We start from the raw sequence: 115,343 nt of genomic DNA, 5'->3' as shown, positions 1-115,343 counted from the left end.
CGGCATCAATCAGGTGGAGATTGAGCGCGGGCAGACCACTTCCAGCACAGCGGTTTTCGTGCCGTTCACCACGCAGGAGCTTTTTCAGGGCGGCGAAGCTCTCTACTACGGACTGAATGCGCTGTCCAACAACATGATCATGGTTGATCGCAAGCAGCTCAAGAACCCCAACGGGCTGATCTTGGGTACGCCCGGTTCCGGTAAGTCCTTCTCCGCCAAGCGCGAAATGACGAACGCCTTCCTTATCACCGAGGATGACATCATCGTCTGCGACCCCGAAGCCGAGTATTTCCCCCTCGTGCAGAAGCTCGGCGGTCAGGTCATCCGCATCTCGCCGGTCAGCACGAATTACATCAATCCGCTGGACATCAACACGAACTACTCCGAAGAGGAAAACCCGCTGACGCTGAAATCCGACTTCATCCTCTCCATGTGTGAGCTGATTGTCGGCGGCAAGGACGGCTTGCAGCCGGTTGAGAAGACCATCATTGACCGCAGTGTCCGCATGGTTTATCAGGAGTTCCTTGCAGACCCCAAGCCGGAGAAAATGCCGATCCTCGAAGACCTCTACAACATTCTGAGAAATCAGAAGGAACCGGAGGCACAGCGCATCGCAACTGCCCTTGAAATCTATGTTCACGGCTCTCTGAATGTCTTCAATCACAGAACGAATGTGGATGTCAACAACCGCTTCGTCTGCTATGACATCCGCGAACTCGGCAAGCAGCTCAAAAAGCTCGGCATGCTGATTGTACAGGATCAGGTTTGGAACAGGGTCACAATCAACCGCGCCCAGCACAAGGCTACCCGCTACTACATGGACGAGTTTCACCTTTTGCTGAAAGAAGAACAGACCGCCGCATACAGCGTGGAAATCTGGAAGCGTTTCAGAAAATGGGGCGGCATTCCGACCGGCATCACGCAGAACGTCAAGGATCTGCTTGCGTCCCGCGAGGTAGAGAACATCTTTGAAAACTCGGATTTCGTCTATCTTCTGAATCAGGCGTCCGGCGACCGGCAGATTCTCTCGAAGGCGCTGAACATCTCGCCCAGCCAGCAGAACTACATCACCAATTCCAATGCCGGTGAGGGGCTGATCTTCTACGGCTCGACCATCGTTCCCTTCAAGGACGATTTCCCGAAGGACACTCAACTCTACCGCATCATGACCACCCGCTTAGAAGAAACCACACAGAACTGATAGGAGGATTTTGAATATGGATAAGAACTTCAACCTTGAGAACGCCAAGAACATCATCGCAGAAGTCAGCGGTGTTCCCGTGAATACCACGTTCGGCAGCATCACCAAGCCGATTGACCTTCTGCTTGAGGTCATCGACATGAGCGCCGATCTCATCGCGCTCATCCGCGAGGAAACCGAACTGAAAAAGCATCACCGCGCCTACCTCCACGTTCATGAGGAACTGGAGGGCTGCGCCGACGAGATGGCAGCGCGTATGCAGGAGATTTTCGACGAGACCGCCGACTGCGTGATCGGACTGATGAAGGATGTTCACGAGACCTTCCGTGTCCGCAAGCAGGAAGCGGCGGAGGACGATGCCGATACCGTCACCATCGCCAAGGAAGACTACGAGGCCATGATCGACGATCTGCTCACGATGTCCGAAATCATTCAGTGCGTCGCAGATATGCGCACGCAGGATGTGAAGGCAATCCGCGAGTTCGGCAAGTTCGTCCCCGCCTTTGCCGCCTTTGAGAAGAACCGCCTGAGCCTCTATCGTGAGGCGGCGAAGGAAGCCGCGGAAATCTTCGACCGTTGGGCAGACGAGATTGACGATCTCGACGAGGACTTCATGGAAGACGAGGACTACGAGCCGGACGAGTATTACTCCGACTGACGCCCATTGAAATGTTGTCGGGTTTTACAGCCAACATTTCAATGGAAACACAAATCCAATAGAACAGGAGGTACACCACCATACAACTTGACATCATTCATACCGGCGATTGCCTTGAAATCCTGAAAACTCTGCCCGATGACAGCGTTCATTGCTGTGTGACATCCCCGCCGTACTACGCGCTCCGCGATTACGGCATGGAAGCTCAGATCGGCAGAGAGACAACGCCGAAGGAATATATCTCGCGCCTGACGGAAGTGTTTACCGAAGTCAGGCGCGTTTTGCGTCCGGACGGTACGCTCTGGCTGAACATCTCGGACACCTACGCCGGAAAGGGCAATCAAGGCGATTTCATTGACCCGAAGAACCCCAACGGCAGAAATGGTCAGGCTGTGGCTCTCAACAACAAGGTTGAGGGCTGCAAGCCAAAGGACATGATCGGCATCCCGTGGATGCTGGCTTTTGCCCTCCGCGATACCGGTTGGTATCTGCGCAACGACATCATCTGGATGAAGGATAACCCCATGCCGGAGAGCGTCAAAGACAGATGCGCCCGCTGCTATGAGCATATTTTCCTGTTCTCAAAGTCCAAAAAGTATTTCTTTGACTACAAGGCGATCTCCGAGCCGATTGCCCCTGCAACGGCGGAACGCCTCAAGCGCGGCATGAAGGGCGGCAACAAATACGGAAAACCCGTTCCCGGTCAGTCTCAGCCGCAGTCCATCAACCGCCCCCGTGAGCATGGCGAGATCAAGGACGCAGACATCAATCCGCTTCGCAATAAGCGCGACGTCTGGAAGATCAACACCGTTCCCTTCAAGGGCGGTCACTATGCCGCCTACCCTCCGAAGCTGGTTGAAACCTGTCTTCTCGCCGGTTGTCCCGAAGGCGGTATTGTGCTTGATCCCTTCATGGGGAGCGGCACAACCGGCATGGTTGCCTCACAGATGGGGCGTCATTTCGTCGGCATCGAGCTGAATCCGGCGTACACCGAGCTTGCCTACAAGCGGATTGGAGGTGAAATCTGATGTCCAAGGAACCGGAACTCAAAGCCCGCGACATGGTAGTCATGCGGATGACACGGGAGGGCGCGGCCGAGGAAAACCTGACGGCTGGCACCGAGCAGCGCGTGTCAAATCGGCTGGAAGATGCAGAGCTGATCAAGCCCGCTGAGACAGCCGAGCCTTCTGAGACTCTTTCTGCGGAGGAACAGAAAAAGGTGCAGATGCGCCGTCAACAGCGTCAGTTTCAGGCGGAACACGCCGAGGATAACGACACACAGCCGCCATCGGAAACGTCCGTCACAGAAGAGAAAAGGGCAGAAAATCCACCCCAGAATGTACCTGAACCGCTGCCCTCGTCAGAAACGCCGTTCAAGCCTCCTGCTTTGGAGCAGCACGGCGTTTCTTCTCATACCGGCACGGTGATTGCCGAAACGGTTGTCACGCACAAGCTGCGCAAGACCTCTGCGGTTGAAGCAGTAGATGCAGATGCCGTTCTCTCCCAAGCGGCGGAGACTTCCTCTTCAAAGCCGGTCTCGGACGATGCCGTCCCGCCCACGAAGCGGATGCAGAAGCTCGAAAGGATGTCCGAGAAGGCGCATGAGCGTCTGGATGCCGCCCGCGAGAAGCTGCCCACGCACAAGGTTCTCAAGAAAGAGCGTGTCTTTGATGAAGAGACCGGAAAGGGCAAAACCCGCCTTCATTTTGAGGATGAGCTGAAAAAGCCCAAGAGCAAAGGCAAGCTGCAATTTGAGGCAGATAAAACCGTCCGCAAGGTCGGTGACACCCTTGCTTCCGGCATTCACGGCAAAATCCATGAGGTCGAGCAGGAAAACTCGGCGGTTGAGGCGGCGCATAAAACAGAGATTGCCGCTGAGACCGCTGCGAGGCATTTCCGTCATCATCGGGAAAGCAGCGTCAACAAGCCTTATGAGAAGGTTTCCAAGCTGGAACACAAGGCGGATGTAGCTGACGCCAAGCTCCAATATGAGAGAAATCAGCAGGAGCATCCTGAGATGAAGAAGCAGAACATGAACAAGCACTACCAGAAGCAGAACATCAAGAAGGAATATGCCGCTGCACGGAATGCCGGTTCTCAGACTGCCGGGACTGCCACGAAGAATACCGGCAAGAAGCTCGGCGAAAAGGTGTCCGACAAGCTCAAGGAGTTCTTTGAGAATAACAAGAAGGTCTTCATCTGGATCGGCGTCGGAGTTGCCCTTCTCGTTTTGCTCGGTGCCGGTATCAGCTCGTGTTCGATGCTCACCTCTACCGGTTCGTCGGTTATCGCTTCCTCCTATCTCAGCGAGGATGATGCGATGCTGGGCGCGGAGGCGCAGTATTGCCAAATGGAGCAAGAGCTGCAACGCTATCTCGACACCTACGAAAGCACTCACAACTATGATGAATACCACTTCGATCTGGACGATATTGAGCATGACCCGTATGTGCTGATCTCCATTCTCTCGGCTCTCCACGAGGGCGAGTTCACGCTGGATGAGGTGCAGGGTACGCTCCAAATGCTGTTTGAAAAGCAGTACATCCTCACCGAAGAGGTTATCGTCGAAACCAGATACCGCACGGAGACCGACACATGGACGGACGCAGACGGCAACACGCACACGGAAACCTATCGCGTCCCGTATGACTACTACATCTGCAACGTGAAGCTCGAAAACTTCAATCTCTCCCATGTCCCGGTCTACATCATGTCTCAGGAACAGCTTTCCATGTACGCAACGTATATGTCGGTGCTGGGCAACCGCGAGGATCTGTTCGGTGACTCACCCTATGTGGACAAGTACATCACCAATCCTCCCGCTGACTACGATGTCAACCCGGAATACCTGAACGACGAGAAGTTTGCAGCGCTGATTACCGAAGCGGAAAAGTATCTCGGCTATCCGTATGTGTGGGGCGGCTCCAATCCCGACACGTCCTTTGACTGCTCCGGCTTTGTCAGCTATGTTCTCACGAACAGCGGTCTTGTGAATACCGGACGGCTGGGCGCACAGGGGCTTTACAATGTCTGTACGCCGGTTTCAAAGGCGAATGCACAGCCCGGTGATCTCATCTTTTTTGTCGGAACGTATGACACCCCCGGCGTGTCTCACGTCGGCATTTACGTCGGTGATGGGGTCATGATCCACTGCGGCGATCCCATTCAGTACACATCCATCAACTCTTCCTACTGGCAGCAGCATTTCTACGCCTTCGGAAGACCCGCCTATTAAAAGAAAGGAGTTTTGCATGAATCCCAAGTATCAGAAAGTCCTCTCCGACATTGAGAAGGCTGAAAAGAAGAAGTCCGAAATCGAAGGACAGCTCAAGGAGCTGTACGACAAGAAGACGGAGCTGGAAAACCTTGAAATCATCAACACCGTGCGCTCTATGGTGATGGACAAGGATCAGATCATGGCGTTCCTGTCTTCCATGAAGGGCGGCACCAAGCCCGCTGAAAATACGGAGGTAATCGACAATGCGTAAGAAGTTTCGTTTTCTGACCGTCCTTGCGGTCTGCGTCATGGTTCTGTCCTGCTTCTCTGTCACGGCGTTTGCCTATGCCGATGACACCGATCAGAACCTTCCGGTCACAGAGGCAACCCAGCCGGAACAGCAGCCTGAGACTACTCCCGCGCCGGAAAAGTCGAAGGGTGAGCCGATTGACGATGAGGGCAATGCCTACACCCGCGACTTGCTCTATGACAAGGCAACCAACAAACAGTTCATCACTGTCCAGACGAAAAGCGGCAACACCTTCTTCATTGTCATCGACTACGATGCACCCATCAATGAGGACGAGGAACAGTATCAGACATACTTCCTCAACATGGTCGATGAAAGCGATCTGCTTGCGCTGCTGGATGATGATACTGCGGCGGCTCTGACTACCTGTAACTGCAAGGAAAAATGCGCTGCCGGTCAGGTCAACACCGACTGCCCGGTCTGCAAGACCAACATGAGCGAATGCACCGGCACAGCCCCCGCTACACCTGAGCCGGATAAGGATGCAGAAACCGATGCTCCCGCCCCTAAACCCGAAAAGAAGTCCAACGTCGGCATGATCCTCGTCATCTTTGCCCTTGCCGGTGCTGCGGGTGCAGCTTATTACTACATCAAGTTCGTCAAGGGCAGAAAGCCCAAGGATGAGGATATGGACTTCTTTGATGATGAAGGCTACGAGGAAGAGCCGTACATCAACGAGGATGAAGAGCCGCAGATCGCGGAGGATGCTGAAACGGAAGGTGATGAAGATTGATCTTAGTCATTGCTGAAAAGCCCAGCGTCGCCCAGTCCATCGCAAAGGTGTTGGGCGCGACGTCCCGCAAGGACGGCTACATGGAGGGCGGCAATTACATCATTTCGTGGTGTTTCGGTCATTTGGTGGAGCTGGCAGACGCCAGCTCCTACGATGAGCGGTATGCCAAGTGGCGGTATGACGATCTGCCCATTGTTCCGGAAAGCTGGCTGTTTGAGGTCACGAAGGACAAAGCACAGCAGTTCAAGGTGCTGTCCGCTCTTATGAAGGACAAGCGCGTCACCGAGCTGGTCTGCGCAACCGATGCAGGGCGCGAGGGTGAGCTGATCTTCCGGCTGGTCTACAACAAAGCCGGATGCACCAAGCCCTTCAAGCGTCTGTGGATCAGCTCGTTGGAGGACTCCGCCATCCGCGAAGGCTTCAACCATCTCCGGGACGGCAAGGAATATGACCGTCTCTATGAAGCGGCACTCAGCCGCTCGAAGGCAGACTGGATTGTCGGCATCAACGGCACCCGCCTTTTCACCACGCTCTATCATAAGAAGCTGGTGGTCGGGCGCGTCCAGACGCCGACCCTTGCAATGCTGGTGGAGCGTGACGGGAAAATCTCAACCTTCCAGAAGGAGAAGTATTTCAACGTCCACGTCGGCAAGGGTGATCTGACCGCCGATCTGGAAAAGGTCAAAACCGAAGAGGAAGCAAAAAGAATTGCGGCGGCTTGCGAGAAAAAGCAAGCCGTCGTTTCTTCTCTCAAGCGGGAGACGAAAACCGTCAATCCTCCGAAGCTCTATGATCTGACTACCTTGCAGCGCGAGGCTAACCGCTACTACGGCTTCACCGCCCAGCAGACGCTCGATCTCGTACAAACACTCTACGAAAAGAAGCTCCTGACCTATCCGCGCACGGACAGCCAGTTTATTACGGATGATATGGAGGACACCGCCCGTCAGGTCATTTCTATCATCTGCCGCCAGCTTCCGCTTTTCTCCGGCGTTTCAATCACTCCGGACATTGCCCGCGTAACCGACAACAGTAAGGTCACAGATCACCACGCCATTCTCCCGACCGTCCAGCTTGAAAAGCAGGATGTTTCCGTTCTCCCTCAGTCAGAGCAGAAAATCCTCAATCTTGTCGGGATGCGCCTTCTATGTGCGACCGGCGAGAAGCACACCTACGCAGAAACGCAGATCTCGCTCTCCTGCGAGGGCTACGAGTTCAAAACCAAGGGCAAGACCGTCATTCAAAACGGCTGGAAAGCCATCGAAGAGCTGTTCAAGGCTTCCCTCAAGACGAAGGAAAAAGACGATCCCGTGAAGTCCCTGCCCGAAGTCCATGAGGGCGATGCTCTGGATGGTGTATCTGCCAGCGTCACCGAACACTTCACAACGCCTCCGAAGCAGTACACGGAAGACACGCTCCTGTCTGCAATGGAGACTGCCGGAAACGATCAGTTTGACGATGACACCGAGAAGAAAGGTCTCGGAACACCCGCGACCCGCGCCGGTATCATTGAAAAGCTGGTGAAATCCGGCTTTGCAGAGCGCAAAGGCAAATCCCTCATTCCCACAAAGGACGGCTGCAACCTCGTCTGTGTTCTGCCGGAACAGATCACGTCTCCCGCAATGACTGCGGAATGGGAAAACACGCTCATGGAGATTGAGCGCGGCAATGCGGATGCAGACGCCTTCCTCAGCGGCATTGTCCGGATGACCGGCGATCTCGTGAAAGCCTGCCCGTTTCTCTCCGATGCCGAAGCCCAGCGTTTCGGCACGGGGAAAGAGGAAATCGGCAAATGTCCCCGCTGCGGCTCTCCGGTCTACGTCGGCAAGGGCAATTTCTACTGCTCGAACAAGGAATGCTCCTTCTGCCTGTGGGAAGACAACAAGTTCTTTTCCAGCAAGAAAAAGAAGCTGACCAAGAGGATTGCAAAGGAGCTGCTGGACAAGGGCTGGTGCCGCGTGACCGGGCTTTACACGCCGAAGAAGCCTCAGCTCTACGATGCGGTGATCCGACTGGATGACAGCGGCGGCAAATACGTCAGCTTCAAGATGGAGTTTGACCGATGAGCCACCCAAAGTATGTTGCCTCTTGCAGTGGAGGCAAAGACAGCGTAGCGACGCTCCTGTTGGCGGCACAGCACAAGGAACCGCTGGACGAGGCGGTTTTCAGCGAGGTCATGTTCGACAAGGACACAAGCGGCGAAGTCCCGGAACACCGGGACTTCATCTATGATCGGCTCAAGCCCTTCTGCGAAAAGGAGCTGGGTATCAAGTTCACCATTCTCCATGCGGACAAGACCTACGATGATGTGTTCCATCACGTCATCACCCGCGGACCGCATAAGGGCGAGGTTCGCGGCTTCGCATGGGCTGGTATGTGCGCGGTCAATCGGGACTGCAAAATCCCGCCCGTCCGAAAGTACAATGCCGCGCTTTCTCCGGACACCGTGAGCTATGTCGGCATCGCGGAGGATGAACCCAAACGCCTTGCGCGTCTGGACGGCGTGAAGAAGGTCAGTCTGCTTGCCAAGTACGGCATGACCGAGGTTGACGCCTACAAGCTCTGTCAGGAACACGGGCTGCTTTCCCCAATCTACACTCACTGCCGGAGAAACGGCTGCTGGTTCTGTCCCAACGCAAGCGACGAAGAGCTGTTGCACATGATTACAAAACACCCGGAGCTGTTTGACCGGCTGATTGAATGGGAGAAGGAGGATAACATCTTTCATCGTCGGCTGACACGCAGAGAAACCCCGTCTGAGGTAAAGGCTCGTTTATTGAGCAAATCTCAGACGGGGGTTTCTTCTTCCCGAAACAAATCCGAAATGGAGGTTTGAAATGGCTGAAAACAAAAATGCACAGCAAGTCCGCGAAATTACGGACAAGCTGGAACAGGGCATCAAGGAGCTGTTTGAATCCGAGCGGTTCAAGGAATATCTCCGCACGATGTCCAAGTTCTACAACTATTCCTTCAACAACACGCTGCTCATTGCGATGCAGAAGCCGGAGGCAACCTATGTTGCCGGTTATACCTCGTGGCAGCGCAACTTTGACCGTCAGGTCATGAAGGGCGAAAAGGGCATCAAGATTCTTGCACCCGCACCGTACAAAGCACAGGAAGAGCGTGAGAAGATTGATCCTTTGACGCAAAAACCGGTAATCGGCGCAGATGGAAAGGCTGTCACGGAGACGGTCGAGGTTCTGCGTCCTGCCTTCAAGGTGGTAAGCGTCTTTGATGTTTCCCAGACGGACGGAAAGGAGCTTCCGGACATCATCGTCGATGAACTGAAAGGCACCGTCGAAAACTACGAGGCGTTCTTCGACGCGCTCAGGCAGGAATCTCCCGTCCCTATTTCCTTTGAGGACATTCCGGGCGGTGCAAAGGGATTCTTCTCGCCGGTTGAAAGCCGCATTGCCATTCAGGAAGGCATGAGTGAAATCCAGACGGTCAAAACCGCCATTCATGAGATCGCTCACGCAAAGCTCCACGCCGTTAATCCGGACGAGAAAACCGCCCCCGAAGACAAGAAGGATCGTCACACCAAGGAGGTTGAGGCAGAAAGCGTAGCCTACACTGTCTGTCAGCGGTACGGCATTGAAACCTCGGACTACTCCTTCGGTTATATCGCCGGTTGGTCTTCCGGCAAGGAAACCAAGGAGCTGAAAAGCTCTCTGGACACCATCCGCAAGACGGCGGCTGAAATGATTGAGGGCATTGACGCCAAGCTCAAGGTGCTGCTGGCAGAGAAAGCGCAGTCCGCAGAGAAGAAAGCCGAAGCTCCCGTAAAGGAAACCGTTCCGGAGGAAAAGCCGGAAGTCCCCATTTACCACGAGACGGCGAATTACGCCTATGAAGCCGGTGAGCTGGAGTCATATCGTGCTTCTCTCGCTGCAAACGTGGAATGCCGCCGTGCGATTGAAGCGGCGATCAGCTCCAACTACGGAGATAACCGGCTGGATGCGGATGCTGCCGTGAAAAGTGTCCTTGAGCAGTTCTCTCCGGAGCGTGTCCGGTATGTCCTCGCAAACACGATTCAGCAGAAAGACTTTGACGGGCGCATTCCCCAGCCCCTCAAGGAATGGGCGAAGAGCGTTGATGTCTGCCCGGAGAACGCCTCGCGCTTCCTTGTGGATAAACCCAATCCCGGACTGACCGCACTTTTCGTGGATGCGTTCCGTCAGCAGACCGAACCCCAGAAGGAAGCCACTTCTGAGAAAATAGCGGAAAGAGACCCGGAGGTCGTTGCATGGGAAAGCGATGAGATTACCTCTATTGAGGTAAAAACCGTGGAGGTCAAGTCTCCCGTTGCCTCCATGCCGGAGGAAGCAGCGCAAGCACCGAAGGCGCACCGCCTGACTGCCGAAGAGAAGGAAATCAAAGCCGCCGTCATGGACACGCTCAAGGGGCAGATTGCCTATAACAACGACGGAATGCGGGCGTCCTATCGCGCCTCCAATCATTCCTTCAATCTGCTGGCGCGGAACGGTGTCAGGATCGAGGGCAACACGGTCACGCAGAACGGTGAGCCGCTGTTCAAAATCCATCGCCGTCATGCGGCGCGGAAAACACAGGGCTGTTACCGTGAGCTGATGCCGACGCTGGAATACGTCAAGCAGGAGCTGAAGCAGGAAAAGCCCTCTATCCGCGATCAGCTCAGGACTGCCGCAAAACAGCAGCCGGAGAAGAAATCTCCGGTCAAATCCAAAACGCACGACATGGAGTTGTGAGAAAGGAGAAGCATGAAGAAATACACAGATGTTGACATCGTTGCGGAGCTGCAGAAGCTCGTGGACAGTCATGTAGACAGCTACAAGGAAGACTTCGACATCGACAAGCGCATCATCCGCCGCGCCGCCAAAAGCCAGAATCCCGAAGACAGGACGCTGATGTGGTTCTGCCGTCCGCATGGGACGCACTGCCTCAACGAAAATCAGGTCTTCATTCAGGGAACGCGGGATCACAACACCTTCCGTTTCTATGCGGAACAGACCTACGATGAGTGCGTTGCCCGCGTCATTGTCCCGAAAGCCGTTAAGCGCGGCAAGGTGTTCGGGGATGTCTTTGAGATCAACTACCGGGAACAGGCGGCAAATGTGGCGCAGAACTCGGTTGCGCCGGACCATGACCGGCTGACCTTCGCAGACGGCTTTGTACTGGAAGCCCCCTGCCGCAGCAGCTTCGATGAGGCAATGGCTTTGGTTAGTGAGCATGGCGGCGTACAAGCCCACCGGACGCTCCCGAAGGATGCTGAGGCTCTGGCAGAAGTGTTGACCAAACAGAAAAGCCACCGCGACAGACTGCCGGAGGCAGAAAGGACAGAGGCGCTTTCACCTCTGCCCGTTGCAGAACTCCGCAAATATGAGGCAGTCAAAAAGGCTCATCCGGACGCGCTGGTCTGCTTTGCTCAGAACGGCTATTTTGAGCTGTACGGCAAGGACGCAAAGAAAGCCGCGCCACTTCTCGGCACAAAACTCCTTGAAAAGAAGGTGCGCGGCAAGCCATCCATGCCGGTGACTGGCTTCCGTGAAGCTGCGTGGGTAGCTGCATCAAAGAAGCTCTGGCAGTCCGGCGCGGATGTCTTTCTCAGCAAGGACGGCGAGACCTTCAAGGAACTCAAAGCCGCAGATTACATTCCTGTCGGCGCGACACTGAATGTGGACGGAATCAGGTGCAGAATCGACGCGGTTGATTTTGCCGCTGATGAGGTCCGGCTGACCAACATTGAGGACAAGAACCGCCCCATCCGCTTTTCTGAGAGCATCCAGTATGTCCGCTCCTATGTGGAGGATGCCGGAACTGCTATCTACGACACCATCTCCAAGAAACCCGCTGCCCGTGAATCCATCCGTGACAAGCTGAAATCCGCGCAGAAAGCCCAGCTGTCCCACACACCGAAGCCGCAGAAAAACAAAGGAAAGGATATGGAACTCTGATATGAAGAATTTTACCGTGGAAGAAATCAACCTGATGTGCTGCTTCAATACGTCCAGCCGGAAGCGGCTGATCGACGATATGAAGGGCGTCACCCTGAACGACATGGACGGCGAGATCGCAGAGCTGATGTATAAGACCATCCGGAAGCTCGAAGCCATGACGGACACGGAGTTTGAGGAACTGTATGTCATGCCGGACGGCATGGTGGATGACTGAAAGGAGGATGCCTATGCCCGTATTAGACGGTAATTTTGAAGCCTTCGTCACAAACCTCGGCAAGTACAACGAGGGTATGCTGGTCGGTGAGTGGGTGAAGCTCCCCACCACCGAAGAAGAGATGCAGAAGGTCTTTGAGCGCATCGGGATCGGCAAGCAGGATGAGTTCGGTCAGCCCTACGAAGAGTGGTTTATCACCGACTACGAATGCCCGATCTATGGCGTTCAGAAGATGCTTGGCGAGTACGAGAGCCTTGATAAGCTCAACTACCTTGCCGCTTTGATTGACGAGCTTTCCCTGAGCGATCAGGAAAAGCTCGTTGCTATTATGGAGGCTGGCTGCGATGAGGTCAGCGACATCGACGATCTCATCAACCTGACGTTCAATCTGGACTGCTACGACATCATGCCCGGTATCAACGACGAATCCGATCTCGGCTACTATTACGCCCACGAAGCCGGTATCTACTCTGAAAAGGATCTCGGACCTCTGGCAAATTACATCGACTATGAACGCTATGGGCGCGACATTGCGATGGATGAGCAGGGACGTTTCACCGATGAGGGCTATGTCCGCGTTGCAAGCGAGAGGTGGGACAGGCAGTTTGACGGGGAGCTTGATGATATTCCCGACGAATACCGGATCACCGGCTCAGGGGAAGCCGCCGAGCGTGACAGCACCATTGCCGTTCTCATCGTTGAGCCGGGTAAGGAGCCTTATGTGAAGGAGATTGACTCCGGTCTGGAGTCCTTGCAGCATGAGGTCGGCGGCTGCATCGAGGCGATTTACCCCTACGAAGACCCGGTTGCCTTAGTCTGTAATGAGGAAGGCAAGCTGGAAGGTCTGCCCCTGAACCGCGCTCTGCGTGATGAGGACGGTGACATCTACGACGTTGTTGCCGGAACATTCATGGTAGTTGGCTTGACGGATGACAGCTTCGGTTCTCTGACCGTAGAGCAGATGCAGAAGTTCTCTGACCATTTCAAAGTCCCTGAGCAGTTTGCAAAGCTGGGCGATAAGATTGTTGCGATCCCCATGATCTCGAAGGAACAGCAGAAGCAGGAGAGCATTGAGCAGAAGGACTTTGAGATGAACGCCGATACCTCCGGTCTGACGGTTGCTGGTCACATCGGGACGTGGCACACCATTGACCAGCACGAGGTCGGCGGTCACAGCTTTTACCTGATGGAGCATGACGCCTACGGCGATGAGGCGGCTTGCATCATCGTCGATGAGCGCGGCAAGCTCGTCCTTGATGATGTCTACAACGGCTTCGACGATGACACGCTCCGCCTTCTCGACCTTGAGGTCAAGGAAGTGCCGGAAATGCCCGATTCCGCGCTCTCCGTTCAGGATATGAAGGACTACGGCTACGCATGGGCTGGCGTTCTTCCCGTCGGTCAGGAGGCGGCTGAGAAGGCTTTGGAGAAGGGCTGCGAGGTTTACCGCCTCTATTCCGATAACACCGAGGGCTTGTGCGTGGATGCCAAGGAGATTGCCGATCATGCGGCAAAGGGCGGAATGCTCGGTATCAGCAAAGAGAGCTGGATGGCAGCTCTTGAGAAGGAAAACTATCTCAAGGCAGCGGAGATGTCGATGGAGGATGACTACGGCATGATTGATGGGATCATCAACAACGGTCCGAAGGAAGACAAGACCCTTGATGTCAAAGCCCCCGAAACCGGCGAAAAGTCCTCCATCATGGACAGACTCAAGTCCGCAAAGGCTGAAAAGCAGAAGGAATGCTGCCCTCCCAAAAAACACAAAGGAGAGATTGAGCTGTGAGCAGAAGTCAGAAGTGGCGGCAGGAGTGGTCGTTCTTCATCGGGGACAGCGGACGCCGGAAGTATAACCGCTTCTGCGTCCGCTGCGTCCATAGCTGCAAGCAGAGTTTCCGTGCGGATCTCATCGCCTGTCCGCACTTCTCCCGCAAGGCATCGAGGTGTAGACAGTTAGGGGTCGAAAAAGCCTGTGATTGCAAGCCTCAGAGCGACACAAATTGACCAGCCTAAGTGATTGTACTCCCTGCGCAGTTTCTTCTTTAGCGCGGAAATAAGTGTCGATTTCGGCACTTGTTTGAATGCCCGGAAAACGAATCAAGAGCCTCTGTCGATGCCCGTTTCGGGTGTCGGCAGAGGCTCTTTTTTTATGGCATATTCAAAATAGCGGACAGCAGCTCTTGAACCTGTTGCCGGTATTCCGGCTTTATATCCGAAATACGTCTGGCAAGCGCAAGGGCTTCCACTTCTGGCTCGTCAGTCCCAAAGATAATTCGGTCCGCACTGACGCCGAGCAAACGGCAAAGGCGCTGCAAGGCTTCAAGAGAGATACCGGAAGCACCACGCTCAATAGCACTCAGGTGATTCGGCGTCATGCCAAGCATTTCTGAGAGCGTATCCTGCGTATAGCCCGCCTGTTCTCTTGCCACTTGAATATTGCCGCCGATTTCAATATTGATGTCCTTCTTCTCTCGCATAGCCTCACCACCTTTGCATTTAGTGTACCTAACGGCGGTGTCATTATCCACGGTACGTTGTCGTTGATTTTACTAACGACAATGCGTTGACTGTCCGTGATGAGGGTGATAGAATGGAGTTACCTACCAAAAGAGTGAAAGAAGGGGTGTCATGTTGCGCATTATTGAGTTTAGAAAGTCTGCTCAAAAAGCTGCAAAGCAATCCGTTCAAGGCAAGACTTGTGCGTTTACCGGTCACAGACCGCAGAGTCTTCCGTTCGGCTTTGATGAATCTGATAAGCGTTGTGCTTCTTTGAAGTCTGTTATGCGGGATCAGATTGTAGCACTCATCGAGGACAAGGGCGTCACGCATTTTATTACCGGCATGGCTCTTGGCGTCGATATGTATGCTGCGGAAATTGTACTCGATTTGAAATCAAAATACCCTCACATTACTCTGGAAAGCGCAATCCCTTGTGAGACACAAGCGATCAAATGGTCTGTGGCTTCACGGGAACGGTATTACAATATCGCGGCAAAGTGTGACAAGGAGACCATGCTGCAACGGGAGTACACGCCGGACTGCATGGACAAGAGAAATCGGTACATGGTAGATCATGCCGATTATATTCTCGCAGTATGGAATGGATGCCCCAGCGGAACCGGAAATACCGTGAGGTATGCCCACAAAATGAGCAAGTCCATCATCGTCATCAATCCGGCTTCCCTTGAAGTCACGCAGGAATAAGGCAAAAATCCCCCTTCTAAATCAAGCGTTGTGAAAACCGTGAAGTATTTCCCGATAGCGAATACACATTGCACCGTTCAGTGATTATTGGAAACGTGTACAGCGTATGCTGCCCAGTGAACATCTCCACGGAACACATCGAATTTTCACGGCTTCGCAAAACGGAAAGTGTCACCTTATGAACAGTACCTTGCCGAGGGAAAAATAAATCGCTGGAAACGGGAACGCCCCCGGCACTGTGCGTCTGGCACAGTGTCGGGGGCGTTTTTCCGTGTGTTAGTTATGAGCCAGTTCATTTAGGAGCTGCTTTCGATAGTCCACATCCAAGACGCAGCGATGAAAGTCCATCAGACGGTGTTCGTCGAACAGCTTTTCACAGAGCTTGGTCAGCGGATGATTCATCAGCTTTGCAGAAATCCCGATCTCGTTGAAAAACCTTGCCCAAGATAGCCAAAGGACTTGCCAATGCCCACGCCAGCTTCAATCGCAAAATGCAGATCGTTTATGAGGGCGTCCACAATCTCAAAAGACATATCCTGCTGCCCCTCACGCATTTCCAATCCATGCTGCGGGGCTTCATCCCAAAAGAAGGTGCTGACTTGCTCACTCATGGAGTACAGCTCTGCTTTTCTGCGCTTTTTCCGTTCCTCCGATGTATTGAATCCAAAATAAAATCTATTGTCCATTCTCGCTGCGTTCGTTCCACGAATCATTTTGTGTTTCTTTTTTGGTTGTATTGGACACATCCGGCTGCTTTTTATATGCAACGCAGATTCCGAGCAATTCATAAAAAGCCACACATAAAAAAATTGCCAGTATAACAAGAAGGATTTTACATATTTTATACTTTTTCATTGTACATCACCTGATTCCTTTTTAATTCATACTTATACAATACAAAGTCAATCTCAATTTAACCTCAACAAGGTTTGTTTTTTTCATCCATGCAAAATCTTCTTTGTACAACAGACTGTTAGATATAGCAAAAACGGCCTTTCAAAAACAGTTAACTTCTAAATCAACTGTTTTTTGAAAGGTCGTTTCATCAGATTCTTATAGCAATCCAGCAAATAATCTCATAAATAATTGTCCCAGTCGCAAATATGCACTTCGTCCGGTTTGATATTGGTCTGTCACATCACGACATTCTCCCATCGTTCTTATCAGATCATTTTTTATTTCCACAACTGCCTGACAATCTGCCATAAAACAGCCGTTTTCAAAATGGTGATATAAACTTCGATAATCCAGATTAATTGTTCCACAAGTTGCCATACAGTCATCTGCCACACTCATTTTTGCATGACAGAAGCCAGGAGTCCACTCATAAACACGAACACCATGTTTAACTAATCCATGATAAAAAGAACGAGTTATATTATAAATGAATTTTTTATCAGGGATACCAGGTGTGATAATTCTTACGTCTACCCCTCGCTTAGCAGCCAGACATAACGCATGCGTCATTTCATCTGTTATGATTAGATATGGAGTCATAAACCAACAATATTTTTCAGCTTTATTTATCATACTGATATAAACTTCTTCTCCTACTTGCTCATTATCCATAGGACTGTCTGCATAAGGCTGAACAAAACCTGTTTGCTGTGCTTTATAATCGTAATGAATAATGTATTTACTAAAATCAGTATCATTCGTAGCTTTTTCACTAACAGCATTCCACATTTCTAAAAATGTCACTGTAAGCGACTGAACAGCATCTCCTTCTAAACGAATACCGGTATCTTTCCACTGCCCATACGGATGCGTATAATTAAAGTATTCATTTGCAAGATTATATCCACCTGTAAATCCAACTTTTCCATCAATTACTGTTATTTTTCTGTGATCACGATTGTTCAAAAACAGATTTAAGCCTGGCATAAACGGATTGAATACACGGCAATGAATTCCTATTGTCTCCATCTTTTTCACAAAATCTGTGTTAATAAAGCCTATAGAACCCATATCATCGTAGAATACTCTAACTTCCACACCTGCTTTTACTCGCTCTTCCAGAACATCTTGAATCTTATGCCATGCTTCAGCGTCTTCTATCGCATGATATTCCATAAAGATAAACTTCTGTGCTTTCTCCAAATCCTTAAGCTGTGCCTCTAATCCTTTCACTGCTTCATCAAAATACACAATATCCGTATTCTGATAGATTGGATACTGCGAATTTCTTTGTATGTAACTTGCTATATTTCCTGCTTTCGGAATTGTTTCTTTTATTCTGCTCAAACACTCCTGACTGTCCGGAAGCATTGGTAACAATTTGCTATCAATTTCTGCATATCGCTCACGCATTTTATGTGTGCCGCCATTCAAACCAATCAATAAATATAGGCCTACACCCATAATTGGGAAAATTAAAATTAATATAACCCAAGGCATTTTCATGGAAGATGTCTTATCTGATGCATACAATTCCAAAACTAAAATTCCACTTAAAATCCTTGTAAATAGATTTATGATTTCTGCATATTCATTTAAGCGTGTTACAATAGTAATAATAAAAACTACTTCTAGAAGAATGCAGATTATGGAAAAACACAATCGTTTTACTCCGTTTTTTGTTTTCGCTTTTCCTTCTAAGGTATCTTGCTTCATATGTATTCCACCTCTTCTTTCTACGTCAGCTCTATATTCAAAATACTATTTATTTTGATAATTGATTCGTTCCCCTTGAATTACTGGATAACAAATCAATTTATTACTTTCCAGATCCTCTGCATGCATATCTACCGCACTGATCTGATGATTTTCATAAGTATTATAATAATAGATACCTTTAATAACATTACAACAGGATGTATACAATGTGATTTCATATTTTCCATCAGTCACTTCGCAACATCCACGTTGCTGATCCAAAGATCCAAGAATGTGAAAGAACTGACTAACACTTTCTTCCTCAGATTCACCTGAAATTGCATTTACCTTTGTAAAAGCCACACGCACAAAACGAGAAGAAGATGAAAGATCTCCCGGAAGACCTAAACCTCCCATACCTCTACTATATGCATTAAGAGCCAAATTTCCTCCAAAAGTGTTTTTGGGTTGCTTTGGGGATAAATACATATAATTATTTAATTGAAACATCTGCTGTGGAAATGGCGGATTATTCGTAAGCACTCCTACAGGATTATCGTAAATATGTAGACCATCTGACATAGACTCTACAGTAATTGATTCATTTTCATCAGCGATAATCCAATGTAATTGTGCTAATGGCAATTGCTCACTGAAAGGAGTATTAACAATATTAATTCGATTAAGAAGCTTACGAACTTCTGCTAAAGAAGCACACTGACTTAAAATCCATGGAATAAATTCAAACTGTGCAATATTTTCCACATCTGGTTGAACCTCGGAATAAACAGCATTTCCGACAAAATTCAGACCTGCCATTGCCACTCCTTTTTCATTCATCGCATCATAATATAAAGGATAATCCTCTGCAACATGAGCCATTCCAATAATTGCATAATGATTTTTCATATCGCCAACATGACGGAAATGGAATGAATAGTTACGTGGTGCAATTACTATCTGATCACCGTAAGAGAATTCATAATCGAGGGTTCGTCCAAAGTAAAAATCTTTTGTCTTATAGGTTGCTGCTGTACACATGATTGTTTATCCTCCTAAATAATATGAACTATATCAATAAGTTTTTTGTTGAACAATAGTATATAAGGGTGTGTCTGATCTATCACATTTGCTCCAATCTACCTACTCTATCATAGCATAGTGCCTGTCCCATATTTAGGACTGTGTGTTGTCAGGGACAAACTCCACGATATCGCCAATATTGCAGCCAAGGCAAATGCAGATTTTTCTCAGAGCTTCCATTGACACGTCCTCGCCCTTTCGGAGTTTTGTCATGGTACTAGAAGACAGCCCGGACGCTTTGTGTAGATCTCCTTTGCTCATTTCCTTATCGACGAGCAGTTTCCACAATTTTTTGTAGCTTGCTTTCATGACTTTCACCTCAGCAAAGTATGTGAAATAATCCTAACTTACATTATAGCACAAGAAGGTCTGCTATTCAATAGAGTTTCGTAAACTTTGGGTGAATACGACCGATTTGCACGAGACGTTCAATTTTTTCGAGTTGGATGATATACAGCTAAAGGGAAAGACTGTGCCGGTCAAAAAGCCAGCACAGCCTTTTTGTTATTCTCTCTGGTTATCTCGAATTTGTTCAGGCTCTTGAACTACACTCGGCTTGAGAAAAATATCTACATTTGCCTTCATGGTGTCGATCAGCCGTGCTTCCTTTTTGAGCTTCGCACGTTCATCATAGAGCCGCTGTTGCTCTTCAAGAAGTCGCTGCTGTTCCGCTTGCAGTGTCTTCAAGCTCGGCAGTTTTTCATCGCCCTGCATGGCAAGCAGCGTACTCCGTGCCGCCTCGAAGATCACAAGTTTGGCTTCATGCTTTGCCTTGAACCCCGGCTTGTCTTTTGTCTTCTGGAAGGCATCATATACAGGCTTGAGCCGCTGGTAGTTGGAGATATTTTTGATGAGCGGCTGGACTTCCCGCAGACGTGCTTCAACGCCTTTCAGTTCCTTGCCGGTACGGTCATAGGAACCGTGAACATCCTCAACCTTCTTCTCAAGATCGGCGTATTGAAGCAGATTGTTTTCCGTGAGATAGTTGAGTGTCCGTGCCGCTTCCTTGAGGATAGTGAGCTTTGCTTTATGCTCGTAACCCTTGCTGTCGATAAGCCTGATCCGCTCCTGAATATCTCCGATGAGAGAGATGCCCTTCGGCGTGGTCTGTCTCTGACTTCTTCGGGGCGTCCGTCCGGCAATCCGCTCCTTGATGCGTTCCTCGGTGTAGTTTTCACCGATAGTTTTAGACCTTGTAAACCGCTCCTGACCTTCAGCGCGGAAGGAGATGTATTTGCCGGTCTTGATTTCATAACCGGCTTCCTGCATAAGCCGTAGAAAGTCATCATAGTCCTTCGCCGTGATGACAAGTCGGTCGATGGTCTGCTTGAGTTTCTGTTTCCAGCTCGTGCCGCGTTTGGCTTCGGTGTACTCCTTGTAGCCCATGCCCTTGTTCTGCGACGGGGGGATCACAGACAGCCCGTGTTCCTTGCATATCTCATCGCTGAGTTGACGCAGTTCCCGATAGGTTCTCCTGTTGCTCCGGTAGGCATGGAAGTCCACATAGTTCACGGCATTGAAGATGATGTGATTATGGCAATGCCCCTTGTCGATGTGGGTTGCAATCACATATTCGTACTTGCCCTTGAGCCATTCGTCCGCAAGCTGCTTTCCAACTTCATGAGCCTCTTCCGGTGTCACTTCACCGATGTCAAAGGACTGGATCAGATGACGGGCAAGCACCTTCGGCATCTGCATTCCTTGCTGTACTGCGAGGTTTCTTGTCCATTCAAATTCTTTTGCCGCCGCATCGCTTGCAGCACACCCGTAGGACGAAACATAGAAGGCATCGTCTGTCTTCTGCGGGTCAAGAATATAGGTGAGAGCTTTGTTTACAGTTCCTCGGATTGGCTTGATTTTAGTAACTGCCATATCTCACCCTGCCTTTCTTTCAGCTCTGCAACATCATCCGCATAGAAGTGTCCGGTGGAGTTGATGCGGCGGCAAATCTGATTGATGTTCGAAGCAACACGGCTGACTGCGGCGGCAAGTTTCTTCTGCTGCGTATAGTCCACCTTGATGATATAGCCGTCAATCGCCATCTTCCGGAGATATGCTCCCATGTTCCTTGTTCCGAGTTGCGCCATCTTTGCCTTGATGATTCTTTTTTCATCGTCGGAGACGAAGAAGAGTATCTGATTTGGTCGCGTTCTGTTTGCCATAGGCGTTCCGTCCTTTCGTAAAGGAAGAGGGTTTGGGAGGCATCCCAACAAGCATTTTTCAGATTAAGGGGAGGGTTTCCTTAATCGAAAATCGCCGTGTGTATATACACCGGCTGTGCTTGCTATTCTCTAAAATCGTATTCCCTCGCAGAGACTCCCCGTAAAATCCCCCTTCACTCTATACGGACAAATAAAGCAAAAATGTCAGGTATCCGAAAAAGAAAAAGACGCTCAATAGCGTCTTTTTCAAACCGTTTTCAATATTACTCAAGCACTGAGAATAGCTCTCCCTCAATAGACAGCACATCATCCATCGGAATCTTTGCGCCGTCCTGCATGGTGATCCGCCGCTCAAAATCATCGATCTTTTTGACTGCGCCGACTGCTGATACATATTTTCCGCCAGCCTTCCGCTCATCAGGCCGGAAGTAGGTAATGGTAACTTCCGGTGCTTCATCAAGGGCTTCCATAAGAAGCTGATACTTCATATCCAATGCACTTAGAGCTTCCACGTCAAGCTCGATCCTTTCGTCAGTCAGACGTCCGGTTTCTTTGATTGCAGCATCGTAGCCGGTGAGGGCAGCGAAGGGAGCAAACTGCGCTGCACGATCTGACATTGGCATCTGCGGTCGGGTCTTGGAGACGTGGTGAGGATGCCCCATGATCTCGTTGTATTTTCTGTTCACGCCTTGTGCCCTCCGATCTGCGCATTACGGTCTTTGGCAGTTGCGCCTTCTTCAAGATTCATCGCCTTGAGGATGGCATTCTTGCCGTACTTCTTTTTGATCGCAAGCGTGGCGGCTTGTATTTTCCGCTCACGCTCCAAAGCGGCGTCCTCGGCTTTCTGCTTTTCCTCTTCGGCGGCGTAGTCAGTGAAGAGGTCAAGCTGAACAGCACCGTCGTTTTTCTTCGGCGCGTCCGCTTCCGGCAGAACATGGTTTGCAACAACGTACATACGGCGGACAAGCAGATTCTTGTCCACGATCCGGTCAAACAGCTCTGACACAGCACACATTATTTTGCGGGTAGAGGATGTGTGACCGTCGAGGTTAATAGAGCCGTGCGCCTGTTTCGGAATCTGCCTCCCATAATGATCTGTCTCCACCGCGCCGTGATACTTTGCCCGTCGTGCCGGATCGGTCAGGTTCTCGATGTCGTAGCCAACTGTGAGAACCATCTGGTCAGTGACAAGCCCCTTGTCCACCAAGTCCAACACGAGCAAGTCCGTCATTTCCCGGACAACCAGCTTCGCCTTCTGCGGCTCATAGGGACAGTGCAATACCTGACCGGAGCTGAGGCTGTTGGAGCTGGGACGGTATGCCTTGATTGCCTCAATGGTGGTCGGTTCCCATCCCCACGCATGGTCAATGAGCAATTCCGCGTTCTTGCCGAACAGCTTGTAAAGCAAGTCTTCATTCCGCTCTGAACAGAGGGCAACATCGCCCATCGTAAACATCCCATTTTGCTCAAGTTTCTTGGCAATGCCCCGACCCACGCGCCAGAAGTCCGTGAGCGGCTGATGAGACCAAAGCTCACGTCGGAACTTCATCTCATCCAGCTCCGCAATACGGACGCCGTTCTTGTCGGCGGGGATGTGCTTCGCCACAATGTCCATTGCCACTTTGCAGAGGAAAAGATTCGTGCCGATTCCTGCTGTTGCTGTGATGCCGGTTGTTTCAAGCACATCGAGGATGATCTTCATGGCAAGGTCATGTGCCGAGAGCTTGTAGGTGTTCAGGTAGTCCGTCACATCCATGAACACCTCGTCGATGGAGTAGACAACGATGTCCTCCGGGGCAATATACTTGAGATAAACCTGATAGATGCGGGTGCTGTACTCCATGTAATACGCCATCCGGGGCGGCGCGATGATGAAGTCGATCGCCAGAGACGGGTTTGCTTGCAGCTCCGAGAAGAAGTGTGATGTGCCGTCCAGCCTGTGTCCCGGTGCGTCGTGCTGCCGTCCGGCGTTCGCTTCCTTCACTCGCTGCTTGACTTCAAATAGCCGTCCGCGTCCGGAGATACCGTAGCTTTTGAGGGAGGGTGTAACGGCAAGGCAGATAGTCTTGTCCGTCCGGCTTTCGTCTGCTACCACGAGGTTTGTGTCCAGAGGATCTAAGTCGCGCTCCCGGCATTCCACGGAGGCATAGAAGGATTTCAGGTCGATTGCAATGTAGGTTCTGTCTTTCATTTTCGGCTGTCCTCCTTCCTGCGATGTATAAAGGCAGGGGCTTATGCGCTGCCCATCAAGTTCTCCGTCCTATCAAAGCGGCATCGGTGTCCGGGCGATCAGAATGACCGCCAGAATCGCGCCCACAAATGCCGCTGCCCCTACGACCGCCAACACCTTTTTGTCGAGCTTCTTCTTCGCTGCCTTGCCAATCAGCGCAGCGCAAGCCATGCAGACAGCCGCAGCAACAAGCGCAATGCCCAGCGTTTCCCATAGCCAAGAAAGTTCATGTAGGATTTTCATGCGATCATCATCTCCTGTTCGTTAAACTGGAATTTATAGTCCTCTCAAAACCAATTTGCTTTTTCTTCTCGAAATACGGGAATATCACTATCTCGATATGGATTGTAATTATGAAGATTGCAACCAAACTCTTTTAATGATTTTATTTTGTTATCCTGTGTCCATACAATTAAAGATATTCCGTCAAATTCTTCAACATTTCCATTATTCATTTTGCTTTTAAAATACCACTCCACGATTGTTTGATTGCCTTGATGAAAAAATTGCTTAATCTCCCAGACAAGAACACTTCCGCGTGTATTCCATTCGTCAAACCAGTGCTTTACCGTTTTGCGGTTTTCATATTTAGGACTCCAACTCTCAGTATATACAACATCATCTGTAAAAATATTGTCAATTCCTAAATCTGCTTTCTTAATCCACATATCAAACCATAATCGGATAATTTTTTCTCTCTCGTTCATAAAGTACCTCCATAACTTCCGAGTTGTCTGTCCCTTAAAGTCCAAGTCCTTCAACCCACGCCGCAAGCTCCTGATGCCCGACGTTGCCCTTGAAAACTTTGCCGTCCATCAGCTTTGCGCCTTTACAGCTCGGCGCAAGGCGTTCGTTCGTCTTGCCAATGCCGCTTCCGCCGGAGGTTGCAAACGGGATGATCGTTTTGCCGCTCAGGTCATAACTCTCAAGGAACGTATTGATAATCGTCGGCGCAACGTACCACCAGATTGGGAAGCCCACAAAGATTGTATCGTAGTCCTTCATGTTGTCCCGCTTCACGGCAATTTCCGGTCGTGAAGCGGGATCGTTCATTTCAATCGTGCTGCGGGCGTTCTTTTCCATCCAGTTCAGATCAGCTTCCGTGTAAGGCACCTTCGGCTCAATCTCAAAGATGTCCGCGCCGATTGCCTCAGCCAGCGTCTCGGCTACCTTTGCAGTCACGCCGGACGCAGAAAAATATGCTACAAGTTTCTTACTCATGTTTTAACCTCTTTTCTCAAGTCACAAGTCTGTATATGGTCAAGGGCAGATACCAGAGGGCAACTGCCAGCTTCCAGATCAGAATTACGCCGCCGATCAGACCGCCAAGGACAAGGTTGAGTGCAACAACACCTACTGTCCCGGAAATACCAAAGCCAATCGGAATCAGCGTGAACATCTTCCCAATGCCAAAAGGTACTCCGCAAGCAAGCCAGATCAGGAAATAATCGGGCGCTCCGTTTTCGATGAAAATACGGCTGAACATCGAAAACAAAAACAGCGCAACCACAACTGGAATGACGGTCTTCTTTAGGAACTCTTTCATGACATCGCTTTTCGTCATACTGACCTCCTTCACTTCAAAAAGCTGCTACGGTACTCCATCCGACGAAGTTTATGTCCGGTTTCTGCCAGATGCGCGATTTTCAAAGCAACCAAGTTGATGTCTGTGTGCATTGCCCGCGCAATCTGCTCCGAGGTGTACCCGTAGTCGTAGATGTATTCGAGGATTTCATCGGAATCAAGAAGGATCTCTGCCGCAACGATGTTTGCCTCGTACTCCGGCTTCGTTGCCATATCATACAGCACAAACTCCTGCAAGCCATGTTTTTTGGCAAGCGCACGGTGCAGCCGGTCGTGACCGATCTCATGGGCACAGACAATCCGCTTCATTTGTGGACTCAAATCCTTATTAAGAAAGATGAAGCGGTTCCTTTTGACGATGCAGTACATACCCTTGAGTGATCCGAGATTTTCGCAATTGTCCATGACATTGATACCCAGCGCGTTTGCAATCTGGAAAGGATCTCTTGTGCCGCAGCGTCGGACGAGATCGCTGCCGACTTTTGATAGTTGTTCGGCGTTCATCGCGCCACCTCCCTTCGGGGATAACCATTATATCAAACAGCCTGTACCAAAAACCGGACTTACTCTTCCGTCTGTTCTTTCCGGTACTTTTTCGGCGTGTACTTCTTGTTCTTTTCTTTTGCAATCCAGTAGGCTCTGGTGAGAGCCTGCATCGCGCCGTCCAGCGCATCTTCACTGAGACTGCCTCCTGCAAACATACCGGAAACCTCGCTCACCAGCTCGTCAATTTCCCGTGCTGCCTTTGCGCCGCCCTGTTCCTGTGCGGCAAGGACGAGCATTCCGCTGTTGCCGAGAAGATATTCCGGCGTTGTATTCAGAGCCTCAGCGATTTTCTTCACGACTTCATATTTTGTTGGCTTTCGACTGCCCAGCTCGTAATTTTGAATTGTCCTCGCAGTAACAGAGACTTTTTCTGCAAGAGCGGCTTGTGTCAGGTTGGCTTCCACTCTCTTTTCTCTTAGCCTGTCTTTGAATCCCATAAGGCACCTCTTTCTAAAATTTTCTGCGAACACGAACAGAACTTTCGTTAATTCCATTGACGTGAACATTATGTTCGTGCTATACTGTGCCTACACGAACATTTCGTTCGTGAGCATGATACCACACGAACAGAGCGTGTGTCAACATTCTTGGCGAAATTCGTGTCGGAAACAGGCAACTTTTTTAGGAACGGAGGACGCTTATGAACAATTTACAATGCAGAAAAGCCTACGTCAGAGTCAATTTGGATGTCGATGAAGAGGGAACAATCATACCGATGCTGATCCGATGGAAGGACGGAAGGGTTTTTCAGATCGAACAGCTCAAGTACAAATGCCGCGCCAGCTCCAACAAGGTTGGGGGTGGCGGCATCCGCTACACGGTCATAATCAGAGGAAAGGAGTCGTTCCTCTTTCATGAAGGTGATAAGTGGTTTGTCGAAGCAAAGGAGGACAACTGCTCATGATTTTATCCCAGCGCCAACTTGAAGAAATTGCAGCCTCAACAACGAAGGACTTCAACCGGTTCTTTTTCGGGGATGAGGTTGACAAGCCCGACCGATCAGCTTTGCCAACGCCCATTGATCAGTTTGCAAAGAATTATCTCGGTCTTCGCGTATCATTCGCCCGTCTCTCGCCGGACGGAAGCATCTGCGGTGTCACTGCCTATGCCGACACTGAGTACAAGATCACGGAGCTTGGCATTACGCGCACACTGGCTTTGAAGCGTAATCAGATTATCTTGGACGAGAGCTTCATTCGATCCGGCAATGTGCAGCGGCTCTGTGCCAAGCGTAGATTTACCCTTGCCCACGAGTGCGCTCATCAGATTCTCTTCCAACTGGAATCGGAAGAGGTAAAGACATCCTGCGAAATGAAATACTCCGCACGGACAGCCTATACGCCGCGAGAGCTGAAAACCCGCGAGGACTGGAACGAGTGGCAAGCAAATGTCTTGGGCGCGGCAATCCTGCTTCCTCAGAAGGAGGTTGATCTGGCGATGCGTCGGTTTGCAGAAACGCCGCTGATCAATTACGAGGGGAGGTATTCGTATGGTGATCACTTAACGCTGCGCCTTTTCTGCCGGTTGTTCGGTGTCTCCAAAACAACGGCGTCTATCCGCCTTCGTCAGCTCGGCTACATGGTAGATCGTCCATTCAGTGAGTATGTTGACCCATTGGAGGTGTGGTAATGAAGAGAGCATCCATTCGGGTTCAGGAACCGACGCCGGAGCTGATCGAAAAAATCCGCAGGGCAAGAGTTGCCATTTCCCAGCAGAAGCCCCGATACCTGAAATGTCCCTATTGTCAGCATAATGCCATTGCTGTCTACGAAGACACGAGAGGTCATGTAGAATCCAAGTGCAAGAAATGCGGGCGGATCACAGTCTTTGATGTGCTGAATATGAGAAGACTGCGACCGCGTACCAAGTAAGAACCAGAGGACAAGCCTCTGTTCTAAAATAAAATATATGTCATAGCTGAGCTGTGGAGCCGCCTGATAGGTGAAGTCATCCTAATGCCGCATGAGACAGAGTGTAATTACTCTGTTTTATCGGCATGGGATTCAAACCTCACCGTCATGCGGCTCTTTTTCTGTCTTCACCCTTCCCGCTGCTCCCGCGCAGCGGAAAGGATGAACAATGAAAACACCTAAGACCCCTATCGAGTTCGACTACGACCTCTGGACTACGGAGGACGGAAAGTGCATGGTGCGCGTGAAAATCACCGGTGAAGTAACAGAGGTTGACCGTAAGGTCATGCGAATCCTCCGCGCAGAGGAAAAAAGACTGCGCCGCTCAAAGCAAGGAGTTCCCATTTCCGGAACTGAAGGCAAAACAGCCGAAGAACGGGCAAGTGTACTGTCCTTAAGCTATGTCAGCTATGAGGGTTGTGAGGATTTAGAACCATACTGGTTGATTGATTCTTCCAGCATGGAGGAAAGCGTTATGTTCTGGATGTCAGAAAAGGAGTTTCGTGCAACGCTTACGCCGAAGCAACTTGACATCTACCTGAATTGCATCATCGGTGGACAGTCAAAAATTGATTATGCTGCTGCTAACAATATGCAGCGGCAAAGTGTTTACAATGCTGCGACACTAATCATGAAGAAAGCAAAATACTTTTTCAAAAAATTTTGATGATATACCTTACATTAGCTGCTTTTTTGTCCGTGGGATGGTGAAGAGAGGCAAATCACTCTTCACTGCTCCTTGAAAACTGAATAGTTCAGTGCTGCGGATCTTTCCGCTTCTGCGAAGCAACACAGCTTCCGACGCCAGGACCTCCCGCAAGGGAGTGAGCGACCTCCGGAGAGCTATAACAGCCGTGTGGTGCGGCTGCTTGCGACGATGCAGATGCCGGGTATAATGATACTTCCGTCTTTTCTCTGAAAGGGCGGCTCGGAGCGATCCTCGGAGGGGTGAGAGTCCCATGATACCGATTGACCATTGGTAGTCCGCAGCATTCCCTATTCGGCAGGGGCGCGAGCTGCAAATATGCCGGAAGGATAAACAATATGAAAACGCCCGAAAGGGCTTTATCATCAAAAACTATGGGCAGCAGTCTACTCAAAAAGGACTGCTGCCTATCCTTTTGCTGATAAGGCAAAAACAAATCTTGTGGAGGTGAGACGGGTGAATACCGCATCAACCATTTCTCAGCGCGATGCCTACAAGCTCATGCTGAAAGACTATCCCGATGTGATGAGCATTGAGCAGATGTGCGAAATACTCAGCATCAGCACAAAGACCGGCTACCGCATCCTGCGGGAAGGCAAAATCTGTTGTCTCAAAGTCGGCAGAGCCTATCGTATTCCGAAGGCTCATCTTTTCACGTTTCTCTGCATCGGTTGCGGAGAAGCAGTCACGGCGTAATGCTTGGACTCAATTTGTTTACAAAAAATGTTCGGCAGAGGTCCTCCAATTCGAACCCGGTTCTGGTATAATAGAAGCACGGTATCAGGTAGGTGTCTCTGCTACAAAGAAGGAGGATAATTATGGTAGCAGGACATCTCCGCGAAAAAAGCGGATATTACTACGCCGTGTTGAACTACACCGATTCTCTCGGAAAAAGAAAGACCAAGTGGATTTCCACCGGGCTTACTGTGAAGGGAAACAAAAAACGCGCCGAAGCAATCCTGATGGACGCACGACGTAATTTCAATCCCGAAGAGCCGAAGGTCATGAACGGAGACATTCTGTTCGCGGACTATATGGAAAAGTGGCTCGACATCATCAAAAGCTCGGTTGCAGTCCCGACATTCGCTTCATACTCGACTACGGTTAAAAAGATTGTAGCACCGTACTTCCGCGAAAAGGAAGTGACGCTCAAGAACCTGACCGCAAAAGACATTCAGGAGTTTTACCTGAGTGAGCTTGAGCGTGTCAGCCCGTCCTCGGTCATTCATTATCACGCCAACATTCACAAGGCACTCAAGTATGCCGTGAAGATTGACCTGATTGATGTAAACCCGGCGGATAAGGTTGAGCGTCCGAAAAAAGACCGCTACGTCGGCAGCTTCTATGATGCCGATGAGGTCAACGCTCTTTTCGAGGCTGCAAAAGGAAGCAAACTTGAACTACCAATTCTGTTCGGTGCGTTCTACGGTCTGCGCCGGAGTGAAGCAATCGGTCTGAAATGGGATGCCATCGACTTTGACCAGAACACCATCACCATCCGTCACACGGTTACTTCCTGTGATCTTGACGGCAAGCGCGTTCTGGTTGCGTCGGACACCACAAAGACCAAATCGAGTATGAGGACACTGCCTCTTGTTCCGTTCATGCGGGAAAGACTTCTTACGCTGAAAGAAGAACAGCAGGAAAACCGCCGCTTGTGCGGACGCAGCTACATCAAGGAATATCTTGAGTATGTATGTGTCAATGAGATTGGCGATCTGATCAAGCCCCACTACGTCACAGAGAGTTTTCCGAAACTGCTCAAGGCAAAGGGAATGAGACAGATCAGGTATCACGATCTCCGGCATAGCTGTGCCTCGCTTCTTCTGGCAAACGGTGTTCCCATGAAGCAGATTCAGGAATGGCTTGGTCACAGCGACTTTTCAACTACGGCAAACATCTACGCACATCTGGATTACAGCTCGAAGCTGACCTCTGCGGATGCAATGCTCAATGGCTTGGGCTTCGCGCAAAATTGAAAAAGAAAAGCCAGCAGCCGGAAAAACCGACTACTGGCGAGGTTTCTGGCGGAGCGGGTGGGATTCGAACCCACGGAACCTTGCGGTTCAACTGATTTCGAGTCAGTCCCGTTATGACCACTTCGATACCGCTCCGTATTTATCTCAACATCAGCACCTCGGAAAACGGGGAGAACTGATGGGGAGAACAAGCAAAAATATTAAGTTAAGAATACCCGAAAAACTCCATAAAATCAAGGGATTCCGGTCAGGGAGCTACCGAGTAGCGACCACGATTTCGAGTCAGGCTCGTTATGACCACTTCGATACACCTCCATGTTCTAGTATACAAAAAAATACGAATTAAATCAACCTTAATAATGATTAAGAAAAATACAATAATTACATTTTATATAGAAGAAACTCACATTTAGATAAATATTTTATTGTCATATAACAATAAAATAGATTGAAAAACAATACAATTTATGTTAAGGTATTGGCAACAATAAAATATCTCGGGAGGGTTAGGCATGCAGTGTAAAAAATGTGGTTCTATGAACATCGACGGAGCAAAGGTTTGTGAGAGTTGTGGAGTTACCATGGAGGACGTGAACATGAAGCAGAATCAAAATGATACCGGAACAAAGACATCTAATACCGGTAGTACCCCCTGCAGTCAAAAAAAGTTACCGAAAAATCTTATCTTCGGTATAGCAGGTGCTATGGCTGCATTTCTTATTATTCTGATAGCAGTTTTGGCTATGAATTCAAGTAAAGTTATTGATTTGAACAAATATATCAGCTTTGAATCAAGCGGATATGACGGTTATGGACAGGCAAGTATAAATATTGACTGGGAAAAGCTTGAAAAGGATTATGGCAAAAAGATAAAGTACAGCAGTAAGGGTAAAAAGGAGTATGGTGTTTTGACCTATGCTTTTGAACCTGTATATGTACTTCATGATGCCGTATCGGGAGTAGAACTTGAAAAGACTGAAAAGTTAAGCAATGGCGAAAAGGTTAAGTATACCTGGACGGTAGATGATGAAAAAGCCAAGAGTATTAATTATAAGTTAAAGTATAAGAATGGAGAATATTCAATCTCAAACTTATATGAACTTGGGAAGTTTGATCCTTTTAAAGATATAAAGGTGGAATTTTCAGGGATTGCACCGGAGGGAGAAGCTAAGTTTACTTATAGCGGTGACGATATAATACATAAAGGCAAGTTTAAAATTGATAAGCATGATAACCTAAAAAACGATGATGTTGTGACAATAAGTCTTGATCTTAATGAAGATGAAATCAGCTTCTTGGCAACAAGATATGGAAGAGTACCTGAGAAAATGAGCGAAAGTTACACAGTATCGGGACTTGAAACTTATGTAACAAAATACAGTGAGTTTCCGGAAGATTTCATAAAAGAAGCAAATGATAAAGCAACAGAGGTTATAAAAGAATATACAGACAATGCATACGGTGAGGGTACTACACTTTCAGATTTAAAGTATGAAGGCTATCTTTTCAAAACAAATGTGGACGGATACAATGTGTTATACATTATTTACAGCAGAGTACTTACAAGTGTGGAACATAAGTATGTGACTACTAAGATGTACTATCCTGTGGCATTTAGGACCTTAATGCTTAGTGATAAAATAAGCTATAAGACAGGTCCGGAGTTGGTAGGCAAATCATATGGAGTCGGAGATAACAGTGATACAAAGGGATTTAAGTTCCCAAGTGAGCTTTATAACAGCAACTATAAGAATACAGTCATAGAAGCCGGAGACGGTTTTGAAAATTTCAAGGAGCAGTCGTATGTACACAAACTTGAAGATATGACCGATGAATACAGAAAAGCATTGCAGGATGAAGCAAGAGTAACTTTAGATACATATATTGCAAAAGATTATAAGCCGAATATGCAGGTAAGCGATATCGAGTTTGCCGGGGAGTATTTACAGTATACCTCAGATGACAAGCGTCAGTTTAACGGTACAAATGTATACTTTGTAGTGTTTAAGGCTAATTTGTCTGACGCAAACGGTAATTTTCCTACTACCACAATTTATTATCCGGTAGAATATACCTATATAATGAAATTAAGTGATAATGATTTTACAGCAGCCAATAATACAAGTGTTTTCCTTAACTACACAACTCTTCCAAATACCTATGATACTACAAGAGGTTTTATAGACGGCAATGATATGTACAATAAAATAATAAGCAACCGTACAAAGTTATACGAGTACCAAGTAAGCGACAGTTTAAAACAGTTTGGAGAGTAATAATAAGTATATTGTGCTTATACAAGCAAATATGTAGAATAGTAAAAAAAGGGGGGCTGACAGTCAGCCCCTCTTTTATAACGTAATCGTTTGAATATTGGACAAATCTAAAGTAACAGTAGCTGTTTTAAAGTGTATTTCATATAATAACAATAAATTTCCTGCATGTTCTATCGTGTTCTTGTAATCGGGTATCTTGTCACAAAAGCAATCTGCCAAATCAAAAACGGTTTGCTTGCTTCTTACGGCAATTCCTCTTGCCTTTATATGTTCATTGCCGTTTGTGGGGATTGTTGTAAAGGCTACATTTCTATTTTGATCTATTTCCTGTACTTTTTTATTATCTTTAAAGGTTGCAAAGTATATGATATTATTTTTAGGATTAAAATAATAGTTGACTATTCTGACATTTGGATTGCCGTCTGTTCCGACGGTTGACAAAGCAAGGTCAGTCTGTGTAGTCATAATTCTTTGGAATTCTTTTAGTGTATCCATGAAAACCTCCGTTTATTTATGATAAATGAATAATACAATACCGAAAAAGGTTTATCAAGCCGATATTGAGTGCAACTCGATACCAACTTGGAATAGACATAAAAGCTCATTTGATGTATACTTTTCTCTATGTAAGATATCAAAAGATATCGTCTAAATATTTAGATATAGAGAAAAAGGGGAAGCCATGATTGATATTAAATTTTTAAGAGAAAATCCGGATATTGTAAGACAGAATATAAAAAACAAATTTCAGGATTTTAAACTTCCAATGGTTGATGAAGTTATAGAACTTGACGAGAAGCTTAGAAAGACAAAGGCCGAGGCTGATGAGCTCAGATCAAAGAGAAACAAGATTTCAAAAGAGATCGGTGCTTTGATGGCACAGGGCAAAAAGGAAGAAGCAGAACAGGTAAAGGCATCTGTAGCAAGTATCGGTGAGACATTGGCAGGTTTGGAGCCGCTTGAGGCTGAGCTTGAAGAAAAAGTAAAGAAAATCATGATGACCATTCCAAATATCATTGATCCGAGTGTACCTATAGGTAAGGATGACAGTGAGAACGTGGAAATTGAGAAATTCGGTGAGCCTTTCGTACCTGAGTTTGAAATACCTTATCATACAGATATCATGGAAAAACTTAACGGTATCGATCTTGACAGTGCAAGAAAGGTAGCAGGAAACGGATTCTACTATCTTATGGGGGATATTGCAAGACTTCATTCAGCTGTAATATCTTATGCAAGAGATTTTATGATTGAGAGAGGATTTACATACTGTGTACCTCCTTTCATGATCAGATCCGAAGTGGTTACAGGTGTAATGAGCTTTGCCGAGATGGATGCAATGATGTACAAGATTGAGGGAGAAGACCTTTATCTTATCGGTACAAGTGAGCATTCTATGATCGGAAAGTTTATTGATACATTAAATGATGAGGCTAAGTTGCCATATACACTTACATCTTATTCACCATGTTTCAGAAAAGAAAAGGGAGCACATGGTATTGAGGAGAGAGGTGTTTATCGTATCCACCAGTTTGAGAAACAGGAAATGATAGTTGTCTGCAAGCCTGAAGAGTCAAAAATGTGGTATGAGAAATTATGGCAGAATACCGTTGATCTTTTCAGATCTCTTGATGTACCTGTAAGAACACTTGAGTGTTGTTCGGGAGATCTTGCGGATCTTAAGGTGAAATCATGTGACGTAGAGGCATGGTCACCAAGACAGAAGAAGTACTTTGAGGTAGGAAGCTGCTCAAATCTTGGAGATGCACAGAGTAGAAGACTTAGAATCAGAGTAAAAGACGAAAACGGAAATAAATATTTTGCACATACACTCAATAATACAGTGGTTGCACCACCTCGTATGCTTATAGCATTCCTTGAGAACAATCTCAATGAAGACGGAAGCATAAGAATACCGGTAGCACTCAGACCTTATATGGGTGGAAAAGAAGTTATAAAAGGTTAAAAATATTACACCCTGTAGAATATACAGGGTGTATATTGTAATGAAAGGGATAAAAATGAAATTTTCATTTGCACATTTTAATTTTAATGTACTTGATTTAGAGAGAAGTTTGAAGTTTTATAAGGAAGCGCTTGGTCTTGAGCCTGTAAGAACAAAGGAAGCAGCAGACGGATCATTCACTTTGGTTTATCTTGGAGATAAGGAAACAGGATTTCAGCTTGAACTTACATATTTGAGAGACAGAAAAGAGCCATATAATTTAGGAGAGCTTGAATATCATCTTGCACTTGAAACAGAGGATATGGAAGCGGCTCATGCATTACATGAAAAGCTTGGCGTAATATGCTATGAGAATCCGGGCATGGGAATATATTTTATAAGTGATCCGGACGGATATTGGATAGAGATAGTACCTAAAAAATAAAACTTTACAGAATCAGAGGTAAATATGGCAAAGATACAGATGATTACTCCACTTGTTGAGATGGATGGAGACGAGATGACAAGGATCCTGTGGAAGATGATTAAGGACGAGCTTATTCTTCCATTTGTAGATTTGAAGAGTGAATATTATGATTTGGGATTAAAGCACAGAGACGAAACGGATGACAAAGTAACTGTGGAGTCAGCAAATGCTACAAAAAGGCTTGGAGTGGCTGTAAAATGTGCCACCATCACTCCGAATGCCGCCAGAGTTAAGGAATATGATTTAAAGGAGATGTGGAAATCTCCAAACGGTACCATCAGAGCTATTTTAGATGGAACGGTATTTAGAAAGCCTATATTGGTAAAGGGTATTGAGCCTAATGTCAGAACTTGGAAAAAGCCAATTACTATTGCTCGTCATGCCTATGGTGATGTATATAAAAATACGGAGATGATTATAGACGGACCGGGTAAGGTGGAGCTGGTATATACAGACAGCAAAGGAAATGAAAAGAGAAGTCTTGTACATGAATTTAAAGCTGCAGGTATTGCACAGGGAGTTCACAATCTGGATGCTTCTATTGAAAGCTTTGCAAGAGCCTGCTTTGAATATGCTTTGAGTCAGAAAGAGGATCTTTGGTTTGCTACAAAGGATACTATATCAAAGCAGTATGATCATACCTTTAAGGATATCTTTGAGGAGATATATGAAAAGGAATATAAGCAGAAATTTGAAGAGTCAAATATCACATACTTCTACACTCTTATAGATGATGCGGTTGCCAGAGTTATGAAATCCGAGGGCGGATTTATCTGGGCATGTAAAAACTATGACGGAGATGTAATGAGCGATATGCTCTCATCCGCATTCGGATCTCTTGCAATGATGACCTCTGTACTTGTTTCACCTGACGGATGTTATGAGTATGAGGCGGCACATGGTACGGTTCAAAGACATTATTATAAATATTTGAAGGGTGAGAGTACATCATCAAATTCGGTGGCTACCATCTTTGCTTGGAGCGGTGCGCTAAGAAAGAGGGGAGAGCTTGATAATCTTCCTGATTTGGTGGATTTTGCAAACAGACTTGAAAAGGCAACACTTGATACCATAGAGTCAGGTAAGATGACAGGTGATCTCGGTGCGATTTCAAGCTTAGAGAATATACAAGTTTTAAACAGTGAAGAATTTATACATGAGATTGCAAAGAAGTTGCAATAATGTGGTATTGACTGAGGGTTTACCTCATACATAACAATGGATGGCAGTTTCCTATGGAAGCTGCCATTTTTAGGAGAAATATGGGATACAGATTTTATTTTGGAGCATCGGGTGCCGGAAAAACCTATAGAGCTTTTAGCGATATTATAAATGAGTCTATAAAGAACAGGGAAAAAAGATATTTTATTATTGTACCTGAGCAGTTCACCATGCAGACTCAAAAAGATATAGTGCAGATGCATCCAAGTCATGCAAGCAATAATATAGATGTACTAAGTTTTAACAGACTTGCATACAGAATTTTTGAAGAACTGGATATAGAAAATCCTAAGCTTTTAGATGAGCTTGATAAGGCACTTATACTTAGAAAGATAGCAAATCAGGTAGAGTTAAAGGCATGGAAGAAGCAGTTTCAAAAAGCAGGCTTTATAGACAATATCAAATCACTTATATCTGAGTTTATGCAATATGATATAAGCGATGAATTTATAAAAGAGCAGCAGGAAAATAATGAAGTAAACTCCTTATTAAAAATAAAACTTGAAGATATTTACAAGCTGAAAAAGGGTTTTGGAGAATATATTGCAGGGAAATATTTTACCAATGAACAGGTACTTGATATACTAAATCAAAATATTGAAAACAGTGAGTTGCTAAAGGATGCGGTTATACTATTTGACGGTTATACGGGATTTACTCCGATACAAAACCACATAGTTGAAAATCTGATGAAAGTAGCAATAGAAGTGAGATTTTCAATAACATTGGGAAAGAACATAAATCCTGATATAAAGTCATCTGAAAGTGATTTGTTTTTTATAAGTACAAAGATGATTTCTCAAATCAATGATATGGCTAAAAGATGTGATATCAAAAGATTGACTGATATAAATTTAAATACAGGTGAAGTACACAGGTTTAAAAATTCAAAGGATCTTTACTTTTTTGAAGAGCATTTTTTAAGATATGACGGTAAGAGAGCAAAAGAGGTTTCAGATATCGAGATAAATCACCTGCTGAATCCGCTTGATGAGATAGATTATGTGGCAAATAAGATATTAAAACTCGTAAAGGATGAGGGCTACAGATACAGAGATATTGCGATAATATATGGAGATTTGGAGGGTGTATCAAACTCACTTGCCAACAGATTCCATCAGCTTGAAATCCCGTACTATCTTGATGAAAAGATGGATATAAACAATAATGAACTGGTTGAACTTATAAATGCTTTTATTGCTCTGATAAGCGATAACTTTTCATATGATGCGGTCAACAGGTTTTTAAGACTTGGTCTTTTGGACTTTGACTACAGAATGGTATCATTACTTGATAATTATCTGCTGGAAACCGGGATAAGAGGATATAAAAGACTGCATACAGATTTTACATATTTGCCGAAGAGTTTTTCAGAGACTGAACTTGAAGAGATAAATGAGTTTAAAAATACGGCGCTTGAAAAGATTTCTCCTCTTTATAAGGCGATGAGTAAGAGTAAAATTAATATAAAGGATGTATGTGATGCCTTCAGAAAAATATTTGATGAGCTGGGGATAGAGGAAAAGCTCGAGAATGTAAAAAATGAGCTTGAACTTTGTAATGATATAAAAAGAGCCAGAGAATATGAGGGTGTACTTGATGAGGTACTGAGTCTTTTTGAAAGGCTTGAGCTGATACTTGAAGGTGAGAGTATAACCAAAAAGGAGCTTTCAGATCTTTTGCATACAGGCTTTGAGGAGATAAAGCTCGGTATGATACCTGACAGGGTTGACAGAGTGGTCATAGGTGATTTAAAAAGAACAAGACTTGGCAGTATAAAGGCATTATTTGTATGTGGAGCAAATGACGGTTCCCTGCCCACAGTAAAGGATGCGGGCGGACTGATAAATGACAGGGAAAAAAGAGAACTTAAGTCTATCGGATTTAATCTTTCGGATACTGTCAGAGAAGATTTGTATACAGGAAGATTTTATTTGTATCAGGTGCTTACAAAGCCTTCAAATAAGCTCTTTGTAAGTCTTACAGGTATGGATTTTGACGGTAAGAGTTGCAGGCCGTCAATACTTATAAATATGATCAAGAATATTTTCCCGAATATTGAAATAAAGAATCAAAAAGAGACAGAAATATACTCAAGATTTGAAGCCGAGGAATATTTGACCGACAATCTCAGAAAACTGAGAGCGAAGGAGAATGTTGACGAGGACTTTTTAAGGTATGTAGCTACATTTTTTGATAAGAAATTTATCAGAAAGCTTACAACTTTCGCTATGTACATATACCGTGACTCGGGTATCGGAGAAAGTGCCGCAAGGGAATTGTTCGGTGAGGAGCTTCGTGTAAGTGTAACAAGACTTGAAAACTATAACGGCTGTCCTTTTGAGCATTTTATCAGCTACGGTTTGGGAGTGGAAGAAAGACATGTACATTCATTTAAGGCTTCCGATATAGGTACTTTGGTACATGAGATGCTTGAAAGATGCTTCAGATATGCCAAAGCAAGAAAGAAAACTGTTGCAAATATGGATGAGCCGGAACTTTACTCTCTTGTGGATGAAGCTGTAAAGGAAAGCATGGCATCAGAGAAAAGTAATATCTTTGAAGAGAGCAAAAAGTCAAAGTTTCAGCTTGAAAAGATAGTAAGAATGACAAAGCTTACAATGCTTGTACTGGCAAAGCAACTTGCTGCCGGAAACTTTAAGCCGTTTGATTTTGAAAGAATCTTTGGAGAAAAGGACAATCTTGAAGCCTTAAATATCGATTTAAAAAACGGAGCTAAAATGTATCTCAGAGGAAAGATTGACAGAGTGGATACCTGTGATACGGATGGAAAAACCCTTGTAAAAATAATAGATTATAAGACCGGAAATACAAAATGGGAAACAGATATGCCATATTATGGTAGAGCACTGCAGCTGGTGATATACCTTGATGCTGTAATGGAGCAACTCTCAAAGTCGGGTAAAGAGATATTACCTGCGGCATTTTTCTATTATCATATAGATATGCCTTTCCTTACCAGAGATGAAGCAAAAAATGAGAATGCCGTTTTAAATAAGCTAAAACCAAGCGGTATAGTAAATACGGATCTTGATATAATAAAAAATCTGGACAGAAGTTTTGAAACAGAGAGTGATGTAATACCTGTTTCAACTAAAAAAGACGGAAGTTTTGCAAAATCTGCAAGTGTTGCAAGTACAAAAAGAATAAATTTTCTTAGGGGGTATGTAAGACAAAAGGCAAAGGATACGGCTGAGAATATTTTAAGCGGTGAGATAAGTATAAAACCTTCATTAAGAAAAGGCTCGGCAAAATGTGATTACTGCCCGTATACTGCCATATGCGGTTTTGATGAGGGAATAGAAGGATTCTCATACAATAGCTTGACACCGATAAAAGATGATGAAATTTGGGAAAAGATGGAGAGTGAAAAAAATGTGGACTGAGGCACAACAGGCGGCAATAGATATAAAAAAGGGCAGTATATTGGTATCTGCAGCGGCTGGAAGCGGAAAGACCGCAGTACTGGTCGAGAGAATAATAAAAAAGATTACAGACAGTAAAAATCCTATAGATGTGGACTCTCTTTTGGTTATGACATTTACCAGAGCCGCAGCCGCTTCCATGAAGGAGAAAATCTATAATGCTCTTTTAAAGGAAATGGAAAAGCATGACAATATTTCCAAAGAATTTAAAAGACTTAAGGAGCAGTCAATACTTCTTTCATCAGCGAAGATAATGACCACTGACAGCTTTTGTCTTTCAATATTAAAGGAAAATATAGATAAAATAGATATAGATCCGGCATTCAGTGTGGCTGATGAGAGCGAAATATCACTTTTAAGAGCCGACACGATGGAGGAGCTTTTGGAAAGTGAGTATGAAGTAGGAAGTGAAGACTTTATTGAACTTTCAGATGCCTTTGCAAATACCAAAGGAGATAAAAGTATATCTGAGTTTATCGAAAAGCTGTATCGCTTTGCAATCAGCAAGCCATGGCCCATTGAATGGCTGGATTCATTGAATGAAAAGGGAGATGAGTGGCAGAAATATATTTTTGATGAAATAGGAAGAAGTATTGACTCTATTTTGGATGATATAGAGGAAATAATAGAGATTTGTAATGAGGATGAAGGTCCTGTGCAATATCTGGATAATGTCTTGGAAGAGCAATCAAGTATCAGCAATATAAAAAATGCTAAAGATATATTTGAATTGTCTGAAAAGTTGAATAATGTAAGCTTCGGCAGATTAAAGTCCGTAAAGGGTGGAAATGAGGAATTAAAGGAAAAGGCCAAGGGACTCAGAGATTCATATAAGAAAGCTATATCAAAGCTTTCGGAGGAGTATTGCTTTGATAAAAAAAGACTTTTAGAAGAGGAAGAAAAAGAAAAACCGAAGATCAGAGCAATTGTAGATCTGACAAAGAAATATATTGCACTTTTCAATGAAAAGAAGAGGGATAAAAATATTGTAGACTTTTCGGATATAGAGCATATGGCACTGGGAATACTTCTGGATGAGAATAAAAATCCTACAGATATTGCGCTTCGTTATAGAAAAGAATTCAGTGAAATATATATTGATGAGTATCAGGATTCAAACTACTTGCAGGAAGCCATTGTGGCGGCTATAGAAAAGAACAATGTATTTATGGTAGGTGATGTAAAGCAGTCAATATACGGTTTTCGTCAGGCTTCGCCCGGGCTTTTTATGGACAAGTATAAGAGGTTTTCACACTTTGAGAAGGCTGATTTTGATGATGAAACACAAAAGAAGGTAATTCTAAGTAAAAATTTCAGAAGCCGCAGTAATGTGCTTAGTTCCGCCAATGTTATTTTCAAAAAGATTATGAAAGAAAATACAGGCGGAATTGAGTATGATGATGATGCGGCACTCTATCTCGGTGCGGATTTTAAAGAGGGAAAAGAATATATCAGTGAGATAATGCTGACACAGACCTCGGATATTGAGGATGATACCAATGCTATAGAACTTGAGGCAAGAGCCATTGCAAATCGTATTAAGGAGCTTAAGACGGAGCTTAAAGTGGGTGAAGGCAGAGATTTAAAGTACAGTGATATTGTTATCCTTGTTCGCAATAATATTGGTGAGAGCATTGCAAAGGTGTTAAATGATGAAAATATTCCGGCATATGCCGAAAGTAATAAAGGATATTTTAAGACCTTTGAGGTAAGAAAGATACTTGCTATACTTGCTGCAATTGACAATCCTTATTCAGATGTGGACCTTACGGCATTTCTTAACTCAAACCTTGTGGGAATAACAGATTTGGAACTTGCAAATATTGTTTCTGCTTACAGGAAATCAAAGAATATAGAAAAGTCGGCAAAGATTAGAATGATGGATGCTATTTTGTATGAGGGAAGTGAAAGCAATATTGAGCTTGAAACAAGAGAAAAAATAAAAAATGCTCTGGAATTCTTAAATAAATACAGAAGAAAATCCGCATATATGAATATTGCTGCCCTTTTGCAGGATATTTATAATGATACCGACTTTTTAAACCTGATAGCGGCTATGCCGGGAGGACAGGTCAGAAGAGCAAATCTGATGTTGCTTATAAATAAGGCAAAGACATTCAGTAATTCGGGATATAGCGGACTTTATAATTTTATCAGATATATTGCCAAGTTAAAGGACTTTGACAATGACTTCGGTGAGGCAGGTATACTTTCAGAAAATGATGATATAGTAAGAATCATGACTATACATAAGTCAAAGGGGCTGGAATTTCCGGTATGTTTCCTTGCATGTGCACATAAAAAATTCAATAAAACGGATTTAAGGCAGGGTATGGTAATAGATACCGACTTCGGATTGGGTGTACAGTATGTTGACAGTGAAAAAAATATAAAAGACAGCTCTATAAAGCAAAATGTAATAAAACATAAGCTTAATGTAGATCTTATGGGCGAGGAGCTGAGAGTATTATACGTGGCGCTTACCAGAGCTATGGAAAAAATGATAATTTCAGGAAGCTGCAGTGATGCAGAAAAGGAACTGGAAAAAATGAAGGATTCCCCGAGTTTTCTTGATATAAGATCCTGCAATTCATATCTTGATATGATACTTTTGGGACGTGACAATGTGCATTTTGATATTAAAACATATGATTATAATATGCTCTTAAAAGAAGAGGTAGAAACTCAAAAAGAGGTAAGAGATCTTCATAAGGTCTTTGAAAAGTTGAGTGAGAATGAGTATGATAATTTAAAAAACAGGCTCGAATACAGCTATCCATATGCTGAAAATATCGATTTAAAGACAAAGTTCTCGGTATCCGAGATAAAGAGAATGTCACAGAGTGAAGAGTTTGAAGTGAAGGAAAATAAAAAGCCGAGTATAAATGCAGGAAATGCTAGTGAGAGGGGAAATGCATATCATAAGTTGATGCAAAATATTCACTATGAAAATATTGATAATTTCAGCAGCAAAGAGGACTTTGTAAGAGAAGAAATATCACTTTTAAATAATCCTGTATACAGAGAACTTATCAACCCTCTTGATATAGTAAAGTTTTTAGACAGTAAACTTGGAGCTGATTTTATAAAGCATAATGAGAGCTTGAAAAGAGAAAATCAATTTATTATGGGAATCTCAGCTAAGGAAGCAGGTATGGGTGAGAGCGATGAGACCATGCTTATACAGGGAATTATAGACGCATATATTGAAAAAGATGACAATATAATTTTGGTGGATTATAAGACCGACAATGTAAGAGATGCAGAAACACTTATAAAGAGATATAAAACCCAGCTCTTGCTTTATAAAAAATCACTTGAAATGAGTATAGGTAAAACGGTAAATGATATTTTCATATATTCATTTGCACTTGGTAAGGAGATAAGAATAGAATGAAAGATATAAAAATAATTCTAGCTTCGGCATCACCCAGAAGAAAGGAATTATTAAATCAGATCGGACTTGATTTTGAGATAATGGTTTCGGATAAGGAAACCGAGATAGACAGTAAAGACCCGAGGGAGGCCTGTGAAAAGCAGGCCTGCCAAAAGGCGGTAGATATTGTAGAGCAGGCGACACTAAAATACAAGGAAAATGATTTTATCGTAATAGCAGCGGACACCATAGTGGCATCTGATGGGAAAATACTTGGGAAACCGAAATCAAGAGAAGATGCAAAGCGGATGATTGAAGACATTTCAGGTAGAAAGCATAGAGTATATACGGCGGTATGTGTTTACAATTCTATAAAGAAAAGCTTTGAGAGTTTTGTAGATGATACTCCGGTGGAGGTAGCCAAGCTTTCAGAGGGAGAAATAGAAGATTATTTAGATAAAAAAGAACCCTATGATAAAGCGGGTGCCTATGCAATACAGGGATATTTTTCAAGGTATATAGTCGGAATAGAAGGTGATTATTACAATGTAATGGGACTACCGATAGGAAGACTTTATAGAGAACATTTAAGAAATTACATTTAGGATTGGAAATTTCATTGTTTTTCTTTCTTTTTTTTTGCTATAATATTATAAGTTAGATTATTCTAACCAACTATGCAATACTATATTTTCCTTTCTAATCTAATTGGATAGCAGATAGGAATATCCCCTGAAGGAGAAAACTATGAGAGAAAATTTTCAAAATATTGATGGTAATAAGTTAGAAATTGTCCATGAAATAAAATCCGCCTATGATGAGGGAAAGATTTCTTTGGAAGAAGCAAGAAAAGCCCTTAAAGATAGAGTACAGCACCTTGCCCCCTATGAAATCGCCATTATTGAGCAGGAAATGGTGGAAGAAACCGAAGATGAGTGCATTAAGGAAGATATTCAAGCTATGCTGGAGGTCTTCCAGGATGTTTTAGTCACAAAGGATCAAGAGCTTCCGGAAAATCATCCCATCTCCTGTTACCGTAGGGAAAATGCCAAAATGAAGGAACTACTGCTTTCCGTTGAGGATTTGGTGCAGTACCCTCTCATTAAAAACCAATGGCTGGAGCTTTATGAAGACTTGTTGAAATTCAAGATTCATTTGTCCAGAAAGCAAAACCAATTATACCCGGTTTTGGAAAAGAAAGGCTTTACCCGCCCTACCACCACCATGTGGACTTTGGATGACTTTATCCGGGATGAGATTTCAGAGTGCTACAATCTTCTTTTAGAGGATAAGGAAGAGGAATTTATCGGAAAGCAGGCAGAACTTGTGGCTGATGTTCGGGATTTGATGGACAAGGAAGAAAATATCCTCTACCCTACCTCCTTGGAAATGATCAATGAAGAAGAGTTCCGTTATATGGCTGAGGGAGACCGGGAAATCGGTTTTGCCTATATTAGCGTGCAGGCAGATAAGTCCGGCAATTCAGCTTCGGCTTCATCTTCTGCCTCAGCTTCTACAGCCGGTGCTCCCCTATCCGGACTTTCTTCCGCTCCCGGTTTTGCGGAAGAGCTTGCCGGTCTTCTGGGAAAATACGGCTTTAACAATAAAGAAGAAAAGTTGAATGTTACTACCGGTCAACTTACCTTGGAACAGATTAATCTGATTTATCAGCATATGCCTGTGGATCTTTCCTATGTAGATGAAAATGAACTGGTTTGCTTCTACACCGACACCAAGCACAGAGTTTTCCCCAGAAGTAAAAATGTCATCGGAAGAGATGTGAAAAACTGTCATCCAAAGGCTTCGGTACATATCGTTGAGGAAATCATTAAGAAGTTCCGTTCCGGAGAACAGGATAAGGCGGAGTTTTGGATCAACAAGCCGGACCTCTTTATTTACATCGTTTACTATGCGGTTCGAGATGAAAAGGGAAAGTTCCGCGGTGTGCTGGAAATGATGCAGGACTGCACCCATATCCGCTCCCTACAGGGCTCTCAAACTCTTCTGACCTGGGAGCAGCAGGAAAATGGAGAAGGCAAAGAGACTGCTGAAGACGAAGACAAGAGAGAAGACTTAGAGACTTCTGAAGATGTAGGCAATAAAGAAAACGCAGGGACTTTGGGAGACGAAGAAAATAGAGAAAGTACAGAGTCTTTGACAGCCGGCAAGCTGACAGAAATCACCGAAGACACTCTGTTAAAAGATATTTTGGAAGCAGATCCCAATGTAAAGACTCTCCTTTTCCGATTAAGCGATCGCTTTAAGGCCTTAAACACTCCTATTGCTCGTATTATGTTGCCGAAAGCCACGGTAAAGATTATGAGTGAACGGGCAGAGGTGGATCTTAACACTCTGCTTCGAGAGCTTAGGGAGTATTTTAAACTATGAGTTTTCAAGGTTTACTCTTAGGATTGGTTTGCTTTCTCTGCATAGGGATATTTCATCCCATAGTGGTGTATGCGGAGTATTACTTTAGTAAAAAAATAGCCTGGCTTTTTTTCTTAATAGGTCTATCCGCTTGTATAGCCAGCATTTTTCTCCCTTCTCTTTTCCTCTCCGGAAGTTTGGCCATCTTTGGCATTTCCTGCTTTTGGAGTATCCATGAATTATATGAGCAGGAAAAAAGAGTGGAAAAAGGATGGTACCCGAAAAATCCAAAGAGAAAATAGTTCGATACAACGAAAATAAAGCTATAGATGCTGTAAAAATAGAAAGCTCTCTTTAGGAAACAACTCATGAAAAGAGTTTCAAGCTTCTATTTTTACAGCCACTTTTTTTAATTTTCTATTTGTAGCCAAACTTTCAGAGGGAGAAATAGAAGATTATTTAGATAAAGAAGACTCTATAGGGAACATTTAAGAAATTACATTTAAAATCAAATAACAGCTTTTAAATTTTACAATCCCAAGCATATTAAAACGGATTGTAAAATAAAAGCTGTTATAAATTAATATATATTTAGTTTCCTTCAGGGTTTAGGCATTTGCCTTCTTTATCAAATTGATAGCTTACACCCTTTATATCAATGGAGCGATCTCTGGCCATCTTACCGTCAAGAAGCATATAGCACCAGCTTCCGTCATCCTTAGGTACCCATTCATTGGTAGCCATGGTACCGTTAGAATGTACATAGTATGTATTGTTGCCGTCTTTTATCCACTTACGCATAGCCATCTTACCGTTGTAATTGAAATAATACCACTCGTTGTTGTCAGGGTTTTGAGCCCACTCACCTTGTGCCATAGTACCGTTTGAGTGGAAATAATAGTAAGCGTCTTTTATCTTCTGCCAACCGGTAAGCATTGAACCGTTATTGCTCAAATAATACCAGTTGCCGTTTATTACTTTCCAACCTGTGGTTTTTTTGCCGTTGGCATCATAATAATACCAATAACCGTCTTTTTCTTCCCAATTTGTTTTCTCAACGACATTTACATGAATTGATTTAGTGATATCTCTGTATGTAACATTGATATTGGTCTCACCGACCTTTTTAGCATGTACTTCACCTTGATAAACATCTGCAATATCGGGATTTTCCGAACTCCATACGGCAAATTGGCTTACATTGGTATAAATGCCACCTTCCAAAAATATCGCACTTGTATCAACGTCAAACAATAATTCCATATCCATCTCTGTGGGAGCGACAATAAGATGCTTAGTCAATCCGTCGGAGGAATCCGTACCGGCATTTGCCATTGCAAGGCCTGTCATTTTCTTTTCAATGGAATCCACATCATATTCATTTTCATAGTCGACACCGATACTGTTATAAACATCTCCGATATCTGTAGAACTGATTAATTCCCTTACGACACCTGTCTTAACCGAATTGTCTACGGCTGTAAGACTGCCTTCTTCAACGGAAGACTTATTTTCACAGCCTGTTATTAAAAAACTACTACCTATACCTAATGATAGTAATAAGAACGGTATAATCCTCTTCATATTCCTCCAAACTCTAAAACATTTACTTAGGGTATTATAGCTATTTGAAAATAGCATTTCAACATATATTTTAATATAATTCCATGAAAAAAATAATCCCCTGAGTATTTTTTACAAGATCTAATATAATATCGCGGCTGTTCTTTTGCTTACCCTGTATTGTAATTGTGGCCGCACCGCAGGTATCGGGTATCAAATTATTTTTGGTCAATTCAAGCTCGACTATATCCAAGTCGTTTTGCCTGACATTGCTTAAGAAAATACTTAAAGGTATTTTTCTGTCGTATTCTATATATAATTCGACAGAGGTTGAGTCTTTTCTTAAAAATCCGTCCAAATTTTGAAGCAATGCCATTACAATAAAAATAGCCACTCCTCCTGCTATAGCGCCTTCATAAAATCCTATTCCTATAGTCAGACCGCAGCAGGCAGCGGCCCATATACCTGCAGCTGTGGTAATACCTTTGACTTGATTACGACCGGTAAGTATTATTGTTCCTGCACCCAAAAAACCTACGCCGCTTACAACTTGAGCACCGAGTCTTACAGGATCGCCGCTTTTAAATACCTGAAACACATATTGATTTGTCATCATAACAAGAGTTGAACCAAGGCAAACCAATATATATGTTCTAAAGCCTGCCGGCCTGTTTTTTCTTTCACGATCAAAGCCCAATATTCCGCCAATCAAAACGGACAGTATAATGCGAATTATCATAGAGTAAAAATTTAATTCTCTTGGCATACACACTCCTTAAAATATTTAATGTGCCTATTATATATTTAATATCTGATAAGGTAAATATCAATATAAATTAATTTGCTTTTAACCTTGCTATAAGCTATAATTATATGATTAATGTAGACAATATGGAGGATCATATGACAAGGCATTTGCTAAGAGAACATTGTTTTAAAATATTATTTGTTTTAGATTTTTATCCGGAAGAAGAGATGGAGATCCAAATAGATAATTATTTTGAATCACCGTCTTTAGAAGATGAAGAAGATACACTTATTCATGATGCAAATTACAGTGATGGGGATATAGAATATATAAAGTCAAAGGCAATGCTTGTAATTGAAAGACGTCTCGAGATTGACAAAATAATAAGCGATTTGTCACAAGGCTGGAAGCTTGAGAGAATAGGAAGAGTGGAAAGAAATATTCTAAGACTTGCCATAGCTGAAATGAAATACGACAGCGATATACCTGTAAGTGTGGCGATAAATGAGGCGGTAGAGCTTGCAAAGACATTCGGTAGAGATGAGTCTTATTCATTTGTAAATGCTATATTGTCAAAGGTTAAAGTAGAGTAATAAATACCTGGAGGATATATGGTTTATTCTGTATCAAAAGTGAATGCATATATAAAAAATATGTTTATGCAGGACTTTGTACTAAATAAGATATCGGTAGAGGGAGAAGTAAGCAATTGTACATATGCAAACTCTAATCATATATATTTTACCATAAAGGATGAAGGAGGGACCTTATCTGCGGTTATGTTTGCCGGTCAGAGAGGAGGTCTCTCTTTTGATATGAAAAGAGGGCAAAAAGTAGTCGTTACAGGTACTATATCCTGCTATGAAAAAGAGGGCAGGTATCAGCTCTATGCAAATAAGATAGAGGAAGCAGGCAAGGGAGATCTGTATGAAAAATATCTGGAGCTTAAGGAAAAGCTTGAAGATATGGGTATGTTCGATCAAAGTTATAAGAAAGAAATACCGAGGTTTGTACAGAGCATAGGTGTGGCAACAGCTCAAACCGGAGCCGTAATAAATGATATACAAAATGTAAGTTACAGAAGAAATCCCTATGTCAGAATAGTTTTGGCTCCATGCCTTGTACAGGGTGATGCGGCACCGAAAAGCATCATTTCCGCTATAAAAAAACTTGATAAAATGAATCTGGATGTTTTGATAGTGGGAAGAGGCGGAGGATCTATAGAGGATTTGTACTGCTTTAATGATGAAGAACTTGCAAAAACCATTTTTAATGCCAAAACACCTATAATTAGTGCCGTTGGACATGAAACCGATTTTACAATAGCCGACTTTGTGGCGGATTTGAGAGCTCCCACACCAAGTGCGGCGGCGGAGATTGCAAACTTTATCTATAACGACTATATGTATACATTGGACGTCTATAATAGAAAGCTTACTGAGCAAGTTGAAAGAAAGATAGATTATGCAAAAAGAGATTTGGATATGCTTCTTATAAAGCTGAACACTCTAAGTCCGCAGATACGTATAAGAGAACAAAAGCAAAGACTGGAAAACTTTGCAAAGATATTACAAAATACTTTAAAAAACAATTTGGAAAATAAAAAGACTGCACTCATAAACTTAAGTAAGAGGCTTGATACGGTATCACCTCTTAAAAGATTGTCAGGCGGTTATGCATATATAAGTGATAATAAAAACAATAAAGTTTTAAGTGCCGAAAGCGTAAAGCCTGAGGATGAATTAAATATATATTTTTCCGATGGCAAGGTAAGAGCAAAGGTCTTATAATAGAGGGAGAAATATGCCGAAAAAAGAAGAAAAAAAGCTTGGTATAGAGGAAAATCTGGTAAACATAGAAAATGTAATAGCAAAACTTGAAGAGCCGCAGACTACACTTGAAGAGGCATTTGTACTTTACGAAGAGGGTATAAAGCTGGTAAAACAGGCAAGTGAGGGAATAGCTCATGTAGAGAGACAGATGGAGATACTGTCGGGGGATACAAAAGATGAATAAGGACAATTTAAAGAAAATAGAAGATATAATAGAGTCGTTTTTTTTCAGAGAAGATGATTTAAATAAAAAGGTAATCACGGCCTCAAATGAAGCAATCAAAAACGGCGGTAAGAGACTTAGACCTCTTATAATGTTTGAAACTTATAAGGCTGTTGCGGGGGCGGAATATGATGAGGGAGTAATTGCACCTTTCTTGGCTGCAATAGAGATGATTCACACATTTTCTTTGATTCATGATGATCTTCCGGCAATGGACAATGACAAACTGAGAAGAGGTAAGCCTACTACATGGGTAAGCCATGGCGAGGATATGGCAATACTTGCAGGAGATATGCTCTGTGTACAGGCGTTTGAAATTATATCCGAGAAAATGCAGGATGTTGAAGATATTATTATTTTAAAAAGAATGTCAAAAGCATTGTATACATTGGCAAGAGCCACCGGAGGTTTCGGCATGATAGGCGGACAATGTGTGGATGTGGAGTACTGCGGTAAAAAGATGAGTGAGGATGTGATGAGATATACTTACTCATTAAAGACAGGAGCATTATTACAGGCATCCTTTGTTATCGGAGGCATACTTGCAGGAGCAAATGATGAAGAAATCAAAATGCTTGAAAAAGCCGGAAGCTATATAGGTGAAGCATTCCAGATAAGAGATGATTATCTTGATATAGTGGCTGATGAAAAGGAGCTTGGAAAACCTACACATTCTGATGAAAAAAATGAAAAGACAACATATGTAAATATAGTCGGTATTGATGAAAGCTTAAGAAGAGTTGAATCGCTTAGTGCTGATGCTAAGAAATGCTTGAAAGAAGTAAGGGGAAATATGAACTCTATTTTTGAAATCATTGATATGATGGTAAATAGAACTTCATAAGAAGAAATATGATACTTGAAAATATTGAAAAGCCAAGTGATATAAAGAAATTAAAGAAAAAAGATTTAGATATATTAGCAAGAGAGATAAGAGATTTTCTTATTGAGAAAATAAGTGTAACAGGCGGACATCTGGCAAGCAATCTTGGAGTTGTGGAGCTCACCATGGCCATGCATATTGCATTTGATCTGCCTAAAGACAAGATAATATGGGATGTAGGACATCAGTCTTATACTCATAAAATACTCAGCGGAAGAAAAAATGCCTTTGATAATCTGAGAAAATTCGGAGGAATGGCAGGATTTCCGAAGACCAGCGAGTCAAAATTTGATGTCTTTAATACCGGACATTCTTCAACAAGCCTGTCTGCAGGACTTGGAATGGCATTCGGAAGAGATATAAAGGGAGAAAACTACAGAGTCATATCTGTAATAGGAGATGGTGCTCTTACAGGCGGTATGGCTTATGAAGCTCTAAATAATGCGGCTCAGATAAAGAAAAACTTTATCATGGTCTTAAATGACAATGAGATGTCCATTTCAAAAAATGTCGGAGGTATGAATGATTACCTCAACAATATCAGAACCGCTGACGGATACAATAATCTAAAAAAGAGAGTTGTAAATTCACTGGAACGTTTGCCATATATCGGAAAGCCTATGATAGACAGTATAAGACAAACAAAAAACGGCATAAAGCAGATATTGATACCGGGAATGTTGTTTGAAAATATGGGTGTTACTTATCTGGGACCTGTAGACGGACATAATATTACCGCACTTTTAAAAGTCTTCGAAGAGGCAAAAAAGGTGGAAGGACCTGTACTTGTACATGTACTTACTAAAAAGGGAAAGGGATATTCACCGGCGGAAAATCATCCTGAAAATTTCCACGGAATAGGTGCATTTGACATTGCAAGCGGTAATGCAAAGTCCGGAAGCAAAAAGCCAACATATACGGATGTTTTTTCCAAAAAAATAGTGGAGCTTGCAAGTGAGAATAAGGATATAGTTGCAATAACCGCTGCAATGCCGGAGGGCTGTGGGCTTTTGGATTTTAAAAACAAGTTTCCGAAAAGATTCTTTGATGTGGGTATTGCGGAACAGCATGCCATAACATCCGCGGCAGGACTTGCGGCATCAGGTCTTACACCTGTTGTTTGTGTATATTCCTCATTTTTGCAAAGAGGATTTGATCAGATAGTGCATGATGTATGCTTACAAAATCTTCATGTGGTATTTGCAATCGACAGAGCGGGACTTGTAGGCGCTGACGGAGAAACTCATCAGGGAATATTTGACGTGTCATTCCTTAGCTGCATTCCGAATATGACTTTACTTGCACCGAAGAATGCCAAAGAGCTGGAATCATGTCTTGAGTTTGCGATAAATTATGACGGACCTGTTGCTATAAGGTATCCGAGAGGTATCGCATATGACAGTTTAAATGAGTTTGAAACGCCTATAGAGTTTGGAAAGGGTGAGATGCTTTTTGAAGAAAGCGATATAGCCCTGCTTGCAATAGGAAGCATGGTAAGTACTGCAAAAAATCTCAGGGAAAAGCTGAAGGCAAATGATTTGAATGTATCCATTGCAAATGCCAGATTCTTTAAGCCCATAGATTTCGATTTGGTGGATAAATTATGTGAAAAACATAAGCTTATTGTGACCATGGAAGAGAATGTGATAAACGGTTCCATGGGTGAAAAAGTGAAAGCATATATTCATGAAAATCATAGGAATGTGGAAGTTTTAAATATTGCACTGCCTGACGGATATGTGGAGCATGGAGATGTGAGTCTTTTAAGAGAAAAACTTGAGATAGATTCAGATTCCATACTGAAAAAAGTTTTAGACAAATATGAGATGATGAAAAATGAAAGATAGATTGGATATACTTTTGGTAAAGCGTGGTCTTGCCGAAAGCAGAGAAAAAGCAAAGGCCATAATAATGTCGGGCATTGTATATGTTGACGGACAAAAGGAAGATAAAGCCGGACAGACATTTGCCGAGGAAGTAAATATTGAAGTGCGAGGCAGTACATTAAAATATGTGAGCCGCGGCGGACTGAAACTTGAAAAGGCTATGGAGTGCTTTGATGTAAGTGTGGAAAATAAAGTCTGTATGGACATAGGAGCATCAAGCGGAGGCTTTACCGACTGCATGCTTCAAAACGGTGCAACAAAGGTATATGCCGTGGATGTAGGACATGGACAGCTTGCATGGAAACTTAGAAATGACGAAAGAGTAGTAGTCATGGAAAAGACGAATATAAGATATGTAAGACCTGAGGATATAGGTGAGGAGATAGATTTTGCAAGTATAGATGTATCTTTTATCTCATTGTCAAAAGTTCTACCGGCAGCTTACAATCTTTTGAAAGAAAACGGTGAGATTGTCGCACTTATAAAACCCCAGTTTGAGGCCGGAAGAGAAAAAGTAGGTAAAAAAGGTGTAGTCAGAGAAAAGTCCACACATATAGAAGTCATAGAAAATTGTTTTCAGTATGCAAGAGAAAATAATTTCTCTGTGGAAGAACTTGAATTTTCACCTGTAAAGGGTCCTGAGGGAAATATTGAGTACCTGTATCATCTCGTAAAGAATAAAAAAGAAGAGAGTAATATAGATATAGAGGCGGTAGTAAACACCGCTCATGAGAGCTTATAAGAGAACGTGGAGGAAGCATGAAAAGTTTTTTTCTTGTTGGAAACAGTGAGAAGGACGGAATAAAAAGAGCACTGTCCAATCTGGAAAATGAAATAAAGTCAAAGGGCGGAGTATGCTATAAATCCTATGGCTATATTGATACAAAAGACTTCCCGAAAGTTGACTGTGTTATTACTCTGGGTGGTGACGGTACTCTTATAAGGGCTGCAAGAGATATATCACATCTGGGGATACCTATAATAGGAATAAATATGGGACATATGGGTTATCTTACAAGTATCAATAAAGCGGGTGATGTCAAGAATATGGTGGATATACTCATCAATGATGAATATTTCATAGAAAAAAGAATGATGATATCCGCCACCGTTATAAGAGACGGAAAAGAAATATGTACATTGAATGCTCTTAATGAAGCTGTTATCACAAGACTTGAAAGATTAAAAACTATAAGATGTAATGTTTATATTGACGGGGATTTCTTGAATGAATATTCATCTGATGGTATAATTGTAGCAACGCCTACAGGCTCAACCGCATATAATTTGAGTGCGGGAGGACCTATCATAGAGCCGAGCTCCAAGATGATGCTTATAACGGCAATTTGTCCTCATGCCCTAAGTCAAAGAAGCATAGTACTTTCATCCTCGAAAGTAATACGTGTTTCATTTAATGACAATTTAAAGTCCAACAGAGAACTTGTAGTGGACGGCGATGAGAGTGTGATCCTGGAAAATAAGGACGTGATTGAATTAAGAGAGTCGGAAATATATGCCGGACTGATAAAATTAAAAAAGGGGAGTTTTCTGGACAACATCAGAAATAAGATGAATAGGATTTGATATGAAAACAAAAAGACATTCAAAGATTGTGGAACTCATTAACTCGTATGATATCGAGACACAGGAGGAACTTGCTCAAAAGCTGGAAGAGGGCGGCTTTGTAGTAACTCAGGCTACAGTTTCAAGAGATATCAGAGATTTAAAGCTTTCAAAAGTAGTGACGGCTAACGGAAAGCAAAAATATTCTCTGATGCCTAAGCAGGACGGGATCTCTGAAAAATATGTAAGAATACTTGGAGAAGCTTTTGTATCAATGGATATGGCACAAAATATTCTTGTAGTAAAGACCGTATCTGGTATGGCTATGGCGGCTGCTGCGGCTCTTGACTCCATGCAGATGAGTGAGATAGTAGGTTGTATTGCGGGTGATGATACAATTATGGCTGCCATAAGAAGTGTAGATGATACAGTGGTTGTCATGGAAAGAATAAGAAAACTTGTTTATAAGAATGAATAAGTATAACGATGTATCAGGGTAGTATCTAAAAAGGAGAATTATGCTGATAGAATTACATATAAAAAATCTTGCATTAATAAAAAAAGCGGATATTTACTTTAAAGAGGGACTTAGTGTACTTAGCGGTGAGACAGGTGCGGGAAAATCTATTTTGATAGATTCAATAAATCTTGCCTTGGGTGCAAAGACGAGTAAAGACATTATAAGAACAGGTGAAAATGAAGGTATTGTAGAACTTATTTTCACATTGGATGAGAAGCGAAAAGAAAAACTGAAAACATTGGATATATCTTTTGAAGACGATTTACTGATAATAACCAGGAAAATAAGCTCCACAAGAAGTGTGTGCAGAATCAATGATGAAACCGTAACTCTTGCCAAGTTAAGAGAGATTACAGACACATTGATTGATATTCACGGACAGCATGAACATCAATCACTTCTAAGTGCAGGTAACAATCTGATACTGTTGGATTCTTTTTGTCCTGAAAAGCTTATGGAGATAAAGAAGAATTTATCAAAAAATTACGGTGAGTTAAAAAAGATAAATCAAAGAATTCAGGAAGGAATAGATGAAAGGCTCAGGAAAAGAGAAATCGATATACTTGATTTTGAAATCTCCGAAATAAAAAAAGCAAATATAAAGCCTAATGAAGAAGAGGAACTTGAGCAGGTATTTAAAAAGGGAAAGAGTATATCAAAGATAAATGATGTGCTTTCAGATTTGCTTGAAGAGCTTGAAAACGAAGATATAGGAAGCAATATCAAGTCGGTTTCAGAGATTGCCGTATTGGACGACAATCTGGACATTGTATTGTCAAATTTAAATACAATTGAAGATTTGATAGCCGAAACAATGCATTATACAAGCAGATATCTCGATAATCTTGAATATGACGAGGAAGAACATGACAGGGTTATAGAGAGACTGGATACAATAAGACATATAAAATCAAAGTATTCAAGTGATTATAATAAAATCAAAGAGCTCTTAAAAGAAAAAGAAAAGAGACTTGAATTTTTAAAAGACTTTGAGGATGAAGTACTTGTACTGAAGGAAAATGCGATAAAACTTGAAGAGAGTATTATAAAAGACTGTACCAAAATCAGCGAAATAAGAAAAGATGTTGCGGTTACATTGGCCAAAAGAATAAAGGAAGAACTTGAAGATTTAAACTTCCTCGGAGTGGAATTTGAAATCAAATTTACAAAGAGAGAGAAGATTTCAAGAGACGGATTTGATGCGGTGGAATTTTTGATAAGTACAAATCCGGGGCAACCTCTAAAACCTTTACATATGGTTGCAAGCGGCGGTGAGCTGTCCAGAATAATGCTTGCATTAAAGACTGTTTTTGCAAATAATGATGATATACAGACTTTGATATTTGATGAGATAGATACGGGAATAAGCGGAAACACCGCTGTAAAAGTCGGTGAAAAACTTAGCCATATATCAAAAACTCATCAGGTACTTTGTATTTCACATTTGCCGCAGATAGCTGTAATGGCGGATCAAAATTTATTTATATCAAAGTCTACAGACGGAAAGTCTACACAAACGAATATTGATTTACTGGATAAGGATGGTAAAATAAAAGAGATAGCCAGATTGATCGGCGGAAATAATTTGACTGAAGTTGTACTTAAAACCGCAAGGGAAATGATACAGGAAGCGGACTCAAGGAAATAAGGAGGGAACACATATGAAGAAGATATTATTTGTTGCATCGGAAGCGGTACCGTTTATTAAAACAGGCGGTTTGGCGGATGTGGTCGGCTCTTTACCGAAGTATTTGGATAAGAGATATTTTGATGCCAGAGTTATTTTGCCGAAGTATATGTGTATGAAGGAAGAAATAAGAAACTCTCTGGAATATATAGGTGATTTCTATATTGATTATGCCGGCTCAAGTAAGTATGTCGGAGTGTTAAAGAAGGAAGTTGAAGGAGTAACATTTTATTTTATAGATAATGAAGAGTACTTCGGAGGTCCAAAGCCTTATGGAGACTGGCTTTATGATATTGAAAAGTTTATTTTCTTCTCACAGGCCGCTCTATGTGCACTGCCTTTTGTAGACTTCAGACCGGATCTTATTCACTGTCATGACTGGCAGACCGGATTGGTTCCCGTATATTTGAAGGACAGATTTGCAGGCGGAGATTTCTTTAGAGGAATAAAGTCCGTATTTACAATACATAATCTTAAATTCCAGGGTACTTGGGATGTTAAGACAATACAGTATTTTTCAGGCTTAAGTGATTATTATTTCACACCTGATAAGTTGGAGGCTTTTAAGGATGCCAACCTCTTAAAGGGTGGACTTGTATATGCTGATGCTATAACAACAGTATCAAAGACATATGCAAATGAAATTCAAAATCCTTTCTACGGTGAAGGATTGGACGGGCTTTTAAGAGCCAGACAAAATGATCTGAGAGGTATTGTAAACGGTATTGATTATAATGAGTTTGACCCTGAAACAGACAAGCTTATTTATAAAAATTATAACAGCAAGAACTTCAGAAAAGAAAAAATTAAAAATAAGAGAGCTTTGCAAAAGGAGCTTGGACTGCCTGTAGATGACAATAAGTTTATGCTTGCGGTTATTTCAAGACTTACGGATCAAAAGGGATTTGATTTGGTGGAATATATGATGGATCAAATCTGTGAGGAGAATGTACAGCTTGTGGTACTGGGAACCGGAGATGACAGATATGAAAACATGTTCAGACATTATGCATGGAAGTATCCGGACAGAGTGTCTGCAAATATCTATTACTCCGAGGAGATGTCACATAAGATATATGCAGCTGCGGACGCCTTCCTTATGCCTTCATTGTTTGAACCGTGCGGTCTCAGCCAGCTGATGTCTTTAAGATACGGAACTCTTCCTATAGTTCGTGAGACAGGCGGACTTTGTGATACCGTAGAGAGCTACAATGAATTTGAGTCAAAGGGTACAGGTTTCTCATTTGCAAACTATAATGCACATGAGATGCTTGACAGAATAAATTTTGCAAAGCATATTTATTATGATAAAAAAAGAGAATGGAATAAGATGATTGACAGAGCGATGGCTGTGGACTTCTCATGGAAGCAGTCTGCACTTGAGTATCAGGCTCTGTATGATTGGTTAATAGGATGAAAGAATATTTAAATAATATAGAGTATATGGAATGTGTTAAAGATATACTTAACAGCGAAATTTTTCAAAAACTTGACGGCTTTGTTCAGCATGGATGTACATCCACAATGGAGCACAGTATAGACGTTTCATATACAACATATTTAGTGTGCAAAAAACTTGGTTTAAATTATAAATCTGCTGCAAGAGCGGCGCTTTTACATGATTTTTACCTTTATGACTGGCATAGACCGACAAAGGAAACGGGAGCATTTTTACATGGCTTTACACATCCTTATAAAGCGGCAAAAAATGCCAAAAAGTATTTTAATATAACAAATAAGGAAGCAAGTATGATTAAAACTCATATGTTTCCTTTAACACCGATTCCTCCTCTTTCAAGGGAGGGATGGGTGCTTACAATGGCTGACAAGTCAACTTCTGTAAATGAAATAATTGCAAATATGAAAAATGTTCACAGAGCAGGGGAGGGGACTGTATGAGTATTTTAGATGATATTGTTTCAAATCAGGTGCTCATCAGTGCGGCTCTTGGATGGCTGGTCGCTCAGCTTTTAAAGACAATGATTGATATATGGTATAATAAATCATTTTCACCGGACAGACTCTGGGGAAGCGGCGGAATGCCAAGTTCACATTCGGCTACGGTATGTGCTCTGGCAACCTCAAGTGCATTAAAACACGGGTTTGCAGGCTTTGAGTTTGCCGTTACATTTATTTTTGCTTTGGTTGTTATGTATGATGCAATGGGAGTAAGAAGAGAGACGGGAAAGCAGGCAAAACTTCTTAATATGATTCTGGAAAATAATATTTTTGAAGATAATTTTGAACATTTTGAAGAGAGATTGAAAGAATTCGTAGGACATACTCCGCTTCAGGTATTTATGGGTGCGATTTTAGGTATTGTTATAGCATTTGTAATTGGAGGAATATATTAATGATAAAACTTATTGCCTCGGATGTGGACGGAACTTTGGTAAGTGACGGCGGCGGCAAGCTTGACAAAAGAATAGTTGATATGATAAAGGCTGTTCATGACAAAGGAATTCATTTTGCCGTTGCCTCCGGAAGGCAGTGGGTGAGTATAGAAAATGTCTTTGAAGAAGTAAAGGACAAGATATTTTATATATCAGATAACGGAGCTTATATCGGTGTAAACGGTAGAAGTCTGTTTGTAAATAAAATGGATGATAAGATTTCAAAGGAATTGATTCTTGATTTAAGAAAAAACAAGGATTTGATTGCGGTGGTTGCCGATGAATCATCATACTATATTGAGGAAAACAATGAATTTCTTATAGACTGGATAAGAGGAGGATACAGGGGCAGAATAGAACTTGTAGACGACCTTACCAAGGTGGAAAATATAATAAAAATTTCCGCATATTCGGAGAATTTATACGGTAAGGCCGATGATATTATAGAAAAATATTCGGATAAACTTTTGGTAAATTATGCAGGTGAGATGTGGCTTGACTGTACCGCAAAGGGAGTGAGCAAGGGAAATGCTCTAAAGAAGCTTCAGGAAGCTTTTGATATAAAGGAAAACGAGACAATGGTTTTCGGTGATCAGGCCAATGATGTTGAAATGTTTAAGGTGGCTTACTATTCATTTGCAGTAGAAAATGCGGCTCCTGTAGCAAAGGAAGCGGCAAGATTTATGGCAGACAGCAATGAAAACCTTGGAGTTTTGAAGATATTAAACTATCTGCTTTAGGAGACGGAATTGAAGAGAAAATTTTTAGTCGGATTCATAACGGCTCTTTTTATTTCAGGTTGTGGAATAAAAACGTCCGGCATAAGTGAAAATATAACGATAAATTTATCAGAAAACAAACTTGGATATAATTACAGTCAGATGCTTATTCCCGCATTGTCGGAGAGTCAAATTATGACCGATACATATACAGATGCAATATGGGACAGCTATGTTGACAAGGACACAAAATTTACATTCAGAGATAATTTTTATAATGATTTAAAAAATTATTATAAAGAACTTGTTGTACTTAAAAGAATTGCGGAAAACGAAAATATTACATTATCGGAGCAGGATAAAACAAAAGCATTAAAGCTTTCAAAGATATTTTACGATGAAAATGTAGCAAACAGTGAAAGTTTTCCGGGGCTTACACAGGAAGACTGTGATACGGTTTTCATGGATTATGTCCTGGTGGATAAAACAAAAAAAGAATTGATTGAAAAGAATGTAAAAGAAGTCAGTGAAAGTGAAGCCAGAATAATGGATTTTCATGTGATTGAGGTTTCTGATTTTGAACTTGCAAATACTCTTTTAGACAGATTAAATAATGGAGAGAATTGTGTGAAGCTGGCAACTCAATTCTCTGAAAGCGACAGTATTTCAAGAAGCATAGCGATAAATAACGAAACTGATGATGTAAAGAACACTTTGGGAGTAATGGAAGACGGAAGTGTAAGCCCCATAGTTACAAACAAGGGTAAATATGTGCTTTATAAATGTGTAAAGAGCTATAATGCGGAAGCCACAAAAAAGAATAAGCAAAGAATAAAAGAGGAAAGAGAATCGGCATATCTGTTGAATTTATATAATGAGTTTGTAAAAGAAAATCCTATAGATATAAACGAAAGCGAGTTCGATAAGGTTTGCAAAAATTCAGGGTCTCATCTTTCGGGAAGAGATTTCTTTACACTTTGGTCGGAGGAAGCAAATGCAGGTCTTTGAGATTTTAGAAGTTAAGGAATTTACAAAATTACTCTTTATGACAGATATATTCGATAAATTCACTGTTGTGGAAGCCGAGTTTCATACATTTGTAAAATATGATATCAACTGTAAGCTTAATAAGCCTTATTTTGACGAAGAAGAAAACAGAGATTTTTGTACCTGGGGTGAGATAAGGCCTATTTGCTTTGGAATAATAAAGGGAAAGAGAAGACCTACTTTTTTCAAGCTGATTTTTAAGTTTTCAGAAGAATTTAAAAGAGGTTGGATTAAAAGCAATACAACAAAAGATATAGATGGGGATTTGTATTTGAATATAAGATATTCAAATAAAGAAATGAATTTAATATCTTCATTTTCACCGAAAACTTTTTTACCTGACAGAAAAATTTCAGATGCATTTGATTTATATGTAAAAAATATGTTTATAAGAATAAATATTACAATGGAAGAAACGGGAGAATAAAGTGAAAGATAAGAGCATTCTTGAGATGTATCTGGAGGATATGAAGGAAATAAAACCTCTTGAAGAATCGGAACTTGATACATTAAAAAAAGCACTCTTAAGTGGGGATAACAGTGCAAAAAACAGGATTATCGAAGGTCATATGATGTATGCTACAGAGCTTATACAACCCTTTGTAGGTTGCGGTCAGGAAATAACGGATTTGATAAGTGAGAGTCATCTGGCGCTTACAATGGCTGTGGCTGAGTATAAATCGGGAGATTTAAAAGCTCAGATAAGAACAGCTGTGGAAAAAAGACTCAATGAGATAATTGATGAGGAAACAAAGGTAAAGAATGCTTCAAATATGCTGGCTGAGAGATTGAACGATCTTATGGAAGCATCAAGGATTTTGGCACAGGAGTATGGCAGAGAAGCAAGCGTAGAGGAACTTTCAGACAGACTTATGGTTCCGAAAGATGAAGTGGAAGAACTTTTAAAAATAAGTTTGAACGCAATGGATCCGGAAAATAATATTTAGAATATGGAGAAGCTTATGGAAGAGAGAAAAAATTTGATTGTAGGTCAGTCTGGAGGGCCTACAGCGGCTATTAATGCATCTTTGGCGGGAGTGTATTGCGGAGCAAAGCATTTCGGATTTGAAAAGGTGTATGGAATGAGATTCGGAATCGAGGGATTCTTAAATGAAAAAATAGTAGACCTTGATGAAACACTTAATTCAGAGCTTAATATTGAACTGTTAAAAAGAACACCGAGTTCATATCTGGGTTCTTGCAGATACAAACTGCCAAAGCCCGAAGCAGGCAATGAAGTTTATCAAAAAGCATTTGAACTGCTTGAAAAGTACAGTATTGATGTTTTTATCTATATAGGCGGAAACGATTCTATGGATACAATACTGAAAATGTCGGAGTATGCAAAAATAATAGGAAGTCCGATAAAGTTTGTCGGAGTTCCGAAGACTATTGATAATGATTTACCTGTTACAGATCATACACCGGGATACGGAAGTGCGGCAAAGTATATAGCTACATGTATTTCGGAAGTTGTAAGAGACTCAAATGTATATGATTTAAAGAGTGTGACATTTGTTGAGATAATGGGAAGAAATGCAGGTTGGCTTACAGCAGCTGCAGCCCTGGCTAAGAACAGTTTCAATGACGGAGCGGATTTCATTCTCTTACCTGAAATAGGTTTAAATTTAAAAGAATTTATAAATATACTCGGAAACAGACTCAATGAAAAGAACAATATTGTTGTGGCGGTATCCGAGGGTATAAAAGATCAAAACGGAAATTATATAAGCGAGGATGAGGGAAATGTGGATGCATTCGGACATAAGATGCTTTCAGGAACTGCAGCTTACCTTGCTAAAAAAATAAAAAATGAACTTGGCGTAAAAACAAGAGCCGTGGAAATAAATACATTGCAAAGAGCGGCGGCTCATCTTCAAAGTAAAACCGATATAGATGAGGCTTTCAATATCGGATTTTTGTGTGTAAAGGCCGGAATTGAAGGTGAAACCGGAGTTATGATGTATTTTGACAGGGTAAATGACGCCCCATATTTGTCTATTGTAAGAAAATGTGATATAAATTTAGTTGCAAACATAGAAAAAGAAATCCCTAGAGGCTGGATAAGCGAGGATGGATTTGGAGTAAATGAAAAATTCATTGAATATGCGAAACCGCTTATTACGGGTGAGCTTTCAAATATTGTTTGCGAAGGAATACAAAGTCATATAATTAGTCTTAAGTAGTGGTTTCCGAGGAGGAAAAAAGATGGGCGTTAGAAGGATTTATGTAGAAAAGAAGCCGGATTTTGCTATCAGAGCAAAGGAACTTTCGGGTGAGCTTAGGAGCTATTTGGGCTTGAAAAACCTTGATAATGTCAGGGTTTTGGTCAGATACGATATTGAAAACATATCGGATGAAGACTATAAAAAAAGCCTGGGTACTATATTTTGTGAGCCGCCGCTGGATATCTGCTTTGAGAGTAAGTTTTCACATCTTGAAAGTGATTTTTACTTTACTGTAGAGTATTTGCCGGGACAGTTTGATCAAAGGGCTGACTCCGCCATACAATGTGTGAAGCTGCTGGGAAGTGAAGATGATATAAATATCCGCTCCGCAACAACTTATATTTTCTCAGGGCGGTTTAGTGAAGCCGACAAGGAGAGGATAAGAGATTACTGTATAAATCCTGTAGACTCAAGGATTGCCGATGAGTCTATACCCGAAACTTTAAAAAAAGACTTTGAAATGCCTAAGGATGTAGAGTCTATAGAAGGCTTTATAACTATGGATGAAAAAGCCTTGAAAGATTGTTATGAGAGTCTTTCCTTGGCTATGACATTTGATGACTTTAAATTTATACAAGATTATTTAAAAAATGATGAAAACAGAAATCCCTCTGTCACTGAGATAAGAGTATTGGATACATATTGGTCAGACCACTGTAGACATACCACTTTTTCAACTCAGCTAAAAGACGTAAGCTTTGAGGAGGGATTTTTTGGCGTTCCCGCAAAAGAATCATATGAAAGATATTTAAATGACAGAAAGGTACTTTATAAGGACAAAAAAGATAAAAAAATCTGTCTGATGGATATTGCACTTTTGGCTATGAAGAAGCTTAAGGCCGACAATATTCTTACCGATGTGGAGGAAAGTGATGAGATAAACGCCTGTTCAATCGTTGTACCTATTTTAGTAGACGGTAAAAAGGAGGAGTGGCTTATCAATTTTAAGAATGAAACTCATAACCACCCTACGGAAATAGAGCCTTTCGGTGGGGCGGCAACCTGCCTTGGAGGTGCTATAAGAGATCCTCTCTCAGGGAGAACTTATGTGTATCAGGCCATGAGAATTACAGGTGCCGCAGATCCTACATTGCCTATTGAAAAGACAATGCATGGCAAACTTCCTCAAAGAAAGATAGTGACAGGAGCCGCACACGGATATTCATCATATGGCAATCAGATAGGTCTGGCTACCGGCTATGTAAAAGAAATTTATCATCCTAACTACGTCGCAAAGAGAATGGAAATCGGAGCGGTAATGGGAGCCGCAAAGAGAGCAAATGTTATCAGAAAAACTTCAGACCCCGGTGATATTATAGTACTTCTGGGAGGCAGAACAGGAAGAGACGGCATAGGAGGTGCTACAGGTTCAAGCAAAGTTCACAAGACCGATTCCATAATGACTGCAGGTGCGGAGGTACAAAAGGGTAATGCACCTACCGAAAGAAAGATACAAAGGCTTTTTAAAAGACCTGAGGTGACAATACTTATAAAGAAATGCAACGACTTCGGTGCAGGTGGAGTGTCTGTGGCAATAGGAGAACTTGCAGACGGACTTATTATCGATCTTGATAAAGTGCCTAAAAAATATGCGGGACTTGACGGCACGGAGCTTGCAATCTCGGAATCACAGGAGAGAATGGCTGTGGTACTTGCACCTGAATCGGTAGAAGAATTTTGCAAATATGCAGAGGAAGAAAATCTTGAGACAAGTATTGTAGCAAAGGTTTTGGAAGAAAAAAGGCTGCAAATGACATGGAGAGGCAAAACTATAGTCGATTTATCAAGGGCATTTCTTGATACAAACGGTGCCACCTCCACAACAGATGTTTATGTGAAAGCGCCAAATGAAGCAGAAAATCCTTTTGAATACAACAAAACAGAAAAAAACATAGAAAAAAGATGGCTGAAAACAGTTTCCGACTTGAATGTGGCTTCACAAAAGGGACTTGTGGAGATGTTTGACTCAAGTATAGGAGGAAAAAGTGTACTCATGCCATACGGCGGAAAATATCAGCTTTCAGAGACTCAAAGTATGGTAGCCAAGCTGCCGCTTTTGGATGAAGAAAGTGATGCGGTTACCATTATGAGCTATGGATTTGATCCGTATCTGTCAAGCTGGAGTCCATATCATGGGGCAATGTATGCTATAGTCAGCTCTTTAAGTAAAATTGTAGCCGCAGGCGGAGATTATAAAAAGGTACATTTTACTTTCCAGGAATACTTTAGAAGAATGACTGAGAGCTCGACTTGGGGAGAGCCGCTGTCGGCACTTCTTGGAGCTTATGAAGCACAGATGAAGCTTGGGCTTGCATCCATAGGAGGCAAGGACTCAATGTCGGGTTCATTTAATGATATAAATGTACCTCCTACCTTGGTTTCTTTTGCAGTGGCGGTAGGTGATAATAAAAATATTATATCTACAGAGCTGAAAAAAGCCGGGAATAAGCTCTACTTCGTAAAATTAAAGAGAGATAAATATAATCTTCCCGATTTTGAATATTTAAAGAGAATATACAGTGATATTCAAACAGAGATAACAAATAAAAAAATAGTAAGTGCATTTGTTTTGGAGAGAAACGGAATAGCGGAGGCTGTTTCAAAGATGTGCTTTGGAAATATGTTAGGTGTAAGCCTTAAAGCGGATGAAGAGACTTTATTTGCTCCGGAGTTTGGAGGCTTTTTGCTGGAATCCGAGTCGGAACTTCATTTTGAAGGAGCAATTTATCTTGGAGAGGTAATTAGAGAGCCGAAGATCATAGTAAATGCGGAAGAGATTTCACTTGATAAGATATTAAAAAACTGGAAAAAACCGCTTGAGAGTGTATTCCCGTCAGTGGAAGAGCCTTTAAATAAAGAGGTACTTGAAGATAAAATATATAGGGCTGAGAGCATTTATATTGCAAAAGAAAAAAATGCAAATCCTAAAGTGTTTATTCCGGTTATGCCGGGAACCAACTGCGAGTATGATTCAATAAGAGCATTTAGAAGAGCCGGTGCAAGTGTGGAGGCATTTGTATTTAGAAACAGTTCGCCTTTGGCTATAAAGGAATCTGTAGAGCAATATAAAAATGAAATAAGAAATTCACAGATAATAATGTTCCCGGGAGGATTTTCTGCGGGTGATGAGCCTGACGGTTCCGCAAAGTTTTTTGCAACAGTGTTCAGAAATGAAATTTTGAAAAAAGAGATCGAAGATTTGCTGAGCAGGGACGGTCTGATACTTGGAATATGCAACGGATTCCAGACACTTATAAAGCTTGGACTTTTGCCTGACGGAAATATAAAAGAACAGGAAGAGCTTTCAGCAACTTTGGCTACAAATACTATCGGCAGACATATTTCAAAAATGGCATATCTTAAGACGGTAAGTAATAAATCACCATGGCTTATGAATGCAAAACTCGGAGATGTGTATGCAAATCCGGTTTCACATGGAGAGGGAAGATTTGTAGCTACGAAAGAAAAAATAGATGAGTTGTTTAAAAACGGTCAGGTAGCTACAAGATATGTGGATTTAAACGGAAATCCTACCATGTGCGGTGAGTACAATCCGAACGGTTCTTATGCGGCCATAGAGGGAATTACAAGCTCTGACGGAAGGATTTTCGGTAAGATGGCACACTCAGAGAGAAGAGAAAACGGTGTCGCTATAAATGTTTTTGAAAAACAGGACTTGCAAATCTTTGAATCTGGTGTAAAATATTTCAGATAAATCAGATAAAAAGGTTTGGAGAAGATAATGATAAAAGTAGTAAAATTTGGAGGCAGCTCACTGGCCAGTGCACATCAATTTAAAAAAGTGGGAGATATCATAAAGGCTGATAAATCAAGAAGATTTGTTGTTCCATCCGCACCGGGAAAAAGAAATTCCAAGGATGAGAAGGTAACAGACCTTTTATATGAGACATATGATGCGGCTGTAGAAGGCGGTTCATACAAAAAGAAATTTGAAAAAATAAAAGCAAGATATGAGGAAATTATAGACGGACTTTCACTTGATTTAAATCTTGATCATGAGTTCGCAAAAATAGAAGAACAGTTTTTAATTAAAGCCGGAAGAGAGTACGCCGCTTCAAGAGGTGAGTATTTAAACGGTATTATAATGGCAAAATATCTTGGAGTTGAGTTTATAGATCCTGCAGAGATGATTTTCTTCTTTGAAGACGGTACATTTGATGCGGAGGCTACAAACAAGGAAGTTTCCGAGAGACTTGAGAAAGTTCAAAGAGCGGTAATCCCCGGATTTTACGGTAGTGATCATTCGGGAAAAATCAGAACATTTTCAAGAGGCGGTTCAGATATAACAGGCTCTATAATTGCAAGAGGTATAAAGGCCGATTTGTATGAGAACTGGACAGATGTATCAGGCTTTTTGGTGGCAGACCCAAGAATTATACCAAATCCTGAGACCATAGAGTCGATAACATATAAGGAGCTTAGAGAGCTTGCATATATGGGTGCTTCAGTACTTCATGAGGATGCAATCTTCCCTGTAAGAAAAGAGGGTATTCCTATTAATATCAGAAATACCAACAAGCCGGAAGATAAGGGTACAATGATAGTAGAGAGTACTTGCAAGAGTTCCAAATTTACTATCACAGGTATTGCCGGAAAGAAGGGATTTTGTGCTATAAATGTCGATAAGGCAATGATGAACTCTGAGGTAGGTTTCTGCGCAAGAGTATTGGATGTTTTTGCACAGAACAATATCTCTATAGAGCATATGCCTTCAGGTATTGACACTATGACCGTACTTGTACATCAGTCCGAGTTTGAAGAGCATGAGCAGCAGATAGTTTCAGGTATACACAGAGCCGTAGGACCTGATACTGTAGAGATGGAGTCGGGACTTGCACTTATAGCTGTGGTTGGCAGAGGAATGAAGGCAAACAGAGGTACTGCAGGAAGAATATTTGCGGCACTTGCACATGCCAGAGTCAATGTAAAGATGATAGATCAGGGTTCATCAGAGCTTAATATCATTGTAGGCGTTAAAGAAAATGACTTTGAAACAACTATAAAGGCTATATATGATATGTTTGTAAAATCGGTATCTTAAAATGGCAAAGGTAATAATAATAGGCGGAGGTGCGGCAGGAATGATAGCAGCATACTCCGCTGCTTTAACATCAAAGCAGGTAATACTGCTGGAGAAAAATGAAAAACTCGGTAAAAAGATATTTATTACAGGCAAGGGCAGATGTAATCTTACAAATGCCTCAGACATGAATACGGTGATGGAAAATGTTGTAAGTAATAAAAGATTTTTATTCAGTGCGTTTAAAAACTTCACAAATGAAGATATTATGAATCTTGTAGAGAACAACGGTACAAAGCTTAAGATTGAAAGAGGAAACAGAGTATTTCCTGTCAGCGACCATTCCTCGGATATAATAAAGTCACTTGAAAATGCAATAAGAGATTTGCATGTGGATATAAGACTTAACACCAAGGTGGACGAGCTTATAATAGAAAATGACAGATGTATCGGTGTGGCAATCGAAAAAAATAAAATCATGGCGGATGCCGTAATAGTTGCTACAGGCGGAATATCATATCAGGCTACAGGTTCCGACGGTGACGGCTACAGATTTGCCAAAGAGGCAGGCTTAAGTGTAAGTAAGCTCTATCCTTCTTTAGTACCTTTTAACATTGAGGGCGAGAGAATAAAGGCATTACAGGGGCTTTCTTTAAAGAATATCCATGCTTATATCTACAATGACAAAAAGCTTGTATATGATGAATTCGGTGAAATGCTTTTCACACATTTCGGAGTGAGCGGACCTGTAATAATATCCGCATCTGCAGTTATCGGAAACAAAAATATAAAAGGCTACAGACTAAGCATTGATTTAAAGCCGGCTCTGGATGATGAAAAGCTTGATGAAAGAATTCTACGAGATTTTGCGGAGCAAAAAAATAAAAGTTTGAAGAACTCTTTAAATAAACTCTTTCCTGCAAAGCTGATAGATGAGGTTATTTATCAAAGTAAACTTGATCCCGATAAGAAGGTGAACCTACTTACAAAAGAGGAAAGACACAGTCTTGTTCATGCTACAAAAAATCTGGAATATGTGATAAGCTCTACAAGAGGCTTTAATGAAGCTATAATAACAAAGGGCGGAGTTGAAGTTTCACAAATAAATCCGAAGACTATGGAATCAAAGAAAATAAAGGGCTTGTTCTTTGCAGGTGAGGTGCTTGATTTGGATGCATTTACAGGCGGTTATAATCTACAGATAGCATGGTCAACAGGATATGCGGCAGGAGAAGGAGCAGGAAATGAACAGTATAGCGATTGACGGACCTGCGGGAGCGGGTAAATCGAGTATAGCAAAGGCCTTAAGTAAAAGACTCGGATATATTTATATAGACACAGGTGCAATGTACAGAGCTGTGGCGCTTTTCTTTTTGGAGAATAATGTGGCGGACGGTACGGACAGCAGAATCGAATCTTTGTTGGACAAGCTTGAGATAAGCATAAAGTACGAAGACGGTGCACAGAAAGTTATCCTAAACGGAGAAGATGTCACAGGTAAGTTACGACTTGAAGAGATAGGAAAACTGGCAAGTAAATTCAGTGCAATAGGCAGTGTGAGAGAAAAGCTGGTGGCACTTCAAAGAAAACTTGCACAAAAAGAAAATGTGGTGATGGACGGCAGAGATATAGGTACCGTAGTACTTCCAAATGCCGATTTAAAGATTTATTTAAGTGCAAGTTCAAAAGTCAGAGCTAAAAGAAGATATCTGGAACTTTTAGAAAAGGGACAGACTGATTTGGATATAAATGATATAGAGGATGAGATAATAAAAAGGGATGAAGCCGATATGAACAGAGAGATTTCACCTTTAAAGCAGGCTGATGATGCCTATTATCTGGATTCATCCGATATGACACTTGAAGAGGTGGTATCAAAGATACTGTCGATGGTAAAAGAGGAAAGATGAAAGTCGAATTAGCAAAAAGTGCCGGTTTTTGCTTCGGAGTTGAAAAAGCGGTAAACACCGTATATGAAGAAGCCAAAAAAGGCAATGATATAGTCTATACTCTGGGACCCATAATTCACAATGAGGAAGTTGTGAAGGATATGAAAAAAAGAGGTGTGGAGGCCGTGAAGATAGAAGATTTGGCTTCACTGCCTAAAGGCACTGTAATCATACGCTCACATGGGGTAAGCAGAGAGATATTTAATTTTGTAAAAAGAAGCGGACATAGAGTGGTGGATGCCACCTGTCCTTTTGTTAAAAAAATTCATGCCATAGTTTCCGTACAAAGCGGTAAAGGAAAAACTGTGGTAATAATCGGAAATCCCGAGCATCCCGAAGTGATGGGAATAAGAGGCTGGGGAGATGAAAATACCTATGCGGTTGAAAACATCGAACAATTTATAAATTTAGAATTAAAAAAAGATAAAGAAATAATAATTGTGGCTCAAACGACATTTAATCATAAAAAATTTCAAGAAATCATTGATAAAATATCGCTTTTGGGTTATGATGTAAGATGTTTTAATACGATTTGCAATGCAACACAGGAAAGACAAGCTGAGGCAAAAAATATAGCATCAAATGTGGATGCCATGATAGTTATCGGAGACAAAAAAAGCTCCAATACAGGCAAGCTTGTGGAAATATGTCAGGAAGAATGTAAGAATACAGTTTTTATTCAAACTCTTGAAGACCTAGATTATGATGCTTTACTTTCTGTGGATAGTGTAGGTATTACAGCAGGGGCGTCAACCCCAAAACATATCATTGAGGAGGTTCAAAATATTGTCAGATCTAAGTTTTGAACAAATGTTAGATGAGTCATTCAAGACTCTACACACGGGAGAAGTTGTCAACGGTAAGGTAATTGATGTTAAGGAAGATCAGATCATTCTTAATGTCGGATTTAAGTCAGATGGTATCATCACAAGAAGTGAATATAGTAATGACAACGGTTTAGATTTAAGAACAGTTGTAAATGTCGGTGATGACATGGAAGCAAAAGTCTTAAAGATAAACGACGGAGAAGGTCAGGTTCTCCTCTCATACAAGAGATTGGCTCAAGATAGAGGTAATAAGAAGCTTGAGGATGCTTTCAACAACCATGAGGTTCTTACAGGAAAAGTTGTACAGGTAGTTGAGGGTGGTCTCAGTGTAGTGGTAGAGGATGCAAGAGTATTTATACCTGCATCACTTGTATCAGATACATTTGAAAGAGATTTATCTAAATATAAGGATACAGAGATTGAGTTCGTTATCACAGAGTTCAATCCTAAGAGAAGAAGAATCATCGGTGACAGAAAGCAGCTTCTTGTAGCTAAGAAGGAAGAGCAGAAGAAGGCTTTATTTGAGAAGATAACACCGGGTGATGTAATTGAAGGTACAGTAAAGAATGTTACAGATTTCGGAGCATTTGTTGACCTTGGTGGTGCAGACGGTCTTTTACATATCTCAGAGATGAGCTGGGGTAGAGTAGAGAATCCAAAGAAGGTATTTAAGTCAGGTGATACCGTTACAGCCTTCATTAAGGATATCTCAGGTGAGAAGATCGCACTTTCAATGAAGTTCCCTGATCAGAATCCATGGCTTGACGCTGAAGAGAAGTTCGCACGTGGTAATGTTGTTAAGGGTAAAGTTGCAAGAATGACAGATTTCGGAGCATTCGTTGAGATTTCAAACGGTGTTGATGCATTGTTGCATGTATCTCAGATTTCACATGACCATGTTGAAAAACCTTCAGATGTACTTAAGGTAGGAGATGAGGTTGAGGCTGTTATCGTTGAGTTCAATGAGGCAGACAAGAAGATCTCATTAAGTATCAAGGCTTTGACACAGGCAAATGAAGAGCTTGAGAAAGAGAACGCAAGAACTTCAGAGTCTGTTGAAGAATAATAAATACTTTAGTTTATACAAGGTCGTAGGTGTTTTCATCTGCGACCTTTTTAACGGAAAAATAAGGAGATGTATGAAGAGAAATTATAAAAATGTAGTATTTTGGTGCATTGTGGTTGCACTTTTATACCTTAGCTATGAGTGGCTAAGTGATGTTATATTCAGAGGATTTAATTATCTGGATGTAAAATATATGATAGTACCTGATGCGCTTTTACCGAGCATAAATGCTTTTGTAGATACATTGATATCGGTGGTACTTATTGTTATCTATCTGATATTGGCTATATTTATAGTTAAGAAGCATGAAAAAGGAATCAAGCTCGGATTTGTAAAAGGGTTTATTTTCTGTATCGTAATGGGATTTGCATTCTATGGTATAGCAGGCCTTTGGTTTGAAATAGTTGACAGATTTTTGGTATCAATACCTTTTATAGCAAAGAATGTGGAGTATTTTTCAGGAGTATATGATGATTTGGAGTCGGGAGCATATATCTGGTCATTGCTTTCAATATCAATTATAGGACCTATAGTTGAAGAGATACTTTTCAGATTGCTTATTTTCAACTCACTTGAGAGAATAACAAAGAGTCCGTGGTTTGCAATAATTGTATCCGGAGTATTATTCGGTATCTGGCATATGATCTTTGTTCAGAGCGTATATACGGCGATAATGGGCTGTATTATGGGGCTTATTTACTACAAGACGAGAAATATTTTTTACACAATTTTTATACATATGGTAAACAATACAATCGGAAATCTGCCTCCGGCTCTTAATACCGATTTGGTAAATACGGCTATAAATCGTATATCATATGCAATGGTTATTCCGGCTGTTATTTTGCTTGTTATTTTCTGCTTAAAGAAACCTGAAAGCAGGGAAACCGAAACCGAAACATATACATACGGATTATAAAAGATATGAATATAACTGTTTTTTCATTTACAAAAAATGGTAAAGATATAAATATCAGATTGATGGATATATTGAAGAATAACAATGTTTCATCATATACAATGTCAAAGTATATTTCAGACAGTAGAATGAAAGCCTTTACGGACTTGAAAGAAACCGTAAAGAGGCATTTCAGTGATGATGCAATTATTTTTGTCGGAGCTACAGGGATTGCGATAAGAAGCATTGCACCATATGTAAAAGATAAATTTAGCGATCCTGCGGTGCTGGTTATAGATGAGCTTGGAAGATATGTGATATCTCTGCTCTCAGGACATGTGGGTGGTGCCAATGAGTTGGCGGAATATATAGGAGGGGCACTTGGTGCCACTCCTATTATTACTACAGCCACCGATATAAACGACACATTTGCGGTGGATGTATTTGCAAAAAAGCATAATTTAATAATCTCATCCAGAAAACTTGCAAAGGATGTGAGTGCCGCATTGCTTGATAAAAAGTCGGTGGATATTGACAGTGATATTGATAGCATAAATGTGGAAGATATCAAAAAGAAATTGAATCCTTTAAATGCGGACTGTGAGTTAAAGGTAAGGATTACCGACAGAACTTATGATGACAATGTACTGACTCTTATACCCAAGGATATATATCTTGGTGTAGGATGTAAAAAAAATACGGATACACAAAAAATGTGGGATTTTGTAAATGAAGTAATGAAAGAAGAAGGAATTGATATAAGAGCAGTGAAGGCGGTAGGCAGCATTGATATAAAGAAAGATGAAAATGCAATCAAAGAACTTAGCAAAAGACTCTCGGTTCCTTTTAATACTTTTTCAAAGGATGAACTAAACGAGGTTGAAGGAGAGTTTAACGAGTCCGATTTTGTAAAACAGACTGTAGGTGTAGGGAATGTATGTGAAAGATCGGTTCTTATACAGTGTAATAATCTGATACTGGGAAAAACGGCAAAAGGCGGCATGACTCTTGCTATAGGACGGGAATGATATGGTATATCTTATAGTTGATAAAGAAAATGAAAATGATTTTGAAAAAATAAATTCTTATAAAGTTTATTTGCAGAATCTGTATCATGATGATGTGGAGTGTATCATAGAAGACAACAGGGTAATTACACCTCTCGGCAAAGAGGGGGAAGCTTTGGAAGAAAAGGGAAGAATTGTCAGAAAGAAACTCTCAGGTGCAAATGCGGTATATCTTTGGCGTGATAATGAGTTTACGGCATTAAAGATTTGACGGACAAATTATTAGACTATAAATACAGGTTATACCAAATATAATAAAAATATTTTCTATATTAATAATTTCATATTGCGAATATTTTTCTATTCATATATGATACAATGGTATCAAAGTAAAACTTACTTTCGAGGTGTGTTATGGTTACAGTTGCATTAGATGCAATGGGTGGAGATTATTCACCCGAAGAAATAATAAAAGGGGCGTTTGATGCCTTAAAGAAAGATAAAGACATTAATGTTATTTTAGTCGGTAAGAAGGAGGTTTTAGAGGGGAAGATAACCGAAGAGTATAAGGACAGATGCAGTGCGGTTTACGCATCTGAGGTAATAACAAATGAGGAAGCACCTGTAGCGGCTATCAGAGCAAAGAAAGATTCATCAATAGTAGTGGGAATGAACCTTGTAAAGGAAGGTAAGGCGGACGGATTTGTAAGCGCCGGAAGCACAGGAGCCGTTCTTGTAGGCGGACAGCTTATAGTAGGCAGGATTAAGGGAATACTCAGACCTGCATTGGCGCCGCTTATTCCTACGGAAAAAGGAGTGTCTTTGCTTATAGACTGCGGTGCAAATGTGGATGCAAGGGCTGAACATCTGGTTCAGTTTGCCAGAATAGGTTCCTTGTATATGGAAAAAGTAATAGGTATAAAAAATCCGAGAGTCGGCATTGTAAATATAGGTGCCGAGGAAGAAAAAGGAAATGCTCTTGTAAAAGAGACCATGCCGCTTTTGAAAGAATGTGACGATATAAACTTCATCGGCAGCGTAGAGTCAAGAGAGATACCCAAGGGCGGTGCCGATATTATAGTTTGTGAGGCATTTGTAGGTAATGTTATACTTAAGCTTTATGAAGGCCTGGGTTCTACACTGCTTGGTAAGATAAAAGATGCTTTGATGAAAAATGTCTTTACAAAGATAGGTGCAATGATGATAAAATCATCATTAAAAGAGACATTAAAGTCTTTTGACGCAAGTGAATACGGCGGAGCGCCTTTACTTGGTTTGAACGGCCTTGTGGTAAAAGCACATGGTAATTCAAAGGCAAATGAAATTTGTAATTCAATTTTACAATGCAAGAGCTTTAAAGAAGAAGCTTTGAGTGATATTATAAGAGAAAAAATGACAAAGAATTAGAATGGAGAAAAAAATGGAGTTTGAGAAATTAAAGAAAATTATCGCTGAGGTTTTAAATATTGATGAGAGTACAATTGAGCTTAATTCAGCTTTTGTAGACGATTTGGGAGCCGATTCACTTGACCTGTTTGAGATCATTACAGGAATTGAAGAAGAATTTGAGCTTGAGATACCTCAGGAAGTTGCAGAGAATATTCATACTGTAAATGATGCGGTAGAAGAAATAAAGAAGGCAACCGGTAATTGACTCCTGGATGAAAGATAATGAGGCTATTGTTAATTTGCCTATCGATTTGTATAAATGTATAATCTTTTAATTTTACAATCCTTGTAGCGTTTAACACTTTCGCAAAGCGAGACAGGATTCAGCAGTCGAGGACCTGTTTGAGTGCAGTTCGCTGCTCTTCAAGCGAACAAACGAGTTCCGCAGACTGCGTAAAATCCTGCGAAGCTTTAAGAAAGTCTTGCGGTTAGGATTGTAAAATAAAAGCCATTATATTACAGAACGGTAGCTCCAAGTTAAATAGCCTCTTTTGTAAAATTAGAGATAGTAGAGGGTTTGTATGAATAATAATTTAAATGAATTACAGGAATTATTAGGATATGAGTATAAGAATAAAGAGCTTTTGAGCCAGGCACTTACTCACAGTTCATATGCAAATGAGCATCAGCTCGGTAAAAACGGGTCAAATGAAAGACTTGAGTTTTTAGGGGATGCTGTTTTGGAACTTGTAAGCAGTGAATTTTTCTATGGAGTCTACCCGGATAAGCCGGAGGGTGAGCTTACAAAAATAAGAGCCGGTTTTGTCTGTGAAGCGGCTTTGGCGGACTGTGCCAAAAATATAAAACTCAGTAAGTTTTTAAAGCTTGGAAAAGGCGAGGAACATACAGGCGGAAGGATGAGGCCGAGCATTATAAGTGATGCATTTGAGGCACTCATTGGCAGCATCTATTTAGATGGTGGTTTTGCTAATGCAAAAGAGGTGATTTTAAAATTCATTCTGAATGAATACGAAAATAAAGTCTTCTTTTATGATAGCAAGACTATATTACAGGAAGTGATTCAATCACAGGACTCAAAATCTGTAGAGTATACCCCGATATCTGAAGAGGGGCCCGATCATTTGAAAAAATTCGTAGTTGCGGTAAAAATTGACGGTAAAACAATAGGAATGGGAGAAGGTGTAAGCAAAAAGTCGGCGGAGCAGGCGGCAGCCTATGAAGCACTAAAAAAATTGGGGAAAATTGAAGGATGTATTTAAAACGTATTGAAATTCAAGGATTCAAATCCTTTGCAAATAAAATTGTATTTGATTTTCACAATGGAATAACCGGTATTGTAGGCCCGAACGGCTCAGGAAAAAGTAATGTTTCGGATGCGGTAAGATGGGTACTTGGTGAACAGAGTGCAAAGCAGCTCAGAGGCGGAAATATGCAGGACGTCATATTTGCAGGTACCGAGCTTAGAAAACCGCTTGGATTTGCCTATGTTGCAATTACTTTGGACAACTCCGATCATAAGCTTGATATCGACTTTGAAGAAGTTACGGTTTCAAGAAGGCTTTTCAGATCCGGAGAAAGCGAGTATATGATAAACGGTTCAGCCTGCAGGTTAAAGGATATCAGTGAGCTTTTCTTTGATACAGGTATAGGTAAGGACGGATATTCCATTATAGGACAGGGACAGGTCGATAAGATACTCAACGGAAAGCCTGAAGAAAGAAGAGAACTTTTTGACGAGGCGGCAGGTATCACAAAGTTTAAAAGAAGAAAAGGTCTGGCTCTAAAAAAACTGGAGTCTGAGAGAGAAAGCCTTGTGAGAGTAAACGACATTCTTACAGAGCTTGAAAAACAGGTAGGTCCTCTTGAAAGACAGGCAAAGGTTGCCAAAGAGTTTTTAGCATTGCGTGAAGAACTGAAAACCTTTGACGTAAACAGCTACATAATGGAGTATGACAGCATAACTCAGAATCTGAATGAATATAAGAAGAGAGAAAAACTTCTTTCAGATGATTTAAACGATGCCAAAGCTTCACTTGAAAGATCGAAGCAGGACTATGAAAATATCACTGCAGATTTAAAAAAGATAGATGAAGAGCTGGATGAATTAAGAAATACAAGAAGCGCTACAAGTATTACATTGCAGGAAATTACTTCACATATTGAAATCTTAAAGGAGCAGATAAATTCCGAAAACAGGAATAATGAAAATCTTGCATCAAGAGGCGAAAATATAGACAGTGATATAGAAAAAAAGCAAAAAGAGCTTGACAAACTTGAAGAGGAAAAGAACTCTTTACAAAGGCTTTTAAATGAAGCACGCGAAAAAGAAAACGGTGTTTTTGAAGAACTTGAAAATATTGATAAGAATATCAATGAACTCACAAAAAGACTTGAAGATTTAAAAAATGCTTCAGAAGAGTTCAACTCAAAGAATGCCGACCTTAGAGCAAAGAAGGAAAGATATAAAGGTATCCTTGAGCAGGTTAGACTTAGAAAATCTCAAATGACACAGAGACTTTTGGAGAGTAAAACAGGCCAAAATACTTTAGAGATAAAGATTGAAGAAGAGGATAAAAATCTTTCAGAGATAAACGCTTCTATAGATACAGTCAATGCGGCAAAAAAAGAGCTTGAAAATAAAAATGAAGCAATTCATACGGAGATAACAAGATTTGCAAAGGTTGCATCAGACTTGCAGATTAAATACCAAAGAGAATCTGCAAGACTTACTTCGATGAAAAATATCGCCGAAAGATATGACGGCTATGGAAATTCCATAAAAAAGATTATGGAGACCAGAGACAGAATCGGCGGCATTCATGGAGTTGTTGCCGATATTATCAAGGCGTCACAAAAGTATGAAATTGCCATAGAAACGGCTCTTGGAGGAAGAATTCAGAATATAGTTACAGATTCGGAGAACACTGCAAAGATTCTTATTGACTATATTAAGAAAAATAAATACGGAAGAGCCACATTCCTGCCGCTGTCCTCAGTGAGAAATTCAACGTTTTCAAATAAAGAATTTTTAAAAGAAAAAGGTGTTATAGGAATAGCATCGGAGCTTGTGGAGTTTGACAGTGCCTATGTAAACCTTGTAGGAAGCCTGCTTGGAAAGATTGTTGTTATCGACAACATTGATAATGCGATTGCGTTTGAAAAGAAATTCAGATATGAGTACAGAGTTGTTACACTTGACGGTGAGTCTTTAAGCCCGGGAGGTTCTATAAGCGGTGGTGCTTTTAAAGGTGCAGGAAATCTGCTTGGTAGAAAGCGTGAAATAGACGAACTTGAAGCCGAGATATCGGAGCTTTTGAAAAATTATACGGAAGCAAATGATAAGGTGGAAGCTTTCAAGGCAGAGAGAAATTCTATAAATGCAAAACTTGAAGAAAACAGAGTGCAGAGCCAGGAACTTATTATTGAAAAAAATAATATAGAGCATAGAAGAAACAGTCTTATAGAAAAGCTTGATGAATTAAAGGCTTCATCTGTTTCTGTTCAGACAGATTTTGAAAATATCGATAATGAACTTACGGAAATAGAAAATGAGACTAAGAGACTTGATAATACACTTCTTAATGTAGGCGAGGACTTTGGAAAAGTCGGAAAAGATATTGAAAATATCGAAAAAGAAATTCAAAGTTACAGAAGCAAAAGAGAAACTGTGGTTGAAAGACTTAATTCTTCAAAGCTTGAATATGCAAATATATCGCAGAGACTTGAATTCAGTGATGAAAATGTAAACAGAACAAAAGCGGATATGGATGCTCTTATAGCTGAGAAATCGGGACTTAAGGGTAAAGCTGAAGATATCATAAGAAATATAACCGAGAAACATCAAAGAATTGAAGAAGAGCAAAGGGCAAGAGAGGAACTTGCTCAAAAAATAGAGGAGCTTAAGAAAAAAGAAGAAGAGCTTAGTGAAATAAAGGAAACAAAAAGTAAGTCACAGAATAAGATATTTGAAAACAGAGATATTTACAGTGACAGAGTTTCACTTCTTGACAGAGATATCTATAGACTGCGAGGTCAGATAGAGAAATCCGAAGAAAGAATTTCTGAGCGAACAAATTATATGTGGAATGAATATGAACTCACATATAATTCTTCTCTGGAGCTGAAGACCGATACAGGTATGAGTTTAAATGATATCAGAGCAAAGATACAGGAACTCAGATCAAAAATCAAAGCTCTAGGCAATGTAAATGTAAATGCCATTTCAGATTACAATGAAGTTTCGGGAAGATATGAGCTTATGAAAAAGCAGCATTCGGATATCTTGGAAGCTGAAGAAACTTTGATAAAGATTATTGAAGAGCTTGATATTGCTATGAAAAAGCAGTTCGCTGAAAAGTTTGAAGAAATAGCCAAAGAATTTGATGAAGTATTTAAGGAGCTCTTTGGTGGCGGTAGCGGTAAGTTGGTACTTGAAGAGCAGGATGATATGCTTGAAGCGGGTATTGCAATTATTTCACAGCCGCCGGGAAAGAAACTTCAAAATATGATGCAGCTTTCAGGAGGCGAGAAGGCGCTCACAGCTATTGCACTTCTTTTTGCAATACAAAACCTTAAGCCTTCACCATTTGCACTTCTTGATGAGATAGAGGCCGCTTTGGATGATTCAAATGTAGACAGATTTGCAAAGTATTTGCATAAGCTGACAGATCATACACAATTCATAGTAATTACACATAGACGTGGTACTATGGTATCTTCAGACAGACTTTACGGAATTACTATGCAGGAAAAAGGAGTTTCAACTCTTGTTTCCGTAAATCTTATAGAGAATGAACTTGATAATTAGGAGTTTTATATGGAAGAAAAGAAAAGAGGATTTTTTTCGAGGCTTGTAGAAGGCCTTACAAAGACAAGAAATGCCGTTGTAAGCGGAATAGAAAATGTCTTTCTTGGATATGATGTAATAGATGAGGACTTTTATGAGGAGCTTGAAGAGACACTTATTATGGGTGATATCGGTATCAGAGCTTCTACAGATATCATAGAAGAACTTAGAAAAAGAGTAAAAGAAGAACATCTTACCTCACCTTCACAGTGTAAAGATGTGCTTATTGAGACTATAAAGCAAAGAATGGATCTGGGTGAAAATGCTTATGAATTTGAAAACAGAAAATCCGTAGTATTTGTTATTGGTGTAAACGGAGTAGGAAAGACCACATCTGTCGGAAAGCTTGCAAGTCAGCTTAAAAAAGAAGGAAAGAAAGTACTTGTGGTAGCTGCGGATACTTTCAGAGCCGCGGCAATAGAGCAGCTTGAGGAATGGACAAAGAGAGCCGGTGTGGATATAATAGCTCAAAATGAGGGTTCTGACCCGGGAGCGGTGGTATTTGACGCCTGCAAAGCCGCAGTGGCAAGAAATACCGATGTAATGATAGTCGATACGGCAGGAAGACTTCACAATAAGAAAAATCTTATGGAAGAGCTGAAAAAGATAAATAAAATAATTGAGAGAGAATATCCGGATGCATACAGAGAGACATTGGTGGTACTTGACGGTACCACAGGACAAAATGCACTTGAGCAGGCAAGGGTATTTAATGAAGCCGCGAATATAACAGGAATTATACTGACAAAACTTGACGGAAGTGCAAAGGGAGGTATCGCCGTAGCAATACAGGCGGAGCTTTCAATTCCGGTAAAGTATATCGGTGTGGGGGAGAAAATAGACGATTTACACAAGTTCGATTCACAGGAATTTGTAGATGCACTGTTTAGTAATGAGTAATAAAAAAGCTGTTACAAATTATGCAAAATAGAATCGAGGCAATCATGAAGGAATTTACATTAGAAAAATTTGAAGAAGCCAGCGAGCTGGTACAAAGAGTTACATCGGAAACCAAGCTGGTTTTCAGTGAGTTTTTTTCAGAGCAATCAGGAAATAAAGTATTTTTCAAGCCTGAAAATATGCAGTACACAGGAGCATACAAGGTAAGAGGAGCATACTATAAGATATCGACTTTATCTGAAGAAGAAAAGAAAAAAGGAATTGTAACGGCATCCGCAGGTAATCATGCACAGGGAGTGGCATATGCCGCAAAACTTGCAGGAATAAAGGCTACGGTGTTTATGCCTACCACAACACCACTTATAAAGATAAACAGAACCAAAAACTACGGTGCAAATGTGGAGCTTTACGGGGATGTATTTGATGAGGCGGCTGCAAAGGCTATGGAATATGCTAAAGAGAGCGGAGCAACCTTTGTACATCCTTTCAATGACTTGACAGTAGCTACAGGACAGGGAAGTATTGCGATGGAAATAATCAAAGAACTTCCTACTGTAGACTATATACTTGTACCGATAGGCGGAGGCGGCTTATGTGCAGGAGTGGCAACACTTGCAAAGATGTTGAATCCGAATATACATGTTATTGGTGTAGAGCCTGAAAATGCGGCATGTATGAAAGCGTCTATAAAAGAAGGTCATATAGTGACTTTAGAATCTGCAAATACAATTGCAGACGGAACCGCGGTAAAGACACCGGGAGATAAGCTCTTTAATTATGTTAAAGAAAATATAGATGATATTATAACTATCAATGACAACGAGCTGATAGTTTCATTCCTTGATATGGTGGAAAATCATAAGATGATAGTTGAAAACTCAGGTCTACTTACCGTTGCCGCACTGAAGCATCTGAATGTAAAGGGTAAAAAGATTGTTTCAATATTGAGTGGCGGAAATATGGATGTTATAACAATGGCATCTTTGATACAACACGGACTTATAGAAAGAGACAGAATATTTACCGTTTCAGTGCTCTTACCTGATAAGCCGGGTGAACTTGCAAAGGTAGCAGACCTTTTGGCAAGTGAGAGAGGAAATGTTATAAAGCTTGAGCATAATCAGTTTATAAGTATAAACAGAAATGCGGCAGTAGAGCTTAGAATTACTATTGAAGCTTACGGAACGGAGCATAAGAAACAGATAGTTGAAAGATTGAATAAAGAGGGGTACAGACCTAAACTTGTAAGGAGTAAGGGAACTTATAATGCTTGATGGAAAAGTAAATGTAGATTTCAGGGGATTTTTAGATAAATTTCATTTTAAAACCAATATAATCTATTGCATAAAATGGGGGATAGTTTCAGTTATAATAGGCGTAGTTGTCGGTGTTGCGGGGTCAAGCTTCGGACATGCCATAGATTTGGCGACAAGAATCTGGAGAAGCCACAGCTATACACTCTACCTTATGCCTATAGCGGGACTTTTGATTGCGGCACTGTATCATTTTATACATGCCGACAATCCGAGAGGCACCAACTATGTGATTGATTCAATCTCCTCGGGAGAAAGACTGCCTTTAAAGATGGCACCGGCTATTTATATATCATCATTTCTTACCCATTTGACTTCAGGAAGTGCGGGAAGAGAAGGTGCGGCATTGCAGATAGGCGGAAGTATCGGAAGTTTTATAGGAAGAAGATTAAAGCTTGGACAGAGCAGATTTTCAGATAAGGCCGATATAAATATTGCAATAATGTGCGGAATGGCGGCATGCTTTTCGGCACTTTTCGGAACACCGATTACAGCATCAATATTCAGTATGGAAATATTCAGCGTAGGTGTAATGTATCATGCGGCACTTATTCCATGTATACTTTCATCATATGTTGCGGTATATATTGCAGGACTTTTACATACACCCGAAGAGAAATTTATATTGCAAATCGCACCGGAGTGGAGCCTTAGGATGGTATTATTTATGATATTGCTTGCGGCTTTAAGCGCAACGGTGGCGATATTGTTTTCTGTAGTGATGCATGAAAGTGCGGATCTTTATAAAAAATATTTTAAAAATCATTATATTAGGATTGTAGTTGCATCAATTTTATTTATAATATTAACTGTAATCTCGGGAAGCAGAGATTATAACGGAGGCGGATTCTGGCTTATAGAAAGAAGTATGGAAGGAGATGTGAGATATGAAGCATTTCTTATGAAAATACTTTTTACCGCAGTGGCTCTTGGAGGAGGATTTAAAGGCGGAGAAATAGTTCCCACATTTGTTATAGGAGCAACCTTCGGAGGTGCTTTTGCAAAGGTATTCGGACTTCCTTATGAGCTATGTACTGTATGTGGAATGATTGCATGCTTTGTCGGAGTAACCAACTGTCCGATAGCCTCGATTTTTATGGGAATAGAATTTTGCGGTAGCCTTGGACTTAATTATTATGCTATAGTAGTGGGAGTCAGTTTCGTTTTATCAGGCTATTACGGACTATACAGTTCACAAAAGTTTGCATACTCAAAAACCGAAGCAAGATATGTAGGTTCAGACGCAATAAGTATCAGAAAGAAAAGACAAAACAGTTAGGAGGTCATTTATGGCTATATTTGAAGGAGCAGGTGTTGCACTTATTACACCTATGAATGAAGACGGTAGTGTAAATTATAATAAATTGGAGGAAATACTTGAGGAGCAGATTGCAGGCGGTACGGACTGTATTATTGCATGCGGTACAACAGGTGAAGCGTCAACTCTTACAGTAGAAGAACATTTAGATGTTATAAAGAGAACAATTGAGATAGTAAACAAAAGAATTCCGGTAATTGCAGGTACAGGTTCAAATTCTACGGAAACAGCTGTGGAGTTTTCAAAAGAAGCACAGGAATACGGTGCTGACGGTGTGCTTGTAGTTTCACCTTATTACAATAAAGCTACACAAAAAGGACTAATACAGCATTTCAGTGCAATAGCAAATGCAATAGATATTCCTGTTGTGCTTTACAATATTCCGGGAAGAACAGGAGTAAATATCGAGCCTGAGACTATTGCATACCTGGTAAATAATGTACCTAATATAGTCGGTGTAAAAGAGGCAAGCGGAAACTTCTCAAATGCAATAAAGACTTTGAGACTCTGCTCTGAGATAGATATGTATTCAGGAAATGACGACCAGGTTGTTCCACTTATGAGTATCGGAGCAAAAGGAGTTATATCAGTTTTATCAAATGTAGCTCCAAGACAGACACATGATATGTGTCAGGCCGCACTTGACGGTGATTTTGTAAAGGCAAGAAAGATGCAGATAGAGGCTCTTGATGTTGTAGAGAATTTGTTTACAGAGGTAAATCCTATACCTGTAAAGGCTGCAATGAACTTACAGGGAAAGAATGTAGGACCGCTTAGACTTCCTCTTACACAGATGGAAAAGGCACATGAGGATGCTTTGGCTAAGGCTATGAAGGAGTACGGTATATTATAATGACTAAAATAATATTAAACGGTGCAAACGGAGCCATGGGCAAGGTGGTCAGCGAGCTTATAGCTTTGGATTCTACTGTTGAAATAGTGGCGGGAGTTGACTTAAATACAGATGTGGACTTGGGATTTCCTGTATTTGATGATATAAGAAAGATAGATATAGAGGCGGATGCCGTAATTGACTTTGCTTCAGTGAAGGCTGTGGATAATCTTCTGGATTTTATTGAAGAAAAAAAGATACCTGCCGTTATTTGTACCACAGGACTAAGCGAGGAACAAATCGGAAGAATCAATGAACTTTCAAAAAACACGGCGATTCTTCGTTCAGCAAATATGTCCTTGGGTATAAACACTCTATCAAAAGTTTTGGCACAGATAGCTCCCACACTTAGAGCTGCAGGCTTTGATATAGAGATAGTGGAAGCACATCACAGAAGAAAACTTGATGCACCGAGCGGTACGGCTATTTTACTTGCGGATGCGGTAAATGAAAATATGGATGAGAAGCTTACTTATACCTATGACAGAAGCAAAAGACATGAGCCTAGAAGGGCTGATGAGATAGGACTTTCGGCTGTAAGAGGCGGCACAATAGTCGGAGATCACGATGTGATCTTTGCAGGTGAAGATGAAGTTATAACATTAAGTCACAGAGCTTATTCCAGAAAAATCTTTGCAAACGGTGCGATATCCGCAGCTAAATTCTTACAGGGCAAGACTGCAGGATTATATGATATGAGTGATGTGATTTAAATATGAAGATATTGGGGATTATTGCGGAATATAATCCTTTTCACAACGGACATGAGTATCAGATAAAAAAAGCAAAAGAAATGTCAGGTGCCGATTATATAATTGCAATTATGAGCGGAAATTATGTACAAAGAGGAGCACCGGCTATATTTGATAAAAGCATAAGAACGAATATGGCGTTAAATGCCGGAATTGATGCGGTGTTTGAAATTCCGGCTCTGTTTAGCGGTGCAAGTGCAAATGATTTTGCGGGATTTGGAATAAGTCTTTTAAAAATACTTGGCGTGGACTTTATATCATTCGGTGCTGAAAATGATAATTACAAACTTCTTGATACTGTAGCAAAAGTTTTAACTGATAAAGAGCAGGAATTTGCTGTAAAAAAACATATGGCAGAGGGGCTAAACTATGCCAAAGCAAGGCATAATGCGATAATAGAGGCATTGAAAGAACGGGAGAGGGAAGATATTACTGAGATAGAGAATATACTTTCTTCTCCAAATAATATACTTGCAATCGAGTATCTAAAAAATATAAGACTAATTAATGCTGATATTCATCCTGTTATAATCAGTAGAAGCGGAAGCGGATACCATGAAAAGGAAATAGAGGAGAGCAAGTTTTCATCGGCTACAGCCATCAGAAAGCTTGTCAGTGAATCAAACTCGGATATATTTATGGAAAGCATAAAAACTGCCATACCCGATGTAAATATAGATTTATTTAGAAAAAGTAAGCCTGTGTTTGATGATGATTTTTTATTTACTGTACAAAGAAGCATATTGGAAAAGCTAGGTAAGGGTGATAATCTTTCAGAGTATTGCGATGTTTCAAAAGAACTTGCCAATACTATGGAGAAAAATATATTTGAACTTGAAAATAAAAACTACGGTGATTTTATTTTGAAGCTTAAAAGTAAGAACTTCACATACACCCGAATAAGCAGAGCAATTTTTCATCTGCTTTTAAATCATAAAAAGAAATTATTGGAAGAAATAAAGGCGGAAAAAAATATGGCCGCCTATCCGATGCTTTTAGGTTTCAGAGAGGATGCAGGCGATCTGCTTTCGGAACTGAAAAAAAGAAGTGAGCTTCCGATTATCAGTAAGGTAAGTAATGCAGGGGATATATTAAGTCCTGCTAGTCTTAAAATATTTGAAAATAATATTTATTCAGATTTTTTATATAATTCGATTCACTTTGAAAAATACGGTGAAAAGCTTTGTAATCCGTACAAAAGGAATGTGGTTATGGTATAATTTTACCTTGCCAAATCTTTTCCCGGATGTTAAAGTATCTTTTAGTAAAACAGACGGTCGCACAAATGTGAGGAAAGTCCGGGCTTTATAGGGCAGGATGCCGGATAACATCCGGTGGAGGCGACTCCAAGGAAAGTGCAACAGAAAACAACCGCCGAAAGGTAAGGGTGAAAAGGTGGTGTAAGAGACTACCGCTCATATGGTAACATATGGGGACAGTGTAAACCCCATCCAAAGCAAGACCGAAGCGAATAGGGCTGCCCGTCCGATATTCAGGTAGGTCGCTAGAGCCTTGTGGTGACATAAGGACCAGATAGATGACCGTTTAATACATAACCCGGCTTATGTTTTGCTCAGGCTCCCAAAGGGAGCCTGTTTTAGTTGTAAAAAATCTATGTAGGAATTATAATAATGATATACTAACAGTTCGTAAGGGGTATGTATGGGAGAATGTATAATAAAAACAGCCATATTTATTTCAATGCTTTTTATGCTTTCATCCTGTAGTAAAGCTGAATCATCAAATATATCAAATACCGATATTATTTCATACAGCATCGGAGATATAGATATGGACGGTGTTGATGAACTTATTGCGATAAATGACGGTGGAGAAAGAAAAAAGCTGCCAAGCGGAGAGCCTTATGGCAAATTTATAGAAATATACAGAGATTTTAAATTATCTGACGGCAAGGTAGTATTGGGGGAAGAGCCTGATTACAGCTTTGATTTTTCAAATATGAAGCCTTCAAAGGTGCAGCTTGGAGATGTGAACGGAGATAAAAGACCGGATATAAATATTATAATGTATAAAAAGGTAAAGTTTCACAATGCATTGGCAAAAAGACCTTTTTTCTATAATTTTGATTCAAAAAAACTGATACCGCTTTGGCTGGGTTCAAGATTAGCCAGACCATTTGACGATATTATAACGGCAGATATAGACAATGACGGTATAGCAGAGCTTATAGCCATAGAAGAACTTGAAAATAAAAACAGAATTTTGTCGGTATATAAATGGGAAGGTTTCGGATTTGAGCTGTTTATTCAAGGTAGTGAAGAATTTAAAAAAATAAAATTTGAAAATAATAATGATGGAATAAAGATTATAGCGGACGGAAAAGAAAGAGAGGTGAAAATAGTAAACAAAAGTATATTGTTGGAATAAAGAGGCAAAAAACATAAAAAGGGGATAAATTTATGAAAAAAAGATTTTTGTCAATGATGATAATTTTTATATTGATTTTAACTTCCTGCAGATACAGTATCAATATAAAAGTACATAATAACGGAAAGGATAAAGAAAATCAAAGTGTAGACAATGGCAGTCAAAATAACACTATAACAGTCAAAAATCTTGGCTATGAATTGCCAAAGCCAAAGGAATTTTATTCTACAGGAGGTGAGTACACTCCACTTGAAATAGAAGCAAATGTTCCTGATATTAAGATACAGAGCGCTCTTTCAAATGTTGAAAACTTAAGTCAGTTCGGGAATTTGAATGATGTGCAAAAAGAAATGATTGAAAAAAACGGTTTTGTTGTAAATCCTACGGACAGCCAACAGTTGTTTTATATATATGAGGCAAATACATATAATAGGATACCGAGTTTTATAACCACAGATTCCGTTTTACAGCTCTATCATATCTTTTATGATTATACTCTCAGGCAGACGGAGGCTGAAAAGCTTTATATAGAACTTAAAGAGCTGAATAAAAATATGGTAGAAATTCTGGTAAAAAAATATCAGGATACAAAGAATCAAAAGGATAAAGAACTTGTAGGAAAGACATTGGCATATTTTGCGCTGTGTGAAAAACTTTTGGGAGAAGAAAGTAATTTACCTGATGAAATAAAAACTCTTGTAGAAGCGGATTATGCAAATGTAAGGGCGGAGAGTAAAGCTGTATCTTCGATTACAGGCAGTGATGTTGACTACAGTCTTTTTAAGGTAAGAGGGCATTATACAAGAAGTGATGAATTAAAGGCATATTTCGGTGCTATGAGTGTGTATGGTGTTGTACCTTTTGTTTTATATGATGCAACAGGTAAAAGAGATGAAGACGGAGCGTATATGTCAATCATTGCCACCGAGGCTTTGGAGGAGCTGCCAAAGGAAAAAGGAATGGATCTGTGGGAAGATATATATACGATCACAGAGTTCTTTGTGGGAAGTACAAATGATATAAATCCTTTGGAGTTTGGTGCCATAGTTAAAGCTGTTTATGGAGAAATGCCTGAGCCCAAAGATATATCGGGCGGTATGGATAAACTTTATGCCGAACTTGATAAGGTAGGTCAGGCAAGGATAAAGAACAGTTCCATAGGCTTATGCTTTAGATTTATGGGACAAAGATATATACCGGATTCGGAAATTTTAAGCAGACTTTCAAATGAAAAAAGACCTTTCCCAAGCGGACTGGATGTTATGGCTGTATTCGGATCGCAAAGAGCTGAAGAGTTATTGGATTCACTTTATAATCCTTCAAAGGAATGGGATGACTATAAAAAAGAATACAATAAGGTAAAATCCGAATTTGATGAAAGAAGTATTAAGGACAAGACGGGTAATATATACACTACATGGCTTTACAGTCTTGAGAGTTTAAATCAAAGATTCCCTGAAGGTTATCCAAGTTTTATGAGAAATAAGGCATGGGAGAGCAAATCTCTTTCCACAGCGCTTGGAAGCTGGTCTGAACTTAGACATGATACCATATTATACGGTGCCCAAAGCAGTGTGGAATGTGGAGGAGAAGAAGAGGAGCCGCCAAAAGTTACAGGATATGTGGAGCCGAACCCCGAGTTTTATAACAGACTTATATGGCTTACAAAGCAGACTATGGAGGGACTGTCACAAAGAAACGGAATAAGTGACAGCATGAAAAATAAATGTGAAAATATAATTGAGCTGCTTGAGTTTTTAAAGAACTGCTCAATAAAGGAACTTAAGGGTGAAAGCCTTACATATGAAGAGAATGATACATTAATGACATATGGAGGTACACTTGAGTATTTAAGCAGCAGTATTGCAGAGGCTCAAGACTGGTATCAGGTAGCGTCAGATACAGATAAGAATATGGCACAGATAGCGGATATTCACTCAGCAAATACTGATAAGGGTTCAGGCTATCTTGAGGTAGGTGTAGGGAATGCGGCCGAAATATATGTTGTTGTACCTATAGATGGAAAGCTCTATTTGACAAGAGGTGCGGTATTTGATTATTTTGAATTTATAAGTAATGAAAGGCTGACAGATGAGTCGTGGCAGAATATGGTCAACAGACCTCCTAAGAGACTGCCGTTTGTAGGAGATTATATGCAAGAGGAGGAGGGAGAGGAGATAATAACTCCTGAAGTTCCTTACAGCTCAGGATGCTAAAAAATAAAAAAAATATTTTTATATTGATTTTAATTGTAATGTCCTTATCCGGTATAGCTGTCTGCTCTTATCGAAGCAAAAAAAATAAAAGTATAGAACTTACAATTGTCGGAGATATAATGCTTTCAAGAGGGGTGGACAGCTATATAAAAAAGAGTGGGTATGATCATCTCTATGAGAATATGAAAGATATTTTCTTAGAGGATGATCTTACAATAGTTAACCTTGAATGTCCTATTACCGAATATAGCCGTGGAGCCAATAAGGCGAGTCGCTTTGTGTTTAAAGCCTCAGCCGATAATGCAAAAGCTATGAAAAAAGCGGGTATAGACCTCTGTGACCTCGCAAATAATCATACAATGGACTATAGATCCGAGGGTTTAAAAGATACTATGGATGAACTGGTAAGAGCCGGCATCTCATATGTGGGAGCCGGCGAAAATGCCGGTGAGGATATGAGTTATATTTTTGAAAAGGACGGCTTTCGGCTGGGGATTTTGGCATACAGCATATTTCCACCGGAAGGTTTTGTATTCAATGCGGATAAAGCCAATATAAATTATCTTTTAGATTATGACGGAAATAAATCCGAAAAAATAAAAGCTGAACTAAATAATCTTAAGGCTGATTTTAAAATGGTATATTTTCACTGGGGCATTGAATACGAGCCCTATGCAAGCAAGATGCAAAAAGATCTTGCAAGATATGCCATAGATAATGGTGCAGACTTTGTGGTGGGAGCCCATCCTCATGTAATACAGGAGAGTGAACTGTATAAGGGGAAATATATTTATTACAGTTTGGGCAATTGCATATTTGATAAGCAGGTACCAAAGGGCACTGACGAGGGGCTTATGCTAAGAATCAGCATTGATAAAAAAAACAATGTGAATATACAGGAGCAGAAATTTAAAATAAAAAAAGGCCAACCGGAGTTGATGGAATAAGGGTACCTTTTTGGAAAATAAATAGAATAGGCAGATAAAATTAAATACATATTGAAAATGACGAAAGGATAAACTTACCAATCGTCATTTTTTATTTCTAATAAGTTTAGTTTATGTAATGAGAAGATATATATACAAAAAGAATGAAAAGGATTGTAGGATAAATATAAAATTTAAAAAATATAGCAGATAAAGTTTTGAAAAAAATTTACTTTATCTTAACCGAAAACATGATAATATATACAAAAGAAAATTTGTAGGAGACAAAAAATGAAATACTTCGAGAATAAATATACAAAGCTTCAAGAGAGGAAGAAAAATATTATACAGGCATTGGCGAGCCTTGCTACCAATGCGAATTTAAAGGGCTTTTTTGAGGGAAGGATATATACGGGAAATACAAAAGTTGCATGTGTTCCGGGACTGAACTGCTATTCATGTCCGGGAGCGGTAGGCTCCTGTCCTATCGGCTCATTGCAGGCGGTAATAGGAAGTAAAAAATTCAGCATATCCTATTATGTATTTGGGATAATGATACTTATAGGAGCATTATTTGGCAGACTGGTATGCGGACTTTTATGTCCTTTCGGCTTTGTACAGGATCTTTTATATAAGATACCTACCCCGAAGTTTAAAATACCGGAAAAGGTGGACAGACCGCTCAGATATCTAAAGTTCGTTATACTTTTAGTATTTGTAATACTGTTGCCTATGTTTTTAACAAATCAGTTCGGGCTTGGAGCACCGTATTTTTGTAAACTGATATGTCCTGCCGGAACACTTGGAGGAGCATTACCTCTACTTGCTAAAAATGAAGGACTTAGGAATACAATAGGATTTTTATTCTTTTGGAAACTAAGCATATTAACAGTAATAGTAGCATTATCAATATTTACTTACAGACCTTTTTGCAGATATATATGTCCGCTTGGAGCATTCTATTCCTTCTTCAATAAAATAGGATTTTACAAGATGGAATTTGTATCCGATAAATGTGTAAACTGCGGCTTATGTGAAAGATCATGTAAGATGGATATAAATGTAAGAGCCAATCCTAACTCTTTGGAATGTATCAGATGCGGTGCATGTACTGCAGCCTGCAGACATGATGCCCTAGTGATGACATATGCAGGTCTTGGAAAGAAAAAAGAAGAAAAGCCTGTTAATGTAAAAGCTTGTAAGAGTAATTGCAGAGGATGTGCAAATGTGGAATAAACTGTCTATAAGAATAAAGGTAACATTGCTTACAGCCGCGGTGCTCTGTGTAATCTCGGTGTTGTTATTCTTATTTAATATAGAAAGTGCATCCAATATTTTTATAATACCCGATAATGTGGATATACCTTTTAACAGTGATGCGAGCTTTACCTTTGATTTTGATATTGCACAGCGTGTATTTAGGATTAACAGTCTTTATACATTGATAATATTTTCCGTTGCGGGAACCGCTTTGATGTGGTGGGTGGTAGGTAAGGTTTTGATGCCGCTCAATAAATTCAGCAGAGAAATAAAAAAGCTTGATATCACTAAAATTAATGATGATATACATATAGTAAAAAGCACTGATGAATTGGGTGATCTGCAAAATGCCTTCAACCATATGCTTGGAAATATAAGGGAATCCTATGAAAGGCAAAAAAGGTTTTCGCAAAATGCCGCCCATGAATTAAAGACTCCTGTGGCGGCAATAAGGGCAAATCTGGAGGTATTAAATCTGGATGAAGAGCCACAGATAGAGGATTATAAAGACTTTGTGGAAGTTGTGGGCAGACAGATTGAGATGATGAACTCTATTGTAGTGGGACTTAGACTTTTAAGCAATGAAGAGAGTTTAAATATTGAAAAGGTTTATTTGTATAAAATTATAAATGAGATAATCGAGGATTTAGATTATAAAATCAACGAAAAAAATCAGAATGTAGAGTTTATGTGTGATAATAAAAATATGGCTATAGATGCTGACAGAGTTTTGATAAAGCAGGCTATCTTTAATATAGTGCATAATGCCATAAGGTATTCAAAGGAAAATGCATTTATAGAAATAAAGCTTGGAGATAATTCATTAAGTATAAAAAATCACGGAGAAAGTATTCCAAAAGAGAGCATTGAAAAGATATTTGAACCTTTTTACTGTGTGGATAAGTCCAGGGCTAAAAAATTCGGTGGAAGCGGTCTTGGTCTTGCCATAGTAAAGGAAATATTGGACAGACATAAATTCAGAATAAGTGCAAACAGCGTAGATGGTGATTTTGTAGAATTTATAATAGATTTTAAAGGATGAAAATATGAAAGAGATTTTAAAAAAGTTGGAAAAGAATAAAGCACTTCCGTATATTATGCTGGGAGTAGGTGTGGTAATGATTATTGCAGGTGTAATGAGAGATGAACATCTGGTGGTATTAAAAAAAGCTGTTAATATATGCCTTGAATGTATAGGCATAGGATAAGGGGAAGAAATGAAAATACTAAAGATTGCATGGGCTACATTTATAGCTGTTTTACTGGGATTTATATTTTTTGTAATTACGGATCTTGTGATAATCAGTTTAGGCTTTGCCTATAATAAGACCGGAAATGTGGTACTTGGCTGGTTGACTCTGCCACAGGAGATGGACAGGATTTATCTGGTGATTTATCCTTTATCAATTCTTGTATATTCAATTATATTCTTTAAATGGATAAATAAGGATAAGGAGGAAGCACAGGTACATTGGGATATAAAGACAGGAGTAGTGTGCAGCATAATGGCAGGTATAGCCTTTGGAGGCATATCTACATTATGGGTAATGTTTTTAAAAAACACGGCACTGTCAAATATAGGTTTTATAAAGAGCAGTCTGGAGTATTTGAATGCATCATCGGCAAATAAATCAACTGTATCATTTATTATAAGTCTGGTGGTTGCAGGAATTCTTGCACCTATCAATGAGGAGATTATCTATAGAGGAGTAACCTTTAATTTCCTTGAAAAAAGAGTGAATACAAAATATGCACTTATAGTTTCATCACTGATGTTTGGAATTATACATTTATCATTTGTACAGTCTGTATATGCAACTATTATGGGACTGATATCAGGTATTGTATATATGAAGACACGAAAACTCAGGTGGTCCATTTTAATACATATAACTATAAATACTTTGGCAACATATGAGCTTACCTCAAATTTGATCTGGGTGGCTTTTACAATAATCCTGTTTTTACCGCTTGGAGCCATGCTCTATAAGCTTTTAAAAACAAAAACAAATTATGTATATTAAAAAGATATAGTTTTATCAATCTTAACTTAGGCTTAACCAAAGCCATGTTAGTATATAGACATAAGATAAAGAAATTCATAAGGAGAATGAACATGAAAAAAAGATTATTGATTTTAGGTTTTGCTTTGATGATGATGGCAAGTGCTACAGCTTGTGGAAGTCAAAGCAGTACAGACAAGGACGGAGGAAATGCCAAGACTGAAAGTACGACAGCAAGTACAGATAAGAAGTCTCAAAAGTTCCCGGAATTTAAGGCAAAAACAGTAACAGGTGAAGATATAAGCAGCGATGTGTTTAAAGACAACAAGTTGACAGTGGTAAATGTATGGGGAAGCTGGTGCGGTCCATGTGTAGCTGAAATACCTGAATTACAAAAGCTTTATGAGAACATGAAGGATAAAGGTGTAAATGTCGTAGGACTTGCACAGGATGCCGGAACAGATATGGACGCGGTAAAGGATATTTTGGAGAAGAACAAGGTTACTTATCAGAATGTAGTACCTGAGGGGGCTGTTACAGATTTTGTAATGAGTATTCAAGCATTCCCAAGTACCTTTTTGGTAGACTCTGAAGGAAATATAGTTGATAAAATACAGGGTGGAAGAGACCTTGAGTCATTTACAAAGGCAGTTGAGGATGCTTTAAACAAGATGTAATGGGGAAATACTTGATTGTAGCGATATTTATGAGTATGAAGGGTGATATTCAAATAATAAAAATATTAATATAAAGGAGATAAATATGAAAAAGAATTTGAAAAAGCTTATTATGGCAGCGGCAGCCGCATCATTATTGATGGCATGTACAAGTAATGCAAAACCGGCTGAAACAAAAACAGCAGAGACAGAGAGCGTTATGCCGGAGAGTGTAGAGACAGGTCAGGCAGGAATGACTATTGAAACAGGTGCACAGATGCCTGATGATATGCCAAGTTTACCGGGTGCTGAGAACGGAAAAGTAAAGTCGGTTACAGACAAGGTTATCCGCATAGAGAGAATATCATATGTGGGTAATGAGGTACAAAGCAGTGAAAGTACAGATACAAAGGAAGAAAATGAGGTTCCTGAAGAGGTTGACCTTGTACTTGATCCTGCAGGTGTGAATTTTGTAGATATGGCTACAGGTCTTGTAAGTGATGCACCTAAGGAGGGAGATGAAATCTATGCATGGGTAGCACCTGAATATATGGCAAGTATGCCTCCACAGGTAAACTCATATGTGGTACTTACCAATGCAAAAGAGGGATTCCATATGCCTATGTACACAGACGGTATTGAAAAGGCTGAGGAAGTAGACGGCAGTATTGAACTTTTGGATACTTTAAACAATGCTAAATGGACTGTAGATAAATCTGTAAAACCTGTGCTTGCATCAACAGGCGAGGAAGTGGATTTTTCAGAGATTAAAAAGGGAGACAGATGTCTTTTATGGTCGGAGAACTTTATGATTACAACTACAAGTACAGAAATGCCTAAGATAAAGACAAACAGAGTGGTTATTTTAAGGTAAAAGATATCTAAGAATTGTAAGTGAATATACAGATAAGCCTTGGAAATAAAGGCTTATATGTGACAAAATAAGGACTATATAAGGGAGATGACAATGAAAAAGAAACAATTTAAGTTTAAGGGTGTAGTTTTGGCATGTTGTTTGGCGGCGTCTATGCCGCTTGGTATAACAACACCGTTTGAAATAAGTGCTATGGCAGATGTAGTTGCACATAATGTGGACATAACACCGCCGGCAGGAACAACAGATAAGGCTTCTCATATAAAGACAGCAATAGAAAATGCATTGGCGACTCATGATATTATAAGAGTCAGCGGTAATGCACAAATGGAACCGACCGCAAACAGTATAGAAATTACTATACCACAGGGCAAAAAGATTATATGGGAAGCAAGTATTACAGGATCAGCCGCAAATGTATTGCTAAAGATAAAGTCAACAGGAACGGGTGGAGAATTTGAAATGGTTTCAGGAACATTGAGGTCTGAAGCACATTCAGCGCTTGCATCTACAGACAGAAACGGCTATACAAATTTCACTATAAAGGGTGGAGAAATTATAAGCGGAAAGCATGCTAGTGCTCCTACAGTGAACTTTAACGGAAAAGGTCAGTTTAATATGACCGCCGGAACAATAATAAACTATGCGGCAGATTATGCTCTGACTCTACAGCCTAAAGATGATACAAATCATAGTATAACAGGTGGAACTTTGTTAGCCTGCGGTGAAAAAAACGCTACCGATATAAAGGCTAATAATGATGTGATAGGGCTTGCGGCACCACCTTCAATAAACAGTAGTGTCAATATAGATGCACAAAGAACAAATATAATATGCTGGAATAAGACAGTCTATAATAATCGCACTCCGAAAATAAAATATGTTGCAGAACATGACAGCAGAGATATACTGGCTTATCCCGGTTCTCAGACAAAGTTTATGTGGACAAAGGAGAATGGAGAAGCCGCTATAAAATATACCAACAGTGACGGAGAAAGCGGAAGCGTTGTACTTGATGAAGCAGAAGTTGAGAATATAGATTTTCCAAATGTTTCAGATGCTGTTTATGATAAGAGCGGACATGGAGTCGATAATTTTGTGGCACCGGATCATAGCAATATAGGATTTAAATATAAGGATGCGCAGGGCAATATAAGCAGTGATAAACCTGTAAATGCAGGAGAGTATGAAGTTACAACAAAGCTGTCGCCTACTTATGGCGAGCTTGAAGTGAATCTTGGGAAATTCACTATAAATAAAAGACCTGTAACTGTCGAAGTGGCAGATAAGGAAATAAATGTAAATGAAGCATTACCAAATGATTTTTCAGACTATAATGTAAGCAACCTTGCAAATGGGGATAACAGAGAAGATGCGATTATGCAGATGCCTTCATTTACCTGGGGGACGGATGGAACATCCGTTGGAGAGTTTAATATATCAACTTCTACAGCTATAAATTATACAAATAATTATATGCCTGCAAGTACAGCATTAAGAGGTGTACTAAAGGTCAAAGCGGCACAATCAAATCCACAGCAGCAATCGCAAACACCGGGAACACAGCAGCAACCACAACAACCTGAAAAGAAAAAGTCTTCAGATATAGTAACACCGGGCAAATCGGGTTCAGAAGATAATAAAGGGCGTGGTAAAGCTACACCTTCTGTACCTAAAAAGCCTGAAAATAATGGAGGCGGAAAAAGAAAGGGAAGAAATTCAGGCGGAGGTTCAGGAAGAGGTTCAGGAAGAGGTTCAGGAAGAGGTTCAAAGAAGGATAAAAATGCAAAAAACAACAACAAACCGATTGCAGGCAAATGGATAAATGATGCAAAGGGATGGTGGTATAAGGAACCAAACGGATCATATCCTAAATCAACATGGAAACAGATAGATTATAATGGTGTAAAAAACTGGTACTATTTTGATGAACAGGGATATATGGCGACAGGCTGGAAACTTATAAATGATAAATGGTATTATATGTATGAAAATACTGAAAAAGGTCATATAAAAGGTAGTATGGCATATAGTACAAAAATAGGTGAATATAAAATTGGAATTGACGGAGCATGGATAAAATAATATAAACTATATGGCATGGTATAGATAGGATCGCAAAAGCGGTCCTATTTGAATGTAATAAAATCTTTGGTCAGCCGGAGTGGATTAAGCGATATTTACAAATACTATATAAAATTAGTATAGATTCTTAAGATAATTAAAATATTTTTAATGTCAGCTTTAATAAAGATATGATATAATACGAAAACAAACTATATAAGGAGTTAATATGAAAAAGAAAATATTAGTTTTGAGTTTTGCACTGATGATGGCAGCTTCTATAAGTGCTTGTAATGCAAAGGGTACAGCTTCAAATGATGCTGCAAGTACACAGTCACAGCAGGATGATACAAAGCAGGCTGAATCTAAGGAAGCTGATTCCAAGCAGGCAAGCTCAGAGCAGGAAGATATAAAGTTCCCCGAGTTTAATGCAAAAACCGTAGCAGGTGAAGAAATAAGCAGTGATATATTCAAAGACAGTAAGCTTACTGTTGTGAATATATGGGGAAGCTGGTGTGGTCCATGTGTTCATGAGATTCCGGAATTACAAAAGCTTTATGAAAACATGAAAGAAAAAAATGTAAATGTAGTCGGAATAGCACAGGATTCAGGAAGCGATTTGGATGCTGTAAAGGAAGTACTTGATAAGAACAATGTTACTTATCATAATATAATCCCTGAGGGAGATGTGGAAGGTTTTGTAATGAGTCTGCAGGCATTCCCTACCACTGTATTTATAGATTCAAACGGAAATATAGTCGGTGGGATACAGGGTGCAAGAGATTTGGAAGGTTTCACAAAGATAGTTGATGAAATACTTGCTAAACAGGGTTGATATGATAATTTAAACTAAAATATTAAAGAGGTATGGGATATACTAGTCATTTATAGTATATCCCATACCTCTGTTTGTTTTTATTACATCACTTCCAAGTTTTTTTCTGATAGCGGCTATATGTACTTTTATTACTTTTGAAGCATCATTGGCATTCATATCAATATTATGCTCAAGGAGTTCTCCTGTAGAAATCAGATTACCCTTGTTTATACAAAGGTATTCAAATATAGAATATTCCTTAGGTGTAAGAGATATGATCTCACCGCCCTTTTGAACCTGTTTTTTACTGAGATAGAGAGTGATATCCTGAGATTCAATTCTTATAGTATCATCATTTGTGCTGTAATTATTGCGTAAAAGCACCCTTATCCTTGCTTCCAATTCTCTAAAATGAAAGGGCTTTACCAGATAATCATTTGCACCCAAATCAAGTCCAAGCACCTTATCATTTAGTGTATCTCTGGCAGATAAAATAATAACCTTACTTTCAGCATTGTCCTCTCTGATAGTCTTTAAAACTTCCAACCCGTCAAGCTTCGGCATATTAAGATCAAGTATTATAAGATCATATTCGGACTCAAAATAAAGAGAAAGAGCTTCTTCACCGTCCATAGCAGTATCGACATAATAGTTCAGTTTGCGAAGTCCCTTTGCAAGTCCGTTCAAAATATCTTCTTCATCTTCGCATATTAAAAGTCTCATCAATTCCTCCAAAAAATTTTAATAATATAAAGATACAATGAATTTCAATGAATATCAACAGTTAAAACACATATAGAACCAAAATTTCTGAATGAAAAAAATGATGATATTGGCTGAAATGCTAAAAAGATCCCCTTGATTATATAAAATCCCGAAGAACAAACCCCAAACTGAAAGTACAAAGCAATATTTAAGCACAGTTAACAAAAATATTAATATATAATTAAGCAAAGATAAAGTTCTCATTGAATAAATTATATCTAGCAGTATAATAGAGAAGTCAAAACAAATGTTAATAAAAAAGAAAATAAAAATAAAGGAATATGAAAGGTAATGAGTATTTAATAGACATACATTCACATATAGTTTTTGATGTGGATGATGGAGCAAGGAATTTGGAAGAATCTCTTAAGCTTATAGATATGGCAAGGGGGCAGGGAATTAAAAAAATAATAGCAACACCTCATACAATGCCGAATCTAAAGCCGGAGGAGATTATAGAAAAAATAAATATAATAAGGTCAAAAATTCATGAGAGGAATATGGACTGTGAAATCTATACCGGACAGGAAATATTTTATTCCGGTTCAGCTATAGAAAAAATTAAAAAAGGTGAGTATCTTACCTTGGCAAACAGTAAGTATATACTGGTGGAATTTGTACCTGCTGTCAGCTTTAGTTATTTAAAGAGGGCAACAAGAGATATTATATTTGCAGGATATATTCCGATATTTGCACATGTGGAGCGCTATATCTGCTTAAGAAAGTCGGACCGATTTATGGAGATAATGGATATGGGAGCATTATTTCAAATGAATTATGGAAGCATAAAAGGAGGGATTTTTGACATAGATGCTTATTGGTGTAAAAGGCAGATAAAAAACGGATATATTTCCTTTATGGCAACGGATATGCATAGAATCGGCGGCAGGGAACCGGATGTAGCAAATGCATTACGATGGCTTTCAAAAGGAGTAGAAAAGCATTTTAGGGAAATAACCTATGATAATGCAAATAATATTATTTTAAACAAATAGAATGGAGCAGGCAGATGGGTGACAGAATGATAAATGAAGACACAGAGATAGACTTACTTGAATTGCTTTTTGTTTTAAAAAGGAAATGGTGGATGATTATATTGTTTGGAATACTTGGCTGTGCATCGGCTATAGGAATCAGTATGTTTTTAATCACACCGCAATACCAATCCACCTCACAGATGTATGTTTTATCAAAGGAAACCACACTTAATTCATTGGCAGACCTGCAAATAGGCAGCCAACTGACTAAGGACTATAAGATTATAATACAGAGCAGACCGGTGCTGGAGGAAGTTATTGAAAAGTTGGGACTTAATATAAATTATAAACAGCTAAGAAGTAAGCTTAAGATTGATAATCCCCCGGATACAAGAATACTCTCGCTTACTGTTACGGATCCTGATCCTGAGAATGCAAAAGAGATTGTAAATCAGATATCAATGTCATCATCACAATATATAGGTGATTTGATGGAGGTGGTTCCGCCAAAGATTATCGAGTTTGGAATAGCTTCATATGAAAAATCAGGTCCGAGTATAAAGAAAAATGCAGTACTTGGAGGGATTTTAGGTGTTTGCCTGATTTCAGCCATTATTATAACTATAGAATTACTGGATGACAGCATAAAGAGCGAGGATGATTTGGAAAAGAATCTTGGACTTACAATTCTTGCCAGCTTACCTGAGTATAAAAAAAGTAAGTAACTTGAGAGGAGAAGATAAACATTGGAAATATTATTCAATTTGGACGGAATTGACAAGGGCTTTTTGTATGAAGAGTCTGTAAGAATACTTAGAACAAATCTTCAGTTCTCAGGTGCAAATTTAAAGGTAATACTTTTTACAAGCTCAATACATGGAGAGGGAAAGTCTGAAACAAGCTTTCAATTGGCAAGAAGTCTGGCTCAAATAGATAAAAAAATACTTTATATTGATGCCGATATGAGAAAGTCAATGCTTACAACAAGGTATCTGATAAAGGAAGAAGTAGAGGGACTCAGTCAGTTTCTAAGCGGTATGAATACTGACAGCATTATATATAAGACCAATATAAAAAATATGGATGTGGTATTTTCAGGACCGTATGCACCTAATCCCGCAGAACTTTTATATGAGCTGAAACTGGATGAGTTTATAAAGGAGCAAAGAAAGATTTATGATTATATCATTATTGATTCTCCTCCAATAAGCAATATTGCAGATGCGGCGATTATAGGAAGATGTGTTGATGGAGCCGTAATAGTGGTGAGGAGTTCAACAGTCAGTCAAAGGATGGTAAAAAGAGTTAAAGACCAGCTTGAAAAAGTGAATTGTAAAATTATAGGAGCGGTTTTAAACGGAGTTGAGATGAAAAAGAACAGCTATCATTATAAATATTACGGGGACTACTACAGTTATAAAAAATGAAAACATCAATAAAAAAGGTGCTTATTATTTGCATGATTATATTATCTGCAGTGGTAGTTATCGCTGTAAGTATAAAGAGAAACAATGCGGGAATAATAGCAACAACAATAAATGAAAAAGCACAGACAAAGCCCGATAAAAGTTATACGGATCTGAATGGGAAAAAATATAAAAGAAAGAGCTATGTAAAGGCAATACTGGCACTGGGAATAGATTCAAATGTTGATATGCATTATATACAGGATGCAGGTTCCGGAGGGCAGGCTGACAGTATAGGGCTTATTGCCTGGGATACTGTAAATAACAGACTTGATATGATAATTATACCAAGAGATACAATGGCTCAAATACCGGTAACAGATGTCAGTGGAAATATTATGGGAAAAACACTGCAGCATATAACAATGGCATACGCTTTCGGTGACGGCAATGAGATCAGTGCAGATTTTATGAAGGAGTCTGTAAGTGAACTTTTTGAAGGCTTATTTATAGATAAATATATAGCAATAAATACATCCGCCGTAAAAAGTATAAATGATGCAATAGGCGGAGTGGAGGTGATTATACCATGCGAAGGTATGGAAAAAGCGGATACTGCATTTGTGAAAGATAAAAAAGTTCTGTTAAAGGGCGATCAGGCTGAAAAGTTCTTAAGGTACAGGGATACGGATAGGGATTTTTCTGCAATGACCAGAATAGAAGCACATAAAGTCTATGTGGAGGCTTATCAAAAAAAGCTTACGCAGTTTAAAGGGGATTCTTTGATTGAAAATATTTTAAAAGAGATAAGCCCCTATTATTATACTGATATGCAAAAAGATATGCTTTTAAAACTTGCCGCCTGTGCCATGACGGATAAAGACTTTAACGGAGACAGAATGTATGTATTGGAGGGAGAAAACAAAAAAACGGAAATTTATGATGAGTTTTATATGGACAGGGATAAGGTAATGAATAAAATTATTGATCTGTTTTACACAGCAGAGTAAAGAAACGCTAAAGAAAGGGATAGGGATATGAAGAAAAGAATTATTGCGATATTGTCTTGTATATTGGCTATATCAATGGTAGGAACAAATTTTGCGGCACCCAGTATTCAAGGAGGAAACCAGAACTCCGGTCAGACCGGAAGAAGCGGTGGTGGCGGCGGAAGTCGTAGCGGCGGTGGTGGAAGCCGTAGCAGAAGCAGCAGTAGGGGCAGTTCAAGTACAGGAACATCCGGTGGAACTAAGACAGGTACAAAAACAACAGGAACAAATACTCAGGCATCAACCACAACAACAGGATTTTTTGGAGCTCTCGATAATGGGCATGCCACTGTTCCGGCACCGGAAAGTGAAACAACAGGTCTTCCTGAAAAGGTTGTAGCAAGTATAAACAGCATTAATGAAGGCGGAAGCATCAGTGAAGCTACAGGATTAAAAGAATTTGCAGAATATAAGGCTGTGGGAAAAACCTTAGCATTAATCACTACCGATGCACAGGGTAAAATATCAGATGTGCCTACCAAGGTCAGAATATATGTACCGAATATGGTAGAAGGCAAGGATATAAAGGTTATTGCCTATGCAAATATTACAGGCAACTGGGCACCTACAGAGGTATTCGGTATAAATCATCAGGATAAAACATTGGATACTTTAATAAACGGATCATCTACAATATGTGTTGTTTATAAATAAGACTCGCAAGATAAAAGTCTATGGGGGAGAAATGCAAGAACGGGACTTAAAACTAAATTACTTACATGGTGCGGCTATAATGCTGGCTATCTATGATATGATTGCGGTAAATTTGTCATATCTTGTGGGACTGTGGCTGCGGTTTGACTTACAGTTTTCACGTATTGAGGGTAAATATATATTGGCGTGGTCAAAATTTGTTCCTATATATACCCTAATAACCTTAATAACTTTTATTGCTTTAAAGCTGTACAGAAGCATATGGCAGTTTGCAAGTTATACAGAATTAAAGCATGTAATGTATGCAAGCATTATAACAGGATTTTTACATACTTTACTTATTACACTGATGTTTGAAAGAATGCCGATAGCTTACTATTTATTAGGAATTCTGATACAGTTTTTGGCAGTTCTTGGAAGTCGATTTTCCTATAGATTTGTGCTTTTACTGCGTTCAGACAGAGAAAATGTAAAAAAGTCACAAAAAGATATGTCAAGAGTGATGATAGTAGGTGCAGGAAATGCGGGAAGATTGCTTTTAAGAGATATCAAAAGATCGGTTGACTATAATGACAGTGTGATTTGCTTTATAGATGACGACAAGTCAAAATGGGGAAGAACTGTTGACAATATACCGATAACGGGCGGAAGAAACAGAATACTTGACAATGTAAAGCACTATAGAATAGATAAAATATACGTAGCAATACCCGGAAGCAGTCCTGAGGAACTCAGTAAGATATTAAATATCTGCAAGGAATCAGGATGCATACTGAAAAATCTGCCGGGAATGTGTCAGCTTGCAAACGGTAAAGTTCAAGTTAAAGATTTAAAAGATGTAAATATCGAGGATTTACTTGGCAGAGCTCCTATTAAAGTAGATCTAGATGAGATATTCAACTATCTAAACGGTAAGACTATCATGGTAACAGGCGGAGGCGGTTCTATAGGAAGTGAACTTTGCAGGCAGATTGCAGCACATTCACCTAAGCATCTTATAATATTTGATATTTATGAGAACAATGCCTATGAGATTGAACAGGAACTTTTGATGAACTATCCGAAGTTGAATCTGGATACAATAATAGGATCTGTGAGAGATTTGAGGAAGCTTGAACAGGTATTTGCAACATTCAAACCTGATGTGGTATACCATGCGGCGGCACATAAGCATGTTCCGCTTATGGAGGACAGTCCTTGTGAAGCTATAAAGAACAATGTAATGGGAACATACAATACCGCACTTGCGGCACTGCATTACGGATGTAAAAGATTTGTACTTATCTCTACAGATAAGGCGGTAAACCCTACAAATGTAATGGGAGCCAGCAAGAGAATGTGCGAAATGATCATCCAGACATTTGCAAGGAAAGTAAAGGAAAAAAGAGCAAGTGAGCTTAGACCGATACAAGTTTTGAAAGATAACCGAATCATAGAGATGGAGAAATACTACAGTGCTGTAGAAAATCCTACTACAGAGTTTGCGGCTGTCAGATTTGGAAATGTGCTTGGAAGCAACGGCTCGGTAATACCTAAGTTTAAAAAGCAAATAGAAGCAGGAGGACCCGTCACAGTTACACATCCTGATATTATCAGATATTTTATGACAATATCGGAAGCCGTTTCATTGGTACTGCAGGCAGGAAACTATGCAAAGGGCGGAGAGATATTTGTCCTGGATATGGGTACACCGATAAAGATAGACACAATGGCAAGAAATCTTATCAGACTGTCAGGGCTTCGCCCGGATATTGATATCAAGATAGAATACTCAGGACTTCGCCCGGGTGAGAAGCTCTTTGAAGAGAGACTTATGTCCGAGGAAGGCCTGGAGACTACACCGAATAAGCTGATAAGTATCGGTAAGCCTATTGATTTTAATGAAGATAAGTTTTTAAAACAGCTTAAGTTATTATCCGTATATATGGGAGAAAATAACGGAAATATTCGTGAACATATAAAGCAGATAGTAACAACATATCATACAGCTCATGTTGAAAGTATAAATAGTGAATTGTTTGATAATAAAAATGAAATTGCAGACGGATTACATCATGAAGACTTACCACAGGCGGCAAATTGATTTTATCAACTCAAAAAGCTTACAGGAGCAGTCTTGTAGGCTTTTTTCTTTGTATTGAGTTTATTGGTTATCATAAGTATATATGATAAAAAAGAGAGGGAAGATGTTTAGTACAGATAAAATATATGAAAAATTTGATAAGAGAGTGTGGCTAAGTAGTCCTACCATGCATGGAAAAGAACTTGAATATATGTCAGAAGCCTATAATACAAACTGGATGTCGACAGTAGGAAAAAATATTGATGAAGTTGAAAAGCAGGTTTCCGAATATATAGGGGTTAAACATTCAGTAGCATTATCATCAGGTACAGCAGCTCTTCATATGGCAATGAAGCTGGCAGGGCTAAAGGCATATGGTATGCCAAAACCCGGAGTAGGGGCTTTACAGGGTAGGAAAGTTTTTTGCTCAGATATGACATTTGCCGCTACTGTAAACCCGGTTGTATATGAAGGTGGGGAGCCTGTATTTATAGATACTGAATACGATACATGGAATATGGATCCGAAAGCACTTGAGAAAGCATTTGAAATATACCCTGATGTAAAGATAGTTGTGATGGCACATCTGTATGGAACACCGGGTAAGATGGAAGAACTTATTTCCGTTATAAAAAAGTACAATGCTATTTTGATAGAAGATGCGGCAGAATCAATGGGTGCAAGCTATAGAAGAAAAGAGACAGGAACATTTGGCGATTACAATATCATATCATTTAACGGAAATAAAATAATTACCGGAAGTAGCGGAGGTTGCCTACTTACAGATGATGAAGAAGCTGCAAATAAAGTCCGAAAATGGTCAACTCAGTCCAGAGAAAATGCATCATGGTATCAGCATGAAGAACTCGGATACAACTATCGTATGAGTAATGTGATTGCCGGCGTGGTGAGAGGGCAATTGCCTTTCTTAAATGAGCATATAGCACAGAAAAAAACTATTTATGAGAGATATAAAGAAGGTTTAAAAGGATTACCGGTTTCCATGAATCCTATAGATTGGGAAAAAACAGAACCAAATTATTGGCTGTCATGTATGCTTATTGACCAAGAGGCAATGTGTAAGCAGGTTCGAGGTGAGCAGGATGTTTGTTATGTTAAGGAATTTGGCAAAACTTGCCCTACAGAAGTTTTGGAAGCTTTGGCATACATTAATGCGGAGGGGCGTCCAATTTGGAAGCCGATGCATTCGCAACCTATTTATCGTTTAAATTCCTTTATTGTTAGAGATGGCAACGGACGTGCCAGGACAAATGCTTATATTATAGGTGAGTCAGTTGACGTTGGAATGGATATTTTTTCAAGAGGATTATGTTTACCTAGTGATAATAAAATGACATTGTTTCAGCAGGATAGAATTATTGAAATAATTAAATCATGTTTTGAATAATAAAGTTATCGCAGGAGAGATTTATGAAAAGAAAACATAATCATAAACTGTATCGCAAAATAGGATTTTATGAAAGATACATTAAAAGAGCGATTGATATTTTGTGCTCAGGATTAGCGATTATTGTATTTAGCTGGTTGTATATAATAATTGCATTATTGGTTAGAATTAAGTTGGGAAGTCCGGTATTGTTTACTCAATATAGACCGGGTCTGATTAATCCTAAAACGGGAAAAGAGAGGATTTTTAAAATCTATAAGTTTCGTACAATGACAGATAAGAAAGATGCACATGGGAACCTACTGTCCGATGAGATACGTTTGACAAAATTCGGTGCATGGCTTAGAAATACTTCATTAGACGAATTGCCGGAAGCATTTTGTATATTAAACGGATCAATGACATTGATAGGACCTCGTCCACAGTTGGTTAGAGATATGGTTTTCATGTCCCAAGAACAAAGAATGCGTCACACTGCAAAACCAGGTTTGTCCGGACTTGCACAAGTAAGTGGAAGAAACTCGATTTCATGGGATAGAAAATTAAAGTATGATCTAAAATATATAAAACATATTTCTTTCTGGAATGACTTGAAAATCATTATGAAAACTGTTGAAAAAGCATTTATTAGAAAGGAAGGAATCACAGAAAAAGGTAGAGCAACAGCTTTAGATTATGGAGATTACCTTCTTGAAAATAGGTATATAAGTACAGAAGAATACGAAAGAAAACAGATGAAAGCATTAGCACTATTAAAAGGATTAAAGTGATGAAAGAGTTAGTTTCGATAATAATGCCTTCGTACAATACTGCAAGTTTTATAGGTAAAACAATAGAATCTGTACTAGCTCAAACATATAAAAATTGGGAGCTGCTGATAGTTGATGATTGTTCAACAGATAATACAGATGAAGTTGTATTGAGGTATGATGATGAACGTATTATTTATTTACAAAATAAAAAAAATTCAGGTGCAGCTCTATCAAGAAATAAAGCGTTAAAAAATGCAAAGGGTAAATGGATTGCGTTTTTAGACAGTGATGATTTATGGTATCCTACTAAGCTTGAAGAACAAATAAAATTCATGAAAAAGAAAAGATATTCTTTTTCATATACAAGTTATGAGGAAATTGACGAAAATGATGTACTAAATGGAGTGACAGTAATAGGTCCAAAGAAAATCACAGAAAGTGGAATGTATCATTATTGTTGGCCGGGGTGCCTAACAGTGATGTATGATGCAGAAAAGATTGGTAAAATACAGATTGCAGATATTAAAAAGAATAACGATTATGCTATGTGGTTGAAAATAATAAAAAAAGCAAACTGTTATCATTATGATAAAGTACTTGCACAATATAGAAAACGTTCAGGCTCAATATCGAATCATGGATATTTAAAAATGATAAAATGGCATTATAAATTGTTTAGGGATGCAGATAATAAAAATTGTATTGTATCATTACTTCTGACTCTACAAAATTTGTTGTTTGGGAGTTGGAAGAAGATAAGATATGTTAAGAAGGTAAGTTAATTATGGGTATTAATGATATATTGCGAAAAATTGCAGTACTCCTAGAAAGAAGACAAGACTCATTATTCTCATATGACGTAAGTAAACAAAAAAAATACATTGATAAATTAGGAAATCCCAGAGATGAGATTGAAAGATCTTATTTTCAGTATAAGTGTCAGATGGAGTTTAATGGAAAATCAATTACTTTTTTATTAAATCTAGTTTCACTTCCAGTGGCGGTTTTATATTGGTTTATATATGGGAAAAATACTCAAGTAAATCAGGTTTATCATAGAAAATTGGTTTTCTTTAGAGATGGTAAGCCGGAAAATATTTTGCCAAAATCTTTAAAAAATAGATACCATATAATTGAAAGTAATCCAATAGAGGGAAGTTTATTAAATAAAAAAGATAAGAAGTTTATAAGAAATATAATATGTAGATATCCATTATCGTGGCAATTCATTTTAAAATGCCTGATAAAGATTGGACGATATAGCTTTGCTATTGAAAAGTATTCTCCTGAAGCGATAGCAGTTTGTGCAGAATATTCATTTACTTCTTCAGTTTTAACGGCTTATTGTAAACAAAGAAATATTAAACATATAGATGTTATGCATGGAGAGAAAATGTATTATATGAGAGATGCTTTCTTTAAATTTGATGAATGCTATATTTGGGATGAGTATTACAAAAAACTATTATTAACTATGAGAGCAGATAGAAGTCAATTTATAGTCGAAATTCCGGCTTCTTTGAAGTTTGATGGGGAGTGGATTAGAACACAAAAATATGATTATACCTATTATTTGGGTGCAGAATCTGAAGAAGTATTAAGAAAAATATCAAAAATATTGAAAAAACTATATGAAGATGGAAAGCAAATTTCAATACGCCCACATCCAAGATATTCTAACATTGATCTTGTGAAAAAGATATTTGACTTTGTTTATGTAGAAGATACAAATTATCTGTCGATCGAGCAATCTTTGTTTCAGTCAGGAGCTGCAATTTCTCTTTATTCAACAGTATTGAACCAAGCACTATGTAATTCGATTCCAATAATAATAGATAATATAAGTAATCCTAAAAATTTTTACAGATTGAAAGAACTGGGGTATATATGTCTGTATAAGGAACATACTCTTTTATCAGAATTAATGGAGAAAAAATATCATAGGAATAATTGCTAAAAAATAACGTATACTTATACTAATATACGCAAGAAGCTAAATACTATGTGGCTGGATTACAGCAATTGGAATGTTACTATTTGAAATGATTTTCATTCATGAAGTGTTGTTGTGTCTGATATATCACAATGTTCAATAGCGGGAGGTCATCCGGCTAAGGCATTTAAAATGAGAGATCAACAGTATTATAATGATTTAAAATAAAAAATAGATAATTTTAGGTGTAGATATAGATGAAAGTAATGATTATTGCTCCGTATATATATGATGAAAACTTAATTGAATTTACTAAAAATAAAACTGGCTTTGGTATAATGGTTCGAAATATAGCAAAATCAGTGGGTGAATTAGAAGATGTTGTTTTATTGACAAGAGTTATTACAAGAGGGAAAAAAGAAAAAAACTTTAAGATACTCTCTCATACCTGGAGAGAATTTTTTTCTAATGCAAAATTAAAAGATTGGATAAGAGGCTTAAGTACTCTTTTTTCAAAAGGAGTTACTTTAAAAGATAGAGCCAGACATGTTTTTTATGAAGTAGATGGCGGATACCTAAGGCACCAAATTCAATTGGAAAAACCAGACATAGTTCATATTCACGGTATAGGAACAATTACATTGAGCTATATTAGAATTTGTGAGGAAATGAAAGTGAGGTATGCTGTTACTTTACATGGATTAATTGGCTTAAATGAGTCTGTGTCTGCACCTGCATACGAAAAAAGAATAGAACGTGAGTTTTTAATAAAAGCAGAAAAAAATAATATACCAACCAGTGTTATTAGTAGTGGTATGAGAGTTAGAATAGAGAAAAATTATTTATTGAAAAAAGCAAACAATATCACAGTTATTTTGAACGGAGTAAGAGCATGTAGAGTAAATAGATTTAATAATATTAAAGAAGCCGCTAATTTAACGGAAGAAATGTTTCAGGAATATTACAGTAAGTGTTTAAAACAAAAAGACTTATATCCGAAATTGTGTGATATATATGATTATTTGAAAAGTACCAAAGAGAAGGGTAAAAAAATACTTTTTTTTGTAGGAAATATAAGTAAAAATAAGAATCAAACACAAGCAATAGAAATAGTAAAAAAATTTGATAATATTTTATTAGTACTTTGGGGAAGAGAATTAGATAATGGAGAAGTTAGAAATAAAATTTTAAAATATGGTTTACAAAGAAATGTCATTTTAGGTGGTTTTAATGACCAAATGTCTAATTTTTGGGAATTGTGTGACATAAACCTATTTTTAAGCCTCAATGATGGATTTGGATTGCCTATTGTTGAAGGGTATATGCATGGAGTTCCATGTGTTACTTTTTCTGACTTGGATGCAACACAAGACCTATATTGTCCTGAGGCAATGCTGCGAATAGAGGATAGAAGTATTGAAGTATCTACCAATACATTAAAGCTTGCATTAAATAAAAATTGGAATAGTGAAGAGATTACTGAAGTAAGTAAGCTGTTTTCAATTGATATTATGTCACAAAAATATGTAAACTGGTACAAGGATATTATGATGCAGCCAAAGAGTTAGAAATATTAATGATATGAGGGAAAGAAATGAATGAAGGAATACATAATAAACATAAAAAGAAAATAAGCTTGGTTGAATTTTTTATTCCACTTTTTTGCTTGATAAATCAATATAAAATTGCAGGTATAAATCTGGGATTACTTTGTGTAATTACAGTCGTAAGTATTTATTTTATTAGGTATAGAGAGTTTTATTTATATAAGCCGCTATTTGTATTCTTTATATTCATGATTATACATGATTTTTTCAGAATGTTTATAACAGGGTTTAATTCAGGACTTTGGATCGAAAGAACATCATATTTATTAATATTATCATGTATATATAAAAATAATAACGAAGAAAATTTATTTAGAGTTTGGAAATTAATAGGTATTATTGTAATGGCCGGAATTTTTTACCAATCCTTTCAAGTGTATATATTGGGACAATCGGTGTCAACAATTAATATATTTCCCTTTTTACAGTCAAATAGTGAAAATTACTTATTAAGTTATGATAGACCACATTCTTTCTTTTTAGAACCGGCAGTATATAGTACATGGATATTGCCATTTTTATGTATGTGTATGAAAAGGAAAAAGCATATATGGATGATATTTATTTCGATAAGTATTTTGTTATCAACATCTTCTACAGGTATATTAATGACTGGAGTAATATGGATATTTTATGTCTTTATAAATTTCAGAAATGAAAAAAAATATTTTAACACTCTGATGATAGTAGGTGGATTAATAATAGGTATAGTTGCTTTTTTGAATTTAAATATTTTTTCAATTGCTTTAAATAAGTTGATAAATATTTCAGTTACTAATACATCTAATTCAGTTAGGCTTGTATTGGGATTTCAATTATTCTGGGCTACGCCTATTATCTATAAATTTTTGGGAATACCATACATGAATGTAGAAAATTATATGCGTTCTGGAGAAGTAACTTTAAGCAAATATAAATTAAGTATTAATCTTCCATATTTAGGTTTTGTTAATGCCATTGGAAATTGTATGTTAGTTTATGGTATATTTGGACTCTTTTTATACTTGAAGCTTTTTTTGAATATATGGAAAGAATCTGATTTATACAGTAAGTGTTATGTTTTAACCTGTATAATTTCAATATTTGGTCAATCTGTATTTTGGAATAGTCTTTTTGTAACACAATTTGCAGTGATGTTATGTTCAGTAGAAAGAACGTCATTTGTTAGAGTAATGTTTGGAAAAGGGGCAACATGCAATTTGTATGAATAATAAATATAGATATTTATCAAAAAATTTTATTTTGTTTGGTATAAGCAGCTTTGGACCCAAGATAATAGCTTTCCTTATGGTACCATTATATACTAATTACTTGTCAACGACAGATTATGGAATAGGGGATATAGTAAGTACTTCTGCAAATTTAGCATTACCAATTATTATACTTTGTGTTGAAAGTGCAATATTAAGATTTTGTTTTGATAAAGAATATGAACCTGATGAAGTTATATCAAGTGGTGTATTTGTTTGTCTGAGAGGTATGGTATTATGTGCTGTTTGTGTAATAGTAATTAGGGCAGTTCCCTTTATTAAAATTGATACATCGTATTTAGTTGCATTTTATTTGATGGTGCTATCTAACGGACTGTACAATGTATTAACTAATTATGCAAGAAGTATTGACAAGGTACAGTACATGGTTGAAATGAGTTTAATTACCACGATAGCATCATGTGTATTAAATGTGTTTTTGTTGGTTGTATTGAAGAGTGGCTTAAATGGATATTTAATAGCTAGTTATTTGGGGACGTTCTTAGCTGTTATCTGGGGCTCAGTACGACTGAGAGTACATAGACATATTAAGCTTAATAAAGTAAACAAAATTACAGTCTTTGAATTGCAAAAATTTGGATTTCCTTTAATTTTTAATAAGATCGGTTGGTGGATTAATAGCTCATCAGATAGATATATTGTTACATGGATTTTGGGGGCGACTTATAATGGGATTTATACAGTATCATACAAAATTCCAACTATGTTGACTGCATGTAGTGATATATTTACACAGGCATGGCAGCTATCGGCAATAAAAGATTTTGATCCGGAAGATAGAGATCATTTTATTGCTGATATGTATGAAGCATATAATGGTTTCTTGGTTTTGTGCTGCTCAACATTGATTATATTGACTATTCCACTTGCTTATATATTATATGCAAAAAGTTTTTTTTTAGCATGGAGATATGTTCCTCCATTAATGATTTCTTTTGTTTTTGGTGGCTTGGCAGGTTTTTTGGGAAGTATTTTCACTGCGGTGAAAGATACTAAAATATTTTCGTATTCAACTATGATAGGTGCAGTAGTAAATACAATATTAAATTTTATATTAGTATCGTATATTGGAATAATGGGTGCTGCAGTTGCAACTCTTGTTTCTAATATTGTTATTTGGCTGGTTAGATTACAAAGAAGCAAAAGGTATATACATATACAAGTGAATTTCTTAAGACATGTAATAATGTATATACTATTAGTTGTACAATTCATAGTCTGTTTAGGTGGATTTACTATAGATTTGGTATTAATTCAATTAATCATTATTGTTGTTTTGATTATTGCTAATAAGAAAATTATAGTCAATATAATGAAAAAAATAGAAATAATGTTTGAAAATTATTTACACCGTTAGGAGAAAAATGAAAACAATAGGAATAATTACATACCATCATTATTATAATTACGGTACGATGTTGCAGGCACTTGCTTTAGTAGAAAAAGTAAAACAGCTAGGATATCTAGCAGAGTTAATTGACTTTAAACAAGATAATTCTTTATCAAAATATGAAATGATTAAATTGAGAATAAAGAGAATTCCGATATATATTAAAGAAAGAAAAAAATATCTAATCTTGGCTAAGTCAAAGAAAAAAATAGAAGAAAAAAATGATTTGTTTGAACGATTCTATAAATTATTTTTGCATGTAGGAAAAAAGAGATATACAACTACGGAGCAATTAATTGAGAATCCACCATTATATGATGGATATGTAGTGGGGAGTGATCAGACGTGGAATCCATTTGTTGCTAACTCACCGGAAGCATTTTTTTTGCCATTTGTTAAAAATGGATTAAAAAAAGGAAGTTATGCTCCGAGTTTAGCAGTAAAATCGTTGCCTGAGAAGAAGAAGGAAGAGTATAGAAAAAAGTTATATGATTTTTCCTTTTTATCATGTAGAGAACTGGATGGTGCACGATTATTAAGTGATATCATACAAAAAGAAGTTAAATGTGTATTGGATCCAACATTATTATTAAATGCTAAGGATTGGGAAAAGTATTGTAAATATGAAATACCTAAGGAACCATATATTTTAATTTATATGTTAGGAGAAAAGCTAGAGCATAGAAAAGCCATAAAAAAGATTCAAGAACTAACAAAGTGGAAGATAATAAGTATTCCAGCGGTGTATTTAGAAATGGGAAATGATGATTATGAAAAAGTATGGGGTGGTCCGGAAGAATTTTTGTCATTAATAAAAGGGGCATCTTTGGTTTGTACAGATTCATTTCATGGAATTATGTTTTCGATAAATTTTCAGAGAAATTTTTATGCTTTTTGTAAAAACATTGATTCTGAGGAATCGTCTGAAAATTCCAGATTATATAGTGCATTGAATATCTTTGGTTTATCGAATAGGATAATTCACAATATGGATAATTTGGATATAGAAAATATGAATATAGATTACGATAAGGTGAATTCAATTTTAGACGAACAAAGAAAAGAATCTATGAAGTATTTAGAAAATATGCTGTTTGAGATTACGAAAGGATAAGAGATGAAAGTTGCTATTCGAGATGATGATACGTCATATTTTACAAAACCTGCAGATTTACAAAAAGCATATGATTTTTTGAGTGACGAAGATTGTGTATCGCTATCAGTTGTACCTTATACCGTTCCGGTTCATAGAGGTGATGTATATCCATACGGAAAGAAAATTGCTATGGATTATTATGATATAGCTAAAAATATGGAATTATTAGAATATTTAAAGGAAAATTATAAGCAGGGTAAAATTGATATATTATTACATGGATATTCACATGAATATAAATTATTGAAAAAAAAATGGATTGCAGAAATGAAATGGAAAAGCGGTAACCAACTAAAAAAAGAAATAGCTAAAGGGAAAAAACATCTAGAAAAACTGCTTAACATAAGTATATCGGTGTTTGTTGCACCGAATAACAGCATTGATAGAAAGGCTATGTCGGTATTGGAAGAACTTCAGATGGATTATTCTGGAATTATAGGTGTTGGAGACAGAAAATTAAATTTAAGATATATATATAATTTTATAGTAAGATGGGGATTTAGGATAATAAAAAAAATACAATATCCATGTATAATGAATTATGGAAAGCATAAGGAGTTAAATGCATATACACTAGACGACTATGAACGGCTGATTTATGAATATCATATATGTAAAAAAAAGAAATCACCATTTGTCATATATACTCATTATTGGCAATTAAATACTAATGATAAATCAAAAAAGTTAATTGAACAAATATATAATTATGTAATTAAAGATGGTGCAAAGATAGTTCCTTTAAGTGAGTGTTTTAAATAATATGATAGATTTTAATTTTAAGGAAAAATGCTACTCTTGTTCGGCATGTG

General features: G+C 39.8%; 109 protein-coding genes, 1 tRNA gene, 1 other RNA gene and 1 pseudogene (2 of these 112 cut by a window edge). 91 read left to right on the top strand and 21 right to left on the bottom strand.

The annotated features are described in order from the left end of the window. From HMPREF1135_RS13695 to HMPREF1135_RS05710, 12 genes are all read left to right on the top strand, one after another. Window positions 1–1,201 carry the 3' portion of a VirB4-like conjugal transfer ATPase, CD1110 family gene (locus HMPREF1135_RS13695; RefSeq protein WP_330370021.1) on the top strand. The gene continues 1,133 nt to the left of window position 1, outside the view, so only the last 1,201 of its 2,334 coding nucleotides appear in the window; its start codon lies beyond the left edge, outside the window; it ends in the stop codon at window positions 1,199–1,201. Between the two features lie 16 nt (window positions 1,202–1,217). Then, window positions 1,218–1,859, top strand: coding sequence for a hypothetical protein (locus tag HMPREF1135_RS05760; RefSeq protein WP_007593020.1), 642 nt, complete (start codon window positions 1,218–1,220; stop codon window positions 1,857–1,859). A gap of 80 nt (window positions 1,860–1,939) precedes the next feature. Beyond that, window positions 1,940–2,887, top strand: a complete 948-nt coding sequence (locus HMPREF1135_RS05755) for a DNA-methyltransferase (protein ID WP_034242952.1) — start codon at window positions 1,940–1,942, stop codon at window positions 2,885–2,887. Next, window positions 2,887–5,094, top strand: a complete 2,208-nt coding sequence (locus HMPREF1135_RS05750) for a C40 family peptidase (protein WP_007593016.1) — start codon at window positions 2,887–2,889, stop codon at window positions 5,092–5,094. Before HMPREF1135_RS05755 ends, HMPREF1135_RS05750 begins: the two co-directional genes overlap by 1 nt. 16 nt (window positions 5,095–5,110) lie before the next feature. After that, window positions 5,111–5,347, top strand: coding sequence for a DUF4315 family protein (locus tag HMPREF1135_RS05745; RefSeq protein ID WP_006573549.1), 237 nt, complete (start codon window positions 5,111–5,113; stop codon window positions 5,345–5,347). Continuing rightward, window positions 5,340–6,119 carry a DUF4366 domain-containing protein gene (locus HMPREF1135_RS05740; RefSeq protein ID WP_007593007.1) on the top strand — a complete coding sequence of 260 codons (780 nt, stop codon included), beginning with the start codon at window positions 5,340–5,342 and terminating at the stop codon, window positions 6,117–6,119. Before HMPREF1135_RS05745 ends, HMPREF1135_RS05740 begins: the two co-directional genes overlap by 8 nt. After that, entirely contained in the window at window positions 6,116–8,185 is a 2,070-nt protein-coding gene (locus HMPREF1135_RS05735) for a DNA topoisomerase 3 (RefSeq protein ID WP_007593005.1), read from the top strand. Before HMPREF1135_RS05740 ends, HMPREF1135_RS05735 begins: the two co-directional genes overlap by 4 nt. Continuing rightward, window positions 8,182–8,955 carry a hypothetical protein gene (locus HMPREF1135_RS05730; protein WP_007593003.1) on the top strand — a complete coding sequence of 258 codons (774 nt, stop codon included), beginning with the start codon at window positions 8,182–8,184 and terminating at the stop codon, window positions 8,953–8,955. Before HMPREF1135_RS05735 ends, HMPREF1135_RS05730 begins: the two co-directional genes overlap by 4 nt. A gap of 1 nt (window position 8,956) precedes the next feature. Continuing rightward, window positions 8,957–10,846 carry a DUF3849 domain-containing protein gene (locus HMPREF1135_RS05725; protein ID WP_007593002.1) on the top strand — a complete coding sequence of 630 codons (1,890 nt, stop codon included), beginning with the start codon at window positions 8,957–8,959 and terminating at the stop codon, window positions 10,844–10,846. A 12-nt stretch (window positions 10,847–10,858) separates the two neighbouring features. Further along, window positions 10,859–12,052, top strand: coding sequence for a MutS domain I (locus HMPREF1135_RS05720; protein ID WP_007592999.1), 1,194 nt, complete (start codon window positions 10,859–10,861; stop codon window positions 12,050–12,052). Between the two features lies 1 nt (window position 12,053). After that, entirely contained in the window at window positions 12,054–12,269 is a 216-nt protein-coding gene (locus HMPREF1135_RS05715) for a transposon-transfer assisting family protein (protein ID WP_007592997.1), read from the top strand. Window positions 12,270–12,282: 13 nt separating this feature from the next. Further along, window positions 12,283–14,055, top strand: a complete 1,773-nt coding sequence (locus tag HMPREF1135_RS05710) for an antirestriction protein ArdA (RefSeq protein WP_007592995.1) — start codon at window positions 12,283–12,285, stop codon at window positions 14,053–14,055. A 361-nt stretch (window positions 14,056–14,416) separates the two neighbouring features. On the opposite strand, the gene HMPREF1135_RS05705 is transcribed toward HMPREF1135_RS05710, so the two are convergent. After that, window positions 14,417–14,746 carry a helix-turn-helix domain-containing protein gene (locus HMPREF1135_RS05705; protein ID WP_007592993.1) on the bottom strand — a complete coding sequence of 110 codons (330 nt, stop codon included), beginning with the start codon at window positions 14,744–14,746 and terminating at the stop codon, window positions 14,417–14,419. Between the two features lie 151 nt (window positions 14,747–14,897). Between HMPREF1135_RS05705 and HMPREF1135_RS05700 the strand changes: the two genes are divergently transcribed. Continuing rightward, window positions 14,898–15,473 carry an SLOG family protein gene (locus tag HMPREF1135_RS05700; RefSeq protein WP_007592991.1) on the top strand — a complete coding sequence of 192 codons (576 nt, stop codon included), beginning with the start codon at window positions 14,898–14,900 and terminating at the stop codon, window positions 15,471–15,473. A 401-nt stretch (window positions 15,474–15,874) separates the two neighbouring features. On the opposite strand, the gene HMPREF1135_RS05695 is transcribed toward HMPREF1135_RS05700, so the two are convergent. The 15 genes and pseudogenes from HMPREF1135_RS05695 to HMPREF1135_RS05625 all read right to left on the bottom strand — a co-directional run bounded on the left by HMPREF1135_RS05695 (window position 15,875) and on the right by HMPREF1135_RS05625 (window position 26,110). Then, on the bottom strand, window positions 15,875–16,159 hold the full coding sequence (locus HMPREF1135_RS05695) for a hypothetical protein (RefSeq protein WP_034242948.1): 285 nt from the start codon (window positions 16,157–16,159) through the stop codon (window positions 15,875–15,877). Further along, a pseudogene (locus HMPREF1135_RS05690) lies at window positions 16,158–16,328 on the bottom strand (phospholipase D family protein); the annotation flags it as partial. The gene HMPREF1135_RS05695 and the pseudogene HMPREF1135_RS05690, both read right to left, overlap by 2 nt. A gap of 198 nt (window positions 16,329–16,526) precedes the next feature. Beyond that, the gene (gene cls / locus HMPREF1135_RS05685; protein ID WP_007592984.1) at window positions 16,527–18,086 is read right to left on the bottom strand and encodes a cardiolipin synthase; all 1,560 of its coding nucleotides are present in this window, start codon (window positions 18,084–18,086) and stop codon (window positions 16,527–16,529) included. Between the two features lie 45 nt (window positions 18,087–18,131). Further along, window positions 18,132–19,109 carry a choloylglycine hydrolase gene (bsh, locus tag HMPREF1135_RS05680; RefSeq protein WP_007592981.1) on the bottom strand — a complete coding sequence of 326 codons (978 nt, stop codon included), beginning with the start codon at window positions 19,107–19,109 and terminating at the stop codon, window positions 18,132–18,134. Between the two features lie 135 nt (window positions 19,110–19,244). Beyond that, window positions 19,245–19,460 carry a helix-turn-helix domain-containing protein gene (locus HMPREF1135_RS05675; RefSeq protein ID WP_034242946.1) on the bottom strand — a complete coding sequence of 72 codons (216 nt, stop codon included), beginning with the start codon at window positions 19,458–19,460 and terminating at the stop codon, window positions 19,245–19,247. Between the two features lie 195 nt (window positions 19,461–19,655). Beyond that, the gene (locus HMPREF1135_RS05670) at window positions 19,656–21,023 is read right to left on the bottom strand and encodes a relaxase/mobilization nuclease domain-containing protein (RefSeq protein WP_007592979.1); all 1,368 of its coding nucleotides are present in this window, start codon (window positions 21,021–21,023) and stop codon (window positions 19,656–19,658) included. Next, window positions 20,984–21,313 carry a plasmid mobilization protein gene (locus HMPREF1135_RS05665; protein WP_034242944.1) on the bottom strand — a complete coding sequence of 110 codons (330 nt, stop codon included), beginning with the start codon at window positions 21,311–21,313 and terminating at the stop codon, window positions 20,984–20,986. The genes HMPREF1135_RS05670 and HMPREF1135_RS05665 overlap by 40 nt, the downstream gene beginning before the upstream one ends. Window positions 21,314–21,576: 263 nt before the next feature. Continuing rightward, the gene (locus tag HMPREF1135_RS05660; protein ID WP_007592973.1) at window positions 21,577–21,999 is read right to left on the bottom strand and encodes a hypothetical protein; all 423 of its coding nucleotides are present in this window, start codon (window positions 21,997–21,999) and stop codon (window positions 21,577–21,579) included. After that, complete coding sequence (locus tag HMPREF1135_RS05655; protein ID WP_007592971.1) at window positions 21,996–23,504, bottom strand: Y-family DNA polymerase; 1,509 nt, start codon at window positions 23,502–23,504, stop codon at window positions 21,996–21,998. The genes HMPREF1135_RS05660 and HMPREF1135_RS05655 overlap by 4 nt, the downstream gene beginning before the upstream one ends. 72 nt (window positions 23,505–23,576) lie before the next feature. Then, the gene (locus HMPREF1135_RS05650) at window positions 23,577–23,786 is read right to left on the bottom strand and encodes a hypothetical protein (RefSeq protein WP_006573505.1); all 210 of its coding nucleotides are present in this window, start codon (window positions 23,784–23,786) and stop codon (window positions 23,577–23,579) included. 44 nt (window positions 23,787–23,830) lie between these two features. Continuing rightward, window positions 23,831–24,250, bottom strand: a complete 420-nt coding sequence (locus HMPREF1135_RS05645; protein ID WP_003864537.1) for a nuclear transport factor 2 family protein — start codon at window positions 24,248–24,250, stop codon at window positions 23,831–23,833. Between the two features lie 34 nt (window positions 24,251–24,284). Next, on the bottom strand, window positions 24,285–24,764 hold the full coding sequence (locus HMPREF1135_RS05640) for a flavodoxin (protein ID WP_007592963.1): 480 nt from the start codon (window positions 24,762–24,764) through the stop codon (window positions 24,285–24,287). A gap of 16 nt (window positions 24,765–24,780) precedes the next feature. Continuing rightward, on the bottom strand, window positions 24,781–25,107 hold the full coding sequence (locus HMPREF1135_RS05635) for a DUF6050 family protein (RefSeq protein ID WP_007592962.1): 327 nt from the start codon (window positions 25,105–25,107) through the stop codon (window positions 24,781–24,783). An 11-nt stretch (window positions 25,108–25,118) separates the two neighbouring features. Continuing rightward, window positions 25,119–25,631, bottom strand: a complete 513-nt coding sequence (locus tag HMPREF1135_RS05630; protein WP_007592961.1) for an ImmA/IrrE family metallo-endopeptidase — start codon at window positions 25,629–25,631, stop codon at window positions 25,119–25,121. A gap of 59 nt (window positions 25,632–25,690) precedes the next feature. Continuing rightward, complete coding sequence (locus HMPREF1135_RS05625; RefSeq protein WP_007592960.1) at window positions 25,691–26,110, bottom strand: helix-turn-helix domain-containing protein; 420 nt, start codon at window positions 26,108–26,110, stop codon at window positions 25,691–25,693. A gap of 203 nt (window positions 26,111–26,313) precedes the next feature. Between HMPREF1135_RS05625 and HMPREF1135_RS05620 the strand changes: the two genes are divergently transcribed. The 5 genes from HMPREF1135_RS05620 to HMPREF1135_RS05590 all read left to right on the top strand — a co-directional run bounded on the left by HMPREF1135_RS05620 (window position 26,314) and on the right by HMPREF1135_RS05590 (window position 30,268). Beyond that, the gene (locus HMPREF1135_RS05620; RefSeq protein ID WP_007592958.1) at window positions 26,314–26,577 is read left to right on the top strand and encodes a hypothetical protein; all 264 of its coding nucleotides are present in this window, start codon (window positions 26,314–26,316) and stop codon (window positions 26,575–26,577) included. After that, the gene (locus tag HMPREF1135_RS05615; RefSeq protein WP_007592956.1) at window positions 26,574–27,302 is read left to right on the top strand and encodes an ImmA/IrrE family metallo-endopeptidase; all 729 of its coding nucleotides are present in this window, start codon (window positions 26,574–26,576) and stop codon (window positions 27,300–27,302) included. The genes HMPREF1135_RS05620 and HMPREF1135_RS05615 overlap by 4 nt, the downstream gene beginning before the upstream one ends. Before the next feature lie 450 nt (window positions 27,303–27,752). Continuing rightward, window positions 27,753–28,250 (top strand): hypothetical protein, encoded by a 498-nt coding sequence (locus HMPREF1135_RS05605; RefSeq protein WP_007592954.1) that lies wholly within the window; start codon window positions 27,753–27,755, stop codon window positions 28,248–28,250. Between the two features lie 495 nt (window positions 28,251–28,745). Continuing rightward, a complete protein-coding gene (locus HMPREF1135_RS13685) occupies window positions 28,746–28,985 on the top strand; it encodes a helix-turn-helix domain-containing protein (RefSeq protein ID WP_314987181.1) in 240 nt (79 codons plus the stop codon). A gap of 122 nt (window positions 28,986–29,107) precedes the next feature. Beyond that, window positions 29,108–30,268 carry a tyrosine-type recombinase/integrase gene (locus HMPREF1135_RS05590; RefSeq protein WP_007592950.1) on the top strand — a complete coding sequence of 387 codons (1,161 nt, stop codon included), beginning with the start codon at window positions 29,108–29,110 and terminating at the stop codon, window positions 30,266–30,268. A gap of 46 nt (window positions 30,269–30,314) precedes the next feature. Here the strand turns inward: HMPREF1135_RS05590 and HMPREF1135_RS05585 are convergent. Further along, window positions 30,315–30,403 (bottom strand) — tRNA-Ser (locus tag HMPREF1135_RS05585). 377 nt (window positions 30,404–30,780) lie between these two features. On the opposite strand from HMPREF1135_RS05585, the gene HMPREF1135_RS05580 reads away from it, so the two are divergent. Continuing rightward, the gene (locus HMPREF1135_RS05580; protein ID WP_007592948.1) at window positions 30,781–32,544 is read left to right on the top strand and encodes a zinc ribbon domain-containing protein; all 1,764 of its coding nucleotides are present in this window, start codon (window positions 30,781–30,783) and stop codon (window positions 32,542–32,544) included. 75 nt (window positions 32,545–32,619) lie between these two features. Here HMPREF1135_RS05580 and HMPREF1135_RS05575 read toward each other — a convergent pair whose 3' ends face one another. Beyond that, on the bottom strand, window positions 32,620–33,039 hold the full coding sequence (locus HMPREF1135_RS05575; protein ID WP_007592945.1) for a pyridoxamine 5'-phosphate oxidase family protein: 420 nt from the start codon (window positions 33,037–33,039) through the stop codon (window positions 32,620–32,622). Window positions 33,040–33,226: 187 nt separating this feature from the next. On the opposite strand from HMPREF1135_RS05575, the gene serS reads away from it, so the two are divergent. The 8 genes from serS to HMPREF1135_RS14440 all read left to right on the top strand — a co-directional run bounded on the left by serS (window position 33,227) and on the right by HMPREF1135_RS14440 (window position 45,688). Beyond that, complete coding sequence (serS, locus tag HMPREF1135_RS05570) at window positions 33,227–34,510, top strand: serine--tRNA ligase (protein WP_007592944.1); 1,284 nt, start codon at window positions 33,227–33,229, stop codon at window positions 34,508–34,510. Between the two features lie 55 nt (window positions 34,511–34,565). Beyond that, window positions 34,566–34,934 (top strand): VOC family protein, encoded by a 369-nt coding sequence (locus HMPREF1135_RS05565; RefSeq protein ID WP_007592942.1) that lies wholly within the window; start codon window positions 34,566–34,568, stop codon window positions 34,932–34,934. A gap of 24 nt (window positions 34,935–34,958) precedes the next feature. After that, complete coding sequence (locus tag HMPREF1135_RS05560) at window positions 34,959–36,158, top strand: NADP-dependent isocitrate dehydrogenase (protein WP_007592939.1); 1,200 nt, start codon at window positions 34,959–34,961, stop codon at window positions 36,156–36,158. An 80-nt stretch (window positions 36,159–36,238) separates the two neighbouring features. After that, window positions 36,239–39,604, top strand: coding sequence for a PD-(D/E)XK nuclease family protein (locus tag HMPREF1135_RS05555; RefSeq protein ID WP_007592937.1), 3,366 nt, complete (start codon window positions 36,239–36,241; stop codon window positions 39,602–39,604). Continuing rightward, window positions 39,594–43,040, top strand: a complete 3,447-nt coding sequence (gene addA, locus HMPREF1135_RS05550; RefSeq protein ID WP_007592934.1) for a helicase-exonuclease AddAB subunit AddA — start codon at window positions 39,594–39,596, stop codon at window positions 43,038–43,040. The genes HMPREF1135_RS05555 and addA overlap by 11 nt, the downstream gene beginning before the upstream one ends. Further along, a complete protein-coding gene (locus tag HMPREF1135_RS05545) occupies window positions 43,037–43,624 on the top strand; it encodes a Maf family protein (RefSeq protein WP_007592928.1) in 588 nt (195 codons plus the stop codon). The genes addA and HMPREF1135_RS05545 overlap by 4 nt, the downstream gene beginning before the upstream one ends. A gap of 142 nt (window positions 43,625–43,766) precedes the next feature. Then, window positions 43,767–45,407 (top strand): DUF438 domain-containing protein, encoded by a 1,641-nt coding sequence (locus tag HMPREF1135_RS05540; RefSeq protein ID WP_007592925.1) that lies wholly within the window; start codon window positions 43,767–43,769, stop codon window positions 45,405–45,407. Next, the gene (locus tag HMPREF1135_RS14440) at window positions 45,404–45,688 is read left to right on the top strand and encodes a DUF4491 family protein (RefSeq protein WP_084761717.1); all 285 of its coding nucleotides are present in this window, start codon (window positions 45,404–45,406) and stop codon (window positions 45,686–45,688) included. The genes HMPREF1135_RS05540 and HMPREF1135_RS14440 overlap by 4 nt, the downstream gene beginning before the upstream one ends. A 289-nt stretch (window positions 45,689–45,977) precedes the next feature. Here the strand turns inward: HMPREF1135_RS14440 and HMPREF1135_RS05535 are convergent, their stop codons facing one another. Together HMPREF1135_RS05535 and HMPREF1135_RS05530 are read right to left on the bottom strand one after the other, a co-directional pair. Further along, complete coding sequence (locus HMPREF1135_RS05535) at window positions 45,978–46,970, bottom strand: N-acetylmuramoyl-L-alanine amidase family protein (RefSeq protein ID WP_007592923.1); 993 nt, start codon at window positions 46,968–46,970, stop codon at window positions 45,978–45,980. A 70-nt stretch (window positions 46,971–47,040) separates the two neighbouring features. After that, window positions 47,041–47,715 (bottom strand): MgtC/SapB family protein, encoded by a 675-nt coding sequence (locus tag HMPREF1135_RS05530; RefSeq protein ID WP_007592921.1) that lies wholly within the window; start codon window positions 47,713–47,715, stop codon window positions 47,041–47,043. 137 nt (window positions 47,716–47,852) lie between these two features. Between HMPREF1135_RS05530 and nusB the strand changes: the two genes are divergently transcribed. The 48 genes from nusB to HMPREF1135_RS05300 all read left to right on the top strand — a co-directional run bounded on the left by nusB (window position 47,853) and on the right by HMPREF1135_RS05300 (window position 98,119). Next, window positions 47,853–48,290 carry a transcription antitermination factor NusB gene (gene nusB, locus HMPREF1135_RS05525; RefSeq protein WP_007592919.1) on the top strand — a complete coding sequence of 146 codons (438 nt, stop codon included), beginning with the start codon at window positions 47,853–47,855 and terminating at the stop codon, window positions 48,288–48,290. An 18-nt stretch (window positions 48,291–48,308) separates the two neighbouring features. Next, window positions 48,309–49,487 carry an exodeoxyribonuclease VII large subunit gene (xseA, locus tag HMPREF1135_RS05520; protein WP_007592907.1) on the top strand — a complete coding sequence of 393 codons (1,179 nt, stop codon included), beginning with the start codon at window positions 48,309–48,311 and terminating at the stop codon, window positions 49,485–49,487. Window positions 49,488–49,500: 13 nt separating this feature from the next. After that, on the top strand, window positions 49,501–49,713 hold the full coding sequence (gene xseB / locus HMPREF1135_RS05515; RefSeq protein ID WP_007592906.1) for an exodeoxyribonuclease VII small subunit: 213 nt from the start codon (window positions 49,501–49,503) through the stop codon (window positions 49,711–49,713). Then, window positions 49,706–50,596, top strand: coding sequence for a polyprenyl synthetase family protein (locus tag HMPREF1135_RS05510; protein WP_007592905.1), 891 nt, complete (start codon window positions 49,706–49,708; stop codon window positions 50,594–50,596). Before xseB ends, HMPREF1135_RS05510 begins: the two co-directional genes overlap by 8 nt. Before the next feature lie 8 nt (window positions 50,597–50,604). After that, on the top strand, window positions 50,605–52,482 hold the full coding sequence (gene dxs, locus HMPREF1135_RS05505; protein WP_007592904.1) for a 1-deoxy-D-xylulose-5-phosphate synthase: 1,878 nt from the start codon (window positions 50,605–50,607) through the stop codon (window positions 52,480–52,482). Then, the gene (locus HMPREF1135_RS05500; RefSeq protein WP_007592903.1) at window positions 52,472–53,263 is read left to right on the top strand and encodes a TlyA family RNA methyltransferase; all 792 of its coding nucleotides are present in this window, start codon (window positions 52,472–52,474) and stop codon (window positions 53,261–53,263) included. Before dxs ends, HMPREF1135_RS05500 begins: the two co-directional genes overlap by 11 nt. Window positions 53,264–53,280: 17 nt before the next feature. Beyond that, the gene (locus HMPREF1135_RS05495) at window positions 53,281–54,105 is read left to right on the top strand and encodes an NAD(+)/NADH kinase (protein WP_007592902.1); all 825 of its coding nucleotides are present in this window, start codon (window positions 53,281–53,283) and stop codon (window positions 54,103–54,105) included. Between the two features lies 1 nt (window position 54,106). Next, the gene (gene argR, locus HMPREF1135_RS05490; RefSeq protein ID WP_007592901.1) at window positions 54,107–54,562 is read left to right on the top strand and encodes an arginine repressor; all 456 of its coding nucleotides are present in this window, start codon (window positions 54,107–54,109) and stop codon (window positions 54,560–54,562) included. A 40-nt stretch (window positions 54,563–54,602) separates the two neighbouring features. Beyond that, on the top strand, window positions 54,603–56,252 hold the full coding sequence (gene recN / locus HMPREF1135_RS05485) for a DNA repair protein RecN (protein WP_007592900.1): 1,650 nt from the start codon (window positions 54,603–54,605) through the stop codon (window positions 56,250–56,252). 13 nt (window positions 56,253–56,265) lie between these two features. Continuing rightward, a complete protein-coding gene (glgA, locus tag HMPREF1135_RS05480) occupies window positions 56,266–57,708 on the top strand; it encodes a glycogen synthase GlgA (RefSeq protein WP_007592898.1) in 1,443 nt (480 codons plus the stop codon). Further along, window positions 57,705–58,190 (top strand): HD domain-containing protein, encoded by a 486-nt coding sequence (locus tag HMPREF1135_RS05475; protein WP_007592896.1) that lies wholly within the window; start codon window positions 57,705–57,707, stop codon window positions 58,188–58,190. The genes glgA and HMPREF1135_RS05475 overlap by 4 nt, the downstream gene beginning before the upstream one ends. After that, window positions 58,187–58,645 (top strand): divergent PAP2 family protein, encoded by a 459-nt coding sequence (locus HMPREF1135_RS05470; protein ID WP_007592894.1) that lies wholly within the window; start codon window positions 58,187–58,189, stop codon window positions 58,643–58,645. Before HMPREF1135_RS05475 ends, HMPREF1135_RS05470 begins: the two co-directional genes overlap by 4 nt. Beyond that, a complete protein-coding gene (locus tag HMPREF1135_RS05465) occupies window positions 58,645–59,424 on the top strand; it encodes an HAD family hydrolase (RefSeq protein WP_007592892.1) in 780 nt (259 codons plus the stop codon). The genes HMPREF1135_RS05470 and HMPREF1135_RS05465 overlap by 1 nt, the downstream gene beginning before the upstream one ends. A 9-nt stretch (window positions 59,425–59,433) precedes the next feature. Further along, a complete protein-coding gene (locus HMPREF1135_RS05460; RefSeq protein ID WP_007592891.1) occupies window positions 59,434–60,411 on the top strand; it encodes a hypothetical protein in 978 nt (325 codons plus the stop codon). Then, a complete protein-coding gene (locus tag HMPREF1135_RS05455) occupies window positions 60,398–60,877 on the top strand; it encodes a DUF5721 family protein (RefSeq protein WP_007592889.1) in 480 nt (159 codons plus the stop codon). Before HMPREF1135_RS05460 ends, HMPREF1135_RS05455 begins: the two co-directional genes overlap by 14 nt. A 1-nt stretch (window position 60,878) precedes the next feature. Then, window positions 60,879–61,397 (top strand): sigma-70 domain-containing protein, encoded by a 519-nt coding sequence (locus HMPREF1135_RS05450; RefSeq protein ID WP_007592887.1) that lies wholly within the window; start codon window positions 60,879–60,881, stop codon window positions 61,395–61,397. Window positions 61,398–61,412: 15 nt separating this feature from the next. After that, window positions 61,413–62,636 carry a 6-phosphofructokinase gene (locus HMPREF1135_RS05445; RefSeq protein WP_007592885.1) on the top strand — a complete coding sequence of 408 codons (1,224 nt, stop codon included), beginning with the start codon at window positions 61,413–61,415 and terminating at the stop codon, window positions 62,634–62,636. A gap of 22 nt (window positions 62,637–62,658) precedes the next feature. Then, on the top strand, window positions 62,659–66,393 hold the full coding sequence (locus tag HMPREF1135_RS05440; protein WP_007592883.1) for a phosphoribosylformylglycinamidine synthase: 3,735 nt from the start codon (window positions 62,659–62,661) through the stop codon (window positions 66,391–66,393). 27 nt (window positions 66,394–66,420) lie between these two features. Next, window positions 66,421–67,740 carry an aspartate kinase gene (locus HMPREF1135_RS05435; protein ID WP_007592881.1) on the top strand — a complete coding sequence of 440 codons (1,320 nt, stop codon included), beginning with the start codon at window positions 66,421–66,423 and terminating at the stop codon, window positions 67,738–67,740. Window position 67,741: 1 nt separating this feature from the next. After that, window positions 67,742–68,983 (top strand): NAD(P)/FAD-dependent oxidoreductase, encoded by a 1,242-nt coding sequence (locus tag HMPREF1135_RS05430; protein ID WP_007592875.1) that lies wholly within the window; start codon window positions 67,742–67,744, stop codon window positions 68,981–68,983. Beyond that, window positions 68,964–69,629 carry a (d)CMP kinase gene (cmk, locus tag HMPREF1135_RS05425; protein ID WP_007592867.1) on the top strand — a complete coding sequence of 222 codons (666 nt, stop codon included), beginning with the start codon at window positions 68,964–68,966 and terminating at the stop codon, window positions 69,627–69,629. The genes HMPREF1135_RS05430 and cmk overlap by 20 nt, the downstream gene beginning before the upstream one ends. After that, complete coding sequence (gene ispH / locus HMPREF1135_RS05420; RefSeq protein ID WP_007592866.1) at window positions 69,626–70,474, top strand: 4-hydroxy-3-methylbut-2-enyl diphosphate reductase; 849 nt, start codon at window positions 69,626–69,628, stop codon at window positions 70,472–70,474. Before cmk ends, ispH begins: the two co-directional genes overlap by 4 nt. Beyond that, window positions 70,455–71,561, top strand: a complete 1,107-nt coding sequence (gene rpsA, locus HMPREF1135_RS05415) for a 30S ribosomal protein S1 (RefSeq protein ID WP_007592865.1) — start codon at window positions 70,455–70,457, stop codon at window positions 71,559–71,561. The genes ispH and rpsA overlap by 20 nt, the downstream gene beginning before the upstream one ends. Before the next feature lie 73 nt (window positions 71,562–71,634). Next, the gene (locus HMPREF1135_RS05410; RefSeq protein ID WP_007592864.1) at window positions 71,635–72,480 is read left to right on the top strand and encodes a CPBP family intramembrane glutamic endopeptidase; all 846 of its coding nucleotides are present in this window, start codon (window positions 71,635–71,637) and stop codon (window positions 72,478–72,480) included. Between the two features lie 5 nt (window positions 72,481–72,485). Further along, on the top strand, window positions 72,486–73,487 hold the full coding sequence (gene cbiG / locus HMPREF1135_RS05405) for a cobalt-precorrin 5A hydrolase (protein ID WP_007592863.1): 1,002 nt from the start codon (window positions 72,486–72,488) through the stop codon (window positions 73,485–73,487). Window position 73,488: 1 nt separating this feature from the next. After that, on the top strand, window positions 73,489–73,737 hold the full coding sequence (locus HMPREF1135_RS05400) for a hypothetical protein (RefSeq protein ID WP_007592862.1): 249 nt from the start codon (window positions 73,489–73,491) through the stop codon (window positions 73,735–73,737). A 143-nt stretch (window positions 73,738–73,880) separates the two neighbouring features. Next, a complete protein-coding gene (plsX, locus tag HMPREF1135_RS05395; protein ID WP_007592860.1) occupies window positions 73,881–74,873 on the top strand; it encodes a phosphate acyltransferase PlsX in 993 nt (330 codons plus the stop codon). 13 nt (window positions 74,874–74,886) lie between these two features. After that, a complete protein-coding gene (acpP, locus tag HMPREF1135_RS05390) occupies window positions 74,887–75,120 on the top strand; it encodes an acyl carrier protein (protein ID WP_007592858.1) in 234 nt (77 codons plus the stop codon). A gap of 316 nt (window positions 75,121–75,436) precedes the next feature. Continuing rightward, complete coding sequence (gene rnc, locus HMPREF1135_RS05385) at window positions 75,437–76,135, top strand: ribonuclease III (protein WP_007592856.1); 699 nt, start codon at window positions 75,437–75,439, stop codon at window positions 76,133–76,135. Further along, complete coding sequence (gene smc / locus HMPREF1135_RS05380; protein WP_007592854.1) at window positions 76,126–79,683, top strand: chromosome segregation protein SMC; 3,558 nt, start codon at window positions 76,126–76,128, stop codon at window positions 79,681–79,683. The genes rnc and smc overlap by 10 nt, the downstream gene beginning before the upstream one ends. A gap of 9 nt (window positions 79,684–79,692) precedes the next feature. Further along, window positions 79,693–80,622, top strand: a complete 930-nt coding sequence (gene ftsY / locus HMPREF1135_RS05375) for a signal recognition particle-docking protein FtsY (RefSeq protein ID WP_007592852.1) — start codon at window positions 79,693–79,695, stop codon at window positions 80,620–80,622. Between the two features lie 44 nt (window positions 80,623–80,666). Beyond that, window positions 80,667–81,896, top strand: coding sequence for a threonine ammonia-lyase (ilvA, locus tag HMPREF1135_RS05370; RefSeq protein WP_007592846.1), 1,230 nt, complete (start codon window positions 80,667–80,669; stop codon window positions 81,894–81,896). Beyond that, the gene (locus HMPREF1135_RS05365; RefSeq protein ID WP_007592843.1) at window positions 81,889–83,214 is read left to right on the top strand and encodes a chloride channel protein; all 1,326 of its coding nucleotides are present in this window, start codon (window positions 81,889–81,891) and stop codon (window positions 83,212–83,214) included. Before ilvA ends, HMPREF1135_RS05365 begins: the two co-directional genes overlap by 8 nt. Window positions 83,215–83,224: 10 nt before the next feature. Further along, on the top strand, window positions 83,225–84,106 hold the full coding sequence (dapA, locus tag HMPREF1135_RS05360) for a 4-hydroxy-tetrahydrodipicolinate synthase (protein ID WP_007592840.1): 882 nt from the start codon (window positions 83,225–83,227) through the stop codon (window positions 84,104–84,106). Further along, window positions 84,106–84,858: a 4-hydroxy-tetrahydrodipicolinate reductase gene (gene dapB, locus HMPREF1135_RS05355; RefSeq protein WP_007592838.1), complete on the top strand. Its 753-nt coding sequence runs from the start codon at window positions 84,106–84,108 to the stop codon at window positions 84,856–84,858. The genes dapA and dapB overlap by 1 nt, the downstream gene beginning before the upstream one ends. A gap of 2 nt (window positions 84,859–84,860) precedes the next feature. Beyond that, window positions 84,861–86,117, top strand: a complete 1,257-nt coding sequence (locus HMPREF1135_RS05350) for a tRNA(Met) cytidine acetate ligase (protein ID WP_007592835.1) — start codon at window positions 84,861–84,863, stop codon at window positions 86,115–86,117. A 41-nt stretch (window positions 86,118–86,158) separates the two neighbouring features. After that, window positions 86,159–86,477: RNase P RNA component class A (gene rnpB, locus HMPREF1135_RS13605), an RNA gene on the top strand. 82 nt (window positions 86,478–86,559) lie between these two features. Continuing rightward, entirely contained in the window at window positions 86,560–87,285 is a 726-nt protein-coding gene (locus HMPREF1135_RS05345) for an FG-GAP repeat domain-containing protein (protein WP_007592834.1), read from the top strand. A gap of 32 nt (window positions 87,286–87,317) precedes the next feature. Then, window positions 87,318–89,501: a DUF3160 domain-containing protein gene (locus tag HMPREF1135_RS05340; protein ID WP_007592833.1), complete on the top strand. Its 2,184-nt coding sequence runs from the start codon at window positions 87,318–87,320 to the stop codon at window positions 89,499–89,501. Further along, window positions 89,495–90,448: a CapA family protein gene (locus HMPREF1135_RS05335; RefSeq protein WP_034242934.1), complete on the top strand. Its 954-nt coding sequence runs from the start codon at window positions 89,495–89,497 to the stop codon at window positions 90,446–90,448. Before HMPREF1135_RS05340 ends, HMPREF1135_RS05335 begins: the two co-directional genes overlap by 7 nt. A 270-nt stretch (window positions 90,449–90,718) precedes the next feature. Further along, the gene (locus HMPREF1135_RS05330; RefSeq protein ID WP_007592830.1) at window positions 90,719–91,663 is read left to right on the top strand and encodes a 4Fe-4S binding protein; all 945 of its coding nucleotides are present in this window, start codon (window positions 90,719–90,721) and stop codon (window positions 91,661–91,663) included. Beyond that, on the top strand, window positions 91,653–92,729 hold the full coding sequence (locus tag HMPREF1135_RS05325; protein WP_007592822.1) for a sensor histidine kinase: 1,077 nt from the start codon (window positions 91,653–91,655) through the stop codon (window positions 92,727–92,729). Before HMPREF1135_RS05330 ends, HMPREF1135_RS05325 begins: the two co-directional genes overlap by 11 nt. A gap of 4 nt (window positions 92,730–92,733) precedes the next feature. Continuing rightward, window positions 92,734–92,895 (top strand): CD1871A family CXXC motif-containing protein, encoded by a 162-nt coding sequence (locus HMPREF1135_RS14015; protein WP_007592821.1) that lies wholly within the window; start codon window positions 92,734–92,736, stop codon window positions 92,893–92,895. Between the two features lie 9 nt (window positions 92,896–92,904). Next, window positions 92,905–93,711, top strand: coding sequence for a CPBP family intramembrane glutamic endopeptidase (locus tag HMPREF1135_RS05320; RefSeq protein WP_007592819.1), 807 nt, complete (start codon window positions 92,905–92,907; stop codon window positions 93,709–93,711). A 92-nt stretch (window positions 93,712–93,803) separates the two neighbouring features. Next, on the top strand, window positions 93,804–94,367 hold the full coding sequence (locus HMPREF1135_RS05315; protein WP_007592817.1) for a TlpA family protein disulfide reductase: 564 nt from the start codon (window positions 93,804–93,806) through the stop codon (window positions 94,365–94,367). A gap of 85 nt (window positions 94,368–94,452) precedes the next feature. Continuing rightward, entirely contained in the window at window positions 94,453–95,220 is a 768-nt protein-coding gene (locus HMPREF1135_RS05310) for a hypothetical protein (protein WP_007592815.1), read from the top strand. A 93-nt stretch (window positions 95,221–95,313) separates the two neighbouring features. Further along, on the top strand, window positions 95,314–97,305 hold the full coding sequence (locus HMPREF1135_RS05305) for a hypothetical protein (RefSeq protein WP_007592813.1): 1,992 nt from the start codon (window positions 95,314–95,316) through the stop codon (window positions 97,303–97,305). Between the two features lie 208 nt (window positions 97,306–97,513). Next, window positions 97,514–98,119 carry a TlpA family protein disulfide reductase gene (locus HMPREF1135_RS05300; protein WP_007592811.1) on the top strand — a complete coding sequence of 202 codons (606 nt, stop codon included), beginning with the start codon at window positions 97,514–97,516 and terminating at the stop codon, window positions 98,117–98,119. A 42-nt stretch (window positions 98,120–98,161) separates the two neighbouring features. On the opposite strand, the gene HMPREF1135_RS05295 is transcribed toward HMPREF1135_RS05300, so the two are convergent. Beyond that, window positions 98,162–98,824 carry a response regulator transcription factor gene (locus tag HMPREF1135_RS05295; protein ID WP_007592809.1) on the bottom strand — a complete coding sequence of 221 codons (663 nt, stop codon included), beginning with the start codon at window positions 98,822–98,824 and terminating at the stop codon, window positions 98,162–98,164. Window positions 98,825–99,147: 323 nt separating this feature from the next. On the opposite strand from HMPREF1135_RS05295, the gene HMPREF1135_RS05290 reads away from it, so the two are divergent. The 16 genes from HMPREF1135_RS05290 to HMPREF1135_RS05215 form a co-directional block, all read left to right on the top strand. Then, window positions 99,148–99,861 carry a CpsB/CapC family capsule biosynthesis tyrosine phosphatase gene (locus tag HMPREF1135_RS05290; protein WP_007592807.1) on the top strand — a complete coding sequence of 238 codons (714 nt, stop codon included), beginning with the start codon at window positions 99,148–99,150 and terminating at the stop codon, window positions 99,859–99,861. Between the two features lie 14 nt (window positions 99,862–99,875). Continuing rightward, window positions 99,876–100,568: a YveK family protein gene (locus tag HMPREF1135_RS05285; protein ID WP_007592805.1), complete on the top strand. Its 693-nt coding sequence runs from the start codon at window positions 99,876–99,878 to the stop codon at window positions 100,566–100,568. Window positions 100,569–100,589: 21 nt separating this feature from the next. Next, a complete protein-coding gene (locus HMPREF1135_RS05280; RefSeq protein ID WP_007592803.1) occupies window positions 100,590–101,270 on the top strand; it encodes a CpsD/CapB family tyrosine-protein kinase in 681 nt (226 codons plus the stop codon). Further along, entirely contained in the window at window positions 101,267–102,259 is a 993-nt protein-coding gene (locus HMPREF1135_RS05275) for an LCP family protein (RefSeq protein ID WP_007592802.1), read from the top strand. Before HMPREF1135_RS05280 ends, HMPREF1135_RS05275 begins: the two co-directional genes overlap by 4 nt. A gap of 27 nt (window positions 102,260–102,286) precedes the next feature. Beyond that, window positions 102,287–102,952, top strand: coding sequence for a hypothetical protein (locus HMPREF1135_RS05270; RefSeq protein WP_007592799.1), 666 nt, complete (start codon window positions 102,287–102,289; stop codon window positions 102,950–102,952). A 31-nt stretch (window positions 102,953–102,983) separates the two neighbouring features. Next, window positions 102,984–105,035, top strand: coding sequence for a polysaccharide biosynthesis protein (locus HMPREF1135_RS05265; RefSeq protein WP_007592798.1), 2,052 nt, complete (start codon window positions 102,984–102,986; stop codon window positions 105,033–105,035). Window positions 105,036–105,138: 103 nt separating this feature from the next. Beyond that, entirely contained in the window at window positions 105,139–106,422 is a 1,284-nt protein-coding gene (locus HMPREF1135_RS05260) for a DegT/DnrJ/EryC1/StrS family aminotransferase (protein ID WP_007592796.1), read from the top strand. A gap of 23 nt (window positions 106,423–106,445) precedes the next feature. Continuing rightward, window positions 106,446–107,192: a sugar transferase gene (locus HMPREF1135_RS05255; RefSeq protein WP_007592794.1), complete on the top strand. Its 747-nt coding sequence runs from the start codon at window positions 106,446–106,448 to the stop codon at window positions 107,190–107,192. After that, entirely contained in the window at window positions 107,192–107,956 is a 765-nt protein-coding gene (locus HMPREF1135_RS05250) for a glycosyltransferase family 2 protein (protein WP_007592792.1), read from the top strand. Before HMPREF1135_RS05255 ends, HMPREF1135_RS05250 begins: the two co-directional genes overlap by 1 nt. Window positions 107,957–107,958: 2 nt before the next feature. Then, complete coding sequence (locus tag HMPREF1135_RS05245; RefSeq protein ID WP_007592786.1) at window positions 107,959–109,131, top strand: hypothetical protein; 1,173 nt, start codon at window positions 107,959–107,961, stop codon at window positions 109,129–109,131. Window positions 109,132–109,364: 233 nt separating this feature from the next. Next, window positions 109,365–110,675: a glycosyltransferase family 4 protein gene (locus HMPREF1135_RS05240; protein WP_007592785.1), complete on the top strand. Its 1,311-nt coding sequence runs from the start codon at window positions 109,365–109,367 to the stop codon at window positions 110,673–110,675. Window positions 110,676–110,701: 26 nt separating this feature from the next. Next, complete coding sequence (locus tag HMPREF1135_RS05235) at window positions 110,702–111,925, top strand: hypothetical protein (RefSeq protein WP_007592784.1); 1,224 nt, start codon at window positions 110,702–110,704, stop codon at window positions 111,923–111,925. Then, on the top strand, window positions 111,891–113,342 hold the full coding sequence (locus HMPREF1135_RS05230) for a lipopolysaccharide biosynthesis protein (RefSeq protein ID WP_007592783.1): 1,452 nt from the start codon (window positions 111,891–111,893) through the stop codon (window positions 113,340–113,342). The genes HMPREF1135_RS05235 and HMPREF1135_RS05230 overlap by 35 nt, the downstream gene beginning before the upstream one ends. A 7-nt stretch (window positions 113,343–113,349) precedes the next feature. Then, window positions 113,350–114,489, top strand: coding sequence for a polysaccharide pyruvyl transferase family protein (locus tag HMPREF1135_RS05225; RefSeq protein ID WP_007592782.1), 1,140 nt, complete (start codon window positions 113,350–113,352; stop codon window positions 114,487–114,489). Window positions 114,490–114,492: 3 nt separating this feature from the next. Next, entirely contained in the window at window positions 114,493–115,293 is an 801-nt protein-coding gene (locus HMPREF1135_RS05220) for a DUF2334 domain-containing protein (RefSeq protein WP_007592781.1), read from the top strand. 1 nt (window position 115,294) lies between these two features. Then, a protein-coding gene (locus HMPREF1135_RS05215) for a Coenzyme F420 hydrogenase/dehydrogenase, beta subunit C-terminal domain (RefSeq protein WP_007592780.1) crosses the window boundary here: on the top strand, window positions 115,295–115,343 show its beginning. 1,100 nt of this gene lie beyond the right edge of the window; 49 of the gene's 1,149 nt are visible here — the first part of the coding sequence; its start codon is at window positions 115,295–115,297; its stop codon lies beyond the right edge, outside the window.

Origin of the sequence: Lachnoanaerobaculum sp. OBRC5-5, assembly GCF_000296385.1 — a bacterium.
In the GTDB taxonomy this organism is placed as follows: domain Bacteria; phylum Bacillota; class Clostridia; order Lachnospirales; family Lachnospiraceae; genus Lachnoanaerobaculum.
This window is presented reverse-complemented; position numbering and strand designations above follow the sequence as displayed.

What these genes read in the sequence shown, in the direction of transcription:
- HMPREF1135_RS05760 (WP_007593020.1), top strand. Translation starts at nt 1,218, where the DNA reads ATGGATAAGAACTTCAACCTTGAGAACGCCAAGAACATCATCGCAGAA.
- HMPREF1135_RS05750 (WP_007593016.1), top strand. Translation starts at nt 2,887, where the DNA reads ATGTCCAAGGAACCGGAACTCAAAGCCCGCGACATGGTAGTCATGCGG.
- HMPREF1135_RS05745 (WP_006573549.1), top strand. Translation starts at nt 5,111, where the DNA reads ATGAATCCCAAGTATCAGAAAGTCCTCTCCGACATTGAGAAGGCTGAA.
- HMPREF1135_RS05740 (WP_007593007.1), top strand. Translation starts at nt 5,340, where the DNA reads ATGCGTAAGAAGTTTCGTTTTCTGACCGTCCTTGCGGTCTGCGTCATG.
- HMPREF1135_RS05730 (WP_007593003.1), top strand. Translation starts at nt 8,182, where the DNA reads ATGAGCCACCCAAAGTATGTTGCCTCTTGCAGTGGAGGCAAAGACAGC.
- HMPREF1135_RS05725 (WP_007593002.1), top strand. Translation starts at nt 8,957, where the DNA reads ATGGCTGAAAACAAAAATGCACAGCAAGTCCGCGAAATTACGGACAAG.
- HMPREF1135_RS05720 (WP_007592999.1), top strand. Translation starts at nt 10,859, where the DNA reads ATGAAGAAATACACAGATGTTGACATCGTTGCGGAGCTGCAGAAGCTC.
- HMPREF1135_RS05715 (WP_007592997.1), top strand. Translation starts at nt 12,054, where the DNA reads ATGAAGAATTTTACCGTGGAAGAAATCAACCTGATGTGCTGCTTCAAT.
- HMPREF1135_RS05710 (WP_007592995.1), top strand. Translation starts at nt 12,283, where the DNA reads ATGCCCGTATTAGACGGTAATTTTGAAGCCTTCGTCACAAACCTCGGC.
- HMPREF1135_RS05705 (WP_007592993.1), bottom strand. Translation starts at nt 14,746, where the DNA reads ATGCGAGAGAAGAAGGACATCAATATTGAAATCGGCGGCAATATTCAA.
- HMPREF1135_RS05700 (WP_007592991.1), top strand. Translation starts at nt 14,898, where the DNA reads ATGTTGCGCATTATTGAGTTTAGAAAGTCTGCTCAAAAAGCTGCAAAG.
- HMPREF1135_RS05695 (WP_034242948.1), bottom strand. Translation starts at nt 16,159, where the DNA reads ATGGACAATAGATTTTATTTTGGATTCAATACATCGGAGGAACGGAAA.
- cls (WP_007592984.1), bottom strand. Translation starts at nt 18,086, where the DNA reads ATGAAGCAAGATACCTTAGAAGGAAAAGCGAAAACAAAAAACGGAGTA.
- bsh (WP_007592981.1), bottom strand. Translation starts at nt 19,109, where the DNA reads ATGTGTACAGCAGCAACCTATAAGACAAAAGATTTTTACTTTGGACGA.
- HMPREF1135_RS05675 (WP_034242946.1), bottom strand. Translation starts at nt 19,460, where the DNA reads ATGAAAGCAAGCTACAAAAAATTGTGGAAACTGCTCGTCGATAAGGAA.
- HMPREF1135_RS05670 (WP_007592979.1), bottom strand. Translation starts at nt 21,023, where the DNA reads ATGGCAGTTACTAAAATCAAGCCAATCCGAGGAACTGTAAACAAAGCT.
- HMPREF1135_RS05665 (WP_034242944.1), bottom strand. Translation starts at nt 21,313, where the DNA reads ATGGCAAACAGAACGCGACCAAATCAGATACTCTTCTTCGTCTCCGAC.
- HMPREF1135_RS05655 (WP_007592971.1), bottom strand. Translation starts at nt 23,504, where the DNA reads ATGAAAGACAGAACCTACATTGCAATCGACCTGAAATCCTTCTATGCC.
- HMPREF1135_RS05650 (WP_006573505.1), bottom strand. Translation starts at nt 23,786, where the DNA reads ATGAAAATCCTACATGAACTTTCTTGGCTATGGGAAACGCTGGGCATT.
- HMPREF1135_RS05645 (WP_003864537.1), bottom strand. Translation starts at nt 24,250, where the DNA reads ATGAACGAGAGAGAAAAAATTATCCGATTATGGTTTGATATGTGGATT.
- HMPREF1135_RS05640 (WP_007592963.1), bottom strand. Translation starts at nt 24,764, where the DNA reads ATGAGTAAGAAACTTGTAGCATATTTTTCTGCGTCCGGCGTGACTGCA.
- HMPREF1135_RS05635 (WP_007592962.1), bottom strand. Translation starts at nt 25,107, where the DNA reads ATGACGAAAAGCGATGTCATGAAAGAGTTCCTAAAGAAGACCGTCATT.
- HMPREF1135_RS05630 (WP_007592961.1), bottom strand. Translation starts at nt 25,631, where the DNA reads ATGAACGCCGAACAACTATCAAAAGTCGGCAGCGATCTCGTCCGACGC.
- HMPREF1135_RS05625 (WP_007592960.1), bottom strand. Translation starts at nt 26,110, where the DNA reads ATGGGATTCAAAGACAGGCTAAGAGAAAAGAGAGTGGAAGCCAACCTG.
- HMPREF1135_RS05620 (WP_007592958.1), top strand. Translation starts at nt 26,314, where the DNA reads ATGAACAATTTACAATGCAGAAAAGCCTACGTCAGAGTCAATTTGGAT.
- HMPREF1135_RS05615 (WP_007592956.1), top strand. Translation starts at nt 26,574, where the DNA reads ATGATTTTATCCCAGCGCCAACTTGAAGAAATTGCAGCCTCAACAACG.
- HMPREF1135_RS05605 (WP_007592954.1), top strand. Translation starts at nt 27,753, where the DNA reads ATGAAAACACCTAAGACCCCTATCGAGTTCGACTACGACCTCTGGACT.
- HMPREF1135_RS05590 (WP_007592950.1), top strand. Translation starts at nt 29,108, where the DNA reads ATGGTAGCAGGACATCTCCGCGAAAAAAGCGGATATTACTACGCCGTG.
- HMPREF1135_RS05580 (WP_007592948.1), top strand. Translation starts at nt 30,781, where the DNA reads ATGCAGTGTAAAAAATGTGGTTCTATGAACATCGACGGAGCAAAGGTT.
- HMPREF1135_RS05575 (WP_007592945.1), bottom strand. Translation starts at nt 33,039, where the DNA reads ATGGATACACTAAAAGAATTCCAAAGAATTATGACTACACAGACTGAC.
- serS (WP_007592944.1), top strand. Translation starts at nt 33,227, where the DNA reads ATGATTGATATTAAATTTTTAAGAGAAAATCCGGATATTGTAAGACAG.
- HMPREF1135_RS05565 (WP_007592942.1), top strand. Translation starts at nt 34,566, where the DNA reads ATGAAATTTTCATTTGCACATTTTAATTTTAATGTACTTGATTTAGAG.
- HMPREF1135_RS05560 (WP_007592939.1), top strand. Translation starts at nt 34,959, where the DNA reads ATGGCAAAGATACAGATGATTACTCCACTTGTTGAGATGGATGGAGAC.
- HMPREF1135_RS05555 (WP_007592937.1), top strand. Translation starts at nt 36,239, where the DNA reads ATGGGATACAGATTTTATTTTGGAGCATCGGGTGCCGGAAAAACCTAT.
- addA (WP_007592934.1), top strand. Translation starts at nt 39,594, where the DNA reads ATGTGGACTGAGGCACAACAGGCGGCAATAGATATAAAAAAGGGCAGT.
- HMPREF1135_RS05545 (WP_007592928.1), top strand. Translation starts at nt 43,037, where the DNA reads ATGAAAGATATAAAAATAATTCTAGCTTCGGCATCACCCAGAAGAAAG.
- HMPREF1135_RS05540 (WP_007592925.1), top strand. Translation starts at nt 43,767, where the DNA reads ATGAGAGAAAATTTTCAAAATATTGATGGTAATAAGTTAGAAATTGTC.
- HMPREF1135_RS14440 (WP_084761717.1), top strand. Translation starts at nt 45,404, where the DNA reads ATGAGTTTTCAAGGTTTACTCTTAGGATTGGTTTGCTTTCTCTGCATA.
- HMPREF1135_RS05535 (WP_007592923.1), bottom strand. Translation starts at nt 46,970, where the DNA reads ATGAAGAGGATTATACCGTTCTTATTACTATCATTAGGTATAGGTAGT.
- HMPREF1135_RS05530 (WP_007592921.1), bottom strand. Translation starts at nt 47,715, where the DNA reads ATGCCAAGAGAATTAAATTTTTACTCTATGATAATTCGCATTATACTG.
- nusB (WP_007592919.1), top strand. Translation starts at nt 47,853, where the DNA reads ATGACAAGGCATTTGCTAAGAGAACATTGTTTTAAAATATTATTTGTT.
- xseA (WP_007592907.1), top strand. Translation starts at nt 48,309, where the DNA reads ATGGTTTATTCTGTATCAAAAGTGAATGCATATATAAAAAATATGTTT.
- xseB (WP_007592906.1), top strand. Translation starts at nt 49,501, where the DNA reads ATGCCGAAAAAAGAAGAAAAAAAGCTTGGTATAGAGGAAAATCTGGTA.
- HMPREF1135_RS05510 (WP_007592905.1), top strand. Translation starts at nt 49,706, where the DNA reads ATGAATAAGGACAATTTAAAGAAAATAGAAGATATAATAGAGTCGTTT.
- dxs (WP_007592904.1), top strand. Translation starts at nt 50,605, where the DNA reads ATGATACTTGAAAATATTGAAAAGCCAAGTGATATAAAGAAATTAAAG.
- HMPREF1135_RS05500 (WP_007592903.1), top strand. Translation starts at nt 52,472, where the DNA reads ATGAAAGATAGATTGGATATACTTTTGGTAAAGCGTGGTCTTGCCGAA.
- HMPREF1135_RS05495 (WP_007592902.1), top strand. Translation starts at nt 53,281, where the DNA reads ATGAAAAGTTTTTTTCTTGTTGGAAACAGTGAGAAGGACGGAATAAAA.
- argR (WP_007592901.1), top strand. Translation starts at nt 54,107, where the DNA reads ATGAAAACAAAAAGACATTCAAAGATTGTGGAACTCATTAACTCGTAT.
- recN (WP_007592900.1), top strand. Translation starts at nt 54,603, where the DNA reads ATGCTGATAGAATTACATATAAAAAATCTTGCATTAATAAAAAAAGCG.
- glgA (WP_007592898.1), top strand. Translation starts at nt 56,266, where the DNA reads ATGAAGAAGATATTATTTGTTGCATCGGAAGCGGTACCGTTTATTAAA.
- HMPREF1135_RS05475 (WP_007592896.1), top strand. Translation starts at nt 57,705, where the DNA reads ATGAAAGAATATTTAAATAATATAGAGTATATGGAATGTGTTAAAGAT.
- HMPREF1135_RS05470 (WP_007592894.1), top strand. Translation starts at nt 58,187, where the DNA reads ATGAGTATTTTAGATGATATTGTTTCAAATCAGGTGCTCATCAGTGCG.
- HMPREF1135_RS05465 (WP_007592892.1), top strand. Translation starts at nt 58,645, where the DNA reads ATGATAAAACTTATTGCCTCGGATGTGGACGGAACTTTGGTAAGTGAC.
- HMPREF1135_RS05455 (WP_007592889.1), top strand. Translation starts at nt 60,398, where the DNA reads ATGCAGGTCTTTGAGATTTTAGAAGTTAAGGAATTTACAAAATTACTC.
- HMPREF1135_RS05445 (WP_007592885.1), top strand. Translation starts at nt 61,413, where the DNA reads ATGGAAGAGAGAAAAAATTTGATTGTAGGTCAGTCTGGAGGGCCTACA.
- HMPREF1135_RS05440 (WP_007592883.1), top strand. Translation starts at nt 62,659, where the DNA reads ATGGGCGTTAGAAGGATTTATGTAGAAAAGAAGCCGGATTTTGCTATC.
- HMPREF1135_RS05435 (WP_007592881.1), top strand. Translation starts at nt 66,421, where the DNA reads ATGATAAAAGTAGTAAAATTTGGAGGCAGCTCACTGGCCAGTGCACAT.
- HMPREF1135_RS05430 (WP_007592875.1), top strand. Translation starts at nt 67,742, where the DNA reads ATGGCAAAGGTAATAATAATAGGCGGAGGTGCGGCAGGAATGATAGCA.
- cmk (WP_007592867.1), top strand. Translation starts at nt 68,964, where the DNA reads ATGAACAGTATAGCGATTGACGGACCTGCGGGAGCGGGTAAATCGAGT.
- ispH (WP_007592866.1), top strand. Translation starts at nt 69,626, where the DNA reads ATGAAAGTCGAATTAGCAAAAAGTGCCGGTTTTTGCTTCGGAGTTGAA.
- HMPREF1135_RS05410 (WP_007592864.1), top strand. Translation starts at nt 71,635, where the DNA reads ATGAAGAGAAATTATAAAAATGTAGTATTTTGGTGCATTGTGGTTGCA.
- cbiG (WP_007592863.1), top strand. Translation starts at nt 72,486, where the DNA reads ATGAATATAACTGTTTTTTCATTTACAAAAAATGGTAAAGATATAAAT.
- HMPREF1135_RS05400 (WP_007592862.1), top strand. Translation starts at nt 73,489, where the DNA reads ATGGTATATCTTATAGTTGATAAAGAAAATGAAAATGATTTTGAAAAA.
- plsX (WP_007592860.1), top strand. Translation starts at nt 73,881, where the DNA reads ATGGTTACAGTTGCATTAGATGCAATGGGTGGAGATTATTCACCCGAA.
- acpP (WP_007592858.1), top strand. Translation starts at nt 74,887, where the DNA reads ATGGAGTTTGAGAAATTAAAGAAAATTATCGCTGAGGTTTTAAATATT.
- rnc (WP_007592856.1), top strand. Translation starts at nt 75,437, where the DNA reads ATGAATAATAATTTAAATGAATTACAGGAATTATTAGGATATGAGTAT.
- smc (WP_007592854.1), top strand. Translation starts at nt 76,126, where the DNA reads ATGTATTTAAAACGTATTGAAATTCAAGGATTCAAATCCTTTGCAAAT.
- ftsY (WP_007592852.1), top strand. Translation starts at nt 79,693, where the DNA reads ATGGAAGAAAAGAAAAGAGGATTTTTTTCGAGGCTTGTAGAAGGCCTT.
- ilvA (WP_007592846.1), top strand. Translation starts at nt 80,667, where the DNA reads ATGAAGGAATTTACATTAGAAAAATTTGAAGAAGCCAGCGAGCTGGTA.
- HMPREF1135_RS05365 (WP_007592843.1), top strand. Translation starts at nt 81,889, where the DNA reads ATGCTTGATGGAAAAGTAAATGTAGATTTCAGGGGATTTTTAGATAAA.
- dapA (WP_007592840.1), top strand. Translation starts at nt 83,225, where the DNA reads ATGGCTATATTTGAAGGAGCAGGTGTTGCACTTATTACACCTATGAAT.
- dapB (WP_007592838.1), top strand. Translation starts at nt 84,106, where the DNA reads ATGACTAAAATAATATTAAACGGTGCAAACGGAGCCATGGGCAAGGTG.
- HMPREF1135_RS05350 (WP_007592835.1), top strand. Translation starts at nt 84,861, where the DNA reads ATGAAGATATTGGGGATTATTGCGGAATATAATCCTTTTCACAACGGA.
- HMPREF1135_RS05345 (WP_007592834.1), top strand. Translation starts at nt 86,560, where the DNA reads ATGGGAGAATGTATAATAAAAACAGCCATATTTATTTCAATGCTTTTT.
- HMPREF1135_RS05340 (WP_007592833.1), top strand. Translation starts at nt 87,318, where the DNA reads ATGAAAAAAAGATTTTTGTCAATGATGATAATTTTTATATTGATTTTA.
- HMPREF1135_RS05335 (WP_034242934.1), top strand. Translation starts at nt 89,495, where the DNA reads ATGCTAAAAAATAAAAAAAATATTTTTATATTGATTTTAATTGTAATG.
- HMPREF1135_RS05330 (WP_007592830.1), top strand. Translation starts at nt 90,719, where the DNA reads ATGAAATACTTCGAGAATAAATATACAAAGCTTCAAGAGAGGAAGAAA.
- HMPREF1135_RS05325 (WP_007592822.1), top strand. Translation starts at nt 91,653, where the DNA reads ATGTGGAATAAACTGTCTATAAGAATAAAGGTAACATTGCTTACAGCC.
- HMPREF1135_RS14015 (WP_007592821.1), top strand. Translation starts at nt 92,734, where the DNA reads ATGAAAGAGATTTTAAAAAAGTTGGAAAAGAATAAAGCACTTCCGTAT.
- HMPREF1135_RS05320 (WP_007592819.1), top strand. Translation starts at nt 92,905, where the DNA reads ATGAAAATACTAAAGATTGCATGGGCTACATTTATAGCTGTTTTACTG.
- HMPREF1135_RS05315 (WP_007592817.1), top strand. Translation starts at nt 93,804, where the DNA reads ATGAAAAAAAGATTATTGATTTTAGGTTTTGCTTTGATGATGATGGCA.
- HMPREF1135_RS05310 (WP_007592815.1), top strand. Translation starts at nt 94,453, where the DNA reads ATGAAAAAGAATTTGAAAAAGCTTATTATGGCAGCGGCAGCCGCATCA.
- HMPREF1135_RS05305 (WP_007592813.1), top strand. Translation starts at nt 95,314, where the DNA reads ATGAAAAAGAAACAATTTAAGTTTAAGGGTGTAGTTTTGGCATGTTGT.
- HMPREF1135_RS05300 (WP_007592811.1), top strand. Translation starts at nt 97,514, where the DNA reads ATGAAAAAGAAAATATTAGTTTTGAGTTTTGCACTGATGATGGCAGCT.
- HMPREF1135_RS05295 (WP_007592809.1), bottom strand. Translation starts at nt 98,824, where the DNA reads ATGAGACTTTTAATATGCGAAGATGAAGAAGATATTTTGAACGGACTT.
- HMPREF1135_RS05290 (WP_007592807.1), top strand. Translation starts at nt 99,148, where the DNA reads ATGAAAGGTAATGAGTATTTAATAGACATACATTCACATATAGTTTTT.
- HMPREF1135_RS05285 (WP_007592805.1), top strand. Translation starts at nt 99,876, where the DNA reads ATGGGTGACAGAATGATAAATGAAGACACAGAGATAGACTTACTTGAA.
- HMPREF1135_RS05275 (WP_007592802.1), top strand. Translation starts at nt 101,267, where the DNA reads ATGAAAACATCAATAAAAAAGGTGCTTATTATTTGCATGATTATATTA.
- HMPREF1135_RS05270 (WP_007592799.1), top strand. Translation starts at nt 102,287, where the DNA reads ATGAAGAAAAGAATTATTGCGATATTGTCTTGTATATTGGCTATATCA.
- HMPREF1135_RS05265 (WP_007592798.1), top strand. Translation starts at nt 102,984, where the DNA reads ATGCAAGAACGGGACTTAAAACTAAATTACTTACATGGTGCGGCTATA.
- HMPREF1135_RS05260 (WP_007592796.1), top strand. Translation starts at nt 105,139, where the DNA reads ATGTTTAGTACAGATAAAATATATGAAAAATTTGATAAGAGAGTGTGG.
- HMPREF1135_RS05255 (WP_007592794.1), top strand. Translation starts at nt 106,446, where the DNA reads ATGAAAAGAAAACATAATCATAAACTGTATCGCAAAATAGGATTTTAT.
- HMPREF1135_RS05250 (WP_007592792.1), top strand. Translation starts at nt 107,192, where the DNA reads ATGAAAGAGTTAGTTTCGATAATAATGCCTTCGTACAATACTGCAAGT.
- HMPREF1135_RS05245 (WP_007592786.1), top strand. Translation starts at nt 107,959, where the DNA reads ATGGGTATTAATGATATATTGCGAAAAATTGCAGTACTCCTAGAAAGA.
- HMPREF1135_RS05240 (WP_007592785.1), top strand. Translation starts at nt 109,365, where the DNA reads ATGAAAGTAATGATTATTGCTCCGTATATATATGATGAAAACTTAATT.
- HMPREF1135_RS05235 (WP_007592784.1), top strand. Translation starts at nt 110,702, where the DNA reads ATGAATGAAGGAATACATAATAAACATAAAAAGAAAATAAGCTTGGTT.
- HMPREF1135_RS05225 (WP_007592782.1), top strand. Translation starts at nt 113,350, where the DNA reads ATGAAAACAATAGGAATAATTACATACCATCATTATTATAATTACGGT.
- HMPREF1135_RS05220 (WP_007592781.1), top strand. Translation starts at nt 114,493, where the DNA reads ATGAAAGTTGCTATTCGAGATGATGATACGTCATATTTTACAAAACCT.